The following is a 115343-nucleotide window of genomic DNA, read 5'->3' on the forward strand; positions in this document are numbered from 1 at the left end:
GTGGGCCGTCATTAGCATACAGCCAATCCCAATCCCTCCAATGATTCCTCCATACTTAATTACATTTCTGTCTTTTAGTTGGCTGCCAAGAGGTACAAGTATAGCTTGAGCCATAGCTAGGTTAAAGGACGTATACAATAGCGGAGATAGCCAAGTGGCAAACATGCTGCGGTCCGGTTCAAGACGAATGAAATTATAAGCTGAGGGATGGTGAATCGTACTGATTAGGATCATCAGAGATAACAGAAGCATGCAGGGCACAATGACACTATTCATTTGCAGAATGGCCTTGATTCCTCTTCCAAGCAGTAAATAAGTGCCGATAAGTGTAATGATCAGTCCTGTTTGATAAGTCAGATGAAGATGTTCAACAAAGACAGACCCTGCACCTGCCAGCATGACACTGTTAACACCGATAAGAACAAATAGCGTGAAAAAACTAATCCATTTCCCTACCTTTTCACCAAAAAGTTTCTTGTTTAAGTCTTCATATGAACGTGCACCTGAATCATGTGCGATTAGCATCATTTTCGTACCCAGCCATATAAATAATATGCTTGATAGAGCGATGGTGAGTGTAGCCCATTTCCCATATTCAGAGAAAAATTGCAAGATCTCCTGGCCTGTGGCAAAACCCGCTCCGACAATCGTGCCTATGTAAGTGAATGCAACTTGTAAGACCCTGAAACCCTGTCTCATGCGTATCCTCCTTTACCGATCTGTGTAACAACAGCTTATAGTCGTCCCAAAAAATAACTATTCGTACAAGGTATGCTCTTGTCCATCTGGACATGACAAAGAGTAAGAAGAGGAAAGTGTAAGGTAGATATATTTACATACCAATGGAAGAAATAAACTTTCATATTGAAAGCCACCCATATTTTATGATACTTTTACGTCATAGGATGGGCTGGGAGGTCATAACATTGGAAGTACTTAAACAAAAAATCAGGGAACAAGGCGTTGTAATCTCAGATAATGTTCTGAAGCTTGATGCATTGCTGAATCATCAGATTGATCCTGCACTTACCATGCAGATGGGACGCGAGTTTGCGGCAAAATTTAGTGAAGATGGTGTCACACGAATCATTACCGTTGAATCTTCAGGAATTCCAGTCGCTTTTGCTACTGCTGCAGAAATGGGGGTGCCTCTTGTTTTTGCTCGAAGAAAGAAAACACTGCTGGCTGATCCGGATGCATATTGCGAGCGAGTTCCTTCGTTTACGAAGGGAATTGTGACGGATATTATGGTATCGCGTGAGTTTATTGGTCCTGAGGATCGGATTTTATTTATCGATGATATTATCGCAAATGGGGATGCGGCCAAAGGCGTCATTAAGATTATTGAACGTTCTGGAGCAGAACTCGTTGGATTTGGTGTTGTCGTTGAAAAATGTTTCCAATCTGGTGCGAGCACCCTTCGTGAACAAGGGATTAGAGTAGAGTCACTTGCGAAGATTAAGTCCCTGTCAGATGGTAAGGTCCATTTTGATTAATCCCTTTATTTAATCGGATTTTTCTATTTCTTTCATATTCTGGTTGCCTAATTTTGTTTAATGCCTTTGCATCGCGTTTTTTATGGCTTATAATAAAGGTAAGTTAGGGAGAGGAGGCAACACCCATGGGGAAAGAACCAAACGAACAGTATTTCCTTGATAAGTTAGCGCAGTCCAAAGTTCATTTTGAACGTGCCCTTGATTGTAAGCATACGGAGTTTGATGACCTTTATCCCTATATGCTTGAACATCCGCAGTTCTTCTGGTATAAAAGGTATGTTGCTTGGTCTGAACTTCTCACTATTGTAAACCTGTGTGAAGAATTGTCCTTCTCATGGAAAGATGAATTTACACCTCACCAGGTCGAATATGTTGAACAGCGTGTGATGTCGGCGAAGGTGCTTGATTTCTGGTTCGAAAAGAACGACAGTAAAGAGCATGCTTCACGTTAATTTTTTAGTAACACCGTGATCAGCCTAAGACCTAAATGCATGCATTTAGGTCTTTTTTGCATGTTAGAAGAGACAAGCTGCGTTACTCGCAGCCGTAAGGAGGGATAGGTAGATGATAACAGATGAGCGCTTAAATGAACTTCGTGAGTCAGGTGAACGTGTTCGTGTCGTCAGAGACAATCTGGAAGTTAACGATGTGGTTGGCATCGTCGTGGCTTGGAATGATGAACAAATGATGGTTCGAAAACGCAATCGGCGTATTGTAAAATTAGATCGGAATTATCTAATTCAGCTGGAAAGCGAGCCAAGACAAAGTCCTACAGAACTGTAGCTAGAACTATATTGCCGTTCTTATCTGATGCTTACTTTAGGAGGAGCATCAGATAAGAACGGTTTTTATTTTATATTCCTTGATCCATTCCACCGAGATAAACCCTCATTCTTGAGTATAATTCGTTTTTATACCGAGATAATGGGAGATCTACACGCATCTTTTTTCCTCTTATTTTGGCATCTGCCCATAATCCTTCCTTATTCGATCTGATATTCGTGATCTGTATATCCTTACGAGCAAACTCGATTTGTATTTCTGACAATAGTAAAGTTACACGCTGTATTCCACTGGATAGCACTTCTAAATAAAGAACCGGAGTTCGAAGGAGAGGATGTTTACTTAATATCTGTAGATCTCGTTGAAAAATGCGGTCAACGAGCAATAACTGTAAATAGCTGCAAATTAAGCTTTGTTCTTCATATGATGTGTCTGCCGTCATGTGGATCTCCCCCTCTTAGTACGAGAACCTATGTTCTTATTCTATGCTGAACTCAGCAAAATAATCAATCACTGCCCTACTAAATATAAGGAATTAGATTTCTATAAAACCTCACATAATTTCTTGGTTCTAAACAAATAATGTATATATCTTCAATAATAAGAAAAATTTCATATAGAAGGAGGGGGCGTAATGACAACTCGAAAACAAAAACGAAGACAGCTTAAGAAAAAAGTGCTGACTTCTTTTCGGTGGGGGAGTCTGGGCTTAATCGTATGGTGTATAGCGTTAAGTACAATGATATCTTCCACAATAGGAGTGTCTTCGGTCCATGCTGAGCCTGTAAAGAAAATGGTTATTATCATTGATGACCTTGGTAATGGGATGAAAGGTACGGATGAAATGCTGAATATGCCTACTACCATAAATGTGGCGATCATGCCTTTCTTACCAACAACGAAAAGAGATGCAGAACTTGCTCATCAAAAGGGTATTGATGTGCTTGTTCATATGCCGATGGAACCTCGTAAAGGAAGAAAAGATTGGTTAGGTCCAGGCGCAATTACGACGGATTTGTCCGATGAGGAGATTCGCAAGAGAGTCAATGCAGCAATCGATGAAGTTCCCTATGCAATTGCGATGAACAATCACATGGGATCCAAAGTCACTTCTGATCGGCGCATCATGTCCATTGTGCTGGATGTATGTAAAGAAAGAGGACTCTTTTTTGTGGATAGTAAAACCGATCAGCATTCGGTTGTGGCTGAACTCGCCGCAGAAAAAGGAATGCCGCCCGTGGAAAATGATATCTTTCTGGATGATCAGTACTCCATTAGCCATATATCAAGGCAGATGAGACTTGCTGAAGAGAAATTGAAGCAACAAGATATTTGTGTAACGATTGGACATGTCGGAGTGCCAGGGCTTATGACGGCAGGTATCATCAGAGACGCCCTGCCCCGATTAACGGGGAAGGTCGAATTGATCAGCATCAGTGATATGGTGAAACAAGTATGGAACTGGAATCCAGATCCTACAATACCGACAAATAATAAATAATACCTGAACTTATAGCTTCGGCTATTTGCTTTTGTCCGCTGCTTGAGCTAAGCATCTCCCGATCTTGTAAGTTACTGATGAAACCGGCCTCAACGATGACGGCTGGTTTCTTAATATAATTGAGTAAATAAAAAGGTTTTCCCCATTCTACGCTGAGATCCGTTTGATACATCGTATTAAGTGAACTTTGAATCGATTCGGCTAGCATATAACTTCTTCCTTCCCGCTGATGAAGGACGACAGGACCATGTGATTTTTCTTTTTTGCTCCAGTTGACATGGACACTGACAATAAGATCAGAGGGAAGTTCATCACTAAGTCCTTTTCGCTGAGCCAAGTCTTTTAAATGCCTGGAGCGGCTTTTAAGCCAAGTGTTGTCATCACTAAGTGCGTAATCTCCATTTCGATTCAGCACGACAGGATAACCTTTTGATTTCAGCTTCATGTACACTTTTTGGGAGATGGAAAGGTTAATATGTTTTTCGAGTAAATCATCGGCAGATGTTCCTCCGTCAATCCCCCCATGTCCTGCATCAATAATGATAACCGGATGACGAAATACGGTATGAGATATGTGGTCATCATCCTTTTGTTGAACAGCAGGCGCTGCGGTTGCAGAGGCAGATCCCATAAGTAAAAGTAATAATACAGAAAAACATATCAAAATTTGTCTTGGCATATAAATCAGACCTTTCCTCTAGTTTATCGCTTATCGTTTTCAAACCCCTTCCCATAGACTGTGCAAATTTAAATGTTTCATTCAGTTAAAGATTTAGAAATGTTTATTTATTTAGGTTCCCGTACACACTAAGAAAAAGATCTGCTGGTCAAAGGGAGTGAATGGACTTGGCTAAAGGAAATGATTTGATTAGATATATAACCGAGCAAGTGGTTGAACATATGGAAAAGCCGAAAGAAGAACGTAAATCCTCTAGAAAAAGAAAAGAACCTTGGCAGACGAAATGGTTTGGAATGCTTCCATTTGGGGTATCCATGTGGGCTAGTGAAAAGAAAAAAGAGGTTCGCAGTAAAAAAAAGAACCAGAATACAGCTTCTGATTCTTAGATTCTAAAAGGCCTTATTCCATTACACAAGGGATAGGGCTATTTGGTGTTTTCGTAGAAATTACCGTTTTCAAGCAGTCTTTTCACGGGGATATATCTAATGAGGGATTCGTTTGTGCCAATACGGAGAAAAGAGACATAATCGCTATCAGGATTTGTCCATGTTGCATACCCAGTGATGGAAAGCGGTCCGCTGTACCACATATTGTGATCAGAAGAATTGAAAATGAGCTGTTTTGAAGTATCCAGTTTCCTTAAGAGTGATCGCTCAGAAAAGATGGGTACCGGAGTCGAAACCCGCCACTTGAGATTCTCTGAGGAGTCAAAAAGGGGCGAGGTCTGTTGTATCGTTTTAAGTGTATGATCCGTGCTTATCCAATCGGAATAACGATCTATAGTACGCGGCTCGGTAAGCATTTCTGGATTATCCAGAAGCACGTCTCCATTAGTAGCGTCCACATATATTGTTTTCCCCTCTTTTTCAATTACCCAGTACGATAATTTTCCTGCATATTTCATTTGATGAGGAGTAGAATTTTCCGTTCCTTTCTCTAGGTGAGAAAGATGCCCAAGTAAATATAACAATTCGGGATTAAACACGGAAAAAGTTCCCACCCCATATTCAGTAACTAGATACTTAATCTGTGGTGTTGCCATTTCTTCTGCGGATGACTGTTCCCCTGTTATGATCAGGTATCCGGCAATATCTTTACCTTGAAGAACATGCACAAGGAAACTGTGCGTCCCGGGACCAAGCGGCATAATATGAAGGTTGGAGTCAATAAAGTTAGCAAATTCGCTGTTTTTGGAAAGTTCCTTTATTGTATGCTCTGCAAGGCGAAGAACGGGGGCAGGAGCTGCATTTCCAGTTGAGTCTTGTCCTGCATAGGAAGGTGTATAGCAAGCATAGAAAGATAAAATGAAAATACACAACATGCTAAGTATTAATTTAGTTCGTTTCAAGGAAATAACACCTTCTTTTCTGCAGGCATAAAAAGGCACCTGCTGTTCTTATCTACATTTTACCGATGAAAGAACGAGAAAGGTGCTGTTTACTGGAGTGGACCTTAAGAAAGACATGCACTAGTTTTGACGAAAAAGGTGGTGTTTTCTTTTCCTGTGCCGAATTGAGGAAGCGGCCGCTTGCCTACCTAAGATGCATAATCCCACAGCTTATCGTACTAACGTTGATTTTAGGTTCATACTGCCATTTCATTTCACTGCGTCTACGGTTATATTGTTCCTGGATAGGCAGCTTTTGTTCTTCCTCGGTCTGTTCTTTCAGTAAATCCTCATAGTAAGTATCCAGGACAACTAATTCTTCTTCCAAGCGGCTTTTTGCAGCGTCTGCCCAGCTATAATCAATTAATCGAAGTTTACCATGGATATGTTTTTCTAGTGACTCAGCGGCTTGTTTAAGCGGAATTCGTCCTCCTTGAACGTGCATATTATCAGGGAGTCTTGGGCTGAGTTCTCTTTTATCCAGCACGTGTCCAAAGTCTTCAGCAATTCGGCCCGTAAGCAGTGAAATTCCTAAAAAATGCAGTTCTTCTCGTTTGAGATCACAAGATAATTCTACTTTAAAGCAGACACTAAGCCATGGCTCGTAGGCTTTGGGAATCGAACCGCTGATCTGCCTTTTAGAAGGGAGCTCAAACAAGTTAACGTAAGCTCCGCCTTCCCGAGAAGCCGTGAAAATTTGTTGGAGTCGAGGGCTGCCGTAAATTATATGTTCACGAAGCACACGACCTGGACCGAGAACGGGGAGAGAAGGAACGTTTCCATAGTAGCGTCCCAGTAATGCGTCTTGATTGGCGCCGGTTGTTCCCAGTTCTGCAGCCGTTTCTAAACTGGCTTGCTGTTTTTGTATTTGTTCCGCTTTTTCATGCGCTTCTTGGTCAAAAATAAACATAAAAGACATCGTCTCGGCAGGAGTGCCTGTCCGGTCTACAAATCCCCAGTAATAAGGCCGATTGGTGAGTGCTTTATCTGCTTCTACTGACAATTTCACCGTAACATGAGCAGGGGATTTCTCAATCACTTGGCAATCCATTGCCTCAAGAAATGTCATAACATAGGACTGAACCTCTTCTTTAGACATCGTCATAAGGAGCTCCCCCTTTTGCGGCTTTTGGTAGAAGAAGCAGCTTGCTTCATTTTCATTGGATCAAGAACGCTGCCTACTGCATCTTTAACAAGTGAAGCGTCAGGTTGTTGTTTGACCTCTTCTTTAATCGAATGAATGTTATGAGACAGGGCATTCATTTTCTCATTAATTTCGTCTTCGCTTGAGGATTCTAGTATAATTTTAGTGAGACTTTTCTCAATGGATTCTTGTTTCTCAAGACGTTCGAGGATGACGTCAAGTCCGCCGATTACCATCTCGAACATATTAATTTTTTCGTGCAATAGGTGCAAGATATGTTCTTCAATGGTGCCACGCGTTGCTAAATTATATATATTAACGTCATTTTGCTGACCAAGCCGATGAACCCGTCCAATTCGCTGTTCGACTCGCATCGGATTCCAAGGCAGATCAAAATTAATCATGTTATGACAAAACTGCAGATTAATGCCCTCACCGCCAGCTTCTGTTGCAATCATGACTTGAACCCGTCCCCGAAATAGATCCATCATCCAGTCTTTTTTACCCCGGTTCATACCACCGCGATAGGGAACAGCTGTTAAACCGCGGTCACGAAAATAATTAAGCAAATATTCCTGAGTAGCTCGGTATTCAGTGAAGACGATGGCTTTCTCATTCATTTCACGAATAAGCTCCATCGTTTTTTCTGCTTTGGTGTTAGCTTTTATGGCTTTGATATTGGCCACAAGGTCCCAGATTCGGTCACGCCATGGGGAGTCAGGAGCCATTTTTTTAGATAAATTAACAAGAGTAACGAACACAGCATCACGACTGCTGCAGACCTCCCTTTGTAAAGTTACCATAGAGAACATACTGGTCATATTGCCTCCGGCCGAATGGAACTGATCTTTTACGAAAGCCGTAACTCCATCATAAAGAGCTTGTTCTTCTGGTGAGAGAGTGAGATTAATATTCGTAACTTTACGTTTCGTAAATTGAACAGGACCTTCTCCTCTGCGATTACGAATCATGACTTTAGCCAGCTCATCTTTCAGCTGACCTTCATTTTTCGCTATTCGTTTATCAACTACAAAATTAGCGGCAAAATCGCCTTGACGGCCAAGCTGTCCCGGTTTTAAAAGAGTAATGAGATTGAACAACTCACTTAAATCATTTTGAACTGGCGTTGCGGTTAACAAAAGACAATACTTTTTACGAAGTTTCAGCATAAATTGATAATTGGATGTTTTTTTATTTTTTAATTTATGAGCCTCATCGACGATAATCATATCGTAGTCGGTACTCATCAGTATCTCTTGATGGGGGTCGCGTTTTGCTGTATCCATAGAAGCGACAACAATATCATTTTGCCAGGAGTACGCCTTTTTCTGTGCGACAGCCGAAATTCCAAATTTAGAATTGAGTTCCCTTACCCATTGCAGCACAAGGGATGCAGGAACAAGAATAAGGACTTTAGATACGAGACCGCGAATTAAATATTCTTTTAAAATGAGGCCTGCTTCAATCGTTTTCCCAAGACCTACTTCGTCTGCAAGAATGGCACGCCCCGACATTTCAAACAGCACTCTGCGAGCGGTGTCAATCTGATGCGGCAGCGGTGTGAGATCCGGGATATGTTTTAAGCACTGCATATCATCAAAACTTGGGATGAGTCCTCTTTCTTCAGCCTCAACAGCAAGCTGAAAAAGACGATAGTCGCCCCATGGTCCCCCTTTGTCTAGTCTACTCGTAAGTTCGTCCAGCCAGTTTTGATCAAAGTGAATTGGAACGGGCAGCGGTTCGGGCTGAAAGCCCACGCGGGCGGGTGATATTTTTCTATTCACTGGTGTTATTGCCTCCCCTGTCGTCTCATAAGTCTTCCTAGTATGGACGAAAGCGAAGAGATTCATAACTAATTCAGCATTTTACTATAGAAGCGATATGATAAAGATCATGAATTTATTTGACTTACCATAGGTGCGTATACATAATGGCTACATACAATATAATTGTATATAATGGTTAGACATCATGAAGCGATTTTGTTTTGTACAGCAGTAGGAGGGACACAGGGTGAATAAACAATTTATACAAAGTAATGCAGATTTATCAGCTTATTCTACTTATGAGATCGGAGGCAAGGCTAAATATCTAGCTGCGCCTACCACAATAGAGGAATTAACTTCTGTACTAGAATTTGCAAAAGAAAAAGAATTAAAACCATTTTGGTTTGGCATGGGATCGAACATCCTATTTCCGGATGAACCAAAAGAAGATATGATCTTTATCAGTCTTAAGGAACTAAAAGAGACTCATATTGATGAAAAAGGTTGGTTTGTTTCTGCCGGTATGCCGATGTCACATCTGTCGCTTATTGGTCTGGCTTCGGGAACAGCTGACTTTGATTTTTGTTTTTTGCTCCCCGGAACGGTAGGCGCAGGAATCTATATGAACGCGAAATATTATAACAGACAAATTTGTGACATTCTTGATACAGCTTTCTATATTGATTTGAATGACCCAGAATTCAAAGTCCAGACCATCCATGTAGATGGATGCGGGTATAGTTATAAAAATTCTATCTTTATGAATAATGATTGGATTATTGTGGGTGCATACTTAAAACATCCTGACTTTAATGCGCTTGAGCAAGGAATCCGTGAAGTGGAAAGACTAGAGCAAGTAGTAGAATATCGAAACCCTTCTGTCTTGCCTAATTTTTATAAATACTACACGGCCATGGCCGAGACTTGGGCACAGGATCATGAGGCAGAGGTTCCTGAATCTTTCAAAAGCGTAATTCAGGATCGCGGAAGCAAGTTCCATTTTGATTATCCTTCTTGCGGATCGGTGTTCAAAAATAACTATGATTTTGGTGAACCGATGGGTAAAGTCGTCGATCGGCTAAACATGAGAGGAACGGTGCACGGGGGTGCATCTATTTCATCTTGGCATGGAAATATGATTGTGAATCAAGGAAATGCGAAAGCAGAAGATATCGTACATTTGGTTGAACAAGTGAAGAAATCAGTAAATGAAGCATTTGATTTTATCCCGGAAGAAGAACTTATTATTGTAGAAAAGAAATAAGACAGGATACGTAATAATCCCTTGTAAATTTATAACCCATGTCTGGTTCCTTTTATTAGGAAGCATGACCTGGGTTTTTTGACATTTTCTTTGCTTTTCTTTGGTAAAGAGAGGCAGGGCAACAGTGCAGAAAACTTGTTATGATTCATAAGTTTATGATAAAGTTAACATAATAAATAGCTATTTTCGGGCAAAAAAAGCTGAATTCGTTCGTTTTGAGCTGAATGTGATGATATGAATTTCTGTATCTGAAAGTAAAGACTATGATTGACTTATCTATTTTCAGAAAGGTGAGAAATTCAAGTGGTGAATAACAATGAGCTTCAGGCAGAAGAACTAGAAACGTTTGACCAGTTTTTAATGGCTTTTATCAGATTCAAGCATAAAATATATGCAGAACAGCAAAAAGAATTTAATCACAAGTTAAACCCCACGAAGATACGAATCATATATATGTTATCTCGTGAGCGTCTTATGGCTGTTGATATTGTGAAGCGACTTCAGCTTTCTTCGGGTGCGACCACGGTCATACTTAATCAATTGGAAGCAGAGGGGTGCATTACCCGTGCTCGAAGTGAGGAAGACAGACGAATCGTGTGGCTATTCCTTACGGAGGAAGGGCAACACGTCGCGGATAACTTGCGTGAAAATCGCGAACGTATGAACAAAGAGATTCTAGGGCTTCTATCAAAAGAGGAAAGAGTGCAATTTCTGGACATCGTCAAAAGAATTGAAGAACGAATCCTTGATGCTCTTACATAAAAGAACCAGACTCTTGAAGCCTAGGCTGCTTGAGTTTGGTTTTTTTTATAATTTGAATCTTTGTATATGGTCATGTAGCTTTTCTTGTAATAGGATTTCTTTTTGTCTCGATCCAAGAAGATCAAAGTGCGGAAATGGATCTCGATGGTGAATATATTTGGGATTAAGGTTGTGTTCTTTGCACCAGTGCTGCAATTGCTTAAGATCAGAGCAACCTACCTTCGTTACGCTGGTTATGCCAGGGAATCGAGGGTCAATCCAGTAATGAGTCAGATAAGCAATTTGACCTTCTCTCACTTTTTCTTTCCACTCTTCGAGTTCACTTCGTGTAATACCAAAAGCCATGTTATTCATCCTTTACTTCATTACGATTAGTATCTATTCTTTTATGTTACCTCATAAGTGGGATAGAAGCGAACAAGGATACGGGAAAAACGTGCCGTATTCATCAGAAAATAATGCCCACAGGAAAGAAGCAAGAGAGGAATTGATGATGATATATGGAGCTTTTTATTACAATACTCATTATGCTTATAATTATCGGCTTATCCAACGTAATTAATCGGTTTGTTCCATTTATTCCGGTCCCGCTTATCCAAATTGCGCTTGGAGTGGTCTTTGAAGTTGTCCCTTTCGGGATCCATCTCGATTTAAATCCTGAACTGTTTTTTGTACTGTTCATCGCACCGCTTCTTTATAATGATGGGCGTAAAACACCGCGGGATGAACTATGGAGTCTTCGTACGCCGATTTTGCTGCTTGCACTAGGACTCGTCTTTCTAACCGTTCTTGTAGCAGGTTATGGTATTCATATGCTGATTCCGAGTATACCGCTTCCAGCAGCGTTTGCGCTTGCGGCCATTCTATCTCCGACCGATGCTGTAGCCGTAGGAGCCATGGCTGAACGTGTTCATCTGCCTAAAAGTATTTTGCGGACGCTTGAGGGCGAAGCGCTTATGAACGATGCTTCTGGTCTGGTTGCTTTTAAATTTGCGCTTGCCGCGACGGTAACGGGTGTATTTTCATTAACAGATGCCTCCATCAGTTTTGTGGTTATCGCTGTCGGCGGACTGCTCCTTGGTGCAGTGCTGTCTTTTCTTATTCGTAAAATTGGAGTGTTGCTTCGAAGACTTGGCATGGAAGACGTAACTGTTCATATGCTCATTCAAATCATAACTCCGTTTATTATTTACCTCGTAAGTGAAGAACTCGGTTTATCAGGAATTTTAGCGGTGGTAGCAGGTGGGATTATCCATGCAATTGACCGGGATCGGGCCGATACGATTCATCCCAAGATGCAAATTGTTGCAGAAAGTACTTGGTCCGTAATTGTATATATATTAAATGGTCTTGTCTTTGTTATTCTCGGTATACAGTTTCCTAATGTACTCAGTAAGATTTGGGATAATGGAGCCTTTAATCATGTACAGATCGTGACCTATATTTTCATAATTACGCTGATATTATTTATTTTACGTTTTCTATGGATTTATGTGGTTGAGACGACTCTGTGGAGAATGAATAAACAGGAAAAACCGTTCATTAAGCATATTATTTTAACTACCTTATCTGGTGTACGTGGAGCTGTGACGCTTGCCGGTGCCTTTTCTATCCCCTTTGTCCTAATGGATGGATCCCCTTTTCCCGAACGAGATCTCATCCTCTTTATATCTGCTGGGGTGATTCTGCTGACACTGATTACTGCAAGTATCGCACTCCCACTTATTGCAGACAAAGAAGAGAAGGCTGGCGCAGATGTAGTCCAAGTACGTGCGTTAACCAAAATATTTGATCGTTCCATCCAAGTGGTTAAGTCCGAGATGAATGATGACAACAAAGCGGCAGTATTGTCTGTTATTGCGGATCTCAACAAATATTTAAATCGCTATTCGGACCAAGACGATAAGAAGAAATGGGGAAGCCATTTTCAAAAACAAGAGATGTCCATTCGTATGAAAGCCATTCATGCAGAGCGAAAAGAAATCGAGCATCTCTTGAAAACAGGGGAAGTAAGTGAAGAGCTTGGGATGTTCTACCTAAAAGTTCTGGATCGTCGTGAAATTGTCATGTCCAGCCGAATGAAATCGCAGATTTGGTCTTCCTTACGCAGTATTGGGCGAACGATTGGAAGAGTCTTTATGAAGAAACAGATGGATCCGAGTAACCCAATGAGAGAAAGAGTAAAAGCATCTCGTAATCTTCGTATCCAGACCTGTGAGAGTGCGATTACAGCTATCCGAAGTCATATGAACGATGAAAATAGGGCTGCATCGCTGACCATTATTTCTCATTATGAACGGATCATATTCATGCTTCGTGAAGGAGCTACCGAACTCGATGATAATGCTTTTAATGAAAAGAAATTAGAGTTGCAAATTAAAGCAATTCAAGAACAACGAAATGCCGTTCAAGAGTTATTTGAAACAGGCGATATCCATCGAAATACAGCTGCTTCTTTACGCCATTATATAAACAATTTGGAATCTAACCTTCTGAGTGAAGAGTAAAAGAAATCTGTTTAATGGAAGGAAGAGTTGTCCTATTGCCTGGCTGGTAATGGGACAACTCTTTTTTATTATTTCTTTGCTTCATTGTAAAGATCTTATGGAAGTATTTTTTTACAGAACAAAAAATTATATATTTCCTCAACGTTCGTGGGATACTACGAAGCATGTTATGTACACAAGACAAATGTAAGGTGAGGATGATATGACAATAAGAAAATGGTTCATTGCACTAGCATCCGCTATACTTGTATGTGCGATGATCGCCTCCGAGGCAAAAGCTAGTCAGCCCATCTTGAAGGACCGGACGTATTATGAAAAAAGAGGGGATATTGTATGGGAAGCTCCTATTTCCAAAAAACAGATCGCTCTTACCTTTGATGATGGACCAGATGAGCTGGAAACGGTACAAATTTTAGATCTGCTTAGAAAATATGACGCGAAAGCTACCTTTTTTGTAGTGGGCCAGCAATCAAAAAAGAAAGCTCATCTTATTCGTAAGGAGATTGAAGAAGGTCATGAAGTGGGAAATCACACCTATTTTCATACTTTTGCAGATAAAATCAAGAGTAAAGAAGATTATATGAAAGAACTTGAAGACACAGATCGTTTAATTGAGGAAGCGGGTGGACCCAAACCAACCCTTTTTCGCCCGCCGGGCGGTGTATATAACGACATTGTGCTAGACAGTGCTAAAAAAAGGGGATATACGATTGTGCTCTGGTCTTGGCATCAGGATACAGGGGACTGGAGCAGACCAGGAAAACAGCGTATTATTAATAAAGTACTTCGCAATGCCCGTAATGGGGATATCGTTCTTTTTCATGATAATGTACATGGACAAAGTCAGACGATAAAAGCACTAGAGCGAATATTACCCGAACTGAAAAAGCAAGGGTATCAATTTGTGACTGTATCGCAACTGCTTAAGACGAAGGAAAAGGAAGTCATGGAATTACCTTAAATCATGGGATGTATGTAAGAGAAGGGGAGAATTAAAGAAATGAATGGAAACAGCAGGGCTGATATTCGTGCAGGAATTGAAGTTGATATTGTAATTAAACAGGATCAACGAACAGGGAAATTAACGAGAGGGATTGTCAAAGATATTTTAACCAATTCTCCATCGCATCCACACGGCATCAAGGTTCGACTTGAAAACGGTCAGGTAGGCAGAGTAAAACATATTTTACAGAAGTAAATATATAGTGCAGCAATCAAAAAATATGAGAAGGACTCCGCATGCAGGAGTCCTTTTTTTGGCTTTTATTAAGCGCTTCGCCTCACGAATTGTTTCAATAACTAGATTGTTTTTACTTTTTTGTTGAAAATTAAGTAGAAAGTGAGTACTATAACCTGTAAGTGATTCATTTATATATTTATAAATCGATTTACATTTATTCAAATCAAACGATCATCTACATAGGAGGCAGAAGAATGAGCAATTTTAATGAAAAACTCATTGCACACTATAAGTTCGATAATGCAGCACACCTTGGTAAAGACAGCTCAGGAAATGGGCATGATGGAGCAGCTATGGGAACATTGAAACCTGAAATTTCACATATCTCTGGCAGATCCGCAGCTACCTTTCCAGGAGGAGCAAATGGAACTTCTTATATACAGCTTCCATCTAATTTGCTAGTAGATGTAAGCGATAACACAGGTCTCACCGTGACGGCATGGGTCAATTTTGGTAAAGGTTCGAACGTATGGGAACGAATTTTTGACTTTGGTAAAGGTGAACAAGGGCCTTATGCATTTTTGACCCGTCAGTTAAGAGGGACTCTGTATGCTGGAGATGATCTGGTTGTAGACCCAGGCCGGGGATTTGCTGCCGGAGAGTGGATGCATATCGCATTTTCGGTGATAGGTACTGAGGGTGGTAAACTGAGCAGTGCTGGTCCGATTGTCTATGTGAATGGAGAAAAAGTAGCAGATGGTTCCATCAGTCAAACTTCCAGTGGAACTTATGCTAAGCTGCGCAGTTGGTTCGATACATTTACAGATGCTTCGAATTACAGCCAAAATTATATTGGACGTTCTCAGTATGCAGCCGACGTGGACTTTACAGGTTCGCTATCTGATTTCCGGATTTATCGGGATGGTCTGACGATTGATGAAGTAATTGAAGTGATGTGCGAATCATTGACGGATGAAGAGATTGTAAAACTTGCAGGAGATAAATATTTATCTTTTCCAACGAAAATAGTCACGAAAGACGTTTCCTTGCCTGTTAGTTTACTAGGCGGTAAAGTACAAATGAGCTGGAACTCAAGTCGTCCGGAAACTCTATCTCATACAGGTGAAGTTCAGTCCATTACATCTCCTGAGGAAATTACACTCCATGCGGTATTAAGTAAAGGGGAAAGTACGCTGAGCAAACATTTTGAGATTTCGGTTGTACCGGAACACCTTCCGCCCTATACAGTAACGATTCACGGAGATCAAAAAGTGGCTGATATCAGTGAAGTGATGTATGGACTCTTTTACGAGGACATCAATAATGCAGCCGATGGCGGAATTTACGCTGAGCTTGTACAGAATCGTTCGTTTGAATCCTTTGCCTTTGATACCTACTCACCTGAATCGGGGGAATGTGGTTGTTCCACTGGCCGGAATCGTGATCCTTTGTTTGCGTGGTCTGGAGATACCCATCTGATGAACCCGCAAAATAAAGGCGGTTTAAATGAACACTTTGGAGCCAGTGACCCAGAAGTGAATGCTTATTATGTAACGGTTCAAAATGGAGCAACGATTCGCAACCGTGGATTTTCGGATTCAAATCACCATTGTGCGATGTCGATTAAGCAGGGAGAAGACTATAACTTTACCGTTTGGGCGAAAGCGGATGCTCCTGGTAATATAACCGTTCAATTACAAGATAGCAATAATGAGCCGATCAGTGAGCCAATCACACTGCAAGTAGAAGGCGGGGGCTCTTGGAAAAAATATGGTGAGCAAGATGAGAAAAACCTTATTCTTACAGGCACAGGGAATGCTCTTGGTCAGCTGGTTCTTACCTTTGAAGGTGATATTTCTATCGATATGGTGTCACTTACGCCGCAAGATGTGTGGGGAGCAGACCCTGAGGAGAAAGGGATATCCGCTTCAGCACACGATAACTACAAAGGAAATCCAAATTATCGACTGAGAAAAGACCTAATTCAAGCGCTTGCTGACCTGCATCCCACGTTTTTACGTTTTCCTGGCGGCTGTATCTCAGAAGGATCTTTCATTTGGGAGAATGTATATGACTGGAAGGACTCGGTAGGTCCTGTAGAGCTGAGAAAAGAGAACTACAATGTTTGGGGTTACATGATGACGATGGGACTTGGTTATATGGAGTACTTCCAATTAGCTGAGGACTTGAATGCTCTTCCGGTTCCGGTTATGGCTTGCGGTGTTCTGTGTCAGGCTCGTTCTGATTATGCACATCCGGCAGGTGGCGCTTTGAGGGAGTATTTTATCAAGAACTTTACAGACTTGATCGACTTTGCACTCAGCACGGATACGGAGAATAACGAATGGGCACAAGTACGTAGCAGTATGGGACATCCGGAGCCATTTGATCTTCGCTACCTCGGTGTGGGAAATGAGAACTGGGGAAATGAATTTTTCGCCAACTTTGAAGTATTCAAGGCTTCAATTGATGAATATATGAAACGTAACTATCCGGAGCATGAACTCTATATTATCTCTACCGTTGGTGCACAGGCGGATGATGATGCTTATCAGCAAGGATGGGAATTCCTTAGCGGTAATCTCACGGGATCAGCTCAAGTTGCTTTTGCGGATGGTAAAGAGGTAATTGAAGAGACAGTAACCTGGTACGAGAATCAGGAGAACTATATGGATACGATTGCTGATGAGCATTACTATAGATCTAATGAATATCTCCTGAACAATGCGGATCGTTATAACTATTATGACCGGGCCTACCACGCGGATGGAAGCATTGATTTTAAAGAGACATCCAAAGTATTTGTCGGGGAATATGCATCCACGGATAAAAATACATTGGCAGGGGCTATCGCCGAAGCTGCGATCATGACCAGTTTTGAAAATAATGCGGATGTTGTCCGCCTGGCGGCCTATGCGCCGCTGTTTAATAAGGTACTGACAGATGGTACGTACCGCTGGACGCCGGACTGCATCTGGTTTGATGATGAAACGGTGTGGTTTACACCGAACTATTATGTACAGCAAATGTTTGCCAAAAGTGTTGGTAAAGAGGTACTTCGTACTTCGTTCGGGACGTACAGCAAAGGTAAACCCGTGGAACTCATTCCGCACGGCGGGATCGAAATCGCGGGAGGTAATGCCGATATTCTCGTGAAGAAAGTGGTTGTCACTTCGAAAAAGGATGGCAGTGTTCTATTTGAAGAAGATTTCCGAGAACAAGAGGGACCAAGTGAAGCATGGAGTTTCATCCCTGGATCGGAAGGCTATACATCGATTCCTGGCAAAGGATTGCTTTTGAAAGCGCAGAAGAGCGGCCTGAACGGGTTGTACCTGATGAATGATGAATGGACCAACTATAAGGTGCAGGTAGAAGCAAGCCGGATTAAGGGTGAGGATGGATTCTATATCGGTGTAGGAATGACCGACATTACTCCTGAGAAAAAAGACGTAATTGAGTATGCGATCGCTTATGGCGGTCAAGCAACAGGTGTGAAAGTGTATAAACAAGGAATCGAAGGTTATACGCTAGGTGATTATTCGTCCAGTACAGCAGCTGGAAACCTGAGAGCGGCAAACTATGAACCGCTGGAGAACGAGAAAGATTATCTAATTACCGTTAATTACGGTGGAGAGAATGGAAAGAACTTGATCTGCTCTTATACGGACGGGCACTTCACCAGTAAAACACTGGATTACAAGCTAGAAGCATATAATCGGGAGGTATTCCATTCCGTTACGAGAGATGCACAGCATGTATATGTGAAATTGGTGAATGCAGATGGTGTGGATAAGGCTACACAGATTAACTTGCAAAATCTGACCGTTCAGCCTAATGCAACACTGATTACGCTAAGCGGGGAAGAAAATCTGCTTCATGTTCCAAATGTAAACAAGAAAAACGATGAGAAAATTACACCGCAGCAGCAAAGCATCGAACTGCAAGGAGATAGCGTTGTTCTTAAGCTCCCTGCGAATTCTGTGAGCTTGCTGGTGATGTCGATCTAATCTAAATATTATCTATAAGATCCTTCATCTTGTAGGGCGCATTGGCGCTCCTATCAGGATGGAGGATTATATGAAGATACAAAAGGGACTCCGTAAAGGAGCCCCTTTTGTGTTTTTACATCAATAAAATGGCTACGATTGTTGTTACAGTAAGCCCAGTGAGGACAGGAATAAGATTTCGTCTGGCAAGCTCAAATGGACTCACGTTACAAATGGCTGCGGCTGGAATAAGGGCCCAAGGAATCAGCGTTCCTCCTCCTACCCAGATGCCCGCAATCTGACCAAGAGCTGTGAGCAGCGGAGCTGAATCTATAGAAGCAGAGAACATCTGGGCGATCGAACCAACGAGTGAAATACCAGAAAAACCGGAACCGTCCATTCCTGTAATTGCACCAACCAGCGTCATAATGATTGCACCAATAGTTTCATTAAGTGGAACCAGATGTGCTAAGGCAACACCAAGATCATTAACAATGCCGTGAGACGATTCGGGTAGCGGGTTTTGAAACAATTCAGTGAGTGCAGCATCTCCTAGATAAAAGAAAGCAGCAATGGGGATGACAGGACCGAAGACACGAAATCCAAATTGAAATCCTTCAATTAAATATTCAGTCGTTTCTTCAAGTCCTTTATTTCGGTGGGCAATCATCGTTACGCCAATCAGAATGATTACGGCAGTCCCGCCAATAAGAGCGGTGGCATCTCCGCCTTGTAGTTTAAATATATACATAGCAGCTACATCAAGGGCGAATAAAAAAGGAATGAGTGTTGCAACGATTTTTTTGGTACGAAGAGGAATCGCAAGATCTGTAAGATGAGACTGGTCTGTGGATAATGGTTTCTTCGTCTCTCTATCTGTAGAAGGAGATGATGTCCCAATAGGTTGGAATGCACCTCTTTTCATATCCCTGCGAAGTAGTATATAGGCCGTTACGGTAGAGACGAGCCCCATTGTGATGACAAGCGGTACGCTAGCTTCAAGTACACTAGATACAGGAAGCCCAGCGGCATCGGCAGTCAGCTTAGGTGCACCCTGAATAATATAATCCCCTGATAAAACCTTTTATTATAAAGTATTTTAAAAAGGGATTAAGGTAAATTTCAGATGTTAGCTTAATACCTTACTGTTTTTCTTTATGTGAAAACAGGAACCCCCCCAACAGAAACATCAGAAAGGATGAAAGAAGAAAGAAACAAAGAGAAGGAATGAATATTATCTAATCTCACCAATAGGATAGGAGGTGAACCGTAAGGCTAGGTACAGCAAGGCATAGAGAGGAGATATAGGGGGAAACTATCCCTAGTCTGGTAACTACAAAAAAATACACACCATTTATAAATGGATTTTAGACACAAAAAAAGGACAACAAGCAGTTATCCTTCTCTTTCATATTTATCCCAATCTTTAAGCATAATGTGTAAAAAGTCATTTTTAGTACATTGTGTGTCTGAATACCCAACGTCTTTCCTAATTAGTACAATTAGTTCAGCTAACAGTATAATAATTTGTTTTGGTTCGTAATTTGCTGAATCAGCAGTTAAACCATATTTTCGCCATTCAACAAACTTTTTTACTGTCTCATCAGAGGCATAGAAAAATAGCTTGGTTCCTAAGTCTAGCATAGTTTTGTTATATTCTCTTTGTAATCGAGGGTCTTTTCCTAATTTTTCAACATATTGTTTATCTAGTAACTTTGTAATCATAATTTCAACTAATTTTGTGAATTCTTCCGTCTTATGTATATGAAGCTGTGATTCATTGATCTTCATTAACTCTAAATCCGTTGTTAATTTATTCCTGAATTCCTCCAATTGTTTATTTAGATCGAGTTCAAAAGCTTTTAGATTCTTAGCGTGTACTTGGTCTGGTAGCTTTTTAATATATGTATATAGAAACCAACCACCGAACAACAAAGCTAATTGAAATATTGCTAGTAAAATATCCAAATGTAACCCTCCTTTTTTACTAATTATACCATCTCAACATACAGCAAAGCAGTGATTTTTAGACATGAATAATATTGGCTACAACGCCTATTGTTAAGCTATAGCCTCTTTCATTAAATATTCCTGAAAACATCATGATTCCTTTGCTCTGCATACATTAACTAGAGAGTCAGGATTGTAACAGCACAGAGGGAGGCGAAAATAGATGAAATCATCAGCAGATATTATGTCACAGACCGAAAGATTCGGCGCCCATAATTATCATCCACTTCCGATTGTAATTCATAAGGCGGAGGGGGTGTGGGTAGAAGACCTGGAGGGACGTCGTTATATGGATATGCTTAGCGGCTATTCGGCTCTGAATCAGGGGCATCGTCATCCTCGCATTATTGAGGCGCTCAAACGACAGGCAGATGAGGTGACGCTAACATCGAGAGCTTTTTATAATGCCCCTCTTGCAGAACTGATGGAAACACTTGCGAAATTGACAGGGAAAAATAAAATTCTGCCCATGAATACTGGTGCAGAAGCAGTGGAGACTGCGGTGAAAGCGGCAAGGCGCTGGGCCTATCGTGTTAAGGGAGTGGGTCCTGATCAAGCAGAAATCATCGTTTGCGAAGGAAATTTTCATGGAAGAACAACAACAATAACATCCTTCTCATCAGAACCGTCGTATAAAAGAGAGTTTGGACCTTTTACTCCAGGATTCACTATTATTCCTTACGGGGATATTGATGCTCTAAAGGCTGCAATTAAGCCGAATACGGCGGCTTTTCTAGTAGAGCCTATTCAGGGCGAGGCTGGAATTGTCATACCAAGGGATGGGTATCTGCGGGAAGCAAGAGAGATTTGTGATCAAGAGAATGTATTACTTTTAGCCGATGAAATACAGACCGGATTCGGTAGAACAGGAAAGCGGTTTGCATGTGATTGGGAGAAGGTAGTCCCGGATATATACATTATGGGAAAAGCACTTGGAGGAGGCGTTATGCCTGTATCTGCGGTTGCTGCTGATAACGATATACTAGGATTGTTTGAACCAGGATCACATGGTTCTACTTTTGGAGGGAATCCACTGGGAAGCAGTGTAGCTATAGCTGCACTAGCTGTGATAGAAGAAGAAAAGCTGGCAGATCGCTCTCTTGAACTCGGCAAGAAAATGCTGAATCGATTACAATCGATTCATTCTAAGGATATCGTAACCATTCGTGGTCGCGGATTATTTATTGGCGTAGAAACGAAGGAACCAGCTCGGCCGTACTGCGAAAAATTAATGCAACTAGGACTGCTATGTAAAGAGACACATGAAACCGTAATTCGTTTGGCTCCTCCGCTTATCATATCGGATCAGGACCTGGAATGGGCAATAAAGCAATTGGAGCTGGTGTTTACGTAATACAAACAATGGTAAACTAACAGAAATCGCCATTTTATTAGTTTCTTGCGCAAAACAACGAAATGCATAGAAGAATGTCATTGTCAGTGCAACTAATGTCGAGTAGGTCAGATCTACTCGCTCTCGAATAATGTAAAAAAATGGTTTGTATTTTGTATATAATAATTCAGGTAGACGATAGTCTGCCTTTTTTTTGCATCAGAAACAAAAATAGTTTTACTTTTTCCATATCAAACGCTTACAATAAGTTCGTCCGACATTTTTCGATTATTATTTCAGTCATTCGTCATTATTTACGTTGTATATCCTTAGACTTGAGGTGGCTTAGACGGTTATGGTTCGATATCATTTATTTACCAAGATTGTACTGATCATTGTAATTATGTTAATTCCTGTTGTACTTTTATACAGTTACTCGAACAAAATGACGACAAACGTCGTTGTGAGTGAACTCAATCGATCTAGTAGTAATCAACTCGCTTTTTTTCAAAGTCAGGTGAATACAAGCATCGAGGAATTATCCTCCTGGCCTATTATATTAATCCATGATCCGGATATTGAGAGCTTTGAACAACAGGATTTGGTGAGTGAATATCTAAATTTGGATCTTATTAATCATGTGAAAAGAATACAGAATAAGCTAAGTATTCAGGAAAGCTCTTCTAATTGGAGAAGCAATTTGAGCTTATATTCACCATCTATGAAACGCGTGATTACCGAAAATGATTCGAGAACATACGATAGTAGGGAACTGGATAACGCCAATTTACCTGGCTGGCAGGTACAAAAAGTAGCATCAGGCAATGATGAGCGCTACCTCTTTTCCTGGTATACAGCATCTCCATATTCTGCTAGAGATCTAGTGGAAAATGCGAGAACTATTATCAAACTTGAATTCGACAGTACTAACATCCAGGATATGCTGGACAAGTTTAAAAGTAACGGAAGAAGAGATCCTTTTTATTATATACCTGGGACAGGCACGATTTATAACCGAACAGCGGATATTGACCGAAGTACGGAACTATTGAAACAACTTGATTTTACCGAAATTAATGATGTAGATTACCGCACTATAGAGCTTGGGGAGGAAGTCTATAGTGTACATACCGTGATATCACCTGCTACGGGCTGGTATTTAATTGATTACATTCCACTTACCGATGTGCTTGCTCCAATTAAAGATTCTAATCGGTTGTTTTACGGAGCGGTTGCCTGCCTCTTATTTATGAGTTTTTTGGCGGCCTACTTGTTATATGTACAAGTGCAGATCCCGGTCAGAGATTTAATGCACGGCTTTCAGCGTTTAAAGATGGGAGACTATTCTGTCCGGCTTGAGCCAAAAGGACGGAATGAATTCAGCTTTTTATCGGAGCGATTCAACTCCATGGTTATACAGATCCAGGAACTATTCGAACACGTATACCTTGAACAAATCCAAGTGCGTGAAGCAAGGCTGAAGCAACTTCAGTCTCAAATTAATCCTCATTTCTTTTATAATTGTTTCTCTTATATTACGAGTATGGCGAAACTTGGAAAAACGGACGCAGTTGTGGCAATGTCTCATAACCTTTCCCGCTATTATCGTTATACGACACGACAAGAAAAGGATCTTGTTCCTATGAAAGAAGAGATTGCTTTTGTGATCTCCTATTTGAAAATTCAAAAGATGAGAATGAGCCGTCTAGATTACGTAATGGAAATACCAGAAGAAATGATGGAACAGCTGGTTCCGCCTCTTGTCCTTCAGCCGCTGATCGAAAATGCAGTCATTCATGGAATCGAGAGGTCTGCAGATGCATCTTTTATTCGGGTATCCGGTTTCGAAGACGAGGGACGAATGTGCCTTCAAGTGGAAGATGATGGACTTGGAATGGATGATGAGGCAATGAGGTTATTACAAAACCAGCTTGCAAGACCTATGGACGAACATAGCGGTTGCGGACTATGGAATGTGAATCAAAGAGTGCAGCTGCGGTATGGTGAGAGAAGTTATTTATCTTTTGGAAAATCTCCTATGGGAGGCCTGAAAGCAACAATTTATATAGATAATATAAAGAAGGGATGACCATTCATGATCAATGTACTACTTGTAGATGATGAGACCTATGTGACAGAAAGTTTGGAAGCAACAATCCCTTGGAATGAGCTAGGAATCGGCCAAGTGTATAGAAGTGACTCAGCAGGAGATGCACTCGAACTGCTTGCTGCTCATCCCATCGACATTCTGATAACAGATATAAGGATGCCCGGTATGAATGGACTTGAACTGATCGAAAAAGCAAGTGTATTGTATCCGAGTTTACGTTCAATTCTATTAACGGGATATGGTGAGTTTGAGTATGCGAAGAAAGCGATTCAATTAGGTGCATCGGATTATATTATTAAACCTGTAGATGATGAAGATTTTATAAAAAGCGTTAAGCAGGCCGTTCAGTCGATTGATGAAGAAGGAAAACAAGCTACAAAGTATCAACAGTTGTTATATCAACGTAAATCGGACTATACACTCCTCAGAGAAAATTTATTACAGCAACTTCTCATGGGTGATCAGATCCAGACGGAGAAAATGATACAACTTCTTCACGATTACGAAATTAAGCTTTCGGACTCATCCATGACGTCTATGATCCTTGTTCATCTACATAAAGGTTTTATGGAGCATGATGGAAAGACTAGAGTGCTTATGGAATATGCGATTGGCAATATGGCGGAAGAGATTTTTGGAGAAACGTACGATGTCTGGCAAGGGCGCACACCGCATCATTGTTTATTGATATTGTTACAGTCGAAGGACCAACATGATATAGAAAGTGGGGAGTCGAATTCCCTAAAACCCAAATATCTTCGGCCTTTCATCGATAAGTTTCAATCTAGTGTATTGACGTATTTGCGAGGAGAGGTTCGTGTTATCGTAAATCGTCCGTGTATGTTTCCTCAGGATATCAGTGAAACCTACAGACGTGCTTTGAACTCTGTTTACTTAGCGGATCGGCAAATGGAGTCAGGTGTAGTATTCATTGAAGGAGACAATGCATTTATAGAATCTCCATCTTCTAAAGCTGCCTTTGAAGTGTTGTACAGACCACCAATGCTCCAGCAACTTTTAGAACGAAAAGCCTGGGATGCCGCATCTCAACGATTAGATGAAGTATTTGCGGTCATCGAAAAAAATCCGGTCTCACGTGAGCACATGTATGAAATTTATCTAGCAATCATTAATTCTTTTTTGTATATCACCCATCAAACGGGACATCGGATCAGTGAATTGGATGCAAAAGGGCTTGAACCTCACATGGTGGAACGAATGATTCACTATCCGCCGCTGTTGAAAGATTACACAGAGCAAATACTTACGAAGTTTCAACAGGCAGTATCTGTTCCTGCAGAACCGAAGAGCCATATTGTAAGTCAGGTGAAAGATATGATCTCCGCAGAAGAAGGAATCGAACTAACAGTCAAAATGCTAGCTGATCGCGTATACCTTCATCCCGTGTACTTATCTAAGATTTTTAAAGCCGAGACGGGAGAGGGCCTCAGTGAATATTTGATTCGAATAAGGCTTGAGCGAGCTTTATACCTGCTCAAACATACGAATAAAAAAATATATGAGATCACAACAGAGCTAGGCTATCAGAATCCTCAATATTTCAGCAAGCTGTTTAAGAAGCATTATGGTATAACCCCAAATGAGTTTAGAGAGCAATAAGTTGTAAAAGGTGCAGAAACCTTAAATTAGTGTCATAGGAAAAAATAGAGATATCATCCATAATAAAAATATAAAGACGAAGAAATTTAGGGGGAAACAAAATGGCACGAACGTGGAAAACTTCTTCACTTGCTGTCCTTGCATTAACGATGGTCATCAGTGCAGGCCTTATGGGATGTTCAGGTAAAGATTCAGGTGATAGTAATACGTCTGCACCGGCAAATACTGAAAACGTATACAAAGAAAAATACGATCCGGAAGTCACGATCTCCACTGCATGGGGAATTGATCCGACAGTCACATTTAAAAATGGTGAAACGATTGAAAATAGTGTCGCAACGAAATGGGCAAAAGAAGAGCTGGGAATTAATATCAACTCTCTATGGTCTGTAACAGATACGAATGGGGCTTTTGCAACGAAAGTAAGACTGTCGATGTCATCAAGACAGAATATGCCGGATATCATCACAATTGGATCTAATGAATCACAACTAATACAAGATCTAATTGAATCGGGTATTTACGGAGAAGTGGGCGAGCTCTTTGATAAATATGCTTCAGACACTTGGAAAAAAGCGATGGACATTGACCCTACGGTATGGAATTCAGTAACGCGTGATGGTAAGAAAATGGGGATTCCTGTTTTGGATTATGCATACAACAATGATTACATCCTATGGATTCGCCAAGATTGGCTCGATGCACTAAATCTCAAAGCACCGACAACGCTTGATGAACTTGAACAAGTAATGGATGCCTTTAAGAACAATAACCCAAGCGGACTTGCTCCTAATAAAGTAGTACCACTGAGTATTGGGTTTAAAAATTCAATGAACACTTGGATGGGTGATCCTTCCTGGATCTTTGGTGCAGCAGGTACGCTTCCTCAGCAATGGAATTTAGATGAAGAAGGAAAACTTGAATATGGATCTGTACAGCCAGAGATGAAAGAAGGACTTCAAACATTAAGAAATTGGTTTGAAAAAGGTTACATTCCACAAGAAGTAGCACTATGGGATGAAAACAAAACAGCTGAGCCTGCTGTGGCAGGTACGGCTGGTATTATCCCTGGACCTTACTGGATGAGCGGCTGGCCGCTGACGGATACAGTGAAAAATGATCCAAAAGCAGTGTGGAAACCATATGCAATACCAACTGGAGCAGATGGTACTGCAATGCGTCATGGAACGAATTTTGCTAGTGCAGTGACACTTATTAAGAAAGATATGGAACATCCGGAAGCATTCTTTACTTACCAGAACTACATGTTTGACCAGTTTGCAGATCCGGCAGCAGGAAGTAAACATGATTTCGGTTTATTTGAAGGATATGACTATGAACTCGATGCAAATGGCAACCAGAAGAGATACGACGAGGTTGAAGGCGGTTATGTAAATGTGCTTCGTTATCTACTTGTTCGTGATGGTGCGCGGATACCAGATGCACAGATGAAAGCTCTACTAAGTATCGCAGATGGTAAGGAAGCAACTACAAGACTAGAACGTGAAGTGCAAGCGAACTACGGCCTTGAAACTCCAAATGCTGCGAAGGTTCTTATGTCGCAAGAAGATATTTCATACAAGGATATGTTTACAGGTCCACCTACAGAAACAATGAAATCAAAACTTGATTATCTTAATAAAATCGAGAATCAAACATTCAATGAAATTATTTATGGTAATAAACCTGTAGACTCTTTCGATACTTTTGTACAGACCTGGAAAGCTGGAGGCGGCGACAAAATTACAGAAGAAGTGAACACATGGTATGACAGCGTCAAATAAGATTGCATTTCGATTGTAAGACTACCACGATAAACTCCCGAAAAGCAGCATGCGTTCATGCATGCTGCTTTTCTTCACTCTAAATGAGCAGGGAGAGACAAAATTTAGGAGGAACAGTAGATGAAAATGATAAAAAAAACATGGCCTTTCCATGTGATGCTGCTGCCTGCCATGATCTTCTTATTTGTATTTAGTTATCTGCCAATGGGCGGTATTGTCATGGCATTTCAGGATTATAAACCTTGGGAAGGGATCTCAGGTTCTGCATGGGTAGGACTTGATAACTTCCGCTATTTATTTGAGCGAGAAGACAGTGTTCAGGTTATCTGGAATACACTTGTGATTGCTGTAGCGAAGATGGTTTTTAATCTTCTTGTTCCCTTTGTATTTGCCATCCTGCTAAACGAGATTAGACAGGTTGGACTTCAGCGCTCTATACAAACCCTTGTATATCTGCCTCACTTTCTTTCTTGGGTAATTCTTGGGGGAATTCTGGTAGACTTGCTTGCTCCGGGAGGCTTGGTAAACCGAGTACTTGGAGAGTTCGGGGTTAATCCGATTCTATTTCTAGGGGATAACAATTGGTTCCGTTTCACTGTAATTTTATCTGATGTCTGGAAAGAATTTGGATATAACACGATTATATTTTTGGCGGCATTAGCGACCATTAATCCTTCGTTATATGAAGCTGCTGAGATGGATGGAGCAACTCGCTTTAAACAAACGCTTCATATTACGATCCCTTCCTTAATTCCAATCACGATTGTGGTGGGAACGCTTGCCTTAGGGAATGTGCTTAATGCAGGATTTGACCAGATCTTTAACCTCTATAATCCGCTTGTATATGAAACAGGAGATATTATTGATACCTTTGTCTACCGTACTGCGATTCTAAACGGAGAGATGGGCTTTGGTACAGCAATTGGATTGTTTAAATCCGTGATTAGTATGGTCCTTATCTTAATCTCCTATAGACTTGCCTACAAATGGGCAGGGTACCGTATCTTCTAAATAAAGGATAAGAGAGGAAGGAAAAACTGTGTATCATAAATCAAAATCATACCGTGTCTTTAACGTTGTTAATACGATTTTCCTCATTTTTTTATCTGTACTATGTATTGTTCCACTTGTACATGTACTTGCAGTTTCGTTTAGCAGTAAAGCTGCGGCCGATGCCAATATTGTATCGCTGATTCCGATCGATTTTTCTTTAGAAGCTTATAAAAAGACAATAAATAATCCTGCGTTTCTTAGATCAATCATGATTTCGGTAGCACGTACCATCGTTGGTACGCTCATTACACTCGTTATTACTTTTTTAGCGGCATATCCACTATCTAAAGAAAATAGCGCTTTTAGAAGCCGGACACTCTATTCCTGGATTTTCGTATTCAGTATGGTGTTTAACGGAGGACTTGTTCCATTTTACGAAGTCATTCAGTCCCTTCATTTGATGAATACATTCTGGGTACTGGTCTTGCCGTCAGCTGTAAATACATTTCTTGTTATACTGATGCTGAACTTCTTTAGAGGCATCCCGAAAGAATTGGAAGAGGCATCTCTTATGGATGGAGCAGGACATTTCCGAACATTGTTCTCGGTATACCTTCCTATTTCACTGCCTTCGATCGCAACGATCAGTTTGTTTAGTATGGTATTTCACTGGAACTCCTGGTTTGATGGACTATTGTATATCAATAACGCAAAAGATTTCCCGCTTGCTACATTTCTGCAAACGATCATCATTCAGCGTGATATGAGCTCAATGAGCATGAATCCACAAGAGATGGAACTTATCAGCCAAACTACAGTGAAATCAGCACAAATCTTTATTGGAGCAGCTCCCATTCTTATTGTGTACCCATTCCTGCAAAAGTATTTTGTAAAAGGAATGACGGTGGGTTCTGTCAAAGGTTAATAGACACTTTCGGATGAAAATATGAAATAAAAAATGATGTAATTAAAGGAGAGATTACAAAATCATGATACAGAAATATCCACCTCTATTTGATAAAGCGCCTGTTATGCTACATGGCGCTGACTATAACCCAGAACAATGGCTCAAATATCCAGAAGTACTTGAAGAAGATATTAGACTGATGAAAAAATCTCATTCCAATGTAATGTCTGTTGGTATTTTCTCTTGGGTTTCTTTGGAACCTGAGGAAGGGGTATTTACGTTTGAGTGGCTTGATCGCATATTGGATTCTTTCGCTGAGAATGGAATCTATGCACTGCTTGCAACACCAAGCGGAGCGAGACCTGCATGGATGTCGCACAAATACCCAGAAGTACTGCGGGTAAGCAGTAATCGGGTTCGCAATTTGCATGGTTTCCGTCACAATCACTGTTATTCTTCTCCTGTATATCGGGAGAAAGTGAGTATTATCAATACAAAACTTGCAGAACGATACGCAAATCATCCAGCTGTTATTGGCTGGCATATCTCGAACGAACTTGGTGGAGATTGTCACTGTGATTACTGTCAGGATGCGTTTAGAAAATGGGTCAAAGATCGATATGAAACTCTTGATGAACTGAATCATGCCTGGTGGACGACTTTCTGGAGTCATAGCTATACGGATTATAGCCAGATTGAGTCTCCTGCACCTCACGGTGAAACTCAGGTTCATGCGATGAATTTAGACTGGAAGCGGTTTGTCACAGATCAAACAGTCGACTTCTTGAAGCATGAGATTGCTCCGCTTAGACAGGTGAACCCGGATTTACCGATCACAACTAACTTTATGAGCTATTTTGATGGCCTGGATTACTGGAAATTTGCCGATGTACTTGATGTTCTATCTTGGGATAGTTATCCGACATGGCATGATACAGAACAAGATGATAGCAAGCAGGCAGCTTCTGTTGCGTTAATGCATGATATAGTGCGTACCATTAAAGGCGGCAAACCATTCATGCTGATGGAAAGCACACCTAGCATGACGAACTGGCAGGATGTCAGCAAGCTGAAAAAACCAGGTATGCATTTGCTTTCCTCTCTACAAGCGGTGGCACATGGATCGGACACTGTACAGTACTTCCAGTGGCGTAAGAGCCGCGGTTCCAGTGAAAAACTGCATGGCGCAGTAGTAGACCATGTTGGAAATGAACACACCCGCGTTTTTAGTGAAGTAACCGAGGTAGGAAGCTATCTGCAGGAACTTCGTGAAGTGGTAGGAACCGTAGTTCCAGCGGAGGTAGCTATTGTTTTTGATTGGGAGAATCGCTGGGCAATAACCGATTCACAAGGACCGAGAAATGTGGGAATTAAGTATGATGAAACGATTCAATCGCATTATAAAGTATTTTGGGATCAAGGAATTCCTGTAGATATCATCAATATGGATGCAGATCTGTCCAAATACAAACTCGTTATCGCTCCGATGCTGTACATGGTGAAAACCGGTGTTGGGGAGAGAATTGAGAAGTATGTGGAGAATGGAGGCACGTTTGTCTCTACTTATTGGTCAGGAATCGTTAATGAGAATGACTTGTGTCATTTAGGAGGGTTCCCAGGACCGCTTCGTAAAACACTTGGGATCTGGTCCGAGGAAATTGATGCACTCCATGATGGCCAAGTCAACCGAATTGAAGCTCTAGCTGATAATTCTTTAGGGCTTACGGGCCAATATGAAGCGATTGAACTTTGTGACTTGATTCATCTGGAAGGTGCTACTGCACTAGCGGTTTATGGAAGTGATTTTTATAAAGGTAGACCGGCAGCAACCGTACACTCTTTTGGAGAAGGAAAATCATATTACATCGCTTCCCGTAACTCTGAATCATTTCACAAAACATTCTATCAAGGGATTATTAAAGAAGCAGGAATTAAGAAATCCATGGAGAGTGAATTGCCGAGCGGGGTAACGGTATCGGTTCGTACAGATGGAGAGCATGATTATGTATTTGTACAGAACTATACGGGAGAAGAACAAGTTCTTCCTTTGGACAATGCTGACTACACCGAAATAGGACTTCCATCCTCCGATCATAATCGCTCAATGCAGGAACAGATCGCACTAGAGCCATACAGTGTTCGTGTTATAAAAAGGAATCATATTATCAAATAGTAATGAAATAATAATGAAATAATAAAACAGAAGGCGGCACTCATCTCTGATAAGTACTTATCAGCAGAAGGGATGTCGCCTTCTTGTTAAATCATGAAGCAGGAAGGAAAAGGGAAGCACCATCACGAAATGGTAAAAGAATACGAATGGAATACTATTTGCGGGAGGGAACATCATGATTCAGCGTAATCTGGATGGAAACAGTATCATTATCCGCCTTGAAATGAAAACGAAGACAATTAATTTTGGAGAAGTTGCTTCTGCCATCTCCATCGCTGGTGGAGATATTGTTGCCATAGACGTGATTTCAACTAATCAAGATGTAACGGTACGTGATTTAACGGTAGCGATTACGGATAGTGAACAGAATAAACGAATCATTGATCAAGTTCGTAAATTAGACGGCGTTACGATTATAAATGTCTCTGACCGTACGTTTCTCCTGCATTTGGGCGGGAAAATTGAAATCACTCCCAAAACGCCGATTAATAACCGCGAAGATTTATCAAGGGTCTACACTCCTGATGTGGCAAGGATCTGTACCGCCATTGCAGAGGAACCGCATAAAGCTTATTCCTTAACAATTAAAAGAAATACGGTAGCTGTCGTATCCGACGGCAGTGCTGTACTTGGACTGGGCAATATAGGCCCTGAAGCCGCGATGCCTGTAATGGAAGGTAAAGCAATGTTATTCAAACAGTTTGCTGGCGTTGATGCTTTTCCGCTATGTCTGCAGACTCAAGATACAGAAGAAATTATTCGCACGATAAAAGCGATCTCGCCTGCATTTGGAGGAATCAATCTGGAGGATATATCCTCTCCGCGTTGTTTCGAAATCGAAGAGAGATTAAACAAGGAACTTGATATTCCTGTATTTCATGATGATCAACATGGTACAGCAGTAGTCCTGTATGCAGGTCTTATTAATGCATTGAAACTTGCGGGGAAAACTCTGGAGAATAGTAAGATCGTCATTTGTGGAATCGGAGCGGCTGGAGTAGCTTGCAGTAACATACTACTTTCTGCCGGAGCAAAACGACTCATTGGGGTCGATCGTGATGGTGCACTCGTGCGTACAGCAGTCTATGATAATCCAGTATGGCAGAGTTATGCAGAGCGGACAAATCCAGAACTCGAGGAAGGTACTCTTCATGAAGTTCTGAAAGGCGCGGATGTGTTCATTGGTGTATCCAGAGGAAATTTACTTACAAGGGAACATATACTCACGATGGCAAAAGATCCAATCGTATTTGCGATGGCAAACCCAATTCCTGAAATCATGCCGAATGTAATCGAAGATATTGTGGCAGTCGCAGCCACCGGACGATCCGATTATCCCAATCAGATCAATAATGTTTTATGTTTTCCTGGTATTTTCCGTGCTGCACTCGACTGCCGTGCTTCTGTAATTAATGAAGAGATGAAACTTGCAGCAGCCATTGCCATTGCCTCATCCATCTCAGATGAAGAACGCACGAGACACTACATTATACCTAGTGTATTTAATGATCGTGTTGTTAAAAGTATCCGCGAACGAGTCATTGAAGCTGCGATTCAAACGGGTGTAGCGAGAAGGTTTCCTAGAAAAAACAACGAATCGAAATCATGATTAAACGTAATATTAGCACTCAGGAGCTAAAAACAAGAAAAACCCGGCAAACGCATTGCGTTTCCGGGCTTTTTTTAGTGTATGGACTTCGCTTCTCTTGAATCACTAAGAGAGGATCTGCTTTCACCATCTTCATCATGTAATATAACAAAAGTGTCAGCAATCAGCCATTTTCCTGCTAGGTTTTGTTTCATATAGTACATACTTGTATGATCCCCTTCGAGATCTGATTCTTCCGTATGAACGATAGCTGTTTCGCCATCATATTGTACGATGTTAATCTCAGTAGCAGACAATTTGTAATCAAATTCATCAAACCATCCGTCTTCCAGGAGAGATGTTACATCACGATAAATCCAAGTCGTAGGATCAAATGCGGATAACAGGAGTTGTTTATTCTCTGTATTGTATCCTTTGTACTGCGTATTTAATGTTTCCTCAATAGCTGATTTCACTTTAATCGGCACAACTGGATTTTTACCGATTAGTTGTTCTGCTGCGTATGATTCAGAAATGACACCTTCATAGAATAACTGCAGGTTGCCATTCGAAGCCTTAGTGAGTTTCAGGATAAGTTCTTGTTCTACATCAAAATAAAAAGGTCCGCTTTTCCATGTATTTGTCTTTGTAACAAACACAGTGGCTCCGTAATCATACATGTTAACGGGATTAATGTTTGTATAGGTGACTTGACCCTGCGATTTGAAATATTCACTGTAATCATGAATCATTTCTTCATAGAAAGGGGCATTATTATCGATTAGTGATGATATTTTTTCAAGACTGCGCTCATTCTCGGCACGACTGAGTTTGTTTACGAAGGCAGTGACTTGTGTTTTTGTTTTGTCATCGACTTTACCTGTTTCGATATGAATCGTTTTCTTTTGCTGATTCCAGGTTACGTTATAATCAGTAGCTTCTGCAACAAAGCGAAGCGGGACTAACGTGCTTCCTTTACTTATGTAAGGCGCAGCAGGCAACTGTGTTCTTTGTCCATCAATGTGTGCGGACTTCTTGCCTACAATTAATTGCAGTTTAGTCTCACCATTGTCTGCGTTGATTCGTTTAGCCGCATTGTTCCATTTCACTGTGTAGTCGAGTCCTTCAAAAAGGGGACGAAATTGTACAAAAGTCACTCCATTTTTAATGGTTGGTGGAACATCAAATTTCATTTCAACCTGGTCCAAATAAACTCGGATTTGGTTCTGTGCTGCGGCTGCACTTACTGTGCCGCCCATGATGGACCATACCATCACTAGCGCGAGGGTGATAAGCCCCCATTGTTTTTTTAGCATGATGTCAACTCCTCTAGGTTGTTGGTGCTGCAATGTCTAACTCAAATACAAGATGTATAATTATCTAGTATAAGACAATGCAAAAGTTCAGTTTACCTTTGGAGGAAAATAAACGCAATAGAGTTGGTATTATTATCTAAGGAAAAACACACCAAATATAAAAACAGTTATTTTGTAGTAGGAAAGTACACGGAATACACAAATTTTTAAAAAAACATGTTAGAAATAGACTCGTAAGTCATACTAAGATATGTTACAATAAATCGTTATGCTTTTTAGAAATCCCTCTATTATACAATGCTAACTTACACATAAAACAGTAAAGAACGATATCATCCATTAACATATAAGGAATAAGGGAATAAGGAGGGGGAGAGTCATGTCATTTGGCGCTCGTGTATTGAAAACCGGTATTGCAGTAACACTTGCCCTCTATGTAAGTATGCTGCTAGGTATTGACCAGTCACCCGTTGGTGCAGCGATCGCCGCAATTTTTGCCATGCAGCCTTCCATTTACCGCTCGTGGCGGTATTTTTTGGATCAACTTCAATCTACTACGCTTGGAGCCATTGTTGCACTAGTTGGAGGCATGGTATTCTCCAATGAACCGATTGCCGTGGGTGCGGCATGTATACTCGTCATAAGTATTTGTTTGAAACTGAATATGGGGGATACGATTGGACTTACTCTGGTAACCGTTGTATCCATTATGGAAGCTTCTGGGGATTGGAATTATGCACTTAATCGATTTCTTCTCACCTTAGTGGGGATTATTTCGGCATCGGTTATTAACGTAACCGTATCACCTCCAAAGCCTAAAATTCAGTTTGTTATGCAGATCCGCAGTGTGTTTGACCGTATGTCGCTACTATTACGAACTTCGATATCCGACGAAATTAAGGAGTCAGTGTTCCGCGATGAGAAGAATGATTTAGAGGGCCAGATCAAATCTCTTGTAGATAAATATCGCTTATTTGAGGAAGAGACCCAAAAGCTGAGGAGAGCAAAGTTTAGTACAACAAGACAGATGGTTGTCTACAAACTCATGTTATCTAGCCTTCAAAAAGGGTACGCTGTACTTGATGCGGTAGACAGGCATTATTTTCAGTCAGAAAGAACAGAGAAAACGGATGAATATTTTGACAATCATTTGGAAAAATTGATTAAGTTTCATGAACATGTACTGCTTAAATTTGAAGATAAACTGAAACCGAACGATCATGAAGGAGAAGAACTCGTCAGGACGAATGTGGAATTTATGGAATCCGCGATCGAGCGAATTGATTTCGACAGAGAAGGAATGTTAAGGTTATCGATTGTTGCTGCTGCAATGTATGATTATGGATATCAGTTAGAGCGTTTGAACAGACTTGCTGATCACATACTTGATTCAGAAGAGACGAAAGACAGTTCAGACGGCCTTTCTGCTTGGTTAAAAAAATAACAGTTCATTTGCATCCATTCTGTGGATTGGATACAATAATGAAACAGCCCGGACACCGACTACATTGTCCGGGTTTATTCTTTTTGGTAGAGCTGGGGGACGATGAGAATGATGAAAACCGCCATTCCTGAAGCGCTGATGACACTGCTGAGCGGTGAAAAACTAAAAGATAAACAGCGTGAGGCATTTCTATTACAGACGGTGAACGAGGATGGTTGGCCCCATTCTGCGATGATAAGTGTGGGGGAAGTGCTTGCAGCCGATCCGTACACGTTTCACCTGATGCTATGGCCAAACACGATAACCACCATAAACCTCATAAGGAGTAATAAAGCACAACTCGTTATTATTCATGAAGGTCTTGTATATTATATAAAACTTCGAACAAAGCATCATTCTGCAGTTAATCCTGATATACATACAGGTGAGCGATTCAGTGCGCGTATTCATGCGTTAAAAATAGATCAAGCAAAGTATGCCAAGATTGAGACTGGGATCCAGGTCAAACTTTATAATCCGGATACAGTAATCGAAAGATGGCAGGCACAAGTTGAAGTACTGAAACATAACCCATATTGACATAAAGTGAAGTACAAAGGAGAGAGCGTCTTGAGCACGGACAAAGAGTGGCAAATTGAACAGGAACGAGTAGATGAAGTAACAAGACAAATACGACAAGCGATTGATAAACTTGAAAAGGAAGTCGGTTCCGTCCGCGGCGAAGTCGTAGAGATGAGGAAAGACTTCTGGGATGAAGTGACGATTAACTTCAGCGAAGCAGATGATGTTGGGGAGACCTCAACTAACTTAAGACAGCAGTCGGAAGTGCTTTCTGAACGCGAACGCAGTCATAAAAATACGTTTCAAGCACTTAGTAAAATGAATAAACTTGTCTCGAATCCATACTTCGGGAGAATTGATTTTATAGAAGAAGGTTCTGAGGAGAAGGAGTCTATATATCTCGGGATCGCCTCTTTTTTATCAGAAAAAGAACAGGATTTTCTAGTATATGACTGGCGGGCACCTATCTCTAATCTATACTACGATGGGGCTCCCGGTCATTCTTCTTATGACACGCCCTCCGGATTAATTGAAGGTGAAATTACACTGAAACGCCAGTTCACCATTCGAGATGCGGACATTAAGTTTATGTTCGATACCGGGGTCACGATTGGTGATCAATTACTGCAGGCCGTATTAAGCCGAAGTTCTGATGCCACAATGAAGAGTATTGTGGCAACGATTCAGAAAGAGCAAAATCAGATCATCCGAAATGATAAGAGTAAATTTCTAATCGTACAAGGAGCGGCGGGAAGTGGAAAAACATCGGCTGCTCTCCAGCGTGTTGCTTACTTATTATATAAAGATAGAGAACACCTGAAAGCAGATCAGATGATATTATTTTCTCCGAACCCTATGTTTAACAGCTATGTGTCTACTGTGCTGCCTGAGCTGGGTGAGGAAAACATGCTTCAAACTACATTCCAAGAATATTTAGAGCGAAGAATCGGCAGAGAGTACCAGCTAGAAGATCCGTTTGTGCAATTAGAGTATGCATTGTCGCAGAAAGATGATCCTTCTTATGAGGCTCGAATTCAAGGGATTGAATTCAAATCATCTCCGTCGTTTCTAACCATGATTACGAAATATAGAGAAATGCTCACCATGCGGGGCATGATGTTTAGGCCGCTGCGTTTTCTTGGCAGGGAAATCGTATCTGCGGAGAAGATCCGTACGAAGTTTTATGAATATGATCAAAGCATTCGTATAGCTAACCGCTTAGAGTTACTAAAAGATTGGCTCTTAAAAGAATTATCTCTATTCGGAAAAAGTGAACTGGATGCACCTTGGGTAGATGAACAGATTCAGCTTCTTAGTAAGGAAGATTATCACCGGGCATATCAGAGACTGAAACGGAAACAGCAAGGCAAGAAGGCAACCTTTGATGATTACGATTTAGAGCGTGAAATTTTAGCGAAAATGGTTGTATCGGATCGGCTGAAGCCGCTGAGAAAATGGGTGAAAGCCATCCGTTTTGTGGATATGAAAAACTTGTATCGCGCTATATTTAATGATCCTGAGGTTCTGTCTTTCATTTCATCAGGGGTGAATTTACCTTCTGCATGGGAAGAGATTAGCCGGTTTACTACCGATCACTTACAGGCACAGGAACTGGCATATGAAGATACAACACCATTTTTATATTTAAAGGATTCTCTGCTTGGATTCCGGATTTTTGCAGGCATTCGTCATGTCATTATTGATGAAGCACAGGATTACTCTCCATTCCAGTTAGCTTTCTTTAAACGAATTTTTCCTCGGGCCAAAATCACTGCCCTTGGTGACTTTAATCAAGCGATCTATGCGCACTCGTCTGTACTACAGGCGACAAGTCCGCTAGGAGAGATATTTGGTACGGAATCAACTGAAGTGATTCGCTTGACGCGAAGCTATCGCTCTACGAAAGAAATTGTGGAATTTACAAAAGCCATGCTGCCGCACGGGGAAGAGATTGTTCCATTTAATCGGGAAGGGGAACTACCAACAGTTCATGAGTTTAATCAGTTCATGGAAATGGAAAAAGCCATCCATCGTCAACTGGAACAATTAATCTCGGAAGGTTATGAATCCATTGCCCTAATATGTAAAACAGCAGACCAAAGTAAAGATGTATATGAGAGAATGTCTAATAAACTCAGCATGCCATCGAAACTTGTCAAGAAAACTACACTCGGTTTCGACAAAGGTGTTCAGATCATCCCGGCATATCTTGCAAAAGGCGTCGAATTTGATGCTGTCATTATTTATGATGGTTCAAAAGAAATGTATGCTGCAGAAAGTGAACGGAAGTTGTTCTATACCGCTTGTACAAGAGCTATGCATTTGCTGGATATCTACTCTCTCGGTCCTGTTAGTCCGTTTATTGCAGATGTACCTTCTGACAAGTACAAACGAAGCAAGGAGTTATAAAGCAAACAAAAGAGAAAGCATTTCAGATGAAAATCTGGAGTGCTTTTTTTATTTTATTATTAGGAGTAAAACGGACGTTTTTCAATTAATTTACATATAATGAAAGAGAAGTTACTTACCATGTGTTATATATTGGTATATAAATGTAATGTTATCCAGTCGATTTAACGAAATATCGATTTTTTGAGTTAAATTTATTTACATGCGAGACATAGACCACTATAATCGGTAACAATATATTTTTTGGGAGTAACGAATGGGGGAGATCATACTTGAGTACAAAACGTTTTGAAAGACCTGTATTAGCGGAGTGTGTAAAGGATCTAATAGCAACTGCCAGAGGCGATTTGAAAGCTACACTGGTAATTCAAGGCGGATCTCTCGTTAATGTGATTTCTGGTGAAATCATCGAACAGATGTCGGTAGCAGTTCAAGGAGCAAGAATTGCTTATGTTGGTAAAGATGTCTCACATACGATTGGACCAGATACTGAAATCATAGATGCAACAGGAATGTATATTGCACCCGGGTTGCTTGATGGTCACTGCCATATTGAAAGTACGCAGCTGAAAGTATCCGAGTTTGCGAGAGCAGTGTTACCACTTGGAACAACAGGGGGGTTCTTTGATGCACATGAGATCTCAAATGTATTAGGTTTAAAAGGGCTCAAGTACATGCTGGAGGAAGCGAGAATAACTCCGATGGCAGCCTATATGCAGGCTCCTTCCTGTGTACCTTCTACAAGTCCTGAGCTTGAAACGACAGGTGCGTGGATTGGTCCAGAGGAAGTAGCAGAGGCTTTATCTTGGGGAGACGATATGATAGGACTTGGTGAAGTGATGAACTTTCCGGGTGTAGTCTATGGTGAAGATAAAATGATTGGCGAAATTGAAGCAACACTCAGGGCCGGAAAGGCAGTAGATGGGCATTTCACTTGGGCCTCTGATGATTGGAGACTTCCTGTTTACGCTGCTGCCGGCGTTACCGGAGATCATGAATGTGTAACAAAAGAAGACGTTCTAGAGCGGATTCGGCTTGGGATGTATGCAAAATTACGACAAGGATCTGCGTGGCATGATGTTGCTGAAACAGTCAAAGCGGCAACAGAACTGGGTCTTGATACTCGGCGGATGATGCTCGTCACCGATGATCGAAGTTCAGAGTCCTTGCTCGAGGAAGGGCATATGAATTTTGTTGTTAGACATGCCATTTCTCAGGGGCTAAAGCCGATCACGGCTTTCCAGATGGCTACCATTAATACAGCCGAACGGTTTGGGGTTCAGCGGGATGTAGGTGCGATTATCCCAGGATCTATTGCAGATATTATTCTGTTAAAAGGACGTCTTGCGAATGTAGACGTAGATACGACGATTGCCGCCGGGCAAGTGGTGGCACGTTCAGGAAAAATGGTTGCGGAATGGGAAACCTATGTATATCCTGAGGACGCGCTGGGTACAGTTCACCTTGCAGAACCGGTACAAAAAGAAGATTTTCGTATTGTGGCTCCGATCACGGAGGGAGAAATCAAAGCAAGAATAATTCAAGTGACTGAGAACCACGTAGAAACAAAAGAAATATGGGAACAAGTGCAAGTAGAGTCTGGGGTAGTAAAACTGAGTACCGCAAATGATATTTGCAAAATCGCTGTTATCGAAAGACATCATATGACGGGTGACAAATCCGTTGCACTGGTATCAGGAGTTGGATTCCATTGCCCAGCGGCCATCGCTATGACGGTAGCCCATGACAGCCACAATTTGATGGTCATTGGCACGAATGATGAGCTAATGGCTGAAGCAGCTAATCGAGTAGCGGCAATGCAGGGCGGAGTTGTAGTTATGACGGAGGAAGGGACGACAGAATTCCCACTGCAAATCGCAGGACTGATGTCTACCGAACCATTCGAAGTGGTCGCATCGCAATCAGCAGGAATTAGTACTGCATTACAAAGTGCAGGATGTAATCTTAATAATGCATTTATGACCTTATCTCTACTTGCGTTAGTGGTTATTCCAGAACTTCGTCTATCTGATAAAGGGCTTGTTCAGATCTCCGCAGATGGAATTAAGATTGTTTCCTTATTTGAATAATATAAGTAGTTACCCTCCTGAATAGGTGAGTAGACACATGTCTACTCACCTATTTTTTGTTTTATTTTATGAAATCATAGTGTATTATACCTAAATAAGTCTAAAGACCTATAATCAGACTGCGTAGTAATTACGAAATATATAATATAAGGCTTTGGACCTCCGATATAAACGCAGAAAATGAGACTTTCGTATTTCTGAAATGGTAAAGACTAGTTCAAAGTAATGAGTAAAGAGAAAAAGGCTGTGACTAGTGGATAGTTGTGTATACACTGAGGGCAAATTTACTGAAAGGTAAAGACGCAAAGCCATAGGGTCTAAAGTGAGTCTTAGGACTTACAATGATAGCCGGTTGCCGACGTGATAAATCGAAGGAGTGTGCAGACATATGTGGAGAAGAAACAGCAGGAAATTAAGCGCCATCATCATGGCAACCGTTATCGCGTTCGTACCGTGGGCCGGAAAGATCGAGGAAGTTGAAGCTACGGGAGCGATCAAAGCGACCAAAGTTATCGAATCGACTTCGGTTCCGACGAGTCAAACCGCTACTTGGCTGTGGGATACAACGCAGATTAAAACAGCACCCGATTCGGTTCTAACCTTTGCTAAGGAGAATAACCTAAACGTTATTTATTTACAAATCAATCGTGATGTGCGGAATCGTTATTATCAATCTTTTATACATAATGCAACGCTTGCAGGAATTAAAGTGGAGATTTTAGATGGTCGCTCTTCATGGGGGCTTACCAAATCTAGACAAGGTTTAGTCGATTTCATAGATTGGATTGAGAACTACCAGAATGAAGCAAGCGAGACTGAAAAATTCTCCGGAATTCATGTGGATATTGAACCTCACGTTCTTCCTGAATGGAAAGAAAATGTGGATGAAGTAGTGAGACAGTGGCAATCGAATGTAAATTATTTGACTAGTGAAGCTAAGCGTCTAAATATGGAGATCGGGGCAGATATTCCGTTTTGGCTTGATAACTATACAACTCCTGATAAAGAGATGAAAATAAGCAGCTGGATGATTCGTCAGTATGATTCGGTTACCGTTATGGCGTACCGTGATAAAGCAAGTGCGATCTATGATGCGGCTTCTAGTGAGCTGGCTGAAGCTTCTGCCCTTGGAAAGAAAGTATCCATAGCAGTGGAAACCAATAAAAGCAATGAAGGAGATTTCATTACTTTTTATGAAGAGGGTCCCGAGTATATGGCGGAACAGCTTGAACTACTTGAACAAAAAGCAAACATTCATAGTTCGTATACTGGAATATCCATTCATGAATATGCCAGCTGGTTGAAGCTCGTGAGACGTTAATAAAAAAAGGTGCTAAGAGATCCTTACTGGATACTCTCGGCACCTTTTTTTTGTGATCTCATTATATCGTAATAGCTTCAATTGCGATTTGTTCATAGAAGAGTTTGCGATACTGCGAAGGAGTCAATTGTTTTTGTTTTTTGAAAAGAGTAATGAAATAACTGAGATTATCGAATCCGACTTCGAGAGCGATATCAACTACTTTAGAGTTCGTATTTTCGAGTAGCTTACAGGCTTTTTGAATTCGATAGTGATTAATGTAGTCAATTGGGCTTTTCTGTACCATCTGTTTAAAAAAACGACAGAAATGTCCTTCGCTCATATTAAGGTGAGAGGCTAAATCTTTCAGTTTAATGTTTTCACTGTAGTGATCGTGTACATAACCTAGAGCAACTTTGATCCGATCAATTTTATCTGGGCTACCTGTAACCCCCGTAGCTTTATCAGCCAGCTGCATTTGTTCAAACAAGTCAGCGAAGATCAGATACAAATGAGCTTTTGTAGAAATTTCGAGCGTTCGACTCTTTACCTCGTGATCATGCAAAATCTGGTGGATGTAATGAAGAATTGAAGATCCCCATGCTGTGTTTTTCTGAATATGGTGTGGAGGGATGAGTCTCTTTGTCATTAAAGGATCAAATAAATTCTCCTGCAGAGCATCATAGGAAGGCCCGGATAACCATCTTGAATCAAATACAATTGCTGAAAAAATACAGCGTTCGTCACCTAGCAGATACCCGGCATGAATTTCTCCACTACCCACAAAGATAGCGTCCCCTGCGGCAACCTCATATACATTCATATCTACATGAAATACAGCAGTACCTTGTTCCATGAGTATAATTTCCATTTCATCATGCCAGTGACAATCAAGGATACTGTCCCCATTCAGCTGATTTACTTTTGGATATACACTGACAGGAAATAAAGAATGTCCATGGACTCTATTTTCACGAAGCAATTCTTTGTTCATAGTGATTATTCACGCCTCTCTTGTTTACATATAAGTCTCATATAATTTTGAAATCGCTTCCATAATAGGTCGGGGGAGATAAGTAAATAACGAAGAATAGCTATAAAATATCATAATAGTGATAATATTCATCAAAATATCGTAAGAAAAAGACGGATTATATCAATATCATTATAGTATAACTGAAGGGGGTAAGAAACAATGAAATTTACAGACGGATTCTGGCTAGTACGCGAAGGGTATCAAATTCAGAACCCCACTGATATTCGCGACATTGTTCAAAAGGGAGATTCAATTACGGTACATGCAGCTACAAAACGTATTTTGGTAAAAGGGGATACATTAAATGGTACGCTGCTTAAAGCGACATATAGTTCACCGATGCCAAACGTAATTAAAGTTACTTTGAATCATCATAAAGGGAAAGTAGATCATGGTCCTGCTTTTGAAATTTTTAATCAAGATACAGATGTATCTATTCATAAAGATGAGCAAGGCGCAGTACTTCAAAGCGGTAAATTAAGTGTTCATGTGGATAAAACGAACGGATGGGATATTCAGTTTCTATACGATGGCAAACGCATCACAGGAAGCGGAAGCAGAGCAGCCGGATACATTACAGGTCCTAATAAAGAAGCGTATTTCCGTGAACAACTTGATCTGGGTGTAGGTGAGTATATTTATGGACTTGGCGAACGTTTCACTCCATTTGTGAAAAATGGTCAAGTGGTAGATATCTGGAATGAAGACGGCGGTACAAGTAGTGAACAAGCATATAAAAACATTCCTTTCTACCTATCTAATAAAGGATATGGTGTGTTTGTTAACCATCCTGAGCGTGTCTCTTACGAGGTAGCTTCCGAAAATGTGTCCAAAGTACAATTCAGTGTGGAAGGCGAAACACTGGAGTACTTCATCATCGGTGGCGATAATCCGAAAGATGTACTGAATAACTACACAACATTAACTGGTAAACCAGCTTTGCCGCCAGCTTGGACATTTGGTCTGTGGCTGACGACTTCCTTTACTACCGATTATGATGAAGCGACTGTAAATCATTTCGTTGATGGTATGGCAGAGAGAGACTTGCCGTTATCTGTATTCCATTTTGATTGTTTCTGGATGAAAGAATATCAGTGGTCTGATTTTGTATGGGATGAGGAAATGTTCCCAGATCCAGAAGGGATGATTCGTAGACTCAAAGATAAAGGTCTTAAAATTTGCGCTTGGATTAATCCTTATATTGCAGAAAAATCCTATCTCTTTGACGAAGGTATGGAAAATGGATACTTGGTAAAAACAGCTGACGGCAGTGTATGGCAATGGGATCTGTGGCAAGCAGGCATGGGACTTGTTGATTTCACGAATCCTGATGCAGTGGAATGGTATAAGAGCAAACTGTCTGTACTCATTGACCAAGGGGTAGATTCCTTTAAAACAGACTTTGGTGAAAGAATTCCTACAGATGTGGTGTATTATGATGGATCAGATCCGGTGAAAATGCACAATTATTATACTCAAATGTACAATAAAGCAGTATTTGAATTGCTTGAAGAGAAATTAGGTAAAAATGAGGCAGCACTCTTTGCGCGTTCTGCAACAGCGGGTGGTCAGCAATTCCCTGTCCACTGGGGTGGAGATTGTTCAGCAACATACGAATCCATGGCGGAGTCCCTTCGAGGCGGTTTGTCTCTAGGTTTATCTGGATTTGGATTCTGGAGTCATGATATCAGCGGCTTCGAAAACACCGCACCGGCAGATGTATATAAACGCTGGGTACAATTCGGATTATTATCTTCGCACAGCCGTCTGCATGGCAGTACTTCATACCGTGTACCTTGGTTGTTTGATGATGAGTCTGTAGATGTAGTTCGTGATTTCACCAAACTTAAAATCAGTCTCATGCCGTATTTGTTCCATGCAGCTAAAGAATCAACTGTACAAGGTATCCCAATGATGCGCGCAATGATGTTGGAGTTCCCGAACGATCCTGCAACATTTGGGCTAGATACACAGTACATGCTCGGGGATTCGATTCTTGTTGCTCCCGTCTTTAATATAGAAGGAGACGTAAGTTATTATCTACCTGAAGGAACATGGACGAACTACCTCACTGGCGAAAAGGTGACAGGTGGAAAATACATTCATGAGAACCACAGTTTCCGCACATTACCGATGATGATAAAACCAAATAGTCTAATTGCAGTCGGTGCGGTTAATGACGTTATCGAATATGATTACGCAGATGGAGTCGCTTTGCATTTGTTTGAACTGGCAGATCAAGCTACTGCAGAAGCAAAAGTGTTCAGTACGAAAGCTAAAGAAGAACTGGCAGTAACGGTCAATCGCACAGGTTCCGAGCTTAAAGTGTCCGCAGCCGGAGAAGGAAAAGCGTGGTCTCTGGTATTACGAGATATTCATGAAGTGTCGGGAGTAAACGGGGGAACTGTATCCAAAGGAGAACAGGGTCTGGTATTTACACCGGAGAAGAACAACGGAACATATACGATTGAGCTTTAATATAAATTGGTAAGGAAGGCGATGCATAAACGCAGCGCCTTCTTTTTTTGTGCTTTATAACATAGATAACTGCATAATTTCGAAGTGATGCAACCATATTAAGAACGTCGTTTGATCCTAATGTTATTTTGTATTCTGATCATAGTTAGGTCAAATGAATAACCTAAAAGCAGCTGAGGTGGATATGTAATGAAAGATAAGAAATGGGATCTAGCTGCTCTAGCCTCTATTCCATTTATCATGACTTTAGGTAACTCAGCCTTAATCCCTATTTTACCGAAGATCGGCAAAGAACTGGGAGTTTCTACTTTTCAAGTGAGTATGCTGATTACGGTATATGCCGTAGTTGCCATCATTTTAATTCCCATAGCCGGGTACTTATCAGATCGTTTCGGAAGAAAAGCGATTATCATTCCCTCTCTTGCGATTGCTGCTATAGGTGGGGCTATTTCAGGATTCGCTGCCTGGTTCATGACAGACGGAGCCGCTTACTGGACAATTATAGGTGGAAGATTACTGCAAGGTATCGGTGCAGCTGGAGCTTTTCCCATTGTTATTCCACTCGTAGGGGATATGTTTGATGACGAAAAAGAAGTAAGTGCAAGTTTGGGGATTATTGAAACATCCAATACTTTTGGAAAAGTGCTCAGCCCGATCATTGGTGCAGCGCTTGGAGCCTGGTTATGGTACTCACCATTTTTAATGATTCCTACACTTTGTATCATTTCTTTATTACTTGTTATTTTTTTAGTGAGAACACCCAAAAAACATAAAGAAGTACCACCTTTGCGACAATTTCTTCGCTCCCTTAAAGAAGTCATGGTAGAAAAAGGGCGCTGGTTGTACGCCATTTTTGCGGTGGGATGTATTTGCATGTTTGTTATTTTTGGTGTGCTTTTTTACTTATCTGAAATTCTTGAGAGCAAGTACGGTATAGATGGCATAACAAAAGGATTTGTACTGGCAATCCCCTTGGCAATGCTTTGTTTATCCTCTTTTGTGAGCGGTAAAATAATTGGCAGTCACAAATCACGAATGAAGTGGATCGGGTTTGTTGGACTCGTTATTTTAACAGCAGCTTTATTTACTATGGGTTTTTCAAAATCCATTTATTATGTAGTGGGCGTTTTTACGGTTGGAGGAATCGGTATTGGCGCAACTTTGCCATGTCTGGATACATTGATCACAGAAGGTGTAGAGAAGGAACACAGAGGAACAATTACCTCTTTATTCAGCAGTATGCGTTTTATTGGGGTATCTCTTGGGCCACCTGTCATTTCGCTGCTGTTAAACACCTCACATTTTGTGCTGTTTTCCATATTAGCAGGTGTTGCAGCTGTAGGAGCGTTACTCACCTTGTTTGCAATAAAACCGAAACAAAATGAAGGAACCGGTTCTGGAAAGAATACAGGCAGTAAGCACTATCGATTAGGCGGAAAAAGCTTCATTAGAATCAAGCGTAAAGCTTAACATAACAAAGCCCATTCCTTCAGTCGAAAGAATGGGCTTTGCCGTATATGTAATGTGGTTTACATAGAAGTAGTTTCATTCATTTTTGTTCTTCTAGCCTTACTCATATGGACGAGATAAATAATAAGTAGAAGAAGGACGAAGAGAGCTGAGTAACGAAACATCAGATTGTATCCTGTAAAAGTGGCAATGACTCCAAGTACCAATGAACCAAGAGCGATTCCGAAATCAAGCGTATTTAAAAACATGCCATTCGCGAGACCTCTTTGCGCTGGGGATACGACTTGAATCATCCAGGTCTGAAAAGAAGGCTGCAGTGCACCATATCCAAGACCAAATAGGAAAGCGGAAACAAATAATCCAGCTGTCGAACTGATATTAGAAAGGAGTACAAGCCCTGCAATGACTAGTATAGACCCAGGGATTACAAGAGCAAGGTGACCTTTTGTATCATAGATGCGTCCAGCAAAGGGACGGACAATAAGAATAGCCAAAGCGTTAAACAGGAAAAATAAAGCAGCATTATCGATTCCATTTTCTTTACCGAATAGAGCAATAAAGCTGACGATTCCACCATAAGTGACAGCGAGAAGCATATTAAGAACAGAAGGTATAATGAGTGCTTTATTAAAACCTTTCTTTGTTTCATCTGTAAAAGGCGATTCAAAAGCTTCTTTCGATTTTGGACTTTTCGATGTCAGTATATAACTTAGCGGAGCGATAATGAGGATGACAAGTGCAGTAGCCCACGTAAGCACAGTAAATCCTAAAGAATTCAAAATGGCAAGTCCGATAACAGGACCAATGGACATGGCTAAACTAGTGGATAGTCCGAAATATCCCATCCCTTCACCCATTCTCTTAACGGGAATGACATCAGTCGCCATTGTAGGAAAGGCTGTGCTGCTCAACCCAAAACCAATGCCGAATATCATCCGCATGACGAGGAGTACACCCATTACAGCAGCGAAATAATAGCCAAGGGTAACAAGCAGTATAATAACAATACCCAAATATATCATTTTATTTCGGTTCCCTTTTTCCAGCTGTTTGGCTGAATAAAGACGTGCCGCAATCGCACTTAGTGCAAAAAGGGTAGTGAATAAGCTCACTTGGAATGAACTGGCTTTAAATTCTCCCTGAACGTAAGTGGGTAAGGTTGAGATAATCATGTGAAGTTGTAAGAATAGTAGAAAGTTACATAATGTTAGTATAATAAACTCTTTGGTCCATAACCGGTTTTTCTCTGGCTGCATAATTAAATTTAATCTCCTTTATTTCTTGAGCGACTCTGCTCAGGAGGGAGAACTTTCGTCCTCTCATCCTGTTACTTTGAGCTGTTCTTCTGTTCGTGTTCTTCTTGTTGTTTTTGCACATGGTTGTGGTATTCATTCAATACTCGGAGGAAAACTTTCATGTCTTCTTCGGGAATGATCTCAGCAAAATCTGCATTTAATTTCTCTTCAAGAGGAAGAATTAAGCGGCATAGCTTAGCGCCTTCATCTGTAAGAAATAGTTCATACGCTCTGCGATCGGCTGGATTCGGTTTACGAACAACTAAACTTTTCTTTTCTAGCATGTCAATAATGCGTGTAGTCGTTGGTTGATCTTTATATGCTTTTGAGGCAATTTCGCGCTGATTCAAACCTTCGTGGGAGTAGATGTGAAATAAAACAGACCACTGCTCCGTTGTAATCTCGTATTCTTTCAAAAGTTGATTCATTAAATGAATAGAGCGTCTGTGAGCAACCCCTAGCATAAAACCAAGCGAATGTTCAAGTGAAAACTTATTCAACGTATTAGTTAACCCCTCTCTATTAAAATACTTGTTATACTAATATTATTAAATGTTTTTATTTGTGTCAAAGAATTTTATACGTTAAGCTATATGTGAATAAAATTCCAAATAATAGAAAAGAGGGATTCCCATGACGAGCAAGGACAAGCTGACTATGAAACGCGCTGAATATAAGGACATACCTAGGGTCGCCATTTTATTTGATGAGTATCGTCTATTCTATGGACAGGAGTCTGATCTAAAGCGTGCGGAAGTTTTTTTGAAGGAGAGAATGGATAAGGATCAATCTGTTATTTTTTATGCTGAGATGAAGGAAATAGCAGAGCCTGTTGGTTTTGTACAACTATATCCCTCCTTTTCGTCCATTTCTCTTCAGTCTCTGTGGATCTTAAATGATCTCTATGTAAGAGAAGAAGCTAGAAGATCGGGAACTGGGAGAGCTCTTCTTCAAGAAGCAGAACAATTGGCCCGCCGTACAGGGGCGAAAGGACTGACTTTGTCCACTTCAGCACATAATAGCGTAGCCCAGAAGTTATATGAGTCTGAAGGATACATACGAGATAACGAATTTTGGCATTATGATCTTCTTACAAAATAAAGATTGTATATCTGGGATTGATTGTAATCTAAAGAATCCTTATGGCATAATACAGCTACGGAACATAAGGGGGGATTCATGCTGCACTGGATTGCAATGCTTACCATGTTGATTGATCATATAGGTGCTATTTTTTATCAAGATCAAGGCATATTTCGGATCATTGGAAGGTTTGCATTTCCGATTTATGCGTTTTCGACATATCTTGGTTATAAATACACAAGTAATATGAAACGCTATACTTATCGTTTACTTCTACTGGCTATCATTTCGCAGATCCCATTCATGCTTGCTTTTCAGCATTATAATTTGAATGTGATCTGGACACTGTTGTCTTCGCTGCTTGTTCTTCAGCTGCTGGATAAGTCCCAAAGTGGAATCAGTAAAGTTCTGATCATTATGATCTGTGGTATTCTCATGGAATTATCCACGATGGACTATGGTATTTATGGTCTCTTCCTCGTCCTAATCTTTAGATACACGGAAGGTATGGTCATGGTCGGTGCTCATTTGATACTTAATATTGCAGATATGGTGGTATCTGAACTTCAAATTTGGAGCACGCTTGCGACGGTATATATTGCTTTCTTAATGTATAAGGGAGCTTCATTTCGCTCTACCGTTCCCCGCTGGCTATGGGTAAGTTTCTATCCGCTACATCTTGCTGTACTTGCGGTCATTCGAATGGTTTAACACGGAAACGAAAGCTTCCTATTATAATAGGCAATTTAGAGTACATATCTTGTGCTGTTTTTTCTATGGTGATATTCCTTCATTATTATGAATCGGTTACAATAGAACATAAGTTGGTCTATTCCACGAAGTGGTATGATGATTTGTTTTGCTAAACATAGATTGGGGTTGAGAATTTAGTGGAACTAAAAAAAGCAGCAGCAGAAAGAGCAGTGGATTTCGTTAAAGATGGAATGAAGGTAGGACTAGGTACAGGATCTACGGCCTATTGGGCTATTAAGCGTCTAGGCGAAAGAATTAAGGAAGAAGGACTGAATATTCAGACAGTAGCTACATCCAAAGCTTCTGAAGATCAGGCGAGGGAATTAGGAATTCCTCTCATTCCTTTTGCTGAGATGGGTAGACTTGACCTTACGATTGATGGTGCTGATGAAGTCGATGGCAGACTAAATCTGATCAAAGGTGGCGGCGGTGCGCTTCTGCGCGAGAAAATTGTTGCCACGAACAGCAGACGTCTCATCATTGTGGTGGATGAGAGCAAAGTTGTGCATACGCTCGGTAAATTCCCATTGCCTATTGAGATTGTTCCGTTTGCATTTGAATGGACATTTCAGGCACTTGATCAGCTTGGCTGCCGTCCACAGTGGCGCATGAACGGCGAAGAGAAATATGTGACGGATAACGGAAACTATATTGCAGACTGTCTGCTTGGACGCATCTCTAATGCAGAGGCACTTAATCAGAAATTGAATATGATTCCAGGTGTAGTTGATAATGGTCTGTTCGTCGATCTGGCTGATACCGTGGTAGTGTCACACAGTGACGGGTCAATTGAGCTCAAAAAAAGGTAACTTCTTTTTCAAAGAGAGGAAGATAAGTCATCGGACAAATTCTCCTGAAGCTAGATGATGTAATTCTACGCACCATAGAAGAACAAGATATCGATGATTTATATCAATTTATATATGGTGAAACAAATCCGGAATGGAAAAAGTGGGATGCACCATATTACCCCTTAGAGCGTGAGAGCCGGGAAGATTTTCGGGAAACCATTAATAAGGCAACTTCAAAGGAAGTACCTTCCTGGGTCATTATGGAAGTAAACGGTCAGATGATAGGGACTTTATCCTACTATATTGAAGATCCTCAGTCGATGTGGATAGAGACAGGAATCGTGATGTACCAAACAGCGGACTGGAACAAAGGGTGCGGTACAAAAGCCATGAAATGCTGGATTACTTACTTGTTTCAAGCTCTTCCTATTGTTCGTATAGGTCTTACTACATGGTCTGGAAATGTAAGAATGATGAGTGTGGGTACAAAGCTAGGGATGCAAGTAGAAGGCCGGATGCGGAAGTGCAGAATAGTAGACGGAATCTATTATGATTCGATCCGAATGGGGATGTTGAGAGAGGAATGGGAAGCACACCATTCATCCTAATGATTCACTCCATGATCCAAGTGTAAAGTGGAAACAATGGATATATTTATTGATAGAGGCTATTGGAGGCAAGGTTATGTCTAATTTACGCGATGAGAGAGATCTATCGCTTCAGTTGTTTGTGGTTCTTGCCAGAGCCTACAACTCTGTAACTGCAAGATCTAATCGAGACATTCAGAGTCATGGTTTAAATACGACAGAATTCGGAGTGCTTGATTTGTTATATCATAAGGGACCTCAACCGTTGCAAAAAATCGGGGAAAAGGTACTTATGTCAAGCGGGAATATTACTTATGTAGTGGACAAGCTGCAAAGCAAAAATTTGCTACTACGCAGAGCTTCCTTGGAAGATCGAAGGGTAATCTTTGCAGAACTGACGGACGAGGGAACTGCTTTTTTTGAGCGCATTTTCCCACAGCATCATGAAGTCATTAAAGAAGCAGAGCAAGGACTAACCGATGATGAGAAAATGGAAGCGATTCGTCTGCTGAAAAAGCTTGGATTATCGGCGAGTGGCCAGGTAAACGAATAGTTGAAATTCGTATGTTTAACCGACCTCAAAGAGGTCGGTTTTTTTTGAATGGAATTGCCATTTACTTGCATGTTGATTTATAGTATGTGACAATTAAACAATGGAAAGTGATGCAGATTGTTGGGAAAATGGAGGTTGATTTCATCTGGATTACTTACTAGGCTAGAACCTGATTTAGAGTTGAATTTTGGTGTAGCCTATTCCGAAAGAATAATACTGCTTCGTGTTTCATTATAGGCGATCTATTAGAGAGGAGGGATGATATGCCCTCAAAATTTAATGAACACGAGATAACAAAACTGAGAAATATCATTGCTGAGCTGAACAAGGAGATTATTAAGAGTAGAGAGCATGAACAGAGTGTACTTACTGAGTTTTCGAGTTTGAATAATGAGCTGGTTACTTTACAGAGAGAACTTGCCAAAAATAATTCGAGACTGAATGATGCCAAGAATCAGGAAGTTAAGGTCAGTGAAGCGAAAAGCGAATTTCTGACTTTGCTGAGTCATGAGTTTCGAACTCCTTTGAATGGAATTATAGGGATGACTGAGATTTTATTAATGTCATCGCTTACAGAGGAACAGCGGCAATCAGTTACTGTTATTCAGGAGTCGTCTCAACTTTTGCTCTATTTAATAAATGATATATTAGATCTATCAAAGCTTGAAGCGGGAGAAATGAAATTAAATCCTTCCGAGATGAATTTACGAACCATTTCGAAACATGTCAATATGCTTTTATCTGCAAAAGCTGATAAATCAGGTAATCAATTGTATACAGAGATTGATGACTCATTATCTGACACGTTAATTGGTGATACTACCAGGGTAACTCAAATACTAATGAATCTTGTTGGTAATGCCATCAAATTTACGCAGGGCGGATCAATCTATACTCGAATTCAGGTTTTATCTGAAAAGGATCATAAACAAAAGCTTCGTATCGAAGTTACAGATACTGGGATTGGTATTACGAAGGAAGATCAGTCTAGATTGTTTAGACCCTATGCCCAGACATCTGATGGACAACAGTCTAAGTATGGTGGAACCGGTCTTGGACTCTCCATTAGCAAATACTTTGTAAAACTTATGAATGGTCAGATTGGTGTCATTAGTGAGTATGGAGAAGGGGCTACTTTTTGGATTGAAGTGTCTTTTGAAATCAAGTCTAACGACGAGGCGATGATATCCACTACGAATGAATCGGAAATGAACCGTTTAACAGCGGTGACACTGGAGACAACGGACTGCATCCAGTGCCCCCCTCTTGAACATCCAATTCTTATAGCAGAGGATAATAGCATTAACCGTAAGGTTGTCCTTGTTCAGTTAGAGAAGATTGGAATTACAAATATAGATACGGTGGAGAATGGAGAAGAAGCTGTTGCCGCTTATCTTAGTAAACCATACTGCGTTATTCTGATGGATCATATGATGCCAAAGCTTGATGGACTGGAGGCAACAAAGAAAATCCGTCAGATTGAACGGGATGAAATGCGCTCACATATTCCAATTATCGCACTCACTGGGAATGTTACAGAGAGGCATCGTAAAGAATGTCTCGAGGCAGGGATGGACGATTATTTATCTAAGCCGATTCCTTTAGAAACACTGCGAGATATGATGCAGAGATGGCTTCCCGAATTGCAAGCTGATTCTATTCTAAATGAGGAAGTGATTACGGAGTTATTAAACCTGGGTGAGGAGAAGAAGGGGGGGTTATTAGAAACCTTGCTTGAAATGTATCAAGCGGATACGCCGAGTAAAATAGATCAATTGATTCATTATCTTACTAATAATCAATGCAATGAAGTAATCAAGACCGCACACGACTTGAAATCGAGCAGTCTTAGTCTAGGGATTGAACATCTCTCTTTGCTGCTTGGAAAGATAGAATCATCTGCAAGAATGGGTTGTCTTGAAGAACCTAAGCGAATGAAGGAACTGTTGGTACCTGCTTACGAGAAGGCTTGCAGGGAGATTAAGAACCTTCTGTCATCTATACATCAATAATTCAAAGTTTGTGAAAAAGGTATTCCTTTCGTAATTAGGATGCCTTTTTTCGTATGCTGAAAAACAGGTTTGCAGGTTAGGAAATCATGGACGGTTTAAGTACTATATATCAATAGATAGAGGAGAGAAATTGGATGTGGTTTTTACTTGTAATTCTTCTTATTATCGCAACCTTGCTTTGGGCGTCAGTCTCCTATTTCTATAAAGTGGCGATTAAAAGAGCACCTAAACCAATGATCATCAAGAATACGGAACAGGTGGCGGGAGATAAATTGGTTTCAACGAGTCCTGATTATTCCTGGATTAGAGCTCAATCACCTGAGCAAGTGGAGATCACTTCTTTTGACGGATTAAAACTTTGCGGCACCTGGATACCGGGAAAAGGAAAAGAGAACAAGATCGTTATTTTATCTCACGGGTATACAGGCCGCGGATATGAGATGGCGGGGTTCGCTCGTTTTTATGTAGAAGAGCTTGGCTTTCGTGTATTAATGCCAGATCATCGAGGTCATGGGGCTAGTGAAGGTGACTATATTGGTTTTGGTTGGCATGACCGGCTTGATTATATGAGATGGATAGATTTTGTGATTAAAAAGATGGGGGAGAACAGTGAAATCCTGCTGCATGGTATCTCGATGGGGGCTGCTTCCGTCCTCATGGCAAGCGGTGAGAAACTGCCCTCCCAAGTGAAAGGAATTATATCTGATTGCGGGTACACCTCTGTCAAAGATGAATTGTCTTACCAAATGAAGCAGATGTTCAAACTTCCTTCCTTTCCTTTCATTCCGCTGATCAGTCTATATACGAGATGGAAAGCCGGATATAGTTTTCGGGAGGCCTCTGCCTTAAAGCAAGTCAAACGAACACATCTGCCTATTTTATATATCCACGGGGGGGAAGATACCTTTGTTCCTACCTCAATGGCTCATGAGCTATACCGAGAAAGTGCCGGTGACAAATATTTGTATATCGTTCCTGAAGCTGCGCATGGTACTTCGTTTCTAGTAGAACCGGAAGGTTATAAACGTCATGTGAAAGATTTTGTAGCCCGTTATTTGGGACAAGGCACTGAAATAAGAACGGAAAAGTGGCTATAAAAGGGTTCGAAATGGGTAATGGTAGTTCATACACCAATTTTGAAAAGGAGATAGACCCATGGCTGAACAACAATTTAAAGAAGCACGTAAAATGGAGGAAACGTATCATCGTAATTTTTATAAAGAGCACGATCTCTATGAAGAAGGGACTTGGATGGCCGGCCCCATGCCGATTGTAATGGAGACGCTCGACCGTCTAATCGCATTTAAAGATCAACTTACGGTGTTGGATCTTGGAGCAGGCGCAGGCAGAAATACGATTGCGATAGCAGATAAATTGCGTGAAACGAATAGTAAAATCGTAGCAGTAGATCTACTAGAGGAAGCGATTGATAGCTTGAATGATCATGCTATAAAATATCAAGTCGATCACTTGATTACGGCGGAACAGGCAGACATTGAACATTACGAAATTGGGCTAAACCGGTATGATTATATCGCTGCCTGCTCTTGTCTTGAACATGTATCCTCTGAAGAAGCACTGCATCAGGTGCTTGACCGAATGCAGGCAGGTACAAAATTAGGTGGAATACACCTCATTACCATGAGTACGGGGGTTGAGGAAGTGAAACTTTCGAATCTTGAACCAATCAAACCACTGATCGAACTAAATTTACCTACGCAATATGCTGAAGATTTATTAACTCATCGTTATCAAGACGACTGGGATATTTTATTCACGGAGCGAGTCACACAGGCTATTCCTGAAGAAAAGTATGATGAGCCTACTGAATTCCGCTGTCAGTTACTCCGGTTTGCTGCTAGAAAAAGAAAATAGCTAAAAACAACAGGCTCATGAAGTCTGTTGTTTTTTTATTATGAATAAAATTGCAAACATTTGATTGTAGCTGTAGTAAGTTCGCTCTATAATTAAGATATGTGAATCTGTGAAGTGTCATTACAGATTAAATATCATAGAAGAAAAGGAGATTATCACATTTGACATATGAAGAACGTTTGCGAGATATAATGAATCAGCCCCAAATTATCGATGACCTTAAGCGGGTTCGCGAACTTGGCTTACCGCAGGCATGTATAGCGGCTGGTTATGTAAGGAACCGAGTGTGGGATGAACTGCACGAATATAAAGATGCTACTCCGCTAAATGATATTGCTGTTATTTATTATGATCCTGAGCAATTAGATGAATGGAACGATAGTCAGTATGAGAAGCAGTTACGATCGGGACAGATTGGACGAAACTGGCAGGTCAAAAACCAAGCTAGAATGCATGAATATAATATGGACCCTCCTTATCAATCTGTAGAAGATGCGATGAGGTACTGGCCTGAGACAGCAACTGCGGTTGCGATTCGTCTGAATGATCAAGATGAGCTGGAGATCATAGCTCCATTTGGTTTGTCTGATCTGTTCGAGATGAATGTGAAAAAAAGTCCATATTTCCGAAATGCCGGGCTGTATAGACAAAGAGTATTTGAAAAGGAATGGCTTGATCATTGGCCTTTGTTGTTGATGATGGATTCATAGCTTATAGATCTTGAAAACATAGAGATAGAGAGAAATACGATACGATAATAGAGAATATCTATTATGCTACTCATTTTATAAGGGGAAAAACGGGGGAAATAAAGTATGCCTTGGCCAATGGTACATTTAACGGTTGCCCATCTGGTTCAACAAGGACGTCCATCACCATCTTTTGTTCTAGGCAACATCGCACCCAATGCGGTTCTTACAAGACGGAATATGAATGATCAGATGAAATGGAATGCTCATCTCTGTAAGGTGGAAGGGATTTTGCCACGGGTAAGAGAAATCCAGCAATTTCATGTAGCACATACGAATATTCATCTTGGCGAAGACTACAGACAGTTTCTAATGGGGTATGCTGCGCATATATACGTCGATTTGAGATGGGCCGAAACCGTATATAAAGGGATGGAGAATCTAGCACAGAGCATTTTTCTGTACCGATGGCATATGCAGTTTCGCTCATTTCAATCACTATATAACCGGGACGTCACACAACTGGAATACATACTCATGGATACGCATCCAGAAACGAAGCAATTACTCGAATTACTTGAATCGGCACCGGCTGCAGCTATGGGCGAACTCGTCTCGCCTCAAGAAGTAGATGATTATCGGTATACTATACTTCGTAAATTGGAAGAACCGATTAAACCTAGCTCCTTACGGCTGATGGATATTGAACGGGTAGAACGTTTTATTCAAGAAACAGCGGAAGAATTACGTTTTTTGTTACCTTCCTGGACAGCGTCTAGTTCATCTCCCGATTCGATCGAAGAGGCTTATAGTAATAATCCATATAATGGTTGAACATAAAAAGTTAGTGCGCGATAGCATAAGAGACTTGAAATATTCATGTAAAAGCCCTAAAGTACGTATAGTAAATGCGCATGAATAGGAGGATATACATTGTTTATTTCTTTACAAGATCGTTTGGAAGATCCTATAGTACAGGAACTTATTGAATACGCTACCCTTCCAGAGCTGGAATATGTACTTGCAGCCCTGAAGGAATATAAGGAACAAGATTCTATGACGTTGTACGGTTTCGAGGATGAAGAACAGCTAGTTGCTCTCATCGGAATCGAGAAACATAATCAAGAAGTACAAATTAAGCATCTCGCTGTTCTGCCTGAGAATCGTCTGAAGGGTTATGGACGCGGCATTATCTCTGAAATGATTAGTAGTGTAAAGCCTGAAGTTGTTACTGCAGAAACGGACGAAGAAGCAGTAGATTTTTACCGGAATATTGGCTTTATTGTCTATAGTCTGGGTGAAAAATACCCTGGGGTTGAACGTTTCCGCTGTGTGTTTGAAATAGAAGAAGAGGAATAATTCATCCTAAGATGAGGACAGCAAGACTTACGTATCATCCATAACGGTACTAATAGAAGGAGTATATGCATTTGCCTACCACGGTGTATCGAATTATCGGTTTACTTCTCGGACTTGCAGTTCCCTTTGTTTTTCTTTGGCTGAAAATTAGTTTTCTGTTGTTGTTTTTGCTCATCGTTTATGCGGAGCATCACAAAGTTAAAGTTCCGCTGAGCGGAACCTACTTTATCGCAGGGATGTTGATAGGTAGTATTATTACCTTTGTTACCTAATAAAAGAGACATATATGATTCTGAAAAAGGTGGTTTCACCTCTTCAGAAATATATGTCTTTTTTTTTATGAAAAAGGGAGGGGAAAGATAACTTGCCGTGCCGTCTGCTTCCGTAATCACATATGTTGTATTATCACTATCCTTGCCTTATTCTTCTGAAATCGATGAAGTCATAGAGAAAGGAGGAGTAGAAATGGTGTACCGTTATCTTGCACTTGGCGATTCACTTACGGTAGGTATCGGTGCTTTATTTGGAAGCGGATTTGTTCCACTCTATCAAAAAAGACTGGAGTATCATTTACACAGTGCTGTTCTTGTAAGTAACCAAGGGATCAATGGACTCACCTCCCAAAGACTTCTATCCATGGTAAAATACAATCAGTACTTACGGAATCTCATTGTACATGCAGATATTATTACGATCTCCATTGGCGGGAATGATTTGATTCAGGCAGCTCGTTCAACGAGGTGGAATTTAAGTTCTCCATTATTCATCCAGACTTTGGACGTATGTGAGCACAACATGAAAGAGATGCTTTCACAGATCCATTCCTTAAAAAAGGAGTCTGAAAATTATTTTATTCGGCTCGTCGGACTTTATAATCCGTTACCTAAGAATGAAGCTGCCTATCATTGGGTGAAACAATATAATGACTTTCTTACAAGCCTAGATAGTAATAAAATAGCAACGGCCCAGCTTCTCTATGCTTTTCAGGGAAGGGAAAGGGAATTGCTATTTTTCGATAAGGTCCACCCAAGCAGTAAGGGATATCGGGTTATCGAATCGCAGCTGGACCGTATAGGCTATGCTCCGCTGTTACAGCTGGAGAAGCCCCATACATTACGCAAAAAAAAGAAATAAGAATAGGAAGGGTGCAAGCAAAAGCCAGCTTGTATCCTCTACGTTTCGGTTAGGAGAACACTTCACTATAGACGAAGGAGCAACCGTGTATGCAAATATCGAACAGGCCCTCTATCACAAAAGAAGAAGAATTACAGGTTCGCCGTATGCTTATGAATTATTTTGAGGCTTCAATAGTAACAGAACCTGAGGATTGTATGATTTGGCGGTTAACAGGAGGAATGAACAACTCTACGTACTTGATTCACCTGAAAGGGAAGCGATATGTACTACGTAAGTACAATAGTCACCAGGATAAAGACAAGGTGAAGTATGAACATGCCATTTTAAATAGCCTTACAATACATAAACAAGAGTTTGTTTACCCGCAGCTGGTACAGACATTGGAAGATACGACATTCACTCATCACGAAGGAAAAATTGGAGCCTTATTTAATTATCAAGAAGGTAGTAATGCGGTACGAATGGGGCCGAGTCAATACTTGCAATTGGGACAAAAAGTAGGCCAGGTTACACTTGCATTGTCTCGGATAACGGTTCCTTTAGCGCCTGTATATCCACCTTACTACAGATTGGATCTAGCTTATCCGGAAATTCCGCTAGCGGAGTTCATTCGCTTTCTACAGCAACCAGACCCGTCTCTTCTAACCTTACGTCAAGAAACCAAGGAAATAGCGGAAGAGATTGAACAGCTGTTCATCAAGATTAGCGGGGGACTCGAAGATCTTCCTCATCAACTCGTACATGGAGATCTGAATGCTTCCAATATCTTAGTAAATGAAGAAGGGGATATAACCACGATCCTTGATTTCGAGTTTGCTACTTGGGATCTTCGTGTGATGGAACTGGCTGTTCCTCTTTCAGATCTCGTCACTGGCATGATTTTGGATGAGAACTATACATCAGAAGCAGAAGAGATGATGTGGAACAACCTTAATGCGCTGATAAGCGGCTATGTTACCGAAGTTTCTCTACAGCAAGAAGAGAAAGACATGATTCCGTCTCTTGTACTTCTTCGCAGAGTAGATGTGGCTATGCACTTTTTGACTCGCTATCGCCAAGGAATTGATACAGTAGATATAGCTAGAGATCAGCTGCAGAAGTTGATGAGCTGTGTAAGATGGCTTAAGTTAAATCAGGTTAGATTGAATCAATTGTTCTAGAAAAAAGAGCTGTCTTCTTCGGTTGAAATAGAAGAAGACAGCTCTTTAATATACTTATAATAATTTCCGGAAAAAACTGCGGACAGCCCAGCGGCGTTCTTGCCGTTTTTTATACTTAGGCAGTGAACGGTATACGTCAATGGATTGACGGTAGGCTTCTTTTGAATCATCCTTACGACCGAGCTTTCCGTAGACAAGTCCAAGGTAATAGAAAGATTCACTTGAGGAAGACTGGATGTCTTGAAATTTCTCTACGTATTGAAGTGCCTTAGCTTGATCCTTATCCTTGTATGCAGAAGCAAGACGGAGGTAAGGTTGACCGTATTTTACTTTTGGGTTCAGTTTAGTAGCGTGCAGCGTATGTTGTTCCCCTTGTTCAAGCTGCCCTTGATGAATCTCTGTAGTTCCGACCATATCCCAATATTCTGCAGAGTGATCATAAGAAGACTCAATCGATACCAGTATCTGCTGAGCTTCCCTGTACTTTTTGCGTTCAATCAGGAGTCTCGCTAAGTCAAATTTGGAAGTAACGTCATTTGGATTCAGCGCAATTTGTTGACGATTTTTGGAGATGCTTCGCATCCGCTTAAAAGGTTTTGTGATGCTTGGAAATACACCGACAAAACGTCGATCAAGAAGATAAAAAATAAGAAACAGTACGATAATTGCAATAAAAGGATTGCCAATGATATAGAAAATCAGCCCAAATAATAAAAACTTACTCATATACTTCCCCCTGAAAAATAATCATGTGATCTAATCATATCGAACTTATGGCATTACGAACAGCTAAAATATATTTCGATTGATCGAGTGGATTTACACCCCGTTTTTTTCACTTAACACGAACATCTTTGGGACACTTTTCCATTATTATATCATACGTGATCGTGACAGATTCTCCAAAAGTTTAGTAAGATGAAGTGAATACCGTAGAGAAGGGGTACAATCATGACAGAGAAAATCAGACAGCAAATCGAGTTTATACGAGAAATTGATAAATTGAAGCACGTACTTCGTAGATCCTATCTAATGAATCAAGAAAGACGCGAGAATGATGCTGAACACAGTTGGCATATTGCGGTTATGGCCTTGTTGTTGAAAGAACATAGTCATGAGGATTTAGATATGACAAAAGTGCTGCACCTGCTTCTAATTCATGATTTGGTAGAAATCGACGCAGGGGATACGTTCGCTTACGATGTCAAAGGATATGAAGACAAATGGGAAAGAGAACTTGCGGCGGCAAAACGAATATATGGGCTGCTTCCAGCGGAACAAAAAGAGGAATGGATGAACCTGTGGTTAGAATTTGAAGAAGGCCTGACGAAAGAGGCGCAGTATGCGGCGGCGATGGATCGTCTGCAGCCGGTCCTTCACAATTTTTATACCGAAGGCAAAGCATGGAGAGCCAATCAGGTATCCGCTGTGTCTGTTAGAAAAAGGCTGGCGGTATTAAAAGAGGTTTCCCCTGCCCTAGATACATATGCTAATGAACTGATTGACGAAGCGGTAGAGAAGGGTTACCTGTTACCGTGAGACAAATTCAGTACGTTAGAAGGAAGGATTCTCTTGAAATAAGAGGTATCCTTCCTTTTTATTAGATATTAACTTTAAGGAAACAAATAGAACGTTTAGCGCATTAGTCTTCGATAGGAGGAAGGAGTCATCCCGGTATGTTTCTTAAACAATCGGTAAAAATGCGGAAGACTTTCAAACCCGCTGGCTTCTGATATGGCTACCATTGTATCATCGGTACGCAGCAGTTTTTCTTTCGAGAGAATGATGCGTCTTGCTGCAACATAATCGGTGAGTGTCATCCCCGTATGCTGTTTAAAAGCTCGGCTAAAGTGAGCAGTAGAGATGGAAGCATCATGGGCAAGTTCAGAGAGAGACACAGGCTGATGAAGGTGTTCGTCTAACCTTTTAAGGGCTTGCGCCATCCAGATCGGCCCCGACAACGTTGTTTTTTCAGGTTTTACAGCTTCCATCATCCGCATCAGGGAAATCAGCATTAGCTGTAACAACAAGAGGGTGGCATAGGTCCTCAAATGCTCTTGACTTACGGTTTCGGTGTAAATCTGTTCAATCCATCGTTCAAATTCATCCATTTGTTTGTGGTTTAATACTTGGATATAATTACGCGACTTCCGAGACCTTTCGAAAAACTGCTGAATGGATGCCGCTTCTCCTCCCATACCTTGAAAGACAGCAGGGCTGATATAAAAAGCCGAAGACGTCAGCGGATTATCAGCATCTTGAAAGGTACGATGAAGTGTATTGCCAGGAATAATGATAAGACTTCTTGCTTTAATATCGACGATAGAATGATCAATTAACATTTTTCCTTCTCCTTGATGTACACATATCAGTTCATGCCAGTCATGAAAATGGTCAGGAAGTTCATGTTCAGGAAGTTTGGTTTCATGATATAACATGCGAAAAGGAAGATCGATTGCTGCTTTTAGACGCCCAACCACGGGTGCCTCCAGCTCATATTTCATAGCTATTCCCTCCTTCTACATACAACATCATCTAAGAGTATATTTTAAGCAAAAATAGCAATTTATGTTCTTTCAGATGATGATACAATGAACAACATAAGGATACAACCACTAATAATAGAGGTGAAGAGTGTGACGGTAAAAAAGGATTATCCAAGACTAAGTTTACAGAACAGTAACAGTCACCTACATTCAGTTCATTCCGAGATCAAGCAGCTCCCTGTGAAAGTTCTTCAGATCGGCGAAGGGAATTTTTTGCGGGGGTTTGCCGATTGGATGATTTATGAAAGCGCTGTTAAAGGTGCGTTTAAGGGTACAGTAGCCGTAACCCAGCCTAGACGGAAAGGTAGAGAGAAACTGCTGACTATAAGGGAACAAGACGGTCTGTATACGCTGCTGACAAGAGGTATTGTTAATGGGACGGCCGTTGAGAAGGCATCCATCATTCCTATTTTGTCTCGTACAATCGACCCTTATGAAGAATGGCAAGATTTTTTACAGCTTGCGGTGAGCCCTGAACTGGATATTATCATCTCAAATACGACAGAAGCAGGTTTAACCTACCTGGAGACGAGATATGAAGAGGGTGTACCAATCGATTCTTTTCCCGGTAAACTTACGGTGTTTTTACATGAACGCTATACTCACTACTCAGGAAGCAAAGAGAGCGGGTTACTTATTTTGCCTTGCGAACTTGTCGATCGAAATGGAGATGTTCTCAAAAAATACGTGCTGCAGCATAGTATTGATTTTGGTTTTTCAGATTCGTTTCGGGACTGGGTTCAGCAGGACAATCGGTTTCTGAATAATTTGGTAGATCGGATCGTCACGGGTGCCCCTTCAGAGGAAGAGGCGGCTGTACTCACAGAGCGTTTCGGATATGAAGATAAGTTAATGACATTAGCTGAGCCTTACCATCTGTGGGCGATTGAGGGTGAACCGGAACTGGATGACAGGTTTCCGCTTGTACAAGCCGGACTCAATATCCACTGGACCACAGATCTAAAGCCGTTTCAGCTTCGGAAGGTACGCCTCTTGAATGGTTCTCATACCCTGATGACCCCGATTGCCATACTAAAGGGCCAGACATTTGTGCGTGAGACGATGGAAGACAGCGAGCTTGGTGCTTTTGTAAGAGAAGCAGCGGAAAAAGAAATTATTCCTGCTCTTGATCTGCCAGAGGAGGAAATGCAAAGTTATATCAAAGAAGTGTGGGATCGTTTCCTGAATCCTTATATCAATCATAAACTGACAGATATTATGCTTGGCTCTATCTCTAAATTCAAAGTAAGACTGCTTCCTACCATGCTTGAAAGTATCAACCGAAACGGAGTTCTGCCGGAGCGAATCGTCACTTCTTTTAGTGCACTGCTTCGTTTATATAGGGCGGAACAAACTGAGAGTGGATATGTGTCGAGCACTTTTGGCGGAGAGAAAGTAATTCTGCGGGATGAGGAGCGGCTGCTTGCATCCTTGGCTCAGTATTGGTCCAAATATAGCGGGGCTAATATGAATGAGGTCGTTGCTGAGATTTTGGCAGATGAACACATTTGGGGGCAGAACCTTAATTTGATCTCCGGACTGCGGGATCAAGTGGCAGAGAATCTGAACAAGTGGGAAAAGGAGGAGCGAGCATAATGAATACGTATGAATCTTCTGTAACGGATTGGACTCGGCTTCATCCGAATGATGATGTGCTCATTGCACTCCGTAATCTAAACTCAGGTGAACAGATTGAGGTTGCCAGCGGACAACATATCATCTTGAAAGAGAATGTCCCCAAAGGTCACAAGTTTGCAATACGGACTATCCAAGCAGGCGAACATATTATGAAATATGGCTATTCCATAGGGATAGCTAAGGAACAGATTGAGACAGGGAAATGGCTTCATACTCACAATGTCAGCACAGGGCTAAGTGGTCTTGTTGACTACGAATATGTGAAAACCCCAACCCTAAAACCGGCCCTTGCACCTGCACATCTTCGTACTTTTCAGGGTTACAGACGAAGTAGCGGCCAGGTAGGAATCCGTAACGAAATTTGGATTATTAATACGGTTGGATGTATCAACAAAGTATGTGAGGCACTGGCGAAAATGGGGAATACGGCTTTTCAGGGCCGTGTGGACGGGGTCTATCATTTTGCTCATCCGTTCGGCTGTTCACAGCTTGGCGATGATCTAAAATACACCCAGCAGCTGCTTGCGTCCCTTGTCTCTCATCCAAATGCCGGTGGTGTACTAGTGATTGGCCTAGGCTGTGAGAATAATCAGATTGAGGAATTCAAGACGTTTATTCCAGATGAGGATCAAGCGAGGGTGCGGTTCTTAAAAGCACAGGAAATTGATGATGAGATGGCCGAAGGGCTGCGCTTATTAGAAGAACTGACGGAGCTTGCTGAGAAGCAGGAGCGTGAACCTGTTCCTATATCTGAACTTACCATTGGACTTAAATGCGGCGGGTCAGATGGATTCTCGGGAATCACAGCTAACCCTCTAGTAGGGGTTGTATCCGATAAGCTGGTTGCAGCTGGCGGTACAGCAATTCTTACCGAAGTCCCGGAGATGTTTGGAGCGGAAACAATTCTGATGAACAGAGCTCGCAGTGAAGGCGTTTATGAAGAGCTTGTGAACTTAATCAACAATTTCAAACAATATTATGTGAACCATGGACAGAATATTTATGAGAATCCCTCACCGGGTAATAAGGAGGGGGGAATCACTACCTTGGAAGAAAAATCTCTGGGCTGTACACAAAAAGGCGGACATTCAGAGGTAGTAGATGTGGTTGCTTATGGGAAAAAGGTAACGCAAAAAGGGCTCAATATTGTGGAGGCTCCTGGTAACGATCTGGTATCCGTAACTGCGCTGTCAGCTGCAGGCGCGCATATTGTTCTATTTACGACTGGACGAGGAACTCCTTTTGGCGGACCGGTTCCTACTGTCAAAATTGCTACCAATTCTGATCTTGCTAATCGCAAAAAGCACTGGATCGACTTTAATGCGGGTCAGTTGCTCGAAGGAAAAGCAATGGACGATCTTGCAGATGAACTTCTGGCAGAACTGATTGAAATTGCTTCAGGGAATAAAGTGACGAACAGCGAACGTTATGGTTTCCGCGAGATTGCGATTTTTAAAGATGGAGTCATCTTATAGATGTAAAATCATTATGTAAATGAAGACCAGTAGAGATAGAGCATATCTCTACTGGTCTTTTTAGTGGTTCTTTTAAATGATTCCATAGCTAGCGAGTGTCTTAAGTCGCTCCATCGTGAGATGTCCCCGCCATTCTGCTTCGGATGCTACACTTAGCGCAGGCCAAGAGATTGGCCAGCCCCCGTCTTCTTGTTGCGAAGCCAAAAGATGTTCTAGATGCTGCTGGGTAATTTCCTTCGGTATAAAGTGAGCCGCATAGCTGTCTGAACGAGGCGCCCAGTCCAGCACTTTTTGTACATAACCGGTTGCTTCTGGATCCAGTTCGATGACACCAGGCTGCTCTAGCAAATGATCGAGTTTTTGTTTAAGTCGAATGGATCGATCGCTCTCATCCTGAGTTTCGAGAAAATGTATCGCTTGTATAAGATCGTGATATCCTTTAAGTTCAGCGTTTTCAAGAGAAGACCAAACAAAATCTTCAGCCTTTTTGAACCAGCTCTCCCTAAGGAATGGATGCCAATCCTTACATTTATATAGTAGTCCAATAATAGAGCCTGATGGATTAAGAGAAGCCGTATCATCTTTTTCCGTTGTCCACCAGGGTGCATGGGGATAATCGTTTACGTTTTTGAAAGAATAGGGCCATCCACCAGTTTTGGCATTCGCATGTTTTTGCAGGAAAAACCCGAGTCCTGTAAGGATACGTTCAGGATAAAAGTGAACTTCATCCAGTAAATGAAGCGCAAACTCAGCACCTTGGGGTTGACTGTAAGGACTGCGAATATCGGGTTCTAGTGCATGCCCAAAACCGCCATCCTGATTTTGATAAGCGGCAAGCGCTTGTACCACGGATTCTGCAGATCTTTGTCCTGTCGCATATTCGAAACGGTAACGATCCAGCAAGCGAGCATGGGTATACATGAAATGATGAGCTTTTTTCACAACCGGATGAGACACATCTAGTAATGGATATGTTGTCATAGTTTGAATCACTCCTTTAGTGCTTGATCGTATCCTCTTCTGTATTCCTCGTGTTCCTCTATTTCCCTGCAAAATGGTAAGGGAAATAGAAAATTCCCGCACCCTCTGCTTATGCAGATTGTACGGGAATAAGTATCTAGAAACGATGTGTGAAAGCACATGGAGAGAACTATTTAACTTGCAGAATTTGTACACCACGTCCTTCAATTTGGATGGTTCCCTTATGAGCAGTACCTGTCAGAAGATCCTCAACCTGAACATCACCTAGATCATAGGAACAAGCTTCCTTATTGAAGTTGAGCACAAACAGATAAGAGATTCCGTCTTTTACACGGCGGCTGACTTCAACGCCATCAGGTGTAACTAGCGTCTGTTCAATACCTTTATCGGCTGCTATTTTGTCAACCAGGCCGTCAAGGAAGCTGATTTCTGGATCAGAAGCGACGTAGTATGCTTCACCACTACCAAATACATTACGGGTCAAGGATGGCATGCCTTGATAGAAATCTTCACCATACTCAGCAATCACTTCCGCACCCTCGGTATGGAGTAGATCACAGAGTAGACCGCATTCATATTCGCCCGAAAGTTTGCCATATGCGTTTTTTACAATCATTTTGTTCTTCTGGTCCGGGAACAGTGCATCGATTTCTTCTACCCAGATACCGAGAAGGCCCCGAAGTTCTCCAGGGTATCCTCCCACAGTGACAAGGTCATTCTCATTAACCACCCCGCTGAAGAACGTAGTAACAAAGGTCCCGCCGTTTTTCGTGAATGTCTCCAGTTTATTAGCGAATCCGGGTTTCACCATGTAGAGCACGGGTGCTACAACAACCTCATAGGAAGAAAGATCAGTATCGACACTGATCATATCAACTTGGATATTACGACGATAGAAGGCAGCATAGTACTTATGAATTTGTTCTACATAATTTAGGGCTACCGAAGGACCGCTTGATTTCTCGATTGCCCACCAGTTCTCCCAATCAAACAGAATCGCTACTTTGGATTCTATACGAGAGTCTAGCGTCCGCTCTCCGAGTTTCGCGAGTTCTTGGCCTAGCTGAGTTACTTCACGGAATACTCGGGTATTTTCATGGCCCACATGTTCAATGACCGCACCATGGTATTTCTCGCAAGCTCCGATGGATCTGCGAAGCTGGAAGAACATCACGGTATCTGCTCCATGGGCAACCGTCTGATAGCTTTGCAGACGCATTACGCCAGGACGTTTTAAAGAGTTGTAGGGCTGCCAGTTTTGCTGGCTTGGAGTCTGCTCCATCAGCATGAACGGCATGCCGTCTTTTAGACCTCTCATTAGGTCATTTGCCATCGCTGTTTCACTAGGAGGAGTGGTGAGACTCGGGTAGCTGTCCCAAGATACGATGTCCATATGTTTCGCCCATTTGAAATAATCAAGCTGTTTGAAGAATCCCATCAAGTTCGTAGTTACCACAGAATCCGGTATGTATCTCTTAATTGCATCATACTCCATTTTGTAGCAAGCGAGCATGCTATCCGAATTAAAACGAGAGTAATCAAGGGAAATCCCTTGGAAATTGGTTCTGCGCTCACCCCATTCTTCACTGAGATTGCTTGGTAGTACGATCTCATCCCAGTCATAGAATGTATGTCCCCAAAAAGCAGTGTTCCAGGCTTTATTCAGGGTATCCAGATTCTGATAACGTTGTTTTAACCATACACGAAAAGCACGTTCGCAGTTGTCACAGTAACACTCACCGCCATATTCATTGGAAACATGCCATACAAGTACTGCAGGATGATCTTGATAACGTTCCGCAAGCTTGCTTGCAATCCGTTCGGAGTACAAACGATAGGTCGGGCTATTTGGACAGGAGTTGTGACGGCCGCCAAACTTTCGTTTTCTACCATCTCTATCTACACGGAGTACATCTGGATATTTAGTAGCCATCCATGCCGGATGAGCGCCGGTACTTGTTGCTAGACAGACATAGACACCGCTTTCATAGAGGCTGTCGATCAGTTCATCGAGCCACTCAAAATTATATGTGATTTCATCAGGCTGGTTTTTAGCCCATGAGAATACATTAATCGTTGCGATATCGATACCTGCTATTTTGAACATACGAAGATCTTCTTGATGAGTTGCCTCGTCCCATTGTTCTGGATTGTAGTCGCCGCCGTAAAATATTTTAGGAAGTTTAGAACTAATCAATGGATTCACCTCTTGTATAAGAATAAGTCCATGATATATCATGAGATATATTTTTAAAATATAAGAATTGTAGAGACGTATATAATAATATGGAACTAAACAAGAGGTGAAGTTATGCTGCTTACTCCAGAACATCAGCGTTTTTTTATGACGAGCAGAGAACAACCGCTGCCATTATATATCGAAAGTATTGGAGCGAATTTGAATCAAGAATCGATCGTGCGTTCCGCAGGATATCCTTGCTACCACTGGCTGCAGACCATGGAAGGGGAGGGGGAGTTTACTTTCGCCGGAAAAACGTATCGACTTCTCCCGGGAACCGGTGTACTTGTGGCCCCAGGTGAACCGCATGAGTACAAAAGAAAAGGGGCAGATAGGCTATGGTCTACTCTATACATTACGTTTAGCGGTCCGCAGACGAGTGCTATTCTAGCAACGCTTGAACTTGAACCATCGGCATGTTACCAGTGGGCCCCTTCTTCAGAGCTCCAGTTCTTCGGACAACAAGTTCTTGGATCAATCGGCAGCGATCGGGATTTAACCGGTCTTGAAGCATCTGGTGATCTATACCGTTTTCTATTACTACTTAAAAAATATGGAACGACGGGAAATTCACCTTCGTTGTCTCACTCCCTTGAACGGCTTGCTCCGCTGCTTCAGTTTATGGAAGAAAAATTGAGTGATCCGAGTGTTGGTTTGTCGGAAATGGCAGCTGTACTTTCGGTTAGTCCCCGATACGTCAATACCCTCTTCAAACAATCTTTTGGAGAGACCGCTTATGGATATTTCATCCTGAAACGAATCCGCAGAGCGAAAGAAATTCTCACATCACGTCCAGATATGACGGTTAAGGAAACGGCGGAAGCTGTCGGCTTCCGGGATGCAAGTCATTTTGTAGCTACGTTTCGTAAGATCGAAGGTGTAACACCAGAACATTTTCGTAAATTGTACTGATAAGTAAAACAATTTCATAATACCTTTCGTTGCTTTAATCGGGAATATATATAGATCAAAATGGTTCTTTAGGATTGATGAAAACGGTTTTATGTAGGATGATGGGAGTTAGATAGACGAGGAACATCACTTGAGATGAAGAAAGAAGGGGAAAGAATGTCTAAACTATTCATTTGGCCTGGTCAGCCTCCTTATGCAGCAGAAGGATATGAAGCAGATCGACCAACACTGAGAGCATACCCAGCGGAAGGAGCCAAAAGCGCTGTTATTGTCTGCCCAGGCGGCGGATACTGCCATTTAGCGGATCATGAAGGAGAGCCCGTAGCAAAGTGGCTGAATGAAGCGGGCATTTCGGCATTTGTATTAAAATATCGGATCTTTCCGCACAGAGAACCTGCACCTCTCGCTGATGCAAGACGGGCGATACAATATGTGAGAGCCCATGCACAGGAATATGGGATTGATAAAAATCGGATTGCTATGCTGGGATTCTCGGCTGGAGGACATTTGACTGCGAATGCGGGAACTTCGTGGGTTCCTGGTGAAGAAGATCCGAAAGATCCTGTAGCTTCGGAGAGTTCAAAGCTAGATGCAATGATTCTCTGCTATCCTGTGATTACGATGGAGGATTACGGTCATTTTGGTTCAAGAGAGGCATTGCTTGGTAAAGCCGCTTCGAGCGATCTCATTCAAAAATATAGCAACGAAAAGCAAGTATGCAAGGAAACACCCCCTGCTTTTATTTGGCACACGTATGAAGATGAGGCAGTCCCTGTTCAGAACAGCCTAGCTATGTCTATGGCGTTAAGTGAATCAAGAGTTCCACATGAGCTTCATGTATTTGAAGAAGGACGGCATGGAATCGGACTGGCTGAGGAATTTGAAGAAACAACAGGAAAGTGGAAGGAACTATGTATTACCTGGCTTCGGAAGCAGGGATGGTAGAGAGGGCTAAGATGATGAGAAGGCCTACGGATATAAAACTGTAAATTGAGGACAGGTTTGTAATGATCAGAGATATTTACTGATTACGGAAGAGCTTGATGATGGTTAGATGGTAATCCTGCGTTTAAGTAGAGTGAATCGCGTGTATTAACATGGATAGATACATCAGCCAAAGTGTTATAGCGATTAGCGAAGGAGTGTTTAACATGACAGAACTTGAACTTGTACTAGATGCAAAAGCGAAGCTTGGAGAAGGTCCCAGCTGGGATGCGGAAGCGGGCCGTCTATTTTGGGTAGATATTGAAGGTTTTGGGCTGCATGCTTATGATCCGCAGACGGGTGAGGATACCGTTTATGATATCGGACAACATATCGGGGCTGTTGTACCATACGAGAAAGAACGCGTTATCGTTGCGCTACGAGAGGGGTATCATGTGTATAACCTCAATACAGGAGAACTTGAGCTTATTCATGATCCCGAAGAGAGCCGTAAGGATAACCGATTTAACGATGGAAAATGTGACCCAGCAGGTCGTTTTTGGGCAGGCACGATGAGTCTTGAAGGAAAAGACAAGCAAGGTGCTCTTTATTGTCTAGAAGACGGAGAAGTAAGCACCGTATTTACCGAAGTTTCCACCTCTAATGGTCTAGGCTGGAGTCCTGACCATAAAACCATGTATTACATTGATACACCTACAGGCAAGGTAGATAGGCTTGATTATGATGAGAAGACAGGCGAGTTGTCTAATCGCAGAACAGCTGTGGATTTTCCTGAAAATGTTGGTTTCCCTGATGGCATGACCGTAGATGCAGAAGGGATGATCTGGATCGCACATTGGGGAGGATCACAAGTAAGCCGCTGGAATCCGGATACAGGAAAGATGCTGTCACGCATTGAAATCCCTGCGGAGCAAGTGACCTGTTGCTGCTTTGGGGGTCAAGATCTGGACGAGCTATATATTACTACAGCGCGAAATGGACTAAGCGCCGAACAACTCAAAAAAACGCCGCACGCGGGTGGACTGTTTCGAATCAAACCGGGTGTAAAAGGAATGCCGACTTTCCGTTATAAACAAAAATTATTTCGAATTTATGATGAATCATTATAATTCACCGAGTAGCCCTAATAAGACACGGTAGAGATCGTATATACGATCCTTTCTCCGCGTCTTTTTATTTTGGTTAATAGGCATAGTTATCGAGATATATGTAACTTTTTCTTTGCTAAATTGTTTATAGAGTAAATCAATTTCATAACTCATTAAAACGATAAATTTGTGACAAATAGAAACGTTTTGATCTATATAGTCCTGATTACATTACAGCAACTAAAGGTATTATGAAATTGATTCAGAGTAATAAATAAAATGTGAACGAGGGTAAATGTGACTATATTCTTGCAAAGGGGATACTGCGATGAATGACGACCATTTCCAAGATCAGAACCAATTTTCTAAACCCATCGATCCATATAGTGCTAAAGCAAACTTTGATTTGAAGGAAGAGGAGCTACATAAAACTGGTGTTCCATCATTATGGCGTGAAGTTTCTAATTTGCTGATTATCGTCGGAATCATTGCAGGCGTAATTCTCTTATCTCGAATTTTTTAGTTATAGAATTCGAAATAAGAGATATAGTTTAAAAACAAAAAACAAAAAACAAAAAACAAAACACACAAGAAACCACAGATTGGATAACCATTCTGTGGTTTCTTGTGTGATTATATATATTAATTGCGGATGAGGTAATCAAATGCTCCGAGTGAAGCAGTTGCACCTGATCCCATGGAGATAATGATTTGTTTGTAGGCACTGTCTGTGCAGTCGCCGGCAGCAAATACACCAGGAAGGCTTGTTGCTCCGCGTTTATCTACAACGATTTCACCCATTCTCGTACGCTCAATCGTATCGCCTAACCAATCTGTATTCGGAACAAGACCGATTTGAACAAATACGCCTTGAAGTTCGATATGTTGAACAGTTCCTGTATCACGTTCAATGTAGGAAATACCATTTACTTTATCCGTACCTGTAATTTCCTTCGTTTGAACATTTTTAAGCACAGTAACGTTTGGCAGGCTGTAAAGACGCTCTTGAAGAACAGAGTCTGCTTTTAGCTCAGGCATAAACTCAAGCACAGTTACATGTTTTACGATACCAGCAAGGTCAATGGCAGCTTCAATACCAGAATTACCGCCGCCGATAACAGCAACATGTTTCCCTTCGAATAATGGACCGTCGCAGTGAGGGCAGTAAGCTACACCTTTGTTTTTAAACTCGGCTTCACCAGGTACGCCAACATTACGCCATCTAGCACCAGTAGAGAGGATCACTGTTTTACTCTTAACAACAGCACCGTTTTCGAGCTCGATCTCGATAAGATCTTTTTTCTCCAGACGTTTTGCACGCTGCAGGTTCATTAGATCAATATCGTACTCTTTTACGTGTTCTTCTAGGCTTGCAGCCAGTTTAGGACCTTCTGTATGTTTCACACTGATAAAGTTTTCGATACCAAGTGTGTCCATAATTTGTCCACCGAAACGTTCTGCAATAATACCTGTACGAATCCCTTTACGTGCAGCATAAATAGCAGCACTAGCACCTGCTGGTCCGCCGCCGACAACGAGTACATCGTATGGTTCTTTATTGCTAAATTCGGATGCATCCGGAGTGCTTCCTACTTTAGCAAGAATTTCTTCCAGGGTCATACGACCGCTTCCGAATGATTCTCCATTCAAGAAAACAGTTGGGACAGCCATGATGTCTTTGCTCTCCACTTCTTCCTTAAATGCAGCACCATCAATCATCGTATGTGTGATGTTTGGATTCAGTATGCTCATTAGGTTTAACGCTTGAACGACATCAGGACAGTTGTGGCAAGACAAGCTGATGTAAGATTCAAAATGAAGTTCATCTTGAATGCTTTTCACTTGATCAATTACCTTTTGATCTACTTTTGGAGGTCTGCCGCTTACTTGAAGCAACGCAAGTACCAGGGAAGTAAATTCATGTCCTAAAGGAATTCCAGCAAAAACAACACCAGTCTCTTCAAAGACACGGTTTACGCTGAAGCTTGGTGTTCTTTCTAATTGCGCATTTTCAACTTTAATTCTGGAGGACATCGTAGCAAGCTCGTCCACTAGGGAGAGCATGTCACGGGAGACTTCATCGTCCCCCGCACATACTTTAAGTACTACGTCGCCTTCCAGAAGCTGAAGATATTGTTCTAATTGAGCTTTAATATCTGCTTCTAGTATCATAATGACGCACTCCTTAGATTTTGCCTACAAGATCAAGGCTTGGTTTCAGTGTTGCACTTCCTTCTTGCCATTTCGCCGGGCAAACTTCACCTGGGTTGTTACGTACATATTGTGCTGCTTTGATTTTGTTAACAAGTGTACTTGCGTCACGGCCGATACCGCCTGCATTAATTTCAACGGTTTGGATAACACCATCTGGATCGATGATGAAAGTACCGCGGTCAGCAAGACCAGCTTCTTCGTCCAGTACATCAAAGATACGGGAAATCTTTTGGGAAGGATCGCCGATCATAATGTATTCGATTTTACCGATAGCTTCGGAATGATCGTGCCAAGCTTTATGTGTAAAGTGAGTATCTGTAGATACAGAGTATACTTCTACGCCAAGTTCTTTGAGTGTAGCATATTGATTTTGAAGATCTTCCAGTTCAGTTGGGCATACGAAAGTGAAGTCAGCTGGATAGAAGCATACTACGCTCCATTGACCTTTAAAGTTTTGTTCAGAAACCTCGATAAATTCACCTTTTTGAAAAGCATTTGCTTTAAATTCTTGTACTTCTTTTCCGATTAGAGACATATTCATGTTCCTCCTAAAGTGTTGTGTATGTTATTACAGAATTTAATACTTAACTAGTATTGAAATAAAATTCAAAACTAATTAAATAATAATAATTCTAATCTGATAATTATTATCATATAACCTTATCATTCTGTCAAGAATAATTCTCAATTAGATTTAAATTTATTTCATAGACTGTTTTTTTAAAAGATTCTGCTCAAAATCACAGATGTGTTATTTCATTAAAGGGACATCTGCGAAGATGAATGTCTTCATCTATAAGCTTACAGAGAAAAGAATCATTATTCAAATATAGGTGCTTTGCTGTTTAAAGTTTTTATATGGGGAATTACTTTGAAGTCGGGCTTGTACTGGTAATTCAATTGATAAGTTTAAAGTGGAAATAATAAGTGAGTAGAATCTATTTATAGGAGCAGAGAATGTAAGAGAAGAACTTGGTAATTTTCCTTCTTCTATTATAGAGGTCAGAAAAGTATATTTAAAGTGACTTCTGTAGTAAAAATTGCTACAGCACTTAAAGCACCTACTAAATTTCTATTATATTCCTGAAGCATTAGATATGTATCTAGTCGAACTTTGAATATTTGAGTATATGTTTATTTAAAAAATGAAACACAAAATAAATATTGTGATAATTTGGAAACTATGACATCTTAGTTAAATTATCATATAAATTAATACATGTATTTCTTTTGTATCAAGTTAGAAATTAATTCAGAGAGTAGGAATGAAAGATTATGAAGAAGAAAACAGCTATTTTACTAGCTCTATCTTTAGCTTTAGTTGCTAGTTTGACAATTCTATCGGTAGTTGGTGCTTCAAATGAAGAAATATCATCAAATGAACCTAATTCTGTTATAACTTCTGATAATGAATTAGGATCGGCAAGTAATCCTATTAAAGACTTAACTTCTTTTCTAAATACGCTTGGCGAATGGTCTGAAACTGCAACAAGTACTGATAAAAAAGCAACCACTTCTTTTACAGTTCCTAAAGATTATGGTCACGTCGAAGCATATTTTTTAAATCAAGGAACAGGTACAGTAACAATTACTATAACTCACATGCAATCTGGACTAGTATATCTTACAGAATCAGTTGGAGCAGGTAAGGCAACTACTTGGAGAAGCACTAAATTTTACTTACAAGGCTTGCGTTCTGGTGATTACAGCATCCAGTATAGATCTAGTTCTGTCAGCAATGTAAAAGTTTATACCTCTGGATTCGCTTCTAATAATGCTGCAAAAGTCGATACAACATATAACTAATAAAATATTTTTAAAAGAGCCCATATCGGCTTTTTTTTTTCGCAAAAAATATCATGGCATATCTTTCACGATGAACCGTGTTCTCAGTGATTAAAGAAGCGGATCGAAAGAACTCCGACAGTTGCTTTAGATATGCTGGATACTGTTACGAAAGAAGACTATGCATGTTTCATTACACTTATTGAGTTTTGATTTTATAAAGAATTGCCACCTTTATTGCCACCCTGTAAATCGAAGTTAAACTAAAATCCTTATAGAATAAAATAATTTAGGGCGCCTCTTTCGAGACGCCCAATCATGGGAGAGGAGAAACCGGATGAAGAGCTTATGGGGAAACGTAAGTCTTCTCCGCGGTTGTCTACGGCACTTGTGATGCCGATAATTACATCATGACCGCTCTCAGGTAAGTTTATACATGACCGGGCCAATTTCTTTTAGCTGAATTCATTTGGGCATTTTCACATCTATTATAGATTGTGGTACGATATCGGTATAATAAAGGCACATATTAAGACAGAAACAGGGTGACATAAAAAGGTGAGAGTTATATCAGGCACAGCAAAAGGAAGACCGCTTAAAGCAGTTCCCGGAACAGGGACACGCCCGACAACCGACAAGGTGAAGGAAGCGGTCTTTAGTATGATTGGACCTTATTTTGAAGGTGGAAATGTGCTCGACCTGTTCGCTGGTAGCGGCGGACTTGGCATAGAGGCGCTTAGCAGAGGGATGGACAAGGGGATATTTATTGACCTTGAACCCAAAAGTATCGAAGTCATTCGAGCTAACTTGAAGGCTACAAAACTTGAGAGTAAGGCAGAAGTGTATCGCAATGAGGCTGGCAGAGCTTTGAAACTGCTGGCGAAACGTGCTTATCGGTTTGATCTTGTTTTTCTGGATCCGCCTTACCGGATGAAGAATGCAGATGAACTCATGCTGGCGATGCAGGAGAACGATATGTTATCTGAAGACGCAATCGTAGTCGTTGAATATGATGCGAGTCATGTGTATGAAGAGACCTTTGGACATTTTGACCAAATTCGAAAAACAACCTATGGAGATACAGCTATATCGGTATACCATTATTCCTCGAGCACTGAATCAGTGGAAGAAGATATAAGTCATAATGAAACTAGTCAGGAGATACAAGTTGATGAATAAAGAAGTACATTCAGGCGAGAGAGTAGCCGTCTATCCGGGAAGTTTTGATCCCGTAACCATGGGGCATCTCGATATCATTACAAGAGCTTCCAAACAGTTTGATCGTCTGGTGGTTGCTGTTCTGAACAATAAAAGCAAGAATCCTCTATTTTCGGTAGAAGAACGTGTTGAATTACTAGAGATGGTTACGAAGGATCTGCCCAATGTAGAAGTGGACAGTTTTCGGGATCTTACTGCGAGCTATGTACGAGTTAAAGGGGCTGACGTCATTGTGCGCGGAATTCGGTCGGTAACGGATTTTGAGTACGAATTGCAGCTCGCGTCCTTGAATAAGAAATTGAATAAGGACGCCGAGACTATTTTTATGATGACCGATCCGATTTATTCCTATCTTAGTTCCAGTGTGGTTAAGGAAATTGCAAGCTTTAATGGAGATGTGACAGATCTGGTGTCCAAAGAAGTGGAAGAAGCACTTAGACGTAAAGTTAATGAGAAAAGGGCCCTCGAGTAGACTTCCATCCGGCAATCCATCTGGACAAGAAAACGAACGTTGTTAACAGCAAAATGAGAAGCATACCGAGCCATCCCGCATACTGGAAACCGTTTATTACAGGTTCTGAGATGCCATTTATTCCGGGGTAAGCGTCATTGAACACGGTTTTGGTGGAGACAAGCCACATTTTAATCGGTGTCCACAGGATCAGGACAAGAATATAGGAAATACATGCATGTAATATTCGTCCAAAAGTAAAGATAGAAGTGCTGATTCCGTACGGTTTCAAGAGGGCTGAGACTTGCCAGTGTGAACTCAGTCCTCCCCAGCCGATCGCCGCTGCAAGCAAGCCGAACTGGAGTGGCTGCGAGATCATATCAGTGGAACGAAGAGCATAGGCACCAAGGTGTAATTCGAAAAAAGAAGACCAGAGATAATCTGGGAAAAATGGAGTGACGTATTTTCCAATCAACCTGATAAGGACAGAAAATACGATCATTGAGCCGCCTGTCATCATCAGTACCTGAACGGCATGACTTACCGTATCTCCGAGCAGTTTCCCAAAACTTCGGCCGTCTTTTTCTCTAATCGTGGCGGCGGTTTGATATATGGAGTAGAGCATCCCTTTTTTTGGACCGGTTGTTTCTTGTAGATGTGGATTCGTATTCCTTACGGAAATTGCTTCATTTTTGGTAGTAAACCTGGCGAGAATGAATCCGGAAAGGATACCAGCCGCCCAGTGGACCAAGATGAGTACGTAACCGACAACGGGATTTTGATAAAAAGCGGCTCCGATTACAACGAGCAACGTCATTGGATTGGTAAAATGGGTGAGAGAAGCAAGCCGTGAGGCTTCTTTTGATGTGATTAACTTTTGCTCATACAGCTTTACTGCGGCATCGGCTCCTGAAGGAAAACCGGCACTCATGCCCACGGCAAGTCCAATTCCGCTTGCTCCTGGCATTCGAAATCCTTTTTTCATTAAGGGGTCGATAAGTACACCCAGTCCGTGGGTGAAACCGTAAGCCGTCAGCATCTGTGACAGCATTAGAAATGGCAGTAATGCAGGAAATACCATTTTCCACCAGATATCAAGTCCTTGGATCGAGGCTTCAAATGCTTCTTCCGGTGATGAAATAATGGCGATTACGAGGAAAAGAGCACCTATGCCCAGCAGCACCGTGATGATATAGGGCGGAACCAGGGTCCGCATACCTGCACTTGTTTTATTATTGGAGTTCAATGAACAATCACCTCTATAGGTAAGATAAAGACCGACCCTGCAAAGAAGGGGCGCGGTTTTTTTTAAGGTTGTATGATCATGTTGCAACATGATCTTGTTAGCCTCACTGCTTCAAGTTTTGTGGATGAATATGTTGTCCTATACATGTATATGTAGAATACAAAGAACAAGAACAAGCTGTCTGTAAGTAAGGAGGAGGTGGACGTTCATGAGTGAAATGCGTAGAAAAAGCGGAATGCGAACGACGCTATATATCGCCGTACTTGTCATTTTGGTTTATGTTTTGGTGTACATGCCTACACCGTATATGATTACTCAGCCGGGTTCGGCAGAGGCAGTAAAACCCATGGTCGAAGTGAAAAATGGGGATGAAAAAGAAGATGGCGAATTTCTCATGACCACCGTATCGGCGAGTTACGCGAATTTGTCACTCCTCTTTCTATCTGTATTTAATGAACATGCGGAGATTGGAAAGAAAGCAGAGCGTCTTCAAGGTAAATCGAAAGATGAATACTCGGCTGAACAGGTTTTCTATATGAGTGATTCTCAATCTTCTGCTATGGAAGCTGCTTATGAGCAGGCAGGCATTGCCTATAGTATTGTACCTGAACATATTTTTGTTTTTGGTTTGTCCAAAGATCCTGCACCTCAAGGGGATATGCAAGCAGGTGACAAAATATTGTCTGTAAACGGAGTGCCTACTCCCGATCATACGGTTCTGTCTAAGGAACTGCAGGATAAAAAAGTGGGAGACACCATTGAAATGCAGTTAAATCGGAATGGAGAGACCATCACCAGAGAAGTTACGCTTGTTCCGATTAAAGATACGAATACGGGGAAGACAAGGGCAGGTCTTGGCGTGATGATCGGAACCATCCAGAAGGTGAAGCCCGAAGATCCAGCTCACCAGATCGAATTTAAGGACACTCGGGTAGGCGGTCCTTCTGCAGGACTTATGTTTACTCTGGAAATTTATAATCAGCTCACTCCAGGGGATTTGACGAAAGGCCATATTATTGCGGGAACAGGTACGATTACGAAAGAGGGCATTGTGGGACCGATTGGCGGTATCGTTCATAAAATTGTAGCGGCAGACCGGAAAAACGCTGAAATTTTCTTTGTACCTAGAGATAATTATGAGGATGCAAAGAAAAAGGCGGACTCCATCGGCACAGAAATGAAACTGGTTCCTGTGGATACGGTAGAGGATGCCCTTGAATATATTGATACTCTCTCCGAAAAATAAACCTTTTTTCATCATATCTCAGTTGGTAACGAAATTTAGATATAAAAAATAAGGCATATAACTTGAGGTCTGGGACTTCACGTTATATGCCTTATTTTTATTGAATCATTGACTAAGATTTAGTTGCATAATTCTCATTTCATTTTTCTACATCCGTAAAGGAGATTCATAAAAATCCCGATATAGTAACCTTGGATCCGGCTTAGGCATACCCATTCCATAGACTGCTGTTGCCTGCTGATCCCATGTTAATTGATCATGCTGGAAGGCAGACGTTTTAATAACGATCGGCAGTGTTGCTTTTTTGCGCATTTCTTTTAACAAGGTTTGTCCTCTATCCGTGAAACCAAGAACCCGAATATAATGAGGGCCTTGACGCAGAATGTCCGGTGTAATTTTATCCTTCTCATGATGAAGAAGAATATGAGTCAACATGCGCTGAAGTTTTGTTTTTGTATATCTTTTAGTTTTGACCGCTTCAAGGAGAGCATGGATGGAGAGCTCTGGAAGCTGAGGGAGCAGTTTAAGTAAACGATACTCCAAGCCCTCAGTGACCTCGCCAAAGCGTGCAAGTTCCTCAGGGCTCTTTGTCACGAGCTGTGTAAAAAGAGCGTCTCGGTAGCGCTCCAGATCCACAGGAGCGCATCCATCCTGCCATTCGCGCTGCAGAATGGCAAGTACCTCCGCCGGCACATACGGCGCCGCGGCTGCAAGGCCATCCTCGCCGAGCAGAAGCCGGCGCACGGCCGTTGCACTTGCGATGCTGCCTGTGCCTGGCATCGCATCGTGGTACCCGGCGCCGGTACGCTGCGCCGTGAAGGGTGTTATCGCGCTGCCAAGACGGCGAAGCGCGATAAGATAGTGCAGCCCAAGTGTATTATTGGGCTGCTTCAGCAAGGCCAATGCCCCCGCAGGATCACTGCCGGGGGCAAGAGCAGCCGCAGCCGCTGCGTAGGCTGCGGGATAGCTTGCACCGCTGGCAAGCTGCTGCTGGAGGAGGGAAGCCAGAGCCTGTGGCTCACTGGCTAAGAGGTCCGCCAGCTCCATCAGCGGTGCAAGCTTTCCCGATTCGCTGCCAAAGCAGAGCGAATCAACAACGCCTGTATGGTGCAAGGTGGCCACTGCACCATAGGCAAACCATTCCGCCGGCTGTACTGCATACGCAGCCGGCAGTTCAAGCACGAGATCGACGCCCATCTTAAGCGCCATCTCTGTACGTGCCCATTTGCTGACGATCGCGGGTTCGCCGCGTTGCAAAAAATGTCCGCTCATGACGGCAACAACAGCGTTTGATTGCGTGAGCCTCTTAGATTCTTCTAGATGATATACGTGACCGTTATGCATGGGATTATATTCTACAATCAGTCCTACCGCAGAATTCACGATAATGTTCAACCTCCCGGATTTGCTAAAGACCTGCTTTATTTGTTATCTTAAAGAATCAATTTCATAATACCTTTAGTTGCTTTAATCAGGGCTATATATAGTTTGAAATGGTTCTATTTGTCTATATATAGTTACAAATTTATCATTTTAATGAGTTATGAAATTGGTTATAATAGGATATTGTTTTTAATTAGCCTTTAAGGTAACTATTTTTACAGGAACAGGCTACCTTCCAATACAGGGTGTAAAGTTTAAAGTGTTGACAAACCTCTTTGAAAATCGTTATAATGATTTTTGTTTGTTAGACCCTTTTCTCAACATACTTATGTCTGTATTGCAACACACTAAGATAGTATACAGTAATAGGGCTGATTGAAAAAATGGTTTATCGTCTGGAGTGATTATAATGCAAATGTCATTTCGCAAGATGGCAGCAAGTGCTGAGCCCGTAAAGGTATCGGAACAACTTGATATTAGCCATCTTATTCGAAAAAACAAGGAAATCACAGCTGTATCCCCTTTGCAGGCAGAACTAACACTAACTGCATCACTGGGAGACGTTGTGGATGTTCAAGGTCCGTTAACGGCCGAAGTGGATATGCTCTGCTCTCGTTGTCTTGGTAACGTACATGAACATTTAGATATGAAATTCGCCGAACAGTTCAAACAAGGAAAAGAGCCGGAAGATGCGGATGAAGAGGATGATACCTTGTATGTGGACGAGGATACCGTGAATCTTGATCCATTTATGGAAGAATATTTCTTACTGCATCTACCGTTTGCGCCGCTGTGTAAGCCCGATTGTAAAGGGCTATGTCCTACATGCGGTACCGACTTGAACCAAAGCAGTTGTGGTTGCGACAATACTGTTGTGGATCCACGGCTTGCCGGGCTTAAGGATTTCTTTAAATGATATTAATTATTTGGTGCATCGCTTAGCGTGCATGAATAATTGATAGTAGATATTAATTACTTGGTGTACCGCTTAGCGTGCATGAGTAATTGATAGTAGATATTAATTGTTTGTTGTATCGCCTTGCGTACATGAATATTTAATAGTAATATTAATTATTTGTTGTATCGCTTAGCGTACATGAATAATTAATGGAAATATTAATTATTTGGTGCATCACTTAGTGTGCATGAATAATTAATAGTTGATATCAATAACTAGTTGCATCACAATAGGTATGCATGGATTATTGAAAGTTTTTGCTGAATACATGACATCTGTGCTATTATGCAACAGTTGATTTTGATAAGGAGGTGGGAATTGTGGCAGTACCTCAACGGAGAACATCCAAAACTCGTCGTGACAAACGTCGTACTCACTTTAAATTGGCAGTGCCAGGTATGGTGAAATGTGAACAATGCGGAGAAATGAAGCTTGCTCATCACGTATGCAAAGTGTGCGGAACGTACAAATCTAGAGAGATCATCTCTCAATAATAGCTTTGCTACCTAATAGTACTCTATCCTAGGATAGAGTACTATTTTTTTGTGAGCAATAAAGCAGTACTTTCTTTTTGCGTCAGCTTCCTTTATACTAAGCTTTAGTACCAGGTTCTAAGCTTGGTTCGTTTGTTATCTAAAAATGGTATATAATCGTTGTAAGAAGGTATCAGATACCTAATTAATGAATGAATAATAAAGAATGTAATGTTCTGAATATATAGATGGTTTGGCTATGCTTTACATAGACTAGACATGGATCAGTTTCACATATACAAGTTAATGCTTTTCATCGATATTATATAATTCCGGAAGTAAGGGGGAGCTTGGTCATAGAACGCATACCGAAAAGACAGAGGCAACAGCAACTTGCACAGATGATTGAGGACAATCCTTTTATCACGGATCAAGAGTTAACCAGACTGCTGAAGGTAAGTATTCAAACCATTCGTCTTGATCGCATGGAACTTGGCATTCCTGAACTGCGTGAACGGATGAAGCTGATGGCTGAAAGGTCATATGATCAAGTTCGCTCCCTTCCGTTACATGAAGTGATCGGGGATATTGTTGATCTTCAGCTTGATAAAAGTGGTATTTCGATTTTTGAAATTAAAGATGAACATGTATTTTCTAGAACGGGTATTGCGCGTGGACACTATGTATTTGCGCAGGCCAATTCACTTGCTGTTGCGGTAATTAACGATGAGATTGCGCTCACTGCCTCTGCAGATATTCGGTTTGTAAGACCGGTTCATTTAGGAGAAAAGTGTATTGCTAAGGCATATGTTCGTTCGATGCCGGAACAGAAGGGGAAGGCAAAAGTAGAAGTGTTCGCTTATGTTGGAGAGGAAATGGTGTTTCAAGGAAACTTCGTCATTTACCGATCTGCAGGACAAGATAGCGATGAGGGAGGTAATCATCATGAGGATCGTCATTGATGCAATGGGAGGCGACAATGCACCAGCCGCGAATGTAGAAGGTGCACTCCTAGCTGCGAAGGAATGGAAAGATACAGAGATTGTACTTGTCGGAGACGAAACAGCGATTGCGCCTTATCTTGGGAATGAACGGCCAGGGAACTTGACTGTTCAGCATGCATCTGAAGTGATTACATCTGATGACGAACCCGTTAGAGCTGTTCGCCGCAAGAAAGATGCTTCAATGGTCGTTGCAGGACGAATGCTTCGTGAAGGCAGTGCAGATGCCATGATCTCAGCTGGCAATACAGGCGCGCTGATGACAACAGGGCTGCTCGTAGTAGGCAGAATGCATGGGATTGAAAGACCTGCGCTTGCTCCCATGATTCCAACCATTGATGATAAAGGAATGCTTGCGCTTGATCTTGGTGCTAATATGGATGCGAAACCAGAGCATCTTGCACAGTATGCACTTATGGGAAGTATATACCGTCAGAAAGTTCAAGGCATTGAACGCCCGAGAGTGGGCCTTCTTAATGTGGGTACAGAACCGGGAAAAGGGAATGAACTGACGAAAGTTGCCTATCCTCTTTTGGAAAAGTTACCGATTCATTTTATTGGTAATGTAGAAGCAAGAGATATTCTTACGGGAACATGTGATGTACTCGTCTGTGACGGTTTTGCAGGTAACATACTGCTGAAATCGGTAGAAGGCGCAGCGGGTGCTATTTTTGCTCTCTTAAAAGAACAGTTTTCTTCTTCACTGAAGACAAAACTGGCAGCAGCAATGCTTATGCCGGAACTACGTAGTCTAAAAGGAAAACTGGATTACAAAGAACATGGCGGTGCACCTTTGCTTGGACTTAGCCGTCTTGTTGTGAAGAGTCATGGTTCAGCAGATGCAAACGCCATTAAGAATGCCGTTCGGCAGGCTAGAATAGCGATTGAGAATCAGCTGGTTGAAAGTATATCTAAGGAAATTACAGGGAAGTGAGTGACATGATGAATACACATTTACGTCCAGTCGGTGTCATCGGCACAGGTAAATATGTACCTGAACGTATTTTGACGAATCAGGATATGGAAAAAATGATGGATACCAATGATGAATGGATCGTTTCTCGTACAGGGATTCGTGAACGTCATATTGCAGCAGCTGAGCAAGCTACGTCTGATCTTGCTTATGAAGCCGCGAAAGCAGCTGCTGCATCTGCAGGCATTAAACATGAAGACATTGAACTGATCATTGTTGCAACGGTAACACCAGACAGTGCTTTTCCATCGACAGCTTGTATTTTACAGGATAAACTTGGTGCAAAAGGAGCGGCTGCATTTGACTTGTCCGCTGCGTGTTCCGGATTTGTATATGGTCTGGCAACGGCAACAAGTCTTATTCAAACGGGGATGTACAACAATGCACTCGTAATAGGTGCGGATTGTCTCTCTAGAATTACAGATTATACAGACCGTAACACAAGTGTCCTTTTTGGAGACGGCGCTGGAGCTGTAATCCTAGGCGAAGTACCTGAAGGACGCGGATTTAAGTCGTTTGATCTTGGAGCTGAAGGAGCAGGCGGTCCGCTTCTGAACTTGCAAGCAGGCGGTTCTAGATTGCCAGCTTCAGAAGAGACGGTTGCGAATAAACAGCATTATATCTACATGAACGGAAGAGAAGTCTTTAAATTTGCGGTTCGCGTTATGGGAACGGCTACGATTGATGTACTAGCAAAAGCTGGACTTGGAAAAGAAGATGTAGATCTTTTCATTCCACATCAGGCTAATATTCGTATTATCCAATCTGCCATGCAGCGCCTTGATCTTCCAGAGGAGAAGGTAGTTATTAATGTGGACAAGTATGCGAATACTTCTGCAGCATCCATTCCTCTCGCACTCGTTGAAGCAGCGGAAGAAGGCCGAATGAAACCAGGCGATAAAGTACTGATGGTTGGTTTTGGCGGCGGATTGACATGGGGAGCTTCGGTTCTCGTTTGGTAATCAATGAAATGATACAGTTAATATAATTTATTTATATTTTCTTTAACTCTAGTAATTGGACGAAAGGAGTTTTGAATCTAGTATGGGCAAAATTGCTTTTGTATTTCCTGGACAAGGTTCCCAGTCTGTAGGAATGGCAAAAGATGCATACGATCACGTAGACGCATCCCAAGCTATTTTTAAACAAGCAGATGAAGCACTTGGATTTTCACTGAGCACGTTAGTATTTGAAGGTCCAGATACGGATTTGAAACAAACAAAAAACACCCAGCCTGCACTATTGACAGCGAGTATTGCACTTTATGAAGCATTGCGGGAAAAAGGCATTACCGCCGATTATATGGCAGGTCATAGCCTTGGTGAATATAGCGCGCTTGTTGCATCTGGTGTTATTTCGTTTCAAGATGCGGTATCCATTGTTCGTGCAAGAGGAACATTTATGGAGGAAGCAGTACCTGGTGGACGCGGTGCCATGGCAGCGGTCCTTGGTGCAGAACGAGAAGCTTTGGCTGAACTCTGTGCTAAGATTTCTTCGCAAGGGGAGGACTACTTGGTTGAACTGGCGAATCTTAATTCACCAGGACAAATTGTTGTCTCCGGGTTACAGGATGGTGTAAATGAAGTCGTTCAGCGTGTAAAAGAAGCAGGCGGAAAAAGAGCGATCCCTCTTGTTGTCAGTGGACCTTTCCACACCTCTCTGATGAAAGGTGCGGCAGAGAAGCTGCAAGAACGCTTAGCTCAAGTTACATTGCATGATGCAGCTGTTCCTGTTATTGCTAATGTAACTGCAGAACCGGTGACAGACGCAGAGAAGATTAAGAATCTTTTAGTCGAACAAGTTTATTCCTCTGTTAAATGGGAAGATACGGTCGTATATCTTGTAGAACAAGGCGTGGATACATTTATCGAAATTGGCCCTGGTAATGTGTTAACAGGTCTAATTAAGAAAGTAGACAAGTCCTTGAAGCTTTATAATGTGAACAATTTGGAAAGCCTGAATTTATTGGCTGCTGAACTTTCATAAACATCAAGTTTGATGATACTTGAGGAAAGGAGGTACACAAGAGATGTCTATATCACTCAAAGGTCAAATTGCTCTTGTTACAGGTGCGTCTAGAGGGATTGGACGCAGTATCGCCCTTGCCTTAGCTGATGCGGGCTGTCATGTTGCTGTGAATTATGCAGGTAACGAGGCTGCTGCTGCGGAAGTGGTGAAGCTGATTGAAGCAAAAGGGGTTCAGGCAATCGCGGTTAAAGCGAATGTCGGGATAACTGCAGAAGCTGACCAAATGGTGAAGCAAGTCATCGAACAATGGGGAAAAATCAATATTCTGGTTAACAATGCTGGAATTACAAGGGATAACCTCATTATGCGAATGAAAGAGGAAGAATTCGACCAAGTTATTGAGACGAATCTTAAAGGCGTGTTCAATTGTCTAAAAGCGGTAACTCGCCCAATGATGAAACAACGCTATGGCCGAATTATTAATATATCTTCTGTGGTTGGAGTACTAGGAAATGCAGGACAGGCCAATTATGTGGCTGCGAAAGCAGGAGTTATTGGTCTTACCAAATCTTCAAGCAGAGAACTAGCTTCTCGTGGAATTACAGTAAACTGTGTTGCACCTGGTTTTATTCAAACAGAAATGACACAGGAGTTATCTTCTGATATTGTAGAGGGCATGATGACAAATATTCCGCTTGGCAGATTGGGTCAGCCAGAGGAAATTGCTGGGGTTGTTACTTTCCTTGCATCCGAAGCGGCTTCCTATATGACAGGGCAAACACTGCATGTTGATGGCGGAATGTATATGTAACCTGCCTAATTCTTTTAGTCATAGAAACCTTTCTATAAGACGATTTGAAGAGAGACATGTAGGGTCTATGGCATTTTACTAGTTATTCTCGTATAATACGAAAGAGGAGGTGAACCGGAAATGTCCGACGTATTGGAACGCGTAAAACGCATCGTAATTGATCGTTTAGGCGCTGATGAAGCTGAAGTAACGCTAGAAGCATCATTCAAAGATGATTTGGGTGCTGACTCTCTAGACGTTGTTGAATTGGTTATGGAACTCGAAGATGAGTTTGATATGGAGATCTCTGATGAAGATGCAGAGAAAATCACGACCGTAGGTGAAGTTGTAAACTACATACAATCACATACCTAAGTCACCCTGGAAGTCCCGCGCTTGCGCCTATCGCATAGGCGGGACTTCTTCTCCTAAATGCACCATAAGGCTTAAGGCCAACAAGAAGCCCATTTTATAGGTGTTTGTTATCTGACACGTGTATAAAATGGGTTTCATTACATTAAAATCTGTTAACTAGTGTAACGCTCGCCGTTATGCAGTCGATATAGAGGTGAATTTGATTTGAGTCGTAGAGTTGTAGTGACAGGTATGGGTGTCATGACCCCAATCGGGAAGAATCTAGATGAATTATGGAACAGCTTGATGGAAGGTAAATCTGGAGTTTCTCTTGTGGAAGCTTTTGACGTAACCGACTATAACACCAAGATTGCTGCATCCATTAAAGATTTTAATCCTGAGGATTATATGGAGCGGAAAGATGCTCGTAAAATGGACCGTTTTGTCCAGTTCGCAGTTGCTGCTGGCTCGATGGCTTTGAATGATAGCGGACTTAAAATTGGTGAAAATATTGATGCTGAGCATATTGGTGTTTCTGTAGGCTCCGGTATCGGTGGTCTTGGAACTTGGGAAGATCAGCATAATATTCTTCTTGAAAAAGGACCCAAACGAGTGAGCCCGTTCTTCATTCCGATGATGATCGCGAATATGGCTTCAGGACAATTGTCTATCTCACTTGGTGCAAAAGGTCCGAATACAACACAAGTAACGGCATGCGCAACAGGAAGTCATTCCATTGGCGATTCTATGCGCATGATTCAGCGTGGTGACGCAGAAGCAATGATCTGCGGCGGTGCGGAAGCAACCATTCGTCCAACGGGGATGGCAGGGTTTAACTCTATGCGTGCGATGTCTACACGCAATGATGAGCCGGAAAAAGCGAGCCGTCCATTTGATATCGACCGAGATGGTTTTGTAATGGGTGAAGGAGCCGGAATTCTTATTTTGGAATCACTGGATCACGCTCTTGCACGTGGTGCTCGCATTTATGGTGAAGTTGTAGGTTACGGTTTGTCAGCTGATGCAAAACATATGACAGATCCGGACCCAGACGGCGGAGCACGCAGCATGAAGATGGCGATGAAGGATGCCGGAATTCAGCCAGATCAAGTGGATTACATTAATGCACACGGAACATCAACACCTGTTGGTGATAAATCCGAGACAAAAGGGATCAAGATTGCACTGGGCGATCATGCCTATAAAGTTGCAGTGAGCTCTACGAAATCAATGACAGGTCATATGCTTGGTGCTGCGGGTGGTGTAGAAGCCGTTATTTGTGCTCTTGCACTACAGAACCAAACGATTCCTCCAACGATTAACTTGGACAACCCAGATCCTGAATGTGATTTAGATTATGTACCAAATCATCCGCGCGAAGCGAAACTTACTTATGTGCTTTCCAATTCCTTTGGTTTTGGTGGTCACAATGCAACCGTAATTCTCAAAAAATATGAATCATAAGGGGTCAGTTCGATTGAATGCAGATCTGAAACAATTAGAGCGCAAACTTCAAATCGAGTTTAACAACCGTCCGTTGTTAAAACAGGCCTTTACCCATGCTTCGTATGTGAATGAACATAGATTCAGTCACAGTCAGGATAACGAAAGACTTGAATTCCTAGGAGATGCTGTACTGGAGCTAACGGTATCGGAGTTTTTGTATAATGAACATCCGAACCGTCCAGAAGGCGAATTGACAAAGATGAGGGCAGCTCTTGTACGAGAGCCCTCGCTCGTCAAATTCGCTGAAGCATTGGATTTTGGCAAGTACGTTTTTTTGGGTAAAGGAGAAGAACTTACAGGGGGGAGAACCCGTCCTGCACTTTTAGCCGATGTTTTTGAATCGTTTATTGGTGCCCTGTATCTTGATCAAGGTTTAGATACGGTCAAGCAGTTTTTAGGTAAACATATATTTGCCGGTCTTGTGATTGAAGGAGAACTCGCTCTTACCGATTTCAAGACAGAGCTTCAAGAACTTACGCAACATCATAATATGGGTGTACTTGAGTATCGGATTGTGGAAGAGAGAGGACCTGCTCATGAGCGGGAGTTTGTCTCAGAGGTATATATGGGTAGCCAAAGACTGGGCCGAGGTACCGGTCGATCGAAAAAGGAAGCAGAGCAAAAAGCAGCTCAGCTTGCTTTGAACACATTGAAACTTCCTTAAAGATGGTTTGCTTGTACGTAAACCTGAATTTTGACAAACGAAGAGCAAAGAGCAGCCCGCTTAAGTATGAAGTATCTTGCTGAACATGGGGGATGGACTGCTTTTTGCTCTTCTTTTTGTTGAATGAAGTTTTGGATCAGCTTACTGAGGAATGGATGCAGTTAGGTGTGTGTTCTTCCATAGGGAAGACATGGACTTCATAGGATGTTTCCCCTAAAATAAAGAACGGATGTACATACCCGTTTATGGACCGTGGTAAGGCATGGAGGTGTCAAGATAGATGTATTTAAAACGTATAGAGCTGTCCGGCTTTAAATCGTTTGCTGATCGTACGGAGATGGAGTTTGTTCAGGGTATTACCTCAGTAGTTGGCCCCAACGGGAGTGGGAAGAGTAATATTTCCGACGGCATTCGCTGGGTACTGGGTGAACAAAGTGCTAAGTCACTCCGCGGGGGCAAGATGGAAGATATTATTTTTGCCGGAAGTGATACTCGTAAAGCGGTTAATTTCGCTGAAGTTTCTTTAACTTTAGATAACCAAGACCATGTACTCGCACTTGATTTTGGTGAAGTTACGGTAACCCGCCGTGTTCATCGAAGTGGGGATAGTGAGTATTTTATAAACAAGCAACCATGCAGGTTGAAAGATATTACAGAACTGTTCATGGATACAGGAATCGGGAAAGAAGCCTATTCCATTATCGGCCAAGGCCGTATTGAAGAAATTCTGAGTACGCGTTCTGAGGATCGTCGTGGGATTTTTGAAGAAGCTTCTGGCATTGTGAAATATAAGTCTCGTAAAAAAGATGCTGTTCGCAAGCTGGATGATACGGAGCAGAATTTACTGCGTATTCACGATCTTGTGACTGAACTTGAAGATCAGATTGGTCCCCTCAGGGAGCAGTCTCAAAAAGCGCTTCATTATAAAGAATTGAGAAATGAACTTAAGGAAAAAGAACTTTCCTTGTACGTATATCAAATTGAGCAAATTCATTCCTCATGGAGTGAGGCTAATGAGCGCCTAGTTTCGCTCAAAGAAAAACAGCTCGAATTATCGACGATCGTATCGAATCACGATGCAATTCTCGAACAGGATCGTACAGAGCTTCGTGAAGTCGAAGCGGCTGTGGAACGCCTTCAAGGAGAACTGCTTCACTATAGTGAAGCAACAGAGAAAAGTGAAGGATATCGTGAACTTCTAAAAGAGAGATTAAAAAACTTGTTAGCTAACAAAGAACAGTTGCTAAGCTCTCTGAATGGAAATGAAGAGCGTTATGTGGAACGAGAGCAAGAACTCGATAACTTTAGACTCAAACTATCGCTGCTTGAGCAAGAACTTGCTGAACTGCGGGAGACCTTATCTGCGGAGGAAGCGAAGCTTGTCGGTGTGACGGGCGGAATCAGCCAGGAACAAGAAGAAAGCCTAAAAGGTAATCTTCTAGAGCTGATGAATCAGATGGCACAGGCCCGTAATGAGATTCGTTATGCTGATCAGCAAAAAGAATCGATTGAGCGTCGTTTAAATCGTGCTGATGAAGAATCGGATAAGTGGGAAGAGAAAAGAGATGAACTGCAAAAACGAAAAGGTCTCCTTGAGCAAAACATCCAAAAGTTAGGTAAGGAGATCACTTCATTACGTACAGGCTATATTACGGAGAGTGAACGTTATCAATCTCTTCAAAAACGGTACTCCGAGAGCCAGTCTACCATACGGAAATGGGAACAGAAACGTGAAGCCCAAGTCTCAAGACGCGATACGATGAAGGAAATGCAGGATGATTTTGATGGCTTTATGACAGGTGTCAAAGAGGTTCTTAAAGCTTCTCGTAAAAACGTCTTGCAAGGGGTTCACGGTGCGGTAGCAGAACTCATTAAAGTACCGGAAAAAATTGAACTAGCTGTTGAAACGGCGATGGGAGCTTCACTACAGCATGTTGTCATGGAGAATGAAGCTGTTTCACGCCAAGCGATTTCTTTCTTAAAACAGCGTCAACTAGGTAGAGCTACCTTCTTGCCGCTGGATGTCATTCGTCCAAGAACGATTGGCGCAGCTGATCGTGCTGTCGTAGAGGCGCAAGATGGTTTTGTCGGAATCGGTGCGAGTCTAGTTGAATATCATTCCAAGTATGAAGCCATTGTAGGCAGTTTGCTCGGTAATGTCATCATTGCAGAACGCCTTGAGGATGCAAACCGAATTGCGGCGAAATGCCAGTATCGTTACCGTGTGGTTACTTTGGATGGTGATGTGGTTAATGCGGGCGGTTCGATGACGGGAGGAAGTCAGCACCGTAAAAATAACAGTCTGTTATCTCGTAAACGTCAGCTCGAGCAGCTGGATCTCGATATTCAGGAAACGGAAAGTCAAATCAGCAAACTCCTGCGTGATCTGGAAGAGACCAAAGTACAAATGGAACAATGTCAGATTAGCCTGGATACCCTTCGTCAAAATGGAGATGACAAGCGATCTGAGGAACAACAAGCATCTCTGGAGTTAAAGCAGCTGCAACATGAACTTGATCATGTTCTTACTCAGGTCGAAGCTGCGGGCCAAGAGAAAACAGGATTTGCAGATGAAATAAAAGAACTGGAACAGACACGCGCTAAAGCAGCTGAGAACTTATCTAAGCTGGAAGATGAAGAGAAAGCAACGCATCAGGCGATACAGGCGGCTGAATTCGCTCGTAAGGCGAATGAGTCTGCCAAGGAAGAGCTTCAAAACTCGCTTACCATCTTAAAAGTGAAGGAAGGTAAGCTGGACCAAGAAAGATTCTCCCTTGAAGAGCAGGTACGCCGGCTTGAACGTGAGTATCAAAATGTGGATAAAGAACGATATCGCAATCGTACGCTCCTTGCTTCGGTAGAAGCTGACCTCAAAACGAATGAAGAGGAAAGTATTAAGCAGACGGAAGCACTCAATCAGTACAAGCTGAAAAAAGAGGAAGCTTCAAGAGAGCTTGATTTCAAACGTACTTCTCGCAGTCAGCTCATTAAAAAGCTTGAGCAGGAAGAGAATGAGACGAGAGAACAGCGTCAGAGTCTCAAGACTTGCGAAGACGAGCTGAGAACAACCGAAATTAGCGTAAATCGTTTGGATGTTGAGCTTGATAATATTTTGAAAAAGCTCAATGATGAGTACGAGCTTTCTTACGAGCTGGCTAAACAGAGCTATGATATTCCTGAAGATATCGAGGGAAGCAAGGCTGCCGTACAGCAGCTGAAACGAAATATCCAAGCGCTTGGTGAAGTAAATCTAGGTGCGATTGAGGAGTATGAACGTGTGAATGAGCGTTATACTTTCCTTAGTGAACAGAAAGATGATCTAACGCAGGCGAAGACGACACTCTATCAAGTCATCAAAGAGATGGATGATGAGATGTCCAAACGATTTAAAACGACGTTTGATGCGATTAAACGTGAATTTGGTACGGTATTCTCCAAGCTGTTTGGCGGAGGACGTGCAGATCTCGTCTTAATTGACCCGGATAAACTGCTGACTACAGGGATCGATATTGTTGCTCAGCCTCCGGGTAAAAAACTTCAAAATCTTCAGCTTCTATCTGGAGGGGAGCGCGCACTGACCGCGATGGCTTTATTGTTTGCTATTTTGCATGTGCGTCCTGTTCCTTTCTGTGTACTAGATGAAGTAGAAGCTGCGCTTGACGAAGCGAACGTGGTTCGTTTTGCCCAGTATTTACGCGAATTCTCTGAACAGACGCAGTTTATCGTCGTAACTCACCGTAAAGGTACGATGGAAGAAGCCGATGTGCTGTACGGGGTAACGATGGAAGAAGGCGGAGTGTCCAAGCTTGTCTCTGTCAAACTGGAAGATGAAGAAGCGGTTATCGTATAACAAAGTACGTATTTTTGAGGTGGAGGGAACGTATGAGTTTCTTTAAAAAATTAAAAGAGAGTATTTCAACCAAAACAGAAACGGTTACAAATAAATTTAAAGATGGCCTGGAAAAAACACGGAAGGGCTTTGTTGAAAAGGTATCGGACCTTGTGATCCGCCGCAAAAAAATCGATGAGGAATTCTATGAAGAATTGGAAGAGATTCTAATCGGTGCGGATGTAGGAGTTAACACGGTGATGGACCTGATCGATGATCTGAGAGTAGAAGTGAAGAAACGCAAGATCGAAGATGCTGCGGAACTTCAGCCTGTACTTTCCGAGAAACTGACAGCTCTGCTTCGGTCCGAACAAGACAATGCACTGAACATGAACAAAGATGGGATTACCGTTATTCTCTTCGTAGGGGTTAATGGCGTTGGCAAAACAACGACAATTGGTAAACTCGCACACCGCTTCAAACAGGAAGGTAAAAAAGTAATGCTTGCTGCGGGAGATACATTCAGAGCAGGTGCGATTGAACAGCTGGAAGTTTGGGGAGAACGTGCTGGAGTAGAAGTTGTCAAACAACAAGCCGGATCAGACCCTGCTGCGGTCATGTTCGATGCAGTGAAAGCAGCAAAACAGCGGAATGTTGATGTGTTGCTGTGTGATACTGCGGGACGTCTTCAGAACAAATCAAACCTGATGGAAGAGCTCAACAAAATTTTCCGTGTGATTCAGCGCGAGATCCCAGGTGCTCCGCATGAAGTACTTATGGTGCTTGATGCTACGACCGGACAAAATGCCCTTAGTCAGGCTAAATTGTTTGGTGAGAAAAGCGGAGTGACAGGACTTGTTCTCACGAAGCTGGATGGTACAGCAAAAGGTGGTATCGTCATTGCCATTCGTCAGGAGATGGACATCCCTGTAAAACTGGTCGGTCTTGGAGAGAAAGCGGATGATCTGCAGCCATTTGATTCTGATCAATTTGTTCATGCGCTATTTGCGGGCCTGATTCAAGAAGAAACCGACGAAGATAAAGAAGAGAAGGAAGAGTAGAATCTGTAAAAGACAGAGTTTTATTTTTCGCATATCAAAAAAGATCGGACTCCAATGAAGGAGCCGATCTCAGACTGTAGACAAACTAGCTTAAACTAGTTTGCCTGCAGTTTTTTTATTTTATATAGCTGCGGAACTGCAATCCATTTATCAATCTGAACTGCAATCCCATTTATGATCTCGGTCATATTGGTCATATCTTTATTTCATCGTTTTCATTAGATAACTTATACGGGTAAGCTAGGCAGCAAGAATACGGATGAGTTCCACAGATGAAAGGGGTACAAACGCAAGATCTCCCGGAGGTCCATAAATAATGGGAGGAACGCGAAGGATCAGCGTCGTCTCATCGACAGAAACCAAGATACCATCTAGATAATCATTCGATGTTAGGATTTCAACTTCACTCCCTAAAAAGCCGCGAACCATATCTCTGAAATTCATCAATCATTCTCCTTTACGATTTCAATTTTTAGCTTGCTTCTTTTTATTTCAGGCGACGCTCATGCTTATTGGGCTACAGATATATTGTTATAAGGAATAATAACGATATCCCCCGTGTTTTCACGAATTTCGACGGCATCGACTCCCGCAGCAAGCACGGTGCCGATAACCGTAATGCTTGTCGTACTAATACTGATATTTCGGCCTATCTTGGATTCGAAAAAGGTTTGGAGTTCTAGATTTACGGTAAGCCCCGAGCGAACCTCCGATTCCAGTTGAGATAAACGGTCCTGCAATAAATCAGCTTTAGCCGTTAGTTCCTCTACTCGTTCTTTGAGTCGCTGAATTTGTGCCGCAAGCCGGCGGCAATTGCAAAATAGAAAACACATGGGTTTGGCCTCCTTGATTCATTATTTACTTTTTATTGTCTGTTCAAGATCTTGAACAAGCTGCTTTAGTTCTGCAGTGCTTTCTTGTTCTGCCCTGCGTATAAGCGGTAGATTGGCCTGAACTTCGGCCGGACCATCTTTAAGAAAACGCTCGATCAAAGGATCTAGCGAAGTAAACGGTACGGAATAGTCACAATAGTAATGTTCCAAATGAAAACGACGGAGTAAATGTTTGACCTTGCCCATTTTGCTCATAGAAAGAACAGGTACACCTGCCCGCAGGGCAACTAACGCGGGGTGAAGTTTATAACTGATTAAATAATCCATAGATTGGATGATGTTGTAGGTAAGGTCGATTTCAAGCAGAAGAGATATAGTTTGGATGGATGCCTGAGGATCTGATTCTTTGATCGTTTGTTCAAGCCTTTTACAAGTACTGTAATCGGAAAAACGGTTATTTGGATGGTTGACCACAGGGATAAGAACAACATGATAATTTTGACGACTTAGTCTAAGAAGCAGGCGGGTCATTTCTTCAAAAGGGAATGTAGGATAGGAGAAGAGACAAACCCCGATTGTTTTTTTAGATGAAAAACGCTGAATCGGAAACGGATGCTGCTGGTAAGCAAATACGATATCCTGAGCTACCTCTGGATGATCATGAAATCCCCCGATACCAGCAAGCTCCGCTGAAGTTTTATCTCGAAAAACAGCTCTTTTTGCATGTTGAATATATTCACGGTGATTATCGATCTCTTCCTGAGGCCATGTTTCGGGCGGATACGTATCCACAATGCCTACCCCGTACAACCACATCGGATGTTGCTGCAACACTTTAGGGAAATAATAATTACTGAATTTATAAGGTGTAATGAGGTCTCCGCCGCCAATGATGACAGCATCCACCTCACGAGGGTCGATATAACCGTTCCAAGGAAATAGATGATGTCTGTAAAAGGCTTGTTGTAACGTTCTTAAAAACAGATCATCTCCGAAATTGCCCATACCGTAGTAACCGCTCGCTGCGATTCTCATGTGGATTCACCTCCTTTTTCATAAAGAAACCGGTTTTGCTTCCATGCTTGATATTGGTGCAGATTCTGTTGGCTGACGCTCCTTGTATGGACAACTCTGTGGTAGACAATCTCTTCTGTTATAGCAAATTCATATTTAGTTAACAGTTTTCTACAGACTTCTATATCTTCAAAAACTCTTCCATAGAGACCATCGTATTCTGTCCATCCCCTTACTGCTCTCAGGTGTTCAGTGCGATAGATTCTAGGTACGGGTGGATAAGCATGGGTATCGGTCTCGAGTGTTCCTTCAAAGCTGGATTGACCGCGCAAGCTAATATGGCCGTTTCGGTTTTTTCTCCATACAAGGCTTGTTCCTGTACCAAGGGCAGCGCAGGGATTCTGTTCCATCAGAATGATGAGCGAATGAAGAGCGCCTGGAGGGAGCCAGTCGTCTGCATCTAGTTCTAGAACATACGTACCCGTAGCTTCACGAAGCAAGTCATTGAGCACAAAGGCTTTTCCTCGATTTGTAGCATAGCGATGTATCCGGATCCGATGATCATGATCCATTGCAGATACCTTCTCAGCGGTTTGGTCTGTCGAACCATCGTCCCCGATCAGTAGTTCGAAGTGAGGATAACACTGCGCAAGGACAGAGCGAATGGACCAGCCAATGGTAGATACCATATTGTGTACACTAAGCAGAATACTCACAAGTGGAAAAGAGGATCTAAAACCGATATTTTGAACACTATGCTGTTGAGCAGATAATGGAACAGTCCGCTGTATAACTGGAAGTATGGAGCCGTGAGAGGAGTCTATTTTTAGTGCAGGGGTCAGAGGCATATTAGTGAAAGTATTATTCTGCGAACATAGATATTTGCATGTGGACCTTGCTTGACACAATTGTTGCAGTTCCCAGGCTAACCAGTGGGCAGAAGGTAAGGGTGCGAGTTTTAGATCAGAGGAAGGAGCAAACATGCTTTTCCGAAAGAAGAAATATTCAGATCTACCTGGCACAGTATAAACGACGCACTGAACCTTGTTCGGCAGGTGAATAAGTATATGGCATAGCTTAATCTCTTGAGTGGTAGAGAGGTGGACTCCTTGATTAGACCATAACAACCATTCTGCACAGGGATGCTCTTCAAGTTCTTTATTAAGCTCTATGAATAACTTGTCAGCAAGGCATTCGGACTGTGACATGAGTTTGAAGTAATTAGGTCCCGCCATTTTGTAAAAAAAATGAGATATTGCTGTCTTACTCATAGATTCCTTTGGCAACGAGGGTTTGACGGATAACAACATCGGCTGCTGCCCCTCTTTGGGTCCAACGATTTTCTCTGGCATATGCAATCCGAGCTAATCTTGCGGAAGGATCTTCTGGTTCGTTCAGCATTTTTCCTAATTTAGTGATGAAATCTTCATGTGTGGTCGCAGTCGTGACATGAGGTTCCATGTGAATACATTCTGGCAGTGCGGTGGATAACACTTTTACGCCAGTTGCCATATATTCGTAAGCTTTCACAGGATTCGTTGCCAGGGTGATGGGATGGTATAAGAAAGGGATAACAGCAACGTCGATATGCTGTAAATACCACTTTAATTCATGATGGGGTTTTTCACCTAAGATGTGTACGTTGGGTAGAGATTTATATCCCGGTATGTCTCCATAAGGAGCACCAATGGATACAAACTGTACATTGGGATACCTTTCCGCTGACTTAGCAAAAAGTTCATGATCGACCCAATAAGCCCATGCTCCGATGTAAGCTACAATAGGACCACTCGGAAGATCATGCGGTCTTGGGACTGAGCCCGCATCAAACATGCTTGAGTCAGCGCCATTCGGGATAAGGGTAATCGGCTTTTCCGGGTATGCAAGTGACAAGCGCGTTCGGATGGTCTCCGCTGTGGCCACTAAATGATCTGAGGATTCTACCATGCGGTGCTCATACTTGGCCCAGTGAGGGAATTCATCACAGCAGTCATAAATGACCGCATCAGGATCATATAAAGCGAGCAGTCTCGTTCTTTGTTTAGCCCAAGTGGTCCATACGACAACAGGATGATCTTTTCGGAGCTTGGCCAAATGTCTTTTTACAAAAGCATGATGATCCGTGAACAGATGAACTCCGGGTTCGATCTCGGTGAGTTCACTTGTCATCGGAGCCAAATTTTCGAAGAACACATGATGTCCCCTTGCCCCAAGTTCTGTCATAAGCTGTTGAGGGCGCTGTTTCATAAAAGTCCAGTTCATCGTCTTAGGGTAAATGATAATCGCCATGTAATCGTAATACCTCCTTTGCAAACTCTATATCAGCTTATTCAGCGCTAGATTAATAGAAACGGCAGATAACCTAGTTCGATGTGCGGAAAATTCAATATAAAAACAATATATTAGAGGATCTGTCCATTTCGCTAAATTGCCAATTTACATATAAAAGAAATGAAGGACAACTTTTCTCCCCTTGCGAGGGGTGTAACAGATCGTTATTTCATAGGGGGATTTGATTACATGGAACAGAATTCAGTGCGGGTTCTCATTGTTTTTGGAACTAGACCTGAGGCGATTAAGATGGCTCCGCTTATTAAAACCTTACAAAGAACACCAGGTATTGACCCAGTGGTTTGTGTAACTGGGCAACACCAGGAGATGCTCGATCAAGTAATGAATGATTTTGATATGAAGCCAGACATTGAACTAAGCGTGATGAGAAATGCCCAAACGTTGCCTTCGCTCACTGCGCATTTAGTACAAGTCCTAGAACCGGTTATGCAGGAAGCTTATGATTTGGTGCTTGTTCACGGTGATACATCTACCGCTTTTGCAGCAGCTATAACCGCTTATTACGCAAAAATACCGATTGGTCATGTGGAAGCAGGGCTGCGTACGTATGACAAATATGCACCATATCCTGAAGAGATGAACCGGGAATGGATTGGAAGAATGGCAGACATTCATTTTGCTCCAACTCCCTTGTCGGCACAGCAGCTGGCCCGCGAGAATCGAAAAGAGCATGTCTATGTAACAGGCAATACTTCTATTGATGCGCTGAGATGGACGCTTAAAAACAACTACCATCACCCACTTTTGGATCAAATTCAGCCGGAAAGCCGAATGATATTCATGACAATGCACAGGCGTGAGAACTGGGGCTTACCGATGGAACAAGTATTTGGTGCACTTAGGGAAATTGTAAGCAATGATAAAACGATCGAGCTGGTATTTCCAGTCCATCCGAACCCGCTTGTTAAGAATCTGGCTTATGAAATGTTAGGTGGGGAAGAGAGAATACATCTCACGAGCCCCCTGGATGTAGTAGATATGCACAATCTGATGAGTCGTTCTTATCTAATACTTACAGATTCAGGAGGGATTCAGGAAGAAGCACCAACTTTAGGAAAGCCGGTTTTAGTGCTGCGGGAGAAAACGGAAAGACCAGAGGGAGTCAAAGCAGGGACCCTGCGGTGTATTGGAACTGATTATGAAAGAGTAAAGAAAGAGACTCAGATTTTGCTCAGTAATGAAAAGAAATATAAGAAAATGGCATCAGCGAGAAACCCATATGGGGATGGTTATGCATCAGACCGAATAGCGGAGATTATTTTAAAGTATTTCAAGAAACAATAAATGGGAAAGATGAACGGCGAGGGAAATCGTAGTATACTATATGGATAGGTAACACGGTTTTGGAAAGGAATGATTGAATGGCTAACACTTACACTTATACCCGCCGGGAAGAGGTAGTAAATGCCGTAACACACGGAATTGGGGCTGTACTCAGCGTGGCAGCACTCGTGCTGCTTATTGTGGCAGCAAGCATAAACGGAACAGCATGGCATGTTGTCAGTTTTACGATTTATGGGATTTCGATGTTGCTTTTGTATTTTAATTCTACGATGGTGCATGCATTAAAAGAGGGAAAAGCCAAAGATCTGTTTGAGATTTTTGACCATTCCTCTATTTACTTGTTTATTGCGGGGACGTATACTCCCTTTTTGCTGGTTGCTATACGCGGTACATTGGGATGGACACTCTTTGGCATCATTTGGGGAGTTGCTCTTTTCGGAGTCGCATTTAAAGCATTTTTCACAAAGAAATTTCTCTTTATGTCGACTTTATTTTATCTCGCGATGGGGTGGCTGATTGTACTTGCCTGGGGACCTCTTGTGGCAACGGTGCCTTATGGCGGAATGGTACTACTGGTAGTGGGCGGTCTTATGTACACGCTCGGAACCCTATTTTATGTATGGAGAGGATTCCCTTTTCATCATGCGATCTGGCATTTGTTTGTTCTCGCAGGCAGTGTTCTTCATTTCTTCGCTATTTTCATCTATCTAACACCGCTTAGATAAGTAGCTCTGAAATTACGAATAAGAGAATGATTTTCTGTAAATGAACAGTTGAAAATGAAGATTATTTACAGACGATTTGCATGAAATATGAATTATTAGAAGATGACAAGGATTTTTGCTTGACATCTTCTTTTCTTTTATGTAAGATAAAGAACGTTAATGAGTGTAAAGTGTTTTTCCTTGACGAAGGGAGTGTCCCGTATGAGTCAGGAGAATCGGCTCGAGAAGACGAACCGAATCAACTTGCTGTTTGCTTTTTATGAAACGTTGCTTACCGAGAAACAACAAACTTTTCTCAAATATTATTTTCACGATGACTTCTCATTAGGAGAGATCGCTGGGGAATTTGAGATTAGCAGGCAAGCAGTATATGAGCATATTAAACGAGCAGAGCAAGTACTGGAAATGTATGAGAACAAGCTCGGATTACTTGATAAGCATGAACGGCGGCTATCGGATTTGATAGAGCTGAGAGGACTTATTGCTTCAAGCGATCTTGACAGTAATCAAAAGGATCGAATGAATACAATTGTGAACCACCTAGAGGTTCTTGAATAGGGAAGTTTCCCATAAGAAATGGACTTGAAGGAGGTGTGTTTATGGCATTTGAAGGATTAACAGCGAGATTACAGAACGTGTTCGGCAAGCTTCGAGGTAAAGGTAAGGTATCCGAAGAAGATGTGAATGATGCAATGCGCGAGGTGCGCCTTGCTTTGCTTGAAGCGGACGTTAACTTTAAGGTCGTAAAGCAGTTTATTACGAAGGTCAAAGAAAAAGCAGTCGGTAAAGAAGTGATGGATAGTTTCACACCCGGCATGGTAATCATTGATATCGTTAATAAAGAGCTGACTGAGCTGATGGGCGGAAGCCAATCCAAGCTTGCCAAAGCAAATAAACCACCAACTGTTATTATGATGGTGGGTTTGCAGGGTGCTGGTAAGACAACTACTTCCGGTAAACTGGCCAAACTGCTTCAGAAGCAGAATGCAAAACCTTTGCTCGTTGCCGCTGATATCTATCGTCCTGCTGCCATTAAGCAGTTACAAGTACTTGGAGAACAGATCAATGCTCCAGTATTCACACTCGGCGATCAGACAAGCCCGGTTGAAATTGCGAAGCAAGGTTTACAGCATGCGAAAGATAACAATCATGACTATGTCATTATTGATACAGCCGGTCGTCTTCATGTTGATGAAGAACTGATGGCAGAATTGCATCAGATCCACAGTCATGTTAATCCAGACGAGGTGCTCCTCGTTGTCGATGCAATGACAGGTCAGGATGCAGTGAACGTAGCAGAACATTTTAATACTCAGCTTTCACTTAGTGGTGTTGTTCTGACCAAGCTTGATGGTGATACTCGTGGTGGTGCGGCGCTGTCTGTTAAGGCAGTAACAGGTTGCCCGATCAAGTTCATTACGCTTGGTGAGAAACTCGATGCTTTGGAGCCGTTCCATCCAGAACGGATGTCCTCACGAATTCTTGGTATGGGTGACATGCTCTCTCTGATTGAGAAAGCACAGTTCAATATTGATGCTGAGAAAGCAAAAGAAATGGAACAAAAGATGCGTACCGCATCCTTCACATTTGAAGATTTCTTGGAACAGATGGATCAGATTAAGAAGCTGGGACCGATTGATCAACTCATGGATATGATTCCTGGGATGGGCAAGATGAAACAGACTAAAGATCTGAAAGTCGACGACAAGCAAATGGGAAGAATTGAAGCCATTGTGTTTTCGATGACCAAGGAAGAGAAACAAAATCCTGAAATCATTAATCAAAGCAGACGTAAGCGGATTGCAGCTGGCAGTGGTACAACCGTCGCCGAAGTAAACCGTCTAATCAAGCAGTTTGATGAGATGCGTCGTGTAATGAAGCAGTTTAGTGATATGATGGGTCCTAAAGGTAACAAAAAAGCGATGAAGCAACTCAAGGGTCTTACAGGTGGTAAAGGAATGAAGTTTCCTTTCCGGTAAGTTCCATGATGATAAATTAAATTTCATTGAAGGAGGTGAATTTTCATGGCAGTACGTATTCGTCTGAAACGCATGGGTGCTCATAAAGCTCCTTTCTACCGTATCGTGGTATCGGATTCCCGTTCCCCGCGTGATGGTCGTTTTATCGAAGAAATCGGTTACTACAATCCGATTGAACAACCAGCAGTGGTTAAAATCGATGAAGATAAAGCTTTGGCATGGCTTCAAAACGGTGCACAAGCATCTGATACAGTTCGCAACTTGCTTAGCAAAGCGGGTGTAATGAAGAAATTCCATGAGTCTAAACTACAGAAATAAGGTGCTGATAACGGAGGGTATCTATGGAACAATTAGTCGGCGTTATTGCGAAGGCTTTGGTAGATCATCCGGAAGATGTGTCGGTCCGGACGCTTGAAAAAGATCGCCTGGTAGTCTATGAACTGACCGTACATCCTGAAGATGTAGGGAAAGTGATTGGTAAACAGGGGAGGATTGCGAAAGCACTCCGTACGGTCGTCACATCGGCAGCAGTTAAGATGGATAAACGGGTTACCGTTGATATCATATCTTAAAGATATACGAAAGGGGGTTAGGATGCATTTCCTAGCCCTTTTTCGTACATGCTTATAGAATCGTAATATCGATATACAGGAGGAATTATGGCACAATTTTTTAATGTAGGTAAGATCGTGAACACACATGGAATTAAAGGTGAATTGAAAGTATTGCCGTTAACAGACTTTCCAGAGGAACGTTTTGCAAAAGGCAGCAAACTTGTTATAGATACGACGAAACAGATCATTCCTGTTGTTGTGGAATCCGCAAGATTTCATAAAAATATGTATGTCGTTCAATTTGAAGGATTCAATAATATCAATGAAGTTGAGCAATATAAAGGATCCATGCTCAAGGTCTCTGAAGAATATCAAACAGAACTTTCGGGTGACGAATTTTATTTTCATCAGATTGTCGGCTGTACTGTAATTACAGATGAAGGTGAAGAACTCGGAACGGTGAAAGAAATTCTTACACCGGGAGCTAATGACGTATGGGTCGTTAAAATGAATAACGGAAAAGAAATTCTGCTTCCTTATATTGATGATGTTGTACTTCATGTAGATATCACAAACAAAAAGGTAACGGTTCATTTGATGGAAGGGCTTATCTAATGAAGGTAGATGTATTAACACTGTTCCCAGAGATGTTTCCTGGTGTGTTTGAGACGAGTATTCTCGGAAAAGCACAAGAAAAAGGAATTGTATCTTTACAAGCGATCAATTTTCGTGAGTATTCAGGTAATAAACATGGACAGGTAGATGATACGCCTTATGGCGGCGGTGGGGGAATGGTTCTTAAACCAGAACCTATTTTTAACGCAGTCGAAAGTATCACAGGTACAGATTCAGAGAATGGTGCTGTAGATCCTTCTAAGAAACCTCCACGGATTATTCTGATGTGCCCGCAAGGCGAGACATTCACTCAGAAAAAAGCAGAGGAACTCTCCAAAGAAGATCACCTGATCTTTATTTGTGGTCATTATGAAGGTTATGATGAGCGAATCCGCGAGCATCTCGTTACCGATGAGATCTCTACAGGAGATTATGTACTTACTGGAGGAGAACTTCCTGCCATGGTCGTAATCGATAGTGTGGTTAGGTTGCTTCCTGGGGTTCTGGGTAACGAAACGAGTGCGATCACGGACTCATTTAGCACCGGCCTCTTAGAATACCCTCACTACACTAGACCAGCTGAGTATAGAGGTCATAAAGTGCCGGATGTACTTCTATCTGGTCATCATCGTAATATTGATGTATGGCGTAGGCAGCAGTCGCTTTGGCGGACGTATACGCGCCGTCCAGACTTGCTCGAGCATGTAGAAATGACGAAGAAGGAAAAGATATGGCTTGAGCAGCAGATTCGTGAGCATGAACAGAAAAACGAAGCTGAATAAGCAGGTCACTGTGGATAACTATGATTACGATAAACTAAAATACTGCTTTATAGATAGAAATATATCCTAAGTTTGAGCATAAACTTCTAACACAGAAAAGAAAGGCTGCACCCATATCATTGGGTGCAGCCTTCTTCTCATTTCATTCCAGCGATTCATCCAGCGGATGGAGAAGGACAGATAAATCGGTACCTGTTGTTACGGTTAATCGATTCAGCTTCATTGGATTATCACCGGGTTTTACAAAGCCTTGTCTAACCGAGAATGCCATACGGTAACCTTCTTCACGCAGATAATACATCATTTGTGTACTTTTATTACCATACGGATATGCGAAATAAGGAGTATCAATTCCGAACTCTTTCATTTGCTTCATATCTTGTTTCAGTAATTTTGAGTCTAGACCAGCAGCGTACGTGGAACCGCATTTTTCAAAACCTTTATAGTGGAGATTATAGGTGTGGCTGTGGAACTCAAATACATCCTTGCTTTCTTCCATTTGTGCTTTCGTTAAAAAACTTTTTCGAGCTGGATCAAACGGTTCATTTTTTTCTTGTGTTTTACTTCCAATGACAAATACGGCAGCTTTAAAATTATATTTTTTCAAAATAGGATAGGCATAAATTAAATTATTCTCATATCCATCATCAAAAGTAATGACAACTGATTTTTTAGGCAGTGTAATTTCGCCATTAATATATTGTTCAAGCTCTTGCAGTGTCGGAGTATAATACCCTTCTTGGTGGAGATAATCCATACCTTCCTCAAAATCTTCTGCATTCATAACCGATTTGTTGCCAGGTTCTTTATTTAAGGATTTAGGAACCAGATAATGATACATAAGTATAGGAACCTGTTTAGCTTGCTGCTCAGTTACATTCTCAGCATAGGCAGTGTCAATGATGTTCTCAGAAAGCTGACGGTGGGACAATATAAATGATTTGTTTTTAACCATTTGCCACGAAGTACAAACCTTTTGACTGAAAGCATTCGTTGGATTTGAAACAAGTGCCGCATACACTATAATCATGGCAACCAGGACAATAGCGAGCCGGGGGCTCCATTTTTTCAAAAACTTGCGGTTCATACAGTTCTCCTTTTAAAATCAGTAAAGGAATGAACATTCCTCTTGATTATCATATAATCTTTCCTCTATCCTAAACGAGAAGGAACACTAGAAAGTTACAAGGTTCTTACAATATAATATTATTAAAATAATAGAGCAGGATACTTGCAATATATTAGTGCCACATGTTATAATTATTCTGTTGTGTGGAATACGGTGGTCCTCTGTGGATGATGATGGATAACGTTGAGAGTATCCGGAAGATACATGAACACCTGTACGGAAGGAGGGAGTCATAGATGAATATCGTCCAAGCGATTACACAAGAACAACTTCGTACTGATTTGCCGAACTTTCGTCCTGGTGACACTGTAAAAGTGCACGTTAAGGTTATCGAGGGAACACGCGAACGTATCCAGTTGTTTGAAGGTGTAGTAATCAAACGCCGTGGTGGTGGAATCAGTGAGACTTTTACAGTTCGTAAAATTTCTTACGGTGTAGGTGTGGAAAGAACTTTCCCACTTAATTCCCCAAAAATCGATAAACTCGAAGTGGCTCGCCGTGGTAAAGTGCGTCGTGCGAAGCTTTATTATCTTCGTGAACTTCGCGGTAAAGCAGCGAGAATTAAAGAAATTCGTTAATATAACGAATAACGGAAAGGGCTTGGAAACAAGCCCTTTTTGCTTTTTTTACTTTATCTTTCTTGCTCGGAAATGCTGAAATAGAAAGTTGTAACCTGTACTTATTTCTCTTACAATAGCTTGAGGGACTCTTAAGTAGATGATGTTTCCTTGGTCAAAATAGGTAACCTATTTATAAGGAAAAGGAATCATACATAAATTCGTTAAATGCGTCATTTTGATGACATGGAAGGATGAGAACGAGCTATGGAGCAGGATGTACAAAATGGACGATTGAATCCACCACAAGATGGAGATTCTAAATCAAAGAAAGTAAAAAATGAAGTTTGGGAATGGACGAAAGCTATTGCAATTGCTTTAGTGCTGGTTTTTATTATTCGCTTCTTCTTGTTTAAACCTTTTATTGTGGATGGTCCTTCAATGCAACCTAATTTTCATACGGGTGAAAGAGTCATTGTGAATCAGATCTTGTATGATATTAGAGAGCCAAAACGTGGAGAAGTTGTGGTATTCCACGTTCCTTCGGAGAACCGCGATTTTATTAAACGTGTAATCGCAGTTGCCGGTGATACCGTTGAAGTTGACGGGGATACCGTAAAAGTGAATGGACAAGTTATCGATGAGCCTTATTTGAAGGAAGCTATTGAAGAAGCTCAGGCAGATGGCGGTCAGTACAATACGTATAACTTCCCGAATGAATTTTTCCCGGATGGAAAAGTGCCTGAAGGCATGATTTTCGCGATGGGTGACAACCGTAGTAATAGTACGGATAGCCGAATGATTGGTTATGTTCCGCTCGAAGATGTTGTAGGTAGAGCAGATGTAATCTTTTGGCCAATTAAAGATATTGAGTGGATTAACCACTAAGACTTATTCTGATTGATGTATAGGTTTATCAGAAATGCTGTGTAAAAGAAGGTGAATGAACTTGACTATACAATGGTTTCCCGGACATATGACAAGAGCACGTCGTCAGATTCAGGATAAACTGAAACTGATTGACGTAGTAATCGAGCTGATTGATGCACGTTTGCCGATTTCCAGCCGAAATCCAATGATCGATGAGATTTTGCAAGGCAAACCTCGAATGATTTTGCTGAATAAAGCAGATCTAGCCGATCCTGAAGTAACACAAGAGTGGATCAAGCATTTCAAAGAGGAAGGGCATACGACCCTTGCTATTGATGCAAACACAGGTACGGGTGTAAAAGACATTCCGGCAACTGCGAAACTTTTGTTCAAAGATAAGATCGACAGACAGATTGCAAAAGGAATTAACCCTCGGCCTATACGGGCTTTGATTGTAGGTATTCCAAACGTTGGAAAATCGACGCTAATCAACCGAATGGCAGGCCGAAACATTGCAGCAACAGGAGACAAACCTGGTGTGACAAAGGCTCAACAATGGATTAAGGTAGCGAACAGAGAGATTGAGCTTTTGGATACCCCAGGTATTCTGTGGCCTAAGTTTGAGGATCAAAATGTAGGATATCGTCTCGCGGTAACGGGAGCAATTAAAGAAGAAATTCTGAATATTGAAGAAATCGCGTTTTTTGCTATCAAATATCTCGTTCAGTTCTACTGGCCGGCAATGAAAGAACGCTATGGTCTGGATGAACAGCCTAAAGATATTGATAATGCAGATGAGATTGTTGCTATTATGGAAGCAATCGGACGTAAACGCGGTGCGATCATCAGTGGTGGACGAGTCGATCTTGAGAAAGCTTCCTCTATCTTATTAAGAGAACTGAGAGCCGGCAAGCTTGGACGTTTCAGTCTGGAAGCTCCTTACTAAACGATTTATGAAATCAGCTGTGAGTACAATAGGTAGGTAAAGTCTCTGCTTTTTAAGCAGGGGCTTTTTTTATGCCAGGTTTTTCACAAATATCGTGGAGTAGAGAAGGTTCTCGTATAAGGTTACATATGCTATGATAATGGATACCGAGTACTACCGCGAAGGGGAAGATATTCATTGAAGAATCATGAGCTTGATATGTTAGATTATGAGGAAGAAGAGAATAAAACGATAGATATGCTGCGTTATGAACGAGAAGCATGGGAAAGCGGAGCCGAATATATTGCAGGAATTGATGAAGTAGGAAGAGGCTGCTTGTTTGGAGATGTAGTTGCTGCTGCGGTAATCCTCCCCAAAGGGCTTGTCCTTGATGGAGTTAATGACTCTAAGAAACTATCGGACAAAAAACGTGACTTGCTCTATGACATCATTATGAAAGAAGCGCTGGCCGTTGGCGTAGGTATCTGTGATGTCGAGACGATTGATCGGATCAACATTAGACAAGCTTCCAGACTGGCTATGAAAAAAGCGGTTGAACAACTCAGCGTAGCGCCAGATCACTTACTGGTTGATGCTGAAACGGTGGATCTTCCGATACCTCAATTATCGATCATTAAAGGGGATGCCAATAGTCAGTCCATTGGCGCGGCTTCGATTATCGCTAAAGTGACGAGAGACCGAATGTGCAAGGAAGTATGGGATGAAATGTATCCGGAATACGGGATTGCCGTACATAAGGGATATGCAACGAAATTTCATAGAGAACAGCTGCTGGCTTTAGGGGCTACCCCTATGCATCGGCGAAGCTTTCTCGGCAAAATTTTGGGTGAGCAGGAACATCCGACGTTATTCTAATTAAAAACTCAGGTTTTGTTCCTGTAGTAGAAGGTAACTTTGGTTTATACCGGGGTTATCTTTTTTTAATAGCACTTAACTTCAGTGTGACCAAGGGATAACCGATAAAAATGATAAAGTACCACGGTGAGACAGGGCAGAATGCAATGAAAGGGGAATTATTCCCATGAATATAGGACAAACCTTACGAGGACTGTTAGGTGATTCAAAAACAGCGGGAGGAACAAAGTCGCTCGAATTAAAAGAAGGGCAGGTGGTTCGGGCAAACGTTGTGCAGGTATCCGCGGATCAAAAAGAAGCGGTCCTCCAGATTAAAGGAGTTCAAGTACGCGCTGCACTGGATACACAGCTAAAAGTGGGGGATACAGCTTTACTCCAAGTAGGTACCCCGAATAAAGACGGCATGATCGTAATGAAGCCGTATGAAGGAACACTTGCATCTGCATCCCCCGGGACAATGGCGGATCTCTTAAATTCGCTTAAGCTGACTGACACAAAAGAAAATCGGCAACTGCTAATTGCGATACAGCAAAGCGGTATTCAGTTAACGAAAGAAAATGTGACAAATGTGCAAAACACGATGACGGCGAAGCCTGATAATATAAAATTAGGGGAATGGGTGAACTCGGTAAGTCTTGCTATGCAACGAGGACTTCCCGTTACCGGAACGAGTGTTCAAAGTCTCCATATGGCTTTGTATGGTCCTTCGCTGGATCAACTTATGGGAGAACTTGATGGTATGCTGCAAAAAGTCATCACGGCAGACTCTACATGGAAGGGGAGTTCTGCTAAAACGGCGGGGATCTTAGACGGGAACCGGACCCCATTCCTAGGTTCTGAGATGCCGTTCCGTTCTGAATCGAAAGCAGAGAATGTTAGTGGGAATGTTAGTATGACGGAAGGTAAAAGAGGTATGGTGCCCTCTGCTGAGTTTAGTGTTACGGGTCTTCGTACTGAAAGTGCTGTAGGAAGCGCGGCAACACCGCTAACGAATGGAGATCTCGGTTCTAAAGTTGCAGGAATGGGCGCAAAGAATACGAGTGATCTAAGTTCTGTTACTACAGGGGAACAGGCTGCAAGTGAATCGGAAGGAATGACGAGTTCTAAAGTAAATACACAAGACAGCGGATTAAAGGGTAACGGAAATATACAGAGTATGGGTATCAAAACAGAGGGTAGCAAGGAACAGCATCAGGCTCCTAATAATGCAGCTGTTAGTGAGGGAAATGATCAGGCTCATGGCGGCGAAAATGCAAGTAAGAAAAATTTAGGCGGAGATTCTATGGTGAAAGATACGAAGTTTGTATCCCTATCTGTATCCGCATCGAGCGAAAAAGAGCAGTTTGTCAAAAGCTCTGCAAACGCAGGAACTGCAGATCAGGGAGAGGTAGAGCTGATTCCTGCTCGCTTAGCAGCTGTGCCGCCTGGGCCTGAACTGGCGCGGCGCGTGGCAAACCTGCTGCAGGAACTGCAGGCAGCGCCGCAAATCCAGCTGGCCGGCGAGAACTCGGCCAGCAAAGCTGCTGCGGTGCCAGGCACGCCGCAGCAGGGACAGGGTGCTGATGCACAGCCAGCACCCGGGCACACGCCAGCCGCTACGAGTGATGACTCGTGGGTGGGGCGTGTGCTGAAGCTGCTCGGTGCGGAGCACGAGCAGCAGATTGTGCGCGGGACATTGCCTTCTCCCGCGCAGAGTGGTGTGGCCGCAGCAGAGCAAGCGGACACACTGAAGGGCCTGCTGCTGCAAGCAGAGGCAAGTGCAGAACTTCCGCCGGCTGTGAAAGAGACAGCTGGGCAGCTTGTACACTTGCTTACAGGGCATCAGCTGCTAATGAATACAGACCGGACTACTCCCTTTGCGCAGATGAATTGGTTCATCCCGTTAAACGGGGCAGACGGACAAGTGACAGCAAATGTTCAAATCGAGTCTCGGCGCGGACCAAGAGGTGAGCTGGATGCATCCCATTGCCGGATTTGGTTTGATCTGAATATGAAGCAGCTTGGTCCAACTTTGATAGACATGCAGGTCGTTGGTAAAGTGATCAGTCTTCATATTCGTACAGATAATGAGCTTTCTGCTCTTATTTTTGAAGAAGGACGTAATCAGATTGGATCACTGCTTGAGAACACGGGGTACCAACTTTCCGTATTTCGCTCTGAAGTAGTAACGAGAGAATCCTTTTCAAGCATACCGGAATCAGGACTCCAATCAAAACAGCTGCTAGATACATATGTACCTGACTCCTATAAAGGGGTGGATATGCGAGTATGAATGAGAACACCCCACAAAAACCAGAGCAAAAAAGGGCAGTAGCTTTGAAATATACACCGGGAGAAGCAGAAGCACCGGTCGTCGTAGCAAAAGGCAGCGGCACTTTGGCAGATTCGATATTAGAAAAAGCAAGAGAACATGGTGTGCCGATTCAGGAGGATGCAGCTTTGGTCGAAGTTCTCTCCAAGCTCGATCTGGATACCCAAATACCTCCCGAACTATATCAACTCGTTGCTGAAGTGCTGACATTTGTCTATCAGGCAGAGCAAAAAGCAAAAATTTATACTCTTCCCGAGTAGAGAGGAATTGCGATGGATAACGGACAAGTTCCTAATGGAGCCAAATCTCGCAAACAAATGCCCAAAGATACACGGAAAGCCAAAGGAAAAGCAGGAGAAGAAGCTGCAGCTAGGTTTTTAATAGAGGCAGGTTACCGAATCATGGAAACCAACTGGAGATGCCGAAGCGGTGAGATTGATATTATCGCTGTATTAGATGATGTGTATATTTTTGTGGAAGTTCGAAGTCGAACCGGTTCGCATCAGTATGGAACGGCTCTTGAGTCTGTGAATCATCGTAAAATAAATCAGGTTCGGCAGACTGCCGCGGTGTATCTTCAAGATCGTCGTCTTGGCAACAAGCAGATAAGGTTTGATGTGATGGGTGTTTTACTTCCTCCCGTGAATTGGTCCGAGGGACCGGTAGAGATTGAGCATATTGAGAATGCTTTCTAATATATTAGATTTCACTTTTGTAAAGTGAATTAATGTAAAGTAAAGAGCGTTTAGTAGAGTTAACTGTGAACGTCCAGACCCTTGGGGAAACAACCGATAGGGTACTGGACTTTTTTCTATTGTGAGGAATTGACTTTACAAGCATTACCAAGGTATGCTAGGGACAGTGCTTTAATTGATAAACATTCTCATTATCTATATAACTTATGAAAAATACTTTGAGTTTCACTTGAGGAGGAAATACGAATGAGTGATACACCTGTACAAGCAGCAGCTAAGAACTTGGACATAAAGGAAGTTATCCGTGGACGCCGCACGATTAAGAAATTTCAAGAACAACCTATACCTGTAGAGAAAATTACGGAATTTTTGGACACAGCTGTATGGGCACCAAATCATAAGCTTCGTGAGCCGTGGAGATTTTTACTTTTCCGGGAAGAAGGACGTCAAAAGTTGTCAGAAGCCATTGCTGCTGAGATGGGAGATGACAACAAGTTTGTAACTACGGTCCTTAATGTGCCGACGATTATGCTTGTGGTTATGAAGGAAGATCCGCGACAAGCGATCTTTGATGAAGATTTTGCAGCAACAAGTGCGCTTGTGCAGAACTTTATGTTAGCAGCTTGGGCCGAAGAGGTCGGAACTTTCTGGGTGACAAAACCGTTCTTGTACGGGCCTAAGTTTAGAGAAACGCTTGGCATTGTTCCAGGTGAGAAAATTGTGGGTATGCTCTATATCGGCTATCCTGATGTCGTGCCTAAACCACAAGAACGTACACCAGCATCTGATAAATTAACGGTATTTAAATAAACATTAACTGAATCAAGTGTAATGAGTTATGAAATTGATTCAACTAGTAGTTAATCATAGGGAGCTATTTAACGAAGAGGAAGTTCTTTTGACAGTGATCTGTCATAGGGAACTTCTTTTTGGTTTGTTTATTTATTTTTACTGTCATTTAAAAATTGGATTTACACAAGAAAAATGCGAACATTTGTGCTATAATTGAGGTTGGTTAAGAATGGTGGAATCCATTTTATAGATATAATCTTAGTTCTTTAGATTGATACTCCGATACGAGGTGGCATACTTTGAGCTTAACTTCGCTTATTCATACAAATAAGGACTTTCAAGAAATCATCCGTAAAGTTACACCGAAAGCAGCAGATTTTAAATCTTATTCTACGGATGTTCCTCCCTTCAAGAATAAACCGATACTCGCAGAATCTATTTTTACGAGCTATATATCCGGACTCGTTCGGGTATCTTTTCAATATATGATCAGTGCTATTTTGGCTAGGAAAAATCAAGATTCTCCTGATAAAGCCTTCAATCCGCTTGCAAGAAAAGGATATGAAGTGATTCATGAATTCTTTTCCGATGTACCTGTGATGGGGGAGCTGACTCTTCTTTTTGAGGAGTTCACTGGAATTTGGGATACATTTATACGAGGAGAAGAGGTTCCAGAAGGGGAATTAATCCGTGGAGCCTTTATGTGCAGTAAGCTGGATACGATTTACCGACTCGGTGTACATGCTGCTTATCGTAGTCCAACTGAATTTGTTCAGCAGTTTATCCATCCTCCTATGCCTGATGTAGAGAGCGACCTAAAGCTTCTATGGCAGATCTTTGAAGAACGTTTTCCTTATGAGCAAAGGACAGAAATAAAGTATTTTCCTTCCTTTGATGAGAAGCGAAGACGAATGGGTGGAGCTTCGGCCGATTTTATTATTGGAGATACGCTGTATGACATCAAAACGACTAAAAAACACGGATATAACTGGAAAGAAGCTGCAGAACTAATGACTTATTATTTACTGAATCGATTAGAAGGGGAGCCTTATAATATACAAAAACTCACTTTTTACAAAGCAAGATTTGGAGTCATAGAGTATGTGGAAATTGGCGATTTATTGAGAAATTATGATATAGATCAAGCTTTGAATGATCTAAGTAAATTTCATCGAAGATGGAAATAGGCTTTAGAACGTACAAGGATATGATGAAACTATGCGGATTTGATTAAAAAGTTATCCTGCAGATCGGATATGCGATATAATGAACTTTTCGAAGACAATATCTTAAATGAGCATTTTGCAAAATAACTGAATTAAATAATAACTCAAAATATAGCATAAATTGATAGGAGGACATCATCATGGCAAAATCCAAAGTACCAAAACGGCCAACAAGAGATGAATTTGTACTAGAAGAATTAGGGAACCAGTTGTCAGAAGCCTATCAAGAAAAATCCACAATCGAACTGACGGTATGGGCATGGGAAGAAACCGTACGAGGGCAGATCGTGACGATGGATTCACGTACTGGGAAAGTACATATTCAGTCTGAAGAAGGACTATATAAAGTCCCTTTTATGGATATTATGAGAATGGATTACCCTAGAGATTAAAGATAGTCTATCGTGGCACCATTCAGAAATTTAGGACAAGCCTGCTGGAACAAGTTGATGAGACAATCGAATATTTTTACTCTACTAACCAACCTATATAAATTCAGATTCTGAGTT

107 protein-coding genes, 1 pseudogene and 1 riboswitch (1 of these 109 only partly in view) are annotated in these 115343 nt (G+C 41.8%); of the genes and pseudogenes, 81 read left to right on the plus strand and 27 right to left on the minus strand.

Going from position 1 to position 115343, the window contains the following annotated elements; all coding sequences use genetic code 11:
• Positions 1–699, minus strand: partial view of a YkvI family membrane protein gene (locus tag H9647_RS03365; RefSeq protein WP_191798155.1) — the 5' portion only. Its footprint begins 351 nt before the window's first position; only the first 699 of its 1050 coding nucleotides appear in the window; its start codon is at positions 697–699; its stop codon lies beyond the left edge, outside the window.
• Positions 700–926: 227 nt separating this feature from the next.
• Between H9647_RS03365 and H9647_RS03370 the strand changes: the two genes are divergently transcribed.
• The 3 genes from H9647_RS03370 to H9647_RS03380 all read left to right on the plus strand — a co-directional run bounded on the left by H9647_RS03370 (position 927) and on the right by H9647_RS03380 (position 2279).
• Positions 927–1496 (plus strand): xanthine phosphoribosyltransferase, encoded by a 570-nt coding sequence (locus H9647_RS03370; RefSeq protein WP_191798157.1) that lies wholly within the window; start codon positions 927–929, stop codon positions 1494–1496.
• Between the two features lie 125 nt (positions 1497–1621).
• Entirely contained in the window at positions 1622–1948 is a 327-nt protein-coding gene (locus tag H9647_RS03375; RefSeq protein ID WP_160033066.1) for a hypothetical protein, read from the plus strand.
• Positions 1949–2060: 112 nt separating this feature from the next.
• Positions 2061–2279 (plus strand): hypothetical protein, encoded by a 219-nt coding sequence (locus tag H9647_RS03380; RefSeq protein ID WP_191798159.1) that lies wholly within the window; start codon positions 2061–2063, stop codon positions 2277–2279.
• Between the two features lie 70 nt (positions 2280–2349).
• Here H9647_RS03380 and H9647_RS03385 read toward each other — a convergent pair whose 3' ends face one another.
• Positions 2350–2721 (minus strand): hypothetical protein, encoded by a 372-nt coding sequence (locus H9647_RS03385; RefSeq protein ID WP_191798161.1) that lies wholly within the window; start codon positions 2719–2721, stop codon positions 2350–2352.
• Between the two features lie 192 nt (positions 2722–2913).
• On the opposite strand from H9647_RS03385, the gene H9647_RS03390 reads away from it, so the two are divergent.
• Positions 2914–3780 (plus strand): divergent polysaccharide deacetylase family protein, encoded by an 867-nt coding sequence (locus H9647_RS03390; RefSeq protein WP_191798163.1) that lies wholly within the window; start codon positions 2914–2916, stop codon positions 3778–3780.
• Here the strand turns inward: H9647_RS03390 and H9647_RS03395 are convergent.
• Positions 3755–4411: an N-acetylmuramoyl-L-alanine amidase family protein gene (locus H9647_RS03395; RefSeq protein ID WP_225229015.1), complete on the minus strand. Its 657-nt coding sequence runs from the start codon at positions 4409–4411 to the stop codon at positions 3755–3757. The two genes, H9647_RS03390 and H9647_RS03395, sit on opposite strands and share 26 nt — an antisense overlap.
• Positions 4412–4626: 215 nt before the next feature.
• On the opposite strand from H9647_RS03395, the gene H9647_RS03400 reads away from it, so the two are divergent.
• Entirely contained in the window at positions 4627–4845 is a 219-nt protein-coding gene (locus H9647_RS03400; protein ID WP_191798167.1) for a YqzE family protein, read from the plus strand.
• Positions 4846–4883: 38 nt separating this feature from the next.
• Here the strand turns inward: H9647_RS03400 and H9647_RS03405 are convergent, their stop codons facing one another.
• From H9647_RS03405 to H9647_RS03415, 3 genes are all read right to left on the minus strand, one after another.
• Positions 4884–5807, minus strand: a complete 924-nt coding sequence (locus tag H9647_RS03405; RefSeq protein ID WP_191798168.1) for a hypothetical protein — start codon at positions 5805–5807, stop codon at positions 4884–4886.
• 184 nt (positions 5808–5991) lie between these two features.
• Complete coding sequence (locus tag H9647_RS03410; protein WP_191798170.1) at positions 5992–6951, minus strand: YqhG family protein; 960 nt, start codon at positions 6949–6951, stop codon at positions 5992–5994.
• Positions 6948–8774: a DEAD/DEAH box helicase gene (locus H9647_RS03415; protein ID WP_318245252.1), complete on the minus strand. Its 1827-nt coding sequence runs from the start codon at positions 8772–8774 to the stop codon at positions 6948–6950. The genes H9647_RS03410 and H9647_RS03415 overlap by 4 nt, the downstream gene beginning before the upstream one ends.
• A 229-nt stretch (positions 8775–9003) precedes the next feature.
• Between H9647_RS03415 and murB the strand changes: the two genes are divergently transcribed.
• Entirely contained in the window at positions 9004–10020 is a 1017-nt protein-coding gene (gene murB, locus H9647_RS03420; protein WP_191798174.1) for a UDP-N-acetylmuramate dehydrogenase, read from the plus strand.
• Between the two features lie 303 nt (positions 10021–10323).
• Complete coding sequence (locus H9647_RS03425) at positions 10324–10782, plus strand: MarR family winged helix-turn-helix transcriptional regulator (RefSeq protein ID WP_191798176.1); 459 nt, start codon at positions 10324–10326, stop codon at positions 10780–10782.
• A gap of 45 nt (positions 10783–10827) precedes the next feature.
• Here H9647_RS03425 and H9647_RS03430 read toward each other — a convergent pair whose 3' ends face one another.
• The gene (locus tag H9647_RS03430; RefSeq protein ID WP_191798641.1) at positions 10828–11127 is read right to left on the minus strand and encodes a hypothetical protein; all 300 of its coding nucleotides are present in this window, start codon (positions 11125–11127) and stop codon (positions 10828–10830) included.
• 155 nt (positions 11128–11282) lie between these two features.
• Here H9647_RS03430 and H9647_RS03435 point away from each other — a divergent pair, with 155 nt between their 5' ends.
• From H9647_RS03435 to H9647_RS03450, 4 genes are all read left to right on the plus strand, one after another.
• On the plus strand, positions 11283–13289 hold the full coding sequence (locus H9647_RS03435; protein WP_191798178.1) for a Na+/H+ antiporter: 2007 nt from the start codon (positions 11283–11285) through the stop codon (positions 13287–13289).
• 256 nt (positions 13290–13545) lie between these two features.
• On the plus strand, positions 13546–14250 hold the full coding sequence (locus tag H9647_RS03440; protein ID WP_404822581.1) for a polysaccharide deacetylase family protein: 705 nt from the start codon (positions 13546–13548) through the stop codon (positions 14248–14250).
• A 39-nt stretch (positions 14251–14289) separates the two neighbouring features.
• Positions 14290–14487 (plus strand): YwbE family protein, encoded by a 198-nt coding sequence (locus tag H9647_RS03445; protein ID WP_191798182.1) that lies wholly within the window; start codon positions 14290–14292, stop codon positions 14485–14487.
• A gap of 236 nt (positions 14488–14723) precedes the next feature.
• Positions 14724–18476, plus strand: coding sequence for an alpha-L-arabinofuranosidase C-terminal domain-containing protein (locus H9647_RS03450; RefSeq protein WP_191798184.1), 3753 nt, complete (start codon positions 14724–14726; stop codon positions 18474–18476).
• Between the two features lie 115 nt (positions 18477–18591).
• Here the strand turns inward: H9647_RS03450 and H9647_RS03455 are convergent.
• Together H9647_RS03455 and H9647_RS03460 are read right to left on the minus strand one after the other, a co-directional pair.
• Positions 18592–19533, minus strand: a pseudogene (locus H9647_RS03455) (hypothetical protein); the annotation flags it as partial.
• A 317-nt stretch (positions 19534–19850) separates the two neighbouring features.
• Positions 19851–20423 carry a hypothetical protein gene (locus H9647_RS03460; RefSeq protein ID WP_191798188.1) on the minus strand — a complete coding sequence of 191 codons (573 nt, stop codon included), beginning with the start codon at positions 20421–20423 and terminating at the stop codon, positions 19851–19853.
• 205 nt (positions 20424–20628) lie between these two features.
• On the opposite strand from H9647_RS03460, the gene H9647_RS03465 reads away from it, so the two are divergent.
• The 8 genes from H9647_RS03465 to H9647_RS03500 all read left to right on the plus strand — a co-directional run bounded on the left by H9647_RS03465 (position 20629) and on the right by H9647_RS03500 (position 32994).
• Positions 20629–21819, plus strand: a complete 1191-nt coding sequence (locus H9647_RS03465; RefSeq protein ID WP_191798190.1) for an ornithine--oxo-acid transaminase — start codon at positions 20629–20631, stop codon at positions 21817–21819.
• Between the two features lie 334 nt (positions 21820–22153).
• On the plus strand, positions 22154–23887 hold the full coding sequence (locus H9647_RS03470) for a sensor histidine kinase (protein WP_191798192.1): 1734 nt from the start codon (positions 22154–22156) through the stop codon (positions 23885–23887).
• A gap of 6 nt (positions 23888–23893) precedes the next feature.
• The gene (locus H9647_RS03475) at positions 23894–25528 is read left to right on the plus strand and encodes a response regulator (protein ID WP_191798194.1); all 1635 of its coding nucleotides are present in this window, start codon (positions 23894–23896) and stop codon (positions 25526–25528) included.
• Positions 25529–25629: 101 nt separating this feature from the next.
• Positions 25630–27312 (plus strand): type 2 periplasmic-binding domain-containing protein, encoded by a 1683-nt coding sequence (locus tag H9647_RS03480; protein ID WP_191798196.1) that lies wholly within the window; start codon positions 25630–25632, stop codon positions 27310–27312.
• A gap of 120 nt (positions 27313–27432) precedes the next feature.
• Entirely contained in the window at positions 27433–28323 is an 891-nt protein-coding gene (locus H9647_RS03485) for an ABC transporter permease (protein WP_191798198.1), read from the plus strand.
• A 28-nt stretch (positions 28324–28351) separates the two neighbouring features.
• Positions 28352–29230: a carbohydrate ABC transporter permease gene (locus H9647_RS03490; protein WP_191798199.1), complete on the plus strand. Its 879-nt coding sequence runs from the start codon at positions 28352–28354 to the stop codon at positions 29228–29230.
• Between the two features lie 64 nt (positions 29231–29294).
• On the plus strand, positions 29295–31385 hold the full coding sequence (locus H9647_RS03495; protein ID WP_191798201.1) for a beta-galactosidase: 2091 nt from the start codon (positions 29295–29297) through the stop codon (positions 31383–31385).
• A gap of 175 nt (positions 31386–31560) precedes the next feature.
• Positions 31561–32994, plus strand: coding sequence for an NAD-dependent malic enzyme (locus tag H9647_RS03500; RefSeq protein ID WP_191798203.1), 1434 nt, complete (start codon positions 31561–31563; stop codon positions 32992–32994).
• Positions 32995–33068: 74 nt separating this feature from the next.
• Here the strand turns inward: H9647_RS03500 and H9647_RS03505 are convergent, their stop codons facing one another.
• Positions 33069–34289: a stalk domain-containing protein gene (locus H9647_RS03505; RefSeq protein WP_191798205.1), complete on the minus strand. Its 1221-nt coding sequence runs from the start codon at positions 34287–34289 to the stop codon at positions 33069–33071.
• A 379-nt stretch (positions 34290–34668) separates the two neighbouring features.
• Between H9647_RS03505 and H9647_RS03510 the strand changes: the two genes are divergently transcribed.
• The 5 genes from H9647_RS03510 (at position 34669) to H9647_RS03530 (ending at position 42114) form a co-directional block, all read left to right on the plus strand.
• A complete protein-coding gene (locus H9647_RS03510; protein ID WP_191798207.1) occupies positions 34669–35733 on the plus strand; it encodes an FUSC family protein in 1065 nt (354 codons plus the stop codon).
• Between the two features lie 108 nt (positions 35734–35841).
• The gene (locus H9647_RS03515) at positions 35842–36312 is read left to right on the plus strand and encodes a pyridoxamine 5'-phosphate oxidase family protein (RefSeq protein ID WP_191798209.1); all 471 of its coding nucleotides are present in this window, start codon (positions 35842–35844) and stop codon (positions 36310–36312) included.
• Between the two features lie 30 nt (positions 36313–36342).
• Positions 36343–38703, plus strand: a complete 2361-nt coding sequence (gene helD / locus H9647_RS03520; protein ID WP_191798211.1) for an RNA polymerase recycling motor HelD — start codon at positions 36343–36345, stop codon at positions 38701–38703.
• Positions 38704–38975: 272 nt separating this feature from the next.
• Entirely contained in the window at positions 38976–40793 is a 1818-nt protein-coding gene (gene ade, locus H9647_RS03525) for an adenine deaminase (protein WP_191798213.1), read from the plus strand.
• A 267-nt stretch (positions 40794–41060) separates the two neighbouring features.
• A riboswitch (cyclic di-GMP riboswitch) is annotated at positions 41061–41153 on the plus strand.
• 28 nt (positions 41154–41181) lie between these two features.
• Positions 41182–42114 (plus strand): hypothetical protein, encoded by a 933-nt coding sequence (locus tag H9647_RS03530; RefSeq protein ID WP_191798215.1) that lies wholly within the window; start codon positions 41182–41184, stop codon positions 42112–42114.
• Between the two features lie 61 nt (positions 42115–42175).
• Here the strand turns inward: H9647_RS03530 and H9647_RS03535 are convergent, their stop codons facing one another.
• Entirely contained in the window at positions 42176–43087 is a 912-nt protein-coding gene (locus H9647_RS03535; RefSeq protein ID WP_191798217.1) for a helix-turn-helix transcriptional regulator, read from the minus strand.
• Between the two features lie 201 nt (positions 43088–43288).
• Here H9647_RS03535 and yicI point away from each other — a divergent pair, with 201 nt between their 5' ends.
• Both yicI and H9647_RS03545 read left to right on the plus strand, forming a co-directional pair.
• A complete protein-coding gene (gene yicI, locus H9647_RS03540) occupies positions 43289–45607 on the plus strand; it encodes an alpha-xylosidase (RefSeq protein WP_191798219.1) in 2319 nt (772 codons plus the stop codon).
• A gap of 189 nt (positions 45608–45796) precedes the next feature.
• On the plus strand, positions 45797–47077 hold the full coding sequence (locus tag H9647_RS03545; protein WP_191798221.1) for an MFS transporter: 1281 nt from the start codon (positions 45797–45799) through the stop codon (positions 47075–47077).
• A 59-nt stretch (positions 47078–47136) separates the two neighbouring features.
• On the opposite strand, the gene H9647_RS03550 is transcribed toward H9647_RS03545, so the two are convergent.
• Positions 47137–48333, minus strand: coding sequence for an MFS transporter (locus H9647_RS03550; protein WP_191798223.1), 1197 nt, complete (start codon positions 48331–48333; stop codon positions 47137–47139).
• Between the two features lie 71 nt (positions 48334–48404).
• A complete protein-coding gene (locus H9647_RS03555) occupies positions 48405–48872 on the minus strand; it encodes a MarR family winged helix-turn-helix transcriptional regulator (RefSeq protein WP_225229016.1) in 468 nt (155 codons plus the stop codon).
• A 133-nt stretch (positions 48873–49005) separates the two neighbouring features.
• On the opposite strand from H9647_RS03555, the gene H9647_RS03560 reads away from it, so the two are divergent.
• The 14 genes from H9647_RS03560 (at position 49006) to H9647_RS03625 (ending at position 60371) form a co-directional block, all read left to right on the plus strand.
• A complete protein-coding gene (locus tag H9647_RS03560) occupies positions 49006–49473 on the plus strand; it encodes a GNAT family N-acetyltransferase (RefSeq protein ID WP_191798225.1) in 468 nt (155 codons plus the stop codon).
• Positions 49474–49551: 78 nt separating this feature from the next.
• A complete protein-coding gene (locus H9647_RS03565; protein ID WP_225229017.1) occupies positions 49552–50166 on the plus strand; it encodes a TraX family protein in 615 nt (204 codons plus the stop codon).
• Between the two features lie 179 nt (positions 50167–50345).
• Entirely contained in the window at positions 50346–51017 is a 672-nt protein-coding gene (gene rpiA, locus H9647_RS03570; RefSeq protein ID WP_191798227.1) for a ribose-5-phosphate isomerase RpiA, read from the plus strand.
• A gap of 62 nt (positions 51018–51079) precedes the next feature.
• Positions 51080–51607, plus strand: coding sequence for a GNAT family N-acetyltransferase (locus H9647_RS03575; RefSeq protein WP_318245260.1), 528 nt, complete (start codon positions 51080–51082; stop codon positions 51605–51607).
• Positions 51608–51683: 76 nt separating this feature from the next.
• A complete protein-coding gene (locus H9647_RS03580) occupies positions 51684–52139 on the plus strand; it encodes a MarR family winged helix-turn-helix transcriptional regulator (protein ID WP_191798229.1) in 456 nt (151 codons plus the stop codon).
• 263 nt (positions 52140–52402) lie between these two features.
• A complete protein-coding gene (locus H9647_RS03585) occupies positions 52403–54151 on the plus strand; it encodes an ATP-binding protein (protein WP_191798231.1) in 1749 nt (582 codons plus the stop codon).
• Positions 54152–54285: 134 nt separating this feature from the next.
• On the plus strand, positions 54286–55248 hold the full coding sequence (locus tag H9647_RS03590) for an alpha/beta hydrolase (protein WP_191798233.1): 963 nt from the start codon (positions 54286–54288) through the stop codon (positions 55246–55248).
• A 58-nt stretch (positions 55249–55306) separates the two neighbouring features.
• Positions 55307–56026, plus strand: coding sequence for a class I SAM-dependent methyltransferase (locus H9647_RS03595; protein ID WP_191798235.1), 720 nt, complete (start codon positions 55307–55309; stop codon positions 56024–56026).
• A gap of 191 nt (positions 56027–56217) precedes the next feature.
• Positions 56218–56736: a nucleotidyltransferase family protein gene (locus tag H9647_RS03600; RefSeq protein ID WP_191798645.1), complete on the plus strand. Its 519-nt coding sequence runs from the start codon at positions 56218–56220 to the stop codon at positions 56734–56736.
• A gap of 105 nt (positions 56737–56841) precedes the next feature.
• Entirely contained in the window at positions 56842–57549 is a 708-nt protein-coding gene (locus tag H9647_RS03605; RefSeq protein ID WP_191798237.1) for a hypothetical protein, read from the plus strand.
• Between the two features lie 99 nt (positions 57550–57648).
• Positions 57649–58074 (plus strand): GNAT family N-acetyltransferase, encoded by a 426-nt coding sequence (locus H9647_RS03610; protein WP_191798239.1) that lies wholly within the window; start codon positions 57649–57651, stop codon positions 58072–58074.
• Between the two features lie 71 nt (positions 58075–58145).
• Positions 58146–58346 (plus strand): hypothetical protein, encoded by a 201-nt coding sequence (locus H9647_RS03615; RefSeq protein ID WP_191798241.1) that lies wholly within the window; start codon positions 58146–58148, stop codon positions 58344–58346.
• Positions 58347–58539: 193 nt separating this feature from the next.
• Entirely contained in the window at positions 58540–59208 is a 669-nt protein-coding gene (locus H9647_RS03620; RefSeq protein ID WP_191798243.1) for a GDSL-type esterase/lipase family protein, read from the plus strand.
• Positions 59209–59297: 89 nt separating this feature from the next.
• A complete protein-coding gene (locus tag H9647_RS03625; RefSeq protein WP_191798245.1) occupies positions 59298–60371 on the plus strand; it encodes a phosphotransferase enzyme family protein in 1074 nt (357 codons plus the stop codon).
• 54 nt (positions 60372–60425) lie between these two features.
• Here H9647_RS03625 and H9647_RS03630 read toward each other — a convergent pair whose 3' ends face one another.
• A complete protein-coding gene (locus H9647_RS03630) occupies positions 60426–61097 on the minus strand; it encodes a tetratricopeptide repeat protein (RefSeq protein WP_191798247.1) in 672 nt (223 codons plus the stop codon).
• Positions 61098–61322: 225 nt separating this feature from the next.
• On the opposite strand from H9647_RS03630, the gene H9647_RS03635 reads away from it, so the two are divergent.
• Positions 61323–61910, plus strand: coding sequence for an HD domain-containing protein (locus H9647_RS03635; protein ID WP_191798249.1), 588 nt, complete (start codon positions 61323–61325; stop codon positions 61908–61910).
• A 95-nt stretch (positions 61911–62005) separates the two neighbouring features.
• Here H9647_RS03635 and H9647_RS03640 read toward each other — a convergent pair whose 3' ends face one another.
• Positions 62006–62875, minus strand: coding sequence for an AraC family transcriptional regulator (locus H9647_RS03640; protein ID WP_191798251.1), 870 nt, complete (start codon positions 62873–62875; stop codon positions 62006–62008).
• A 132-nt stretch (positions 62876–63007) separates the two neighbouring features.
• On the opposite strand from H9647_RS03640, the gene H9647_RS03645 reads away from it, so the two are divergent.
• Both H9647_RS03645 and H9647_RS03650 read left to right on the plus strand, forming a co-directional pair.
• The gene (locus H9647_RS03645) at positions 63008–64513 is read left to right on the plus strand and encodes a tagaturonate reductase (protein WP_191798253.1); all 1506 of its coding nucleotides are present in this window, start codon (positions 63008–63010) and stop codon (positions 64511–64513) included.
• Positions 64513–66030: a UxaA family hydrolase gene (locus H9647_RS03650; RefSeq protein ID WP_191798256.1), complete on the plus strand. Its 1518-nt coding sequence runs from the start codon at positions 64513–64515 to the stop codon at positions 66028–66030. The genes H9647_RS03645 and H9647_RS03650 overlap by 1 nt, the downstream gene beginning before the upstream one ends.
• A gap of 72 nt (positions 66031–66102) precedes the next feature.
• On the opposite strand, the gene H9647_RS03655 is transcribed toward H9647_RS03650, so the two are convergent.
• Both H9647_RS03655 and H9647_RS03660 read right to left on the minus strand, forming a co-directional pair.
• On the minus strand, positions 66103–67011 hold the full coding sequence (locus tag H9647_RS03655; RefSeq protein WP_191798258.1) for a hypothetical protein: 909 nt from the start codon (positions 67009–67011) through the stop codon (positions 66103–66105).
• A gap of 169 nt (positions 67012–67180) precedes the next feature.
• Positions 67181–69208 (minus strand): beta-galactosidase, encoded by a 2028-nt coding sequence (locus H9647_RS03660; protein WP_191798260.1) that lies wholly within the window; start codon positions 69206–69208, stop codon positions 67181–67183.
• Between the two features lie 114 nt (positions 69209–69322).
• Here H9647_RS03660 and H9647_RS03665 point away from each other — a divergent pair, with 114 nt between their 5' ends.
• The 4 genes from H9647_RS03665 to H9647_RS03680 all read left to right on the plus strand — a co-directional run bounded on the left by H9647_RS03665 (position 69323) and on the right by H9647_RS03680 (position 72718).
• Positions 69323–70162 (plus strand): AraC family transcriptional regulator, encoded by an 840-nt coding sequence (locus H9647_RS03665; protein WP_191798262.1) that lies wholly within the window; start codon positions 69323–69325, stop codon positions 70160–70162.
• Positions 70163–70318: 156 nt separating this feature from the next.
• Positions 70319–71107, plus strand: coding sequence for an alpha/beta hydrolase (locus tag H9647_RS03670; RefSeq protein WP_191798264.1), 789 nt, complete (start codon positions 70319–70321; stop codon positions 71105–71107).
• 206 nt (positions 71108–71313) lie between these two features.
• The gene (locus H9647_RS03675) at positions 71314–72216 is read left to right on the plus strand and encodes an SMP-30/gluconolactonase/LRE family protein (protein WP_191798267.1); all 903 of its coding nucleotides are present in this window, start codon (positions 71314–71316) and stop codon (positions 72214–72216) included.
• A gap of 307 nt (positions 72217–72523) precedes the next feature.
• Positions 72524–72718 carry a hypothetical protein gene (locus H9647_RS03680; RefSeq protein WP_191798269.1) on the plus strand — a complete coding sequence of 65 codons (195 nt, stop codon included), beginning with the start codon at positions 72524–72526 and terminating at the stop codon, positions 72716–72718.
• 119 nt (positions 72719–72837) lie between these two features.
• Here the strand turns inward: H9647_RS03680 and ahpF are convergent, their stop codons facing one another.
• Positions 72838–74367, minus strand: coding sequence for an alkyl hydroperoxide reductase subunit F (gene ahpF, locus H9647_RS03685; protein ID WP_191798270.1), 1530 nt, complete (start codon positions 74365–74367; stop codon positions 72838–72840).
• 13 nt (positions 74368–74380) lie between these two features.
• Entirely contained in the window at positions 74381–74944 is a 564-nt protein-coding gene (gene ahpC, locus H9647_RS03690; RefSeq protein ID WP_191798273.1) for an alkyl hydroperoxide reductase subunit C, read from the minus strand.
• 740 nt (positions 74945–75684) lie between these two features.
• Between ahpC and H9647_RS03695 the strand changes: the two genes are divergently transcribed.
• The 3 genes from H9647_RS03695 to coaD all read left to right on the plus strand — a co-directional run bounded on the left by H9647_RS03695 (position 75685) and on the right by coaD (position 77884).
• A complete protein-coding gene (locus tag H9647_RS03695; RefSeq protein WP_191798274.1) occupies positions 75685–76215 on the plus strand; it encodes a hypothetical protein in 531 nt (176 codons plus the stop codon).
• A 537-nt stretch (positions 76216–76752) separates the two neighbouring features.
• Positions 76753–77373 (plus strand): 16S rRNA (guanine(966)-N(2))-methyltransferase RsmD, encoded by a 621-nt coding sequence (rsmD, locus tag H9647_RS03700; RefSeq protein WP_191798276.1) that lies wholly within the window; start codon positions 76753–76755, stop codon positions 77371–77373.
• On the plus strand, positions 77366–77884 hold the full coding sequence (gene coaD, locus H9647_RS03705; RefSeq protein ID WP_191798278.1) for a pantetheine-phosphate adenylyltransferase: 519 nt from the start codon (positions 77366–77368) through the stop codon (positions 77882–77884). The genes rsmD and coaD overlap by 8 nt, the downstream gene beginning before the upstream one ends.
• Here coaD and H9647_RS03710 read toward each other — a convergent pair.
• The gene (locus H9647_RS03710; RefSeq protein WP_191798281.1) at positions 77859–79109 is read right to left on the minus strand and encodes a nucleoside recognition domain-containing protein; all 1251 of its coding nucleotides are present in this window, start codon (positions 79107–79109) and stop codon (positions 77859–77861) included. The genes coaD and H9647_RS03710 overlap by 26 nt on opposite strands.
• Positions 79110–79317: 208 nt before the next feature.
• Between H9647_RS03710 and H9647_RS03715 the strand changes: the two genes are divergently transcribed.
• Complete coding sequence (locus H9647_RS03715; RefSeq protein WP_191798283.1) at positions 79318–80355, plus strand: SepM family pheromone-processing serine protease; 1038 nt, start codon at positions 79318–79320, stop codon at positions 80353–80355.
• Positions 80356–80502: 147 nt separating this feature from the next.
• On the opposite strand, the gene H9647_RS03720 is transcribed toward H9647_RS03715, so the two are convergent.
• Complete coding sequence (locus H9647_RS03720; protein WP_191798646.1) at positions 80503–81699, minus strand: nucleotidyltransferase; 1197 nt, start codon at positions 81697–81699, stop codon at positions 80503–80505.
• A 448-nt stretch (positions 81700–82147) separates the two neighbouring features.
• On the opposite strand from H9647_RS03720, the gene H9647_RS03725 reads away from it, so the two are divergent.
• The 12 genes from H9647_RS03725 (at position 82148) to ftsY (ending at position 95315) form a co-directional block, all read left to right on the plus strand.
• Positions 82148–82654 (plus strand): YceD family protein, encoded by a 507-nt coding sequence (locus tag H9647_RS03725; protein WP_191798285.1) that lies wholly within the window; start codon positions 82148–82150, stop codon positions 82652–82654.
• Between the two features lie 362 nt (positions 82655–83016).
• The gene (gene rpmF / locus H9647_RS03730) at positions 83017–83190 is read left to right on the plus strand and encodes a 50S ribosomal protein L32 (RefSeq protein WP_160036476.1); all 174 of its coding nucleotides are present in this window, start codon (positions 83017–83019) and stop codon (positions 83188–83190) included.
• Positions 83191–83534: 344 nt separating this feature from the next.
• Positions 83535–84131, plus strand: coding sequence for a transcription factor FapR (gene fapR, locus H9647_RS03735; protein ID WP_191798647.1), 597 nt, complete (start codon positions 83535–83537; stop codon positions 84129–84131).
• Positions 84115–85104, plus strand: a complete 990-nt coding sequence (gene plsX / locus H9647_RS03740; protein ID WP_191798287.1) for a phosphate acyltransferase PlsX — start codon at positions 84115–84117, stop codon at positions 85102–85104. The genes fapR and plsX overlap by 17 nt, the downstream gene beginning before the upstream one ends.
• A gap of 5 nt (positions 85105–85109) precedes the next feature.
• Entirely contained in the window at positions 85110–86105 is a 996-nt protein-coding gene (locus H9647_RS03745) for a beta-ketoacyl-ACP synthase III (protein ID WP_404822568.1), read from the plus strand.
• 82 nt (positions 86106–86187) lie between these two features.
• Positions 86188–87129 (plus strand): ACP S-malonyltransferase, encoded by a 942-nt coding sequence (fabD, locus tag H9647_RS03750; protein WP_191798289.1) that lies wholly within the window; start codon positions 86188–86190, stop codon positions 87127–87129.
• Positions 87130–87172: 43 nt separating this feature from the next.
• Positions 87173–87922 (plus strand): 3-oxoacyl-[acyl-carrier-protein] reductase, encoded by a 750-nt coding sequence (fabG, locus tag H9647_RS03755; protein ID WP_191798291.1) that lies wholly within the window; start codon positions 87173–87175, stop codon positions 87920–87922.
• 120 nt (positions 87923–88042) lie between these two features.
• The gene (gene acpP, locus H9647_RS03760; protein WP_160036471.1) at positions 88043–88276 is read left to right on the plus strand and encodes an acyl carrier protein; all 234 of its coding nucleotides are present in this window, start codon (positions 88043–88045) and stop codon (positions 88274–88276) included.
• A gap of 204 nt (positions 88277–88480) precedes the next feature.
• Positions 88481–89719 carry a beta-ketoacyl-ACP synthase II gene (gene fabF, locus H9647_RS03765; RefSeq protein ID WP_191798293.1) on the plus strand — a complete coding sequence of 413 codons (1239 nt, stop codon included), beginning with the start codon at positions 88481–88483 and terminating at the stop codon, positions 89717–89719.
• 13 nt (positions 89720–89732) lie between these two features.
• Positions 89733–90425, plus strand: coding sequence for a ribonuclease III (gene rnc, locus H9647_RS03770; protein WP_225229021.1), 693 nt, complete (start codon positions 89733–89735; stop codon positions 90423–90425).
• A 280-nt stretch (positions 90426–90705) separates the two neighbouring features.
• Positions 90706–94275, plus strand: a complete 3570-nt coding sequence (gene smc / locus H9647_RS03775; RefSeq protein ID WP_191798297.1) for a chromosome segregation protein SMC — start codon at positions 90706–90708, stop codon at positions 94273–94275.
• A 32-nt stretch (positions 94276–94307) separates the two neighbouring features.
• Complete coding sequence (gene ftsY, locus H9647_RS03780; RefSeq protein ID WP_191798299.1) at positions 94308–95315, plus strand: signal recognition particle-docking protein FtsY; 1008 nt, start codon at positions 94308–94310, stop codon at positions 95313–95315.
• Between the two features lie 240 nt (positions 95316–95555).
• Here the strand turns inward: ftsY and H9647_RS03785 are convergent, their stop codons facing one another.
• From H9647_RS03785 to H9647_RS03805, 5 genes are all read right to left on the minus strand, one after another.
• Positions 95556–95759: a hypothetical protein gene (locus H9647_RS03785; RefSeq protein ID WP_160036466.1), complete on the minus strand. Its 204-nt coding sequence runs from the start codon at positions 95757–95759 to the stop codon at positions 95556–95558.
• Positions 95760–95824: 65 nt separating this feature from the next.
• Entirely contained in the window at positions 95825–96148 is a 324-nt protein-coding gene (locus H9647_RS03790; RefSeq protein WP_191798301.1) for a hypothetical protein, read from the minus strand.
• 21 nt (positions 96149–96169) lie between these two features.
• Positions 96170–97183, minus strand: coding sequence for a polysaccharide pyruvyl transferase family protein (locus tag H9647_RS03795; protein ID WP_191798303.1), 1014 nt, complete (start codon positions 97181–97183; stop codon positions 96170–96172).
• The gene (locus H9647_RS03800; protein ID WP_191798305.1) at positions 97180–98514 is read right to left on the minus strand and encodes a glycosyltransferase family 2 protein; all 1335 of its coding nucleotides are present in this window, start codon (positions 98512–98514) and stop codon (positions 97180–97182) included. Before H9647_RS03800 ends, H9647_RS03795 begins: the two co-directional genes overlap by 4 nt.
• Positions 98426–99451 carry a glycosyltransferase gene (locus tag H9647_RS03805; protein WP_191798307.1) on the minus strand — a complete coding sequence of 342 codons (1026 nt, stop codon included), beginning with the start codon at positions 99449–99451 and terminating at the stop codon, positions 98426–98428. Before H9647_RS03805 ends, H9647_RS03800 begins: the two co-directional genes overlap by 89 nt.
• A 231-nt stretch (positions 99452–99682) precedes the next feature.
• On the opposite strand from H9647_RS03805, the gene wecB reads away from it, so the two are divergent.
• The 8 genes from wecB to trmD all read left to right on the plus strand — a co-directional run bounded on the left by wecB (position 99683) and on the right by trmD (position 105453).
• Complete coding sequence (gene wecB / locus H9647_RS03810; protein ID WP_191798309.1) at positions 99683–100798, plus strand: non-hydrolyzing UDP-N-acetylglucosamine 2-epimerase; 1116 nt, start codon at positions 99683–99685, stop codon at positions 100796–100798.
• A 77-nt stretch (positions 100799–100875) separates the two neighbouring features.
• Complete coding sequence (trhA, locus tag H9647_RS03815) at positions 100876–101523, plus strand: PAQR family membrane homeostasis protein TrhA (RefSeq protein WP_191798311.1); 648 nt, start codon at positions 100876–100878, stop codon at positions 101521–101523.
• A gap of 201 nt (positions 101524–101724) precedes the next feature.
• A complete protein-coding gene (gene ylxM, locus H9647_RS03820; protein ID WP_191798313.1) occupies positions 101725–102081 on the plus strand; it encodes a YlxM family DNA-binding protein in 357 nt (118 codons plus the stop codon).
• 41 nt (positions 102082–102122) lie between these two features.
• A complete protein-coding gene (gene ffh, locus H9647_RS03825; RefSeq protein WP_191798315.1) occupies positions 102123–103502 on the plus strand; it encodes a signal recognition particle protein in 1380 nt (459 codons plus the stop codon).
• A gap of 45 nt (positions 103503–103547) precedes the next feature.
• Positions 103548–103820 carry a 30S ribosomal protein S16 gene (rpsP, locus tag H9647_RS03830; protein ID WP_160036457.1) on the plus strand — a complete coding sequence of 91 codons (273 nt, stop codon included), beginning with the start codon at positions 103548–103550 and terminating at the stop codon, positions 103818–103820.
• A gap of 23 nt (positions 103821–103843) precedes the next feature.
• The gene (locus tag H9647_RS03835; RefSeq protein WP_047909748.1) at positions 103844–104074 is read left to right on the plus strand and encodes a KH domain-containing protein; all 231 of its coding nucleotides are present in this window, start codon (positions 103844–103846) and stop codon (positions 104072–104074) included.
• A gap of 87 nt (positions 104075–104161) precedes the next feature.
• On the plus strand, positions 104162–104671 hold the full coding sequence (gene rimM / locus H9647_RS03840; protein ID WP_191798317.1) for a ribosome maturation factor RimM: 510 nt from the start codon (positions 104162–104164) through the stop codon (positions 104669–104671).
• The gene (trmD, locus tag H9647_RS03845; protein WP_191798319.1) at positions 104671–105453 is read left to right on the plus strand and encodes a tRNA (guanosine(37)-N1)-methyltransferase TrmD; all 783 of its coding nucleotides are present in this window, start codon (positions 104671–104673) and stop codon (positions 105451–105453) included. Before rimM ends, trmD begins: the two co-directional genes overlap by 1 nt.
• 142 nt (positions 105454–105595) lie before the next feature.
• On the opposite strand, the gene H9647_RS03850 is transcribed toward trmD, so the two are convergent.
• Positions 105596–106540: a polysaccharide deacetylase family protein gene (locus tag H9647_RS03850; protein ID WP_191798321.1), complete on the minus strand. Its 945-nt coding sequence runs from the start codon at positions 106538–106540 to the stop codon at positions 105596–105598.
• Positions 106541–106818: 278 nt separating this feature from the next.
• Here H9647_RS03850 and rplS point away from each other — a divergent pair, with 278 nt between their 5' ends.
• From rplS to H9647_RS03900, 10 genes are all read left to right on the plus strand, one after another.
• Positions 106819–107160, plus strand: a complete 342-nt coding sequence (rplS, locus tag H9647_RS03855) for a 50S ribosomal protein L19 (protein ID WP_191798323.1) — start codon at positions 106819–106821, stop codon at positions 107158–107160.
• Between the two features lie 246 nt (positions 107161–107406).
• The gene (gene lepB / locus H9647_RS03860) at positions 107407–108027 is read left to right on the plus strand and encodes a signal peptidase I (protein ID WP_191798325.1); all 621 of its coding nucleotides are present in this window, start codon (positions 107407–107409) and stop codon (positions 108025–108027) included.
• Positions 108028–108088: 61 nt separating this feature from the next.
• The gene (gene ylqF / locus H9647_RS03865) at positions 108089–108955 is read left to right on the plus strand and encodes a ribosome biogenesis GTPase YlqF (protein ID WP_191798327.1); all 867 of its coding nucleotides are present in this window, start codon (positions 108089–108091) and stop codon (positions 108953–108955) included.
• 198 nt (positions 108956–109153) lie between these two features.
• Entirely contained in the window at positions 109154–109810 is a 657-nt protein-coding gene (locus tag H9647_RS03870) for a ribonuclease HII (RefSeq protein WP_191798649.1), read from the plus strand.
• A 166-nt stretch (positions 109811–109976) separates the two neighbouring features.
• Positions 109977–112082 (plus strand): hypothetical protein, encoded by a 2106-nt coding sequence (locus H9647_RS03875; RefSeq protein WP_191798329.1) that lies wholly within the window; start codon positions 109977–109979, stop codon positions 112080–112082.
• On the plus strand, positions 112079–112381 hold the full coding sequence (locus H9647_RS03880) for an EscU/YscU/HrcU family type III secretion system export apparatus switch protein (protein WP_191798332.1): 303 nt from the start codon (positions 112079–112081) through the stop codon (positions 112379–112381). Before H9647_RS03875 ends, H9647_RS03880 begins: the two co-directional genes overlap by 4 nt.
• 12 nt (positions 112382–112393) lie before the next feature.
• Positions 112394–112816: a YraN family protein gene (locus H9647_RS03885; RefSeq protein WP_225229022.1), complete on the plus strand. Its 423-nt coding sequence runs from the start codon at positions 112394–112396 to the stop codon at positions 112814–112816.
• Positions 112817–113062: 246 nt separating this feature from the next.
• Entirely contained in the window at positions 113063–113626 is a 564-nt protein-coding gene (locus H9647_RS03890; RefSeq protein WP_191798334.1) for a nitroreductase family protein, read from the plus strand.
• Between the two features lie 281 nt (positions 113627–113907).
• Positions 113908–114795 (plus strand): hypothetical protein, encoded by an 888-nt coding sequence (locus H9647_RS03895; RefSeq protein WP_191798336.1) that lies wholly within the window; start codon positions 113908–113910, stop codon positions 114793–114795.
• 179 nt (positions 114796–114974) lie between these two features.
• The gene (locus H9647_RS03900; RefSeq protein WP_191798338.1) at positions 114975–115226 is read left to right on the plus strand and encodes a YolD-like family protein; all 252 of its coding nucleotides are present in this window, start codon (positions 114975–114977) and stop codon (positions 115224–115226) included.
• Positions 115227–115343 lie beyond the last annotated feature (117 nt).

The organism is Paenibacillus gallinarum, assembly GCF_014836635.1.
Classification (GTDB): Bacteria; Bacillota; Bacilli; order Paenibacillales; family Paenibacillaceae; genus Paenibacillus; species Paenibacillus gallinarum.

Bases quoted from the DNA above. Each gene is read 5' to 3' on its own strand.
- H9647_RS03375 (WP_160033066.1), top strand. From the start codon at position 1,622: ATGGGGAAAGAACCAAACGAACAGTATTTCCTTGATAAGTTAGCGCAG.
- H9647_RS03380 (WP_191798159.1), top strand. From the start codon at position 2,061: ATGATAACAGATGAGCGCTTAAATGAACTTCGTGAGTCAGGTGAACGT.
- H9647_RS03385 (WP_191798161.1), bottom strand. From the start codon at position 2,721: ATGACGGCAGACACATCATATGAAGAACAAAGCTTAATTTGCAGCTAT.
- H9647_RS03390 (WP_191798163.1), top strand. From the start codon at position 2,914: ATGACAACTCGAAAACAAAAACGAAGACAGCTTAAGAAAAAAGTGCTG.
- H9647_RS03395 (WP_225229015.1), bottom strand. From the start codon at position 4,411: ATGGGATCTGCCTCTGCAACCGCAGCGCCTGCTGTTCAACAAAAGGAT.
- H9647_RS03410 (WP_191798170.1), bottom strand. From the start codon at position 6,951: ATGACGATGTCTAAAGAAGAGGTTCAGTCCTATGTTATGACATTTCTT.
- H9647_RS03430 (WP_191798641.1), bottom strand. From the start codon at position 11,127: ATGGCTTTTGGTATTACACGAAGTGAACTCGAAGAGTGGAAAGAAAAA.
- H9647_RS03435 (WP_191798178.1), top strand. From the start codon at position 11,283: ATGGAGCTTTTTATTACAATACTCATTATGCTTATAATTATCGGCTTA.
- H9647_RS03440 (WP_404822581.1), top strand. From the start codon at position 13,546: ATGATCGCCTCCGAGGCAAAAGCTAGTCAGCCCATCTTGAAGGACCGG.
- H9647_RS03445 (WP_191798182.1), top strand. From the start codon at position 14,290: ATGAATGGAAACAGCAGGGCTGATATTCGTGCAGGAATTGAAGTTGAT.
- H9647_RS03450 (WP_191798184.1), top strand. From the start codon at position 14,724: ATGAGCAATTTTAATGAAAAACTCATTGCACACTATAAGTTCGATAAT.
- H9647_RS03465 (WP_191798190.1), top strand. From the start codon at position 20,629: ATGAAATCATCAGCAGATATTATGTCACAGACCGAAAGATTCGGCGCC.
- H9647_RS03470 (WP_191798192.1), top strand. From the start codon at position 22,154: ATGGTTCGATATCATTTATTTACCAAGATTGTACTGATCATTGTAATT.
- H9647_RS03475 (WP_191798194.1), top strand. From the start codon at position 23,894: ATGATCAATGTACTACTTGTAGATGATGAGACCTATGTGACAGAAAGT.
- H9647_RS03480 (WP_191798196.1), top strand. From the start codon at position 25,630: ATGGCACGAACGTGGAAAACTTCTTCACTTGCTGTCCTTGCATTAACG.
- H9647_RS03485 (WP_191798198.1), top strand. From the start codon at position 27,433: ATGAAAATGATAAAAAAAACATGGCCTTTCCATGTGATGCTGCTGCCT.
- H9647_RS03495 (WP_191798201.1), top strand. From the start codon at position 29,295: ATGATACAGAAATATCCACCTCTATTTGATAAAGCGCCTGTTATGCTA.
- H9647_RS03500 (WP_191798203.1), top strand. From the start codon at position 31,561: ATGATTCAGCGTAATCTGGATGGAAACAGTATCATTATCCGCCTTGAA.
- H9647_RS03505 (WP_191798205.1), bottom strand. From the start codon at position 34,289: ATGCTAAAAAAACAATGGGGGCTTATCACCCTCGCGCTAGTGATGGTA.
- H9647_RS03510 (WP_191798207.1), top strand. From the start codon at position 34,669: ATGTCATTTGGCGCTCGTGTATTGAAAACCGGTATTGCAGTAACACTT.
- H9647_RS03515 (WP_191798209.1), top strand. From the start codon at position 35,842: ATGATGAAAACCGCCATTCCTGAAGCGCTGATGACACTGCTGAGCGGT.
- H9647_RS03530 (WP_191798215.1), top strand. From the start codon at position 41,182: ATGTGGAGAAGAAACAGCAGGAAATTAAGCGCCATCATCATGGCAACC.
- H9647_RS03535 (WP_191798217.1), bottom strand. From the start codon at position 43,087: ATGAACAAAGAATTGCTTCGTGAAAATAGAGTCCATGGACATTCTTTA.
- yicI (WP_191798219.1), top strand. From the start codon at position 43,289: ATGAAATTTACAGACGGATTCTGGCTAGTACGCGAAGGGTATCAAATT.
- H9647_RS03545 (WP_191798221.1), top strand. From the start codon at position 45,797: ATGAAAGATAAGAAATGGGATCTAGCTGCTCTAGCCTCTATTCCATTT.
- H9647_RS03550 (WP_191798223.1), bottom strand. From the start codon at position 48,333: ATGCAGCCAGAGAAAAACCGGTTATGGACCAAAGAGTTTATTATACTA.
- H9647_RS03560 (WP_191798225.1), top strand. From the start codon at position 49,006: ATGACGAGCAAGGACAAGCTGACTATGAAACGCGCTGAATATAAGGAC.
- H9647_RS03565 (WP_225229017.1), top strand. From the start codon at position 49,552: ATGCTGCACTGGATTGCAATGCTTACCATGTTGATTGATCATATAGGT.
- H9647_RS03580 (WP_191798229.1), top strand. From the start codon at position 51,684: ATGTCTAATTTACGCGATGAGAGAGATCTATCGCTTCAGTTGTTTGTG.
- H9647_RS03585 (WP_191798231.1), top strand. From the start codon at position 52,403: ATGCCCTCAAAATTTAATGAACACGAGATAACAAAACTGAGAAATATC.
- H9647_RS03590 (WP_191798233.1), top strand. From the start codon at position 54,286: ATGTGGTTTTTACTTGTAATTCTTCTTATTATCGCAACCTTGCTTTGG.
- H9647_RS03595 (WP_191798235.1), top strand. From the start codon at position 55,307: ATGGCTGAACAACAATTTAAAGAAGCACGTAAAATGGAGGAAACGTAT.
- H9647_RS03600 (WP_191798645.1), top strand. From the start codon at position 56,218: ATGAATCAGCCCCAAATTATCGATGACCTTAAGCGGGTTCGCGAACTT.
- H9647_RS03605 (WP_191798237.1), top strand. From the start codon at position 56,842: ATGCCTTGGCCAATGGTACATTTAACGGTTGCCCATCTGGTTCAACAA.
- H9647_RS03620 (WP_191798243.1), top strand. From the start codon at position 58,540: ATGGTGTACCGTTATCTTGCACTTGGCGATTCACTTACGGTAGGTATC.
- H9647_RS03625 (WP_191798245.1), top strand. From the start codon at position 59,298: ATGCAAATATCGAACAGGCCCTCTATCACAAAAGAAGAAGAATTACAG.
- H9647_RS03630 (WP_191798247.1), bottom strand. From the start codon at position 61,097: ATGAGTAAGTTTTTATTATTTGGGCTGATTTTCTATATCATTGGCAAT.
- H9647_RS03635 (WP_191798249.1), top strand. From the start codon at position 61,323: ATGACAGAGAAAATCAGACAGCAAATCGAGTTTATACGAGAAATTGAT.
- H9647_RS03640 (WP_191798251.1), bottom strand. From the start codon at position 62,875: ATGAAATATGAGCTGGAGGCACCCGTGGTTGGGCGTCTAAAAGCAGCA.
- H9647_RS03650 (WP_191798256.1), top strand. From the start codon at position 64,513: ATGAATACGTATGAATCTTCTGTAACGGATTGGACTCGGCTTCATCCG.
- H9647_RS03655 (WP_191798258.1), bottom strand. From the start codon at position 67,011: ATGACAACATATCCATTACTAGATGTGTCTCATCCGGTTGTGAAAAAA.
- H9647_RS03665 (WP_191798262.1), top strand. From the start codon at position 69,323: ATGCTGCTTACTCCAGAACATCAGCGTTTTTTTATGACGAGCAGAGAA.
- H9647_RS03670 (WP_191798264.1), top strand. From the start codon at position 70,319: ATGTCTAAACTATTCATTTGGCCTGGTCAGCCTCCTTATGCAGCAGAA.
- H9647_RS03675 (WP_191798267.1), top strand. From the start codon at position 71,314: ATGACAGAACTTGAACTTGTACTAGATGCAAAAGCGAAGCTTGGAGAA.
- H9647_RS03680 (WP_191798269.1), top strand. From the start codon at position 72,524: ATGAATGACGACCATTTCCAAGATCAGAACCAATTTTCTAAACCCATC.
- ahpF (WP_191798270.1), bottom strand. From the start codon at position 74,367: ATGATACTAGAAGCAGATATTAAAGCTCAATTAGAACAATATCTTCAG.
- ahpC (WP_191798273.1), bottom strand. From the start codon at position 74,944: ATGTCTCTAATCGGAAAAGAAGTACAAGAATTTAAAGCAAATGCTTTT.
- H9647_RS03695 (WP_191798274.1), top strand. From the start codon at position 75,685: ATGAAGAAGAAAACAGCTATTTTACTAGCTCTATCTTTAGCTTTAGTT.
- coaD (WP_191798278.1), top strand. From the start codon at position 77,366: ATGAATAAAGAAGTACATTCAGGCGAGAGAGTAGCCGTCTATCCGGGA.
- H9647_RS03715 (WP_191798283.1), top strand. From the start codon at position 79,318: ATGAGTGAAATGCGTAGAAAAAGCGGAATGCGAACGACGCTATATATC.
- H9647_RS03720 (WP_191798646.1), bottom strand. From the start codon at position 81,699: ATGCATAACGGTCACGTATATCATCTAGAAGAATCTAAGAGGCTCACG.
- H9647_RS03725 (WP_191798285.1), top strand. From the start codon at position 82,148: ATGCAAATGTCATTTCGCAAGATGGCAGCAAGTGCTGAGCCCGTAAAG.
- plsX (WP_191798287.1), top strand. From the start codon at position 84,115: ATGAGGATCGTCATTGATGCAATGGGAGGCGACAATGCACCAGCCGCG.
- H9647_RS03745 (WP_404822568.1), top strand. From the start codon at position 85,110: ATGATGAATACACATTTACGTCCAGTCGGTGTCATCGGCACAGGTAAA.
- fabD (WP_191798289.1), top strand. From the start codon at position 86,188: ATGGGCAAAATTGCTTTTGTATTTCCTGGACAAGGTTCCCAGTCTGTA.
- fabG (WP_191798291.1), top strand. From the start codon at position 87,173: ATGTCTATATCACTCAAAGGTCAAATTGCTCTTGTTACAGGTGCGTCT.
- acpP (WP_160036471.1), top strand. From the start codon at position 88,043: ATGTCCGACGTATTGGAACGCGTAAAACGCATCGTAATTGATCGTTTA.
- smc (WP_191798297.1), top strand. From the start codon at position 90,706: ATGTATTTAAAACGTATAGAGCTGTCCGGCTTTAAATCGTTTGCTGAT.
- ftsY (WP_191798299.1), top strand. From the start codon at position 94,308: ATGAGTTTCTTTAAAAAATTAAAAGAGAGTATTTCAACCAAAACAGAA.
- H9647_RS03785 (WP_160036466.1), bottom strand. From the start codon at position 95,759: ATGAATTTCAGAGATATGGTTCGCGGCTTTTTAGGGAGTGAAGTTGAA.
- H9647_RS03790 (WP_191798301.1), bottom strand. From the start codon at position 96,148: ATGTGTTTTCTATTTTGCAATTGCCGCCGGCTTGCGGCACAAATTCAG.
- H9647_RS03795 (WP_191798303.1), bottom strand. From the start codon at position 97,183: ATGAGAATCGCAGCGAGCGGTTACTACGGTATGGGCAATTTCGGAGAT.
- H9647_RS03800 (WP_191798305.1), bottom strand. From the start codon at position 98,514: ATGCCAGAGAAAATCGTTGGACCCAAAGAGGGGCAGCAGCCGATGTTG.
- H9647_RS03805 (WP_191798307.1), bottom strand. From the start codon at position 99,451: ATGGCGATTATCATTTACCCTAAGACGATGAACTGGACTTTTATGAAA.
- wecB (WP_191798309.1), top strand. From the start codon at position 99,683: ATGGAACAGAATTCAGTGCGGGTTCTCATTGTTTTTGGAACTAGACCT.
- trhA (WP_191798311.1), top strand. From the start codon at position 100,876: ATGGCTAACACTTACACTTATACCCGCCGGGAAGAGGTAGTAAATGCC.
- ylxM (WP_191798313.1), top strand. From the start codon at position 101,725: ATGAGTCAGGAGAATCGGCTCGAGAAGACGAACCGAATCAACTTGCTG.
- ffh (WP_191798315.1), top strand. From the start codon at position 102,123: ATGGCATTTGAAGGATTAACAGCGAGATTACAGAACGTGTTCGGCAAG.
- rpsP (WP_160036457.1), top strand. From the start codon at position 103,548: ATGGCAGTACGTATTCGTCTGAAACGCATGGGTGCTCATAAAGCTCCT.
- H9647_RS03835 (WP_047909748.1), top strand. From the start codon at position 103,844: ATGGAACAATTAGTCGGCGTTATTGCGAAGGCTTTGGTAGATCATCCG.
- rimM (WP_191798317.1), top strand. From the start codon at position 104,162: ATGGCACAATTTTTTAATGTAGGTAAGATCGTGAACACACATGGAATT.
- trmD (WP_191798319.1), top strand. From the start codon at position 104,671: ATGAAGGTAGATGTATTAACACTGTTCCCAGAGATGTTTCCTGGTGTG.
- H9647_RS03850 (WP_191798321.1), bottom strand. From the start codon at position 106,540: ATGAACCGCAAGTTTTTGAAAAAATGGAGCCCCCGGCTCGCTATTGTC.
- rplS (WP_191798323.1), top strand. From the start codon at position 106,819: ATGAATATCGTCCAAGCGATTACACAAGAACAACTTCGTACTGATTTG.
- lepB (WP_191798325.1), top strand. From the start codon at position 107,407: ATGGAGCAGGATGTACAAAATGGACGATTGAATCCACCACAAGATGGA.
- H9647_RS03870 (WP_191798649.1), top strand. From the start codon at position 109,154: ATGTTAGATTATGAGGAAGAAGAGAATAAAACGATAGATATGCTGCGT.
- H9647_RS03875 (WP_191798329.1), top strand. From the start codon at position 109,977: ATGAATATAGGACAAACCTTACGAGGACTGTTAGGTGATTCAAAAACA.
- H9647_RS03880 (WP_191798332.1), top strand. From the start codon at position 112,079: ATGAATGAGAACACCCCACAAAAACCAGAGCAAAAAAGGGCAGTAGCT.
- H9647_RS03885 (WP_225229022.1), top strand. From the start codon at position 112,394: ATGGATAACGGACAAGTTCCTAATGGAGCCAAATCTCGCAAACAAATG.
- H9647_RS03890 (WP_191798334.1), top strand. From the start codon at position 113,063: ATGAGTGATACACCTGTACAAGCAGCAGCTAAGAACTTGGACATAAAG.
- H9647_RS03900 (WP_191798338.1), top strand. From the start codon at position 114,975: ATGGCAAAATCCAAAGTACCAAAACGGCCAACAAGAGATGAATTTGTA.